Raw genomic sequence first — 110,938 nt, forward strand, 5'->3', positions numbered from 1 at the left:
TGGCCATAACTGTCGTTCAGATCCAGCGAGATCGCCGCATCTGCCTTGGTTGAGGCGCTGCCTATCTCGGCCAGGGTAAATTCGATACCACCGGGAATGTCGATCCGTACGCGATGCGGACCACCGCCATGTGGGGCCTCGATAGGACGGCCGGTTGAGTTCAGCACCTCACCGATTGAGACTTTGGCAGTGCGCCCCTCCATGTCCATCTCAAAATCAATCGGCACATACAGGGTCTCGTGAACGGTGTCGCACATCGTGCGGAAGACATGCCAATGGGTTGCCATTTCCTCGGTCTCTTCCCCGTGAAAGACCTTTTCCAATGCGGCCCGTTGCGCGTCCGAGGCGCTTGGGTCGATGATCACCTGCATCTGGCCGCCGCCCTCAAAGATCGGGCCGGGCCAGGCATAGATCAGCGCAGCCTTTGTACCGGCAAGGTTGGTGTCGCCAAAATGCCCTTTCGAAACTTCTAGCACCTCAAAGCCGCGACAATTTCCGTGGGTTGGTAGCTCCTCAAACTGGCAAGGGCAGGCATAGCCGCAATTGCAGTTCCCGAATGCATCGCCTTCAACGTACCAATCTGTGAATGCCATCGTCTTCTCCTGTTTTACACAGCCTGAACGCCCGACGTCTTGGTTACATGCCTGTAGAATTCCCCCCTCTAAACCTAACACAATTCGGGCAAATGCAGAACCAGGCGGCCTGAAACCGCATTTTACCGGGATAAACCTTGGTCCAATTCCTTGCGTTTCAACCAAAAGCCAATCGCAGCGCACGCGCCCTGTTCCCAGTTTCACAACATCGCCACAACGCAAAAAGGAGATGCAAAATGGAAACCTTGAAACTGCTGACACTGACCGGATTGATTGCAACAGCGCCGGTTCTTGCACTGGCCAATGTCGGGCTGGGCGACAAACTGGGCACCACCGAGTCCGATATCCGCACGGCCCTGGAGGCGCAGGGATACGAGATCGAAGAGATCGAATTCGAAGATGGCGAGATCGAGGTTGAACTCATCAAAGATGGCGTAGAAACTGAATTGGTCTTGTCCGAGACGGACGGCATGGTAACTGCCATCGAACTCGAAGAGGACGACGATTGATCGGATAAAATCACAGGAGCCTCATGAAGCTTTCACAAACGTCATTGCTTTGGCTCCTTCTGGTGGTGCAGGCCGTCTGCGCCGCCTTTTTCGTGACGGACGCGATGCTGGACTGGACCGGCGGGGAAAGCGCGGGCTTTCGCCACCTGCATAGTTTCGAACTGGTTCTGGCCCTGGCATTGATCGGCGGTCTTGCCGCGACGATTGCATTGATCCGGTCCCAGAACAGGCGTGTGCGCGACATGCAGCGACAGCTGAGCGTCGCGCAGGGCGCGTTTGCTAAACTCATTGCCTCTCAATTCACTGAGTGGAACTTGAGTGATGCTGAGCGCGACGTTGCCCTGCTTTCTATCAAGGGTCTGCCAATCGCGGACATCGCGACATTGCGGCAAACCAAGGAAGGCACGGTCAAAGCGCAATGCGCGGCGGTGTATCGCAAGGCAGGAGTTACGGGACGCGTGCAATTGCTGAGCTACTTCATCGATGAGTTGCTTTCCGAACCTTTGCTTACAAACAGTTCTGAAAGGTCGAATTCGACCACATAGACCGTGAATCAAAGTGTCAGCTCGGTACTGATCTTATTCACTCACACACGCCCAATATCCTGTGAATTGAAGTGAAGGGCTGGCGCCTTTCATTCCTGCCTCTACTGCCCACATGTGCGCCATACCAATTGTGGAACAAAGGACATGGTCATGGTTACGCGTCTTCTTCTCGCCTCGACAGCTTTGACGATCAGCGCGTCCGCGCTGGCCGCACAGAGCCTGTCGGATGGTCTCTACATTCAGGGTTTTGCCGGGTACAGCCAGCTACAGGACAGCGACTTTAGCGGCACGATCAATGGATCGTCGCAGTCAGTAGATACCGATTTCGATGGTGGCTATGGGCTGGGTATCGCGGTCGGCAAAGAGATCCCGCAGTGGTCGAACGATCAGTTTGGCACCCGGATCGAGCTGGAACTGTCCTATCGTGACAACGATGTGGATGGCGTCAATTTTTCGGGCAACGGGCCCGGCGCAGAAGGCAACATTTCGGGTGACGTGTCGCAGACATCGCTATTCGCCAATGTGCTGGTTGATTTCAAACAGGCAGGGGCCTTCACACCCTATGTCGGTCTGGGTCTTGGTGCCACCTATTCTGATCTGGACTTTGTCTACGGACCGGGCGTCGAGCTGAATGACACCGACACCACCTTTGCTGCGCAAATTATTGCCGGTGTAGCCTATGAGATCAGCCCAAATACCTCCCTGACCCTGGACACCCGATATGCCCGCGCATTCGACGTATCCTCGGCACGTTTGGCACCAAACGGTGCGTCCACGGGTACGGTCGAGGATGATATCGACGCCTTCAGCGTCAATGTCGGCCTGCGTTACGGTTTCTGATGGATCACGGGGAAGTGTTTCTTTCGGGTTTCTCTTCCCCCTTTCGTTATCGTGTTCTATGCACTGTGGCATGAGGACTTTTGTCATCCATATGACGGCAAGCACAGCGCGGCGACCCAATGCCGAACGGCTGTGTGCCAGTCTGCCCGATGCGGAACTGTTCGAGGCCGTCGATGGGAAGGACCCTGCTCAAATCGCGGATGTACAATTGTTTCCAGGCGATCTGTATCGCCCCAGATACCCTTTTCCGCTGCGCCCAGCGGAGATCGGAGTTTTCGCGAGCCATCGGCGAATCTGGCGCAAGCTCGTTGATGAGAAGATCGACCGCGCTATCATTACCGAGGATGATCTGCGCATAGACCCTTGCCGCATGGCCAGTGCGTTAGAGATGCTGGATCCTCTTGCGACCCCGGATCACTATATCCGAATTCCCGTGAAACAACGCGAGGATGCGGCACGAACGCTTGTAAAGCAAAACGGATTGCGTTTGATCCTGCCAAAAGTCATTGGCCTGCAATGCGTCTGCCAAGTGGTCGGGCGGCGTGCGGCTGAGCGGTTGCTTGCCGCAACCGACCAGATTGACCGACCGATCGACACGTTCCTGCAAATGCACTGGGTGACTGGGCAGCCTATCCTTTCCTTGCAAGGAAGCGGCAATCAGGAAGTCGCACAAGAAATCGGCGGTTCGACCATACAGACGAGCCCGCCGCTGGCCGACAAGCTGACGCGTGAATTCAAGCGTGCTGCCTACCGTCGGAAACTGTATCAGCACCCTCAACGATCCGCAGCTTAGTCACCCTTAAAGGCGTATTGGAGTCGGGCAGAGCATATCGCCCTGCCCGAGCTACTTTAGCTGGGCGCTTTGGTTTTGCGCAGATACGGGAAGATGGTTTCGAACTCACCGAACTTTTCTTTTGCCTCGTCATTCGACACCGCAGGCGGGATGATCACGTCTTCGCCCGGCACCCAGTTCGCGGGGGTGGCCACGCCCTTGGCGCTCATCTGCAGACCGTCCAGCGCGCGCAGGATTTCGGCAAAGTTGCGGCCCACGGTCATCGGGTAGGTCATCGACAGTTTCAACTGTTTGTCAGGGCCGATGATGAACACCGAACGCACGGTTGCACTGTCGGCAGGAGTGCGGCCATCGGGCAGGTACGCCTCGGCGGGCAGCATGTCGAACGCCTTGGAGACTGCCAGACCGTCATCAGCGATGATCGGAAATCCGGGGTTGGCGTTGCCATACGCCTCGATGTCCTTCTTCCACTTCTTGTGGTCCTCGACGCCATCGACTGAGACGCCCATCACCTTGGTGTTGCGGGCTGCCCATTCGTCGTTCAGCTGTGCAACGGCCGAGAACTCGGTGGTGCAGACCGGCGTGAAATCCTTGGGGTGTGAGAACAGGATCGCCCAGCTGTCACCGATCCAGTCATGGAACTGAACTGTGCCCTGATCCGTCTCTGCAGTGAAATTCGGAACGGTGTCATTGATGCGCAAACCCATGGGGCATCTCCTTTTTTGTGAAACAAACCGAGTCGGTTGCTGGAAACCTAATAACTCTGCGCCATTGATAAACCATTCGCTGCTTGAAAGGGTATTCATTTTTGACGAATTTAATTTGATCAAATTGCGCCTTGCCACACCGAAATACCGGTGCCAGAGTGGCGCAAATTCCCGCCATCCGGGCCACGGGATCAGGAGGATACGCGATGATCGAGAAACGCAATTTCTACATTGACGGAACATGGGTCGCCCCATCTGCAGCGAATGATTTCGAGGTGATCAATCCCTCGACCGAGGAACCCTGCGCAGTGATCTCACTGGGCGCGCAGGCTGATACCGACGCCGCAGTTGCTGCCGCAAAGGCCGCCCTGCCCGGCTGGATGGCCACACCGGTCGAAGATCGCATCGCGCTGGTCGAGAAACTGATCGAGATTTACCAATCCCGGTCCGAGGATTTGGCACAGGCGATGTCACTTGAGATGGGCGCGCCAATCGACATGGCGCGCACCCAGCAATCTGGCGCGGGCATGTATCACCTGGCGAACTTTGTGCGCGCAGCCAAAGCGTTCCAATTCGACCGCCCCCTGGGTGATCACGCGCCCAATGACCGAATCATCTATGAGGCCGTCGGTGTTGCCGCCCTGATCACGCCGTGGAACTGGCCGATGAACCAGGTCACGCTTAAGGTCGGCGCGGCGGCGATTGCAGGCTGCACCATGGTTCTGAAACCCTCCGAACAAAGCCCGCTGAACGCGATGATCTTTGCCGAGATGATGGGTGAGGCTGGTTTCCCCGCCGGCGTGTTCAATCTGGTGAACGGCGATGGCGTGGGCGTTGGTTCCCAGCTTTCGGCGCATCCTGATGTTGATATGGTCAGCTTTACCGGCTCGACCCGCGCAGGCACAGCGATCTCAAAAAATGCTGCTGACACGTTGAAAAAAGTACATCTGGAGCTGGGCGGTAAGGGCGCAAACGTGGTCTTTGCCGATGCCGATGAAAAGGCGGTCAAACGTGGTGTTCTGCACATGATGAACAACACCGGCCAAAGCTGTAATGCGCCAAGCCGCATGCTGGTGCAACGCCCGATCTACGATCAAGCCGTGGAAACGGCGGCTGAAGTGGCCAGCATGGTTTCGGTGGGCAGCGCGCAGGAAGAAGGCCGCCATATCGGCCCTGTCGTGAATGAGGTGCAGTGGAACAAAATTCAGGACCTGATCCAGAAGGGCATCGATGAAGGTGCCCGGCTGGTAACAGGCGGCACCGGTCGGCCCGAGGGGCTGAACAAGGGCTATTATGTACGTCCGACCGTCTTTGCCGACGCCAATAACCAGATGAACATCGCGCGCGAAGAGATCTTTGGCCCGGTCCTGACCATGATCCCCTTCGACACCGAAGAAGAGGCGGTCGAGATTGCCAACGACACGCCATACGGCCTGACCAATTACGTTCAGACACAAGACGGCGCGCGGGCCAACCGAATGGCACGGGTACTGCGTTCCGGCATGGTCGAAATGAATGGCCAGTCGCGCAGTGCAGGATCACCGTTTGGCGGCATGAAACAGTCCGGCAACGGGCGCGAAGGCGGCTTGTGGGGGTTGGAAGACTTCCTTGAGGTCAAAGCCGTCGGTGGCTGGGCGTCAGAGTGACGCCAGATCAGAACTTAACAAAAGGGCGCGGCGGTGGTTACCCGCCGCGCCCTTTTCATTGCGTGGGTCGCACGATCAGTTGTGGTTGGCCGTCCGAGGTATGCCGCTTGGATCGACCATCCCAGCCAATCTCACCGGTTACGCGCTGCCGATAGGCCGAGAAGCTTTCGAACTGAACGACATCCACGGGGGCGTCAAAGTGTAAGGTAACGCGCCGATGCGACCCGTCACCCAAAAGGGTCATACCACGGATTTCCGCCCTGAACGGCTGCCCTAGATAGAACCCTTCAACCCGGTCACCAACACGCAAATGCATGCGATTTCCGGCCATTGCGTGCAACGTATTCCAATCGCGCACCCCATGTTGATGCGCCAACAATTCCAGCGTTTCACTATGCGAGAGCGTGACCCCCGCACCGCGCAGCCTGTCGCGCAATCGCTTCGCCTGCGCTTTTAGCTCCTCAAGTGGAGCAATACTGTTTGAACGTGTCATTTCTTGCCTCGTTTCCTTAAACGGGCGCCAAGTCAGGATGGGGTTCGCATTGCCATCCGCGCGCCAGGAAAGGGCAACAGATGTTCATCAACCGGGTTTCACCAATGCCAAATGGCTGCGAACGGCAGGAGACCCGAACCTGAGGGCGACATTTCGCACTGGCGGATGTGTCTGTCAATCAGGCTCTGATACTTTTTAACTCGCTGTCCGGTTCCAGATGGATGACAAAAACTGATCCCGGAAACTTTCTGTTCAGGGCCGCCTCGATATCGTCGCAGATGTCATGCGCGGCCGCGACCGACATGGCGCCGTCAACGACAAGGTGAAACTCAAGGAAAATCATGTTGGCTGACCTGCGACCGCGCAGATCATGATACTCCAACGCCGGGCCCAAATTGGCTTCGATTGTTTCGCGGACAGATGTCAATTCTCCGTCGACCAGCGAAGCATCCATCAACCCGTCGACCGAGCTGCGGATAACCTTCCACCCTTCCCACAGAATATTGACGGCCACCAGAATCGCGATAATGGGATCAAGGATCAACCAACCTGTCGCCATCGCAATCAGCAACCCGACAACTACACCGACCGAGGTCATAAGGTCGGTCAAAATGTGCTTTCCGCTTGCCTCTAACGCTGGTGAGGATTCTCGTCGCCCAACCCGCAACAGCAGAAACGCCCAGATACCATTCAGGCACGTCGCGCCCACATTTATGGCAATGCCCAGGAACGGTTCCCCAGCCAGATGCGGATCAGGCAAGGCAGATACGGCTTCACGAATGATCAGCAGCGCGGCCAGAACAATCAGCGTCCCTTCGACCACGGCCGACAGATACTCGGCCTTCTTATGCCCGAACGGGTGCTTTTCGTCTGGCGGCATGCCAGATATCCGCACGGCGAAAAACGCAAGCAGGGCGGCCGCCACATTCACCACCGATTCCAGGGCATCCGATAGCAGAGCCACCGAACCAGTCACCCACCAAGCCAGCAGTTTCAGCAGCAAAACCGCCACCGAAACCGGAATGGTCCACGCCGCGAATGTCTGTGTGATCTGCCTGCTTTCCTGCTTCATAGAATCTCACTATCACAGGATGCAGCGGCGCAAAGTCTGTTTTTACGTGACTATGCGTCGGCCTGAGCGGCCTCGAATGCCAACATCGCGCGTTTGACCGGCAGCCCCCAATGATAGCCGCCCAGCCCGCCGGATTTGCGCAGCGCCCGGTGGCAAGGGATCAACCAGCTGACCGGGTTGCGGCCAACCGCAGTACCCACAGCGCGGACGGCTTGTGGCGATCCCACACGCTGCGCGATTTCGGAATAGGTGGTGACCTGACCCGATGGGATGTGCATCAGGGCCTCCCAAACCTTGATTTGCAGGGGCGAGCCAATGAGGTACAGCGGCGTAGGTTCCAGCCGGTCGCTTGCCGCGCCAAAGGCGCTTAGAACCCAAGGGCGCAGACGCATCGGGTCTTCGATGAATTCCGCCTTGGGCCAGCGCGAGATCATATCCTCCATCGCGGCCTCTTCGCCAGTTTCAGCACCAAAAGCCATGCCGCAAATGCCCTTGTCGGTTCCCATCACCAGTGCCGGGCCAAAGGGGCATTCGAACCAGCCCCAATAGATGGTCAGCCCGATGCCTCTGCGCGCGTATTCGCCGGGGCTCATGGATTCCCATTTCAGGAACAGATCGTGCAGACGGCCACTGCCGGACAGGCCGACGTTATGCGCGGTTTCCAACGTGGTGAACCGTTCCCGCAACAATGCCTTGGCGTGGCCCAGGGTCAGATATTGCTGGTAGCGTTTCGGCGACACCCCGGTCCAACGCGAGAACAGGCGCTGGAAATGCGCCGGGCTCATATCCATCTGGCGGGCTAGCTCTTCCAGGCTCAGGCCCTCGCCGCCCTGATCAATCAGGTCGATCGCGCGGCGCATGACGTTGTAGTGGTATCCGCTTTCCGGTGTCTGGACGTTCATGGCTATTACCTCATATTCTTGATCAAACCATAGCGCGCAGGTTACGCCCTCGCGACCCGGAACTTGCGCATTGGCTTTGGACTTGTATCGACGCGCCCCGAACGGCATTAAGACGCGGATGGCAAAACAACTCGGATATCACCGGATCCGCGAGATCTTCACGCGCTTTCAGGAAGCTGACCCCGAACCCAAGGGCGAGCTTGAGCATGTCAACGTCTATACTCTGGTGGTCGCCGTGGCCCTGTCTGCACAAGCCACCGATGTCGGTGTGAACAAAGCCACCCGCGCGTTGTTCAAGATCGCCGACACGCCGCAAAAGATGCTGGATCTGGGTGAAGAATGTCTGATCGAGCACATCAAGACCATTGGCCTGTTTCGGCAAAAGGCGAAGAACGTCATCAGGCTCAGCCGTATTCTGGTCGACGATTATGGTGGCGCAGTACCCAATTCCCGCGCCGCGCTGCAATCGCTGCCGGGTGTGGGCCGCAAGACGGCCAATGTGGTGTTGAACATGTGGTGGCGGTATCCGGCGCAGGCGGTGGACACGCATATCTTCCGTGTTGGCAATCGCACCGGTATTTGCCCCGGTAAGAATGTGGACGCCGTCGAACGCGCCATCGAAGACAATATCCCGACCGACTTTCAGCTGCATGCGCATCACTGGCTGATCCTGCATGGCCGCTATCACTGCAAGGCGCGCAAACCCATGTGCGGTACCTGCATCATCCGCGATCTCTGCGAATTTGAGGACAAGAACCTATGAAAACCTACCAACTGACCGGCATCGGAAATGCTGTTGTGGACGTGATTTCCCAGGCCGACGACAGTTTCCTGGAACTGATGGGCATCGAAAAAGGCATCATGCAGCTGATCGAGCAGGAGCGTGGCGAGGTCCTCTATGCCTCAATGGAAGGCCGGGTACAGACGCCAGGTGGTTCGGTTGCCAACACGATCGCTGGCGCAGGTGCGCTGGGGCTTGATTCAGCGTTTATCGGGCGGGTTCATGATGACGCTCTGGGCCGGTTCTATGCAGATGCGATGAACGAGGATGGCGTTGATTTCGTGAACGCTCCGGTGCCGGGGGGCGAACTGCCGACTTCGCGCTCGATGATCTTTGTCTCGCCCGATGGGGAGCGGTCGATGAATACCTATCTGGGGATTTCCTCGGAACTGTCGTCGCAGGACGTATCGGACGACGTCGCAGGCAACAGCCAGATCATGTTCCTTGAGGGCTATTTGTTCGACAAGGAAAAGGGAAAGGCCGCGTTTCTTGAGGCCGCGCGCGCGTGCCACAAAGGTGGCGGCAAGGCGGGTATCGCCATTTCCGACCCCTTCTGTGTGGAACGCCACCGTGTCGATTTCCTGCTGCTGATCGAAAACGAACTTGATTTCGTCATCGGCAACGAGGCCGAGATAAAATCCCTGTTCGAAACCGACGATCTGGAAGAGGCGCTGGCCAAAACCGCCGCGATCTGCCCGCTTGTTGTATGCACCCGCTCCGGCGACGGCGTGACTGTCCTAAGCGACGGGCAACGCGTCGACGTACCGGTCGAGAAAGTCGTGCCCGTGGACGCAACCGGTGCGGGCGATCAGTTTGCCGCCGGCTTCCTGTTTGGCATGGCCACAGGCCGCGATCACGAAACCTGCGCCAAGATCGGCAATATCTGCGCCCGCGAGGTCATCAGCCACATCGGCCCGCGCCCCGAAGCGAACATGCAGGACCTGCTGCGCGCCGAAGGGTTGCTGTAATCCGCTGATTAAGATCCAGCCGCCGCGTCGTTCAAAGCCCAGTCATACTGATACGCTTTGACACGCGGCGTCTGCTGAAGACGGGCGCGCAGCTCGGGTTCAGCAGCTGTAGCGATATAGGCCAGCACGGATTTTTCATTCGGTCCGAAATCCTCGCGGAACCAGATAAAGATCTTTGACAGGATCAATCCGCCGCGTTGGTCGAACTGCACGCCACGCGGGTCGTTGATATAGGCTTGCTCGGCAGCGGCGAAATCGCGCTCCAATGTCTCGGCCTGCCAAGCGCGGCCCATCAGGTTGGGGCAGCCCACAGCAGCACAGTTCAGCGCATAGTGGATGCGCGGTTCACCGAATGTGGGCCGGATGATGCGGTGTTCGATGTCGTTGAGGGTCAACTCCTGCCCGGCCACCCGCGCCAGAGTTTGGTTCCACGGCCCAATCGAAAATCGCCCGTTCTTGATGTCGCGGATCGAAGCAACGGGATAGTTTTCAAGAACCACATCCACAGTCAGCGCATTGTACAAGTTGATCCAATACGCCAGTTGCTGATCACGTGTCAGCCGTGCAGGGTCAACGGCTTGCAGATCGACCAGATATTCGTCCAGGCGCGCGCGATCTGCCTGTGTCACCTGCCCGTAAGTTACCCGGTTCACGCCCTTCCCGTCGGCTACGACATAACGGCGCAGAAAGGCGGTCCAGTCGTGGTGATCGACCTTTTCGCCCGGCGGGGACGCAAATCTGGTCAGGGTCTGCCCCGGCAATGCCTCGGGGGCGGGCAAGGCCAAACGCTCGACACTTGTGCATGCGGTCAAAACCGGAAGCAACAGCAGGATCAGAAGTTTTCTCATGATACGTCCTTTAGGTTCCGGCGCATGGCCCGCATCTGCCCTTTGAGCCGCTTGAGCGGGGCCAGACCCGGATCGCTCAGATCCGGCAGATCGGGTCCACCCGACAGGCGAGGAACGGCGGCGTTCCACCAGCTTGGGCCAGATGGCCTGTCGACCCGATCCGGTGCGGCCAGATGCATGTCACGCTGCGCGTTGTGAACGCACATGGACAGCGGCCCGTTCGCGGTTGCGACCATAAAGACGCAAGAGGCACAGCGATCTTCCTCCAACGCCTCGGCAGCCATGAAGTTATGAATGAACACCGATTGCCGGCGGACAGGTCCCCGCAACAAGCCTCGGCCCAAACGCAGCACGCATCTCAGCAGGTGCAACCCGGCCCACAGCGCCAAAAACGGGTTGCGCCGCGCCATACGCCGGACGCTGTCTCCGGTGTCGATATGGCCGTCGGTTGATTGATCGGCCCGGCTTAGCGCAGCGATCACTTTCTGAGTCAGGCGTTTGGCGGACAGAACCGAAACCGCACGCCCGCCGGCAGTCACAACACTTGCATAGCGATTGCATTTCGAATGCCCAACGGCAGCCGTGTCAAAATGCAGGGGCGTTTCATATCCGGCCTCGACCGCACGCATGACACTGTCCTGCGTGATCGCGTCGGGACGTTCGCGCAACACCCCGCGCCCGGTATTGGCTTGCATCTGGAATGACACAAAGGCGATCTCGGGGCGGTCTCGCATGAACCGCGCCAGCGCAGAGAGTTCAGCAATATTGCCGCCGAAGACCGTCGTGTTGAACAACACCCGCAGACCCAGTCCGCGCGTGTGGCGGATATAGGCGCGACGAACCACATTTAACTCAGCCTCGCTGTTGAACCCTTTGCGTTCCTGCGTCATGTCGACATGAAAGGCTACGTCATCCAATCCTGCAGCTGCAAGTCGTGTCAGAAACGCCCGACTGGCGCGAATACCGTTGGTCATCAGGCACGACCGCATGCCCAGACGGCGAATTTCGCGGCACAGTGCCTCAAGGTCTTCCACCTTGCGCAGGGTCGGATCACCCCCCGTCAGCTGGACCGACACACCGGGGCCATAATGGCTGTGGATTGTGGCAAGACGCGCAAACAGAACCGACAGCGGTGGGTCATAGGTCATCTCGGCCCGGTCCGAGAGGTAACACAGTGTGCAATCCAGATTGCAGCGTTGCGTGACCTCAAGCGCGACGCAGGCGATGGGGTAGAACCGGCCTGCCGTCTGCCCTGCGCCATATTCCCCGCACGCTTGCAGGCCGCCGCGCAAAGGCGCGCGACGGTCGGTGCCGGTGAACTTGCGCCCGGCGGGCGCGATGGTCGATAGAAGTGACGCAGTATCTTTCATACCCGCCAAGCTAGACAGGTCGAGTGCACCCGACCACGCCCCCTCACGCCAACGTGCGGGACGGTGATTGAACTAACCGCACCATCCTCCGGTTTGTTTCAATGGAAAAGTGGCAGGGGCTGCATTCTGGTTTGCACCGCGCCCCAGCCCATGCGCGCGATACTTGGACCAGATGACCTTATTTACATGCCGCTTTATGACAGATGGTCGGCAAAGGCGGCAATCACCAGCTGATACACCTCACGTTTGAACGGCACGATTTCTTCGATCAAGTTACTGGGGTGCTGCCATTTCCATTGGGTGAATTCGGGGTGCTTGGTCTGGATGTCGATCTGGTCGTCCAGGCCGGTAAATCGCAGCAGGTACCATTTCTGCTCTTGCCCGCGATAACGGCCTTTCCAGATTTTGGGCACGATGTCGTGGGGCAGATCATACGGCAACCAACCATCCGTCTCGGCCACGATCTCGACCAGATCCGAGGTCACGCCGGTTTCTTCCCATAGCTCACGCAGGGCTGCATCGCGTGGATCTTCGCCCTTGTCCACGCCGCCCTGAGGCATTTGCCATGCCTCCTTGTGGCGATCATTGCGCTGACCGACGAAAATCCTGCCCTCGGCATTCATCAGCATAAGCCCCACGCAGGGGCGATAGGGCAGTTTGGCGATCTCTTCGGGGGTCATGTGCAGCCTCGTGGATGTGCTTTGAGACGTCTGTATCAAGCCCCAAGGCGCCAGCAAAGGGTGTGACGTTAGGTTTCGCGTGACAACATTGACGTGAAGGTCAATCTATCCGCAAAAATCAGGAGGGAGAGTTCGCCATGACTGCGTACCCAAATATGCTGGCCCCGCTGGATCTGGGCTTTACCACATTGAAGAACCGCGTCCTGATGGGGTCGATGCACACAGGGCTTGAGGAAACCGGCGACTGGAACCGTGTGGCCGAATTCTATGCCGATCGCGCCCGTGGCGGTGTCGCATTGATGGTGACAGGCGGGATTGGCCCGAACCTTGAAGGATCGGTGCTGCCCGGCGCGTCGATGATGACCAATGACAAAGAGGTCGCGAACCACTCCATCGTGACCCAGCGCGTTCATGAGGCGGGCGGCAAGATCGCCATGCAGATCCTGCATGCGGGTCGCTATGCCTATGGTCCGAAATGTGTGGCCCCCAGCCCGGTGAAATCCCCGATCTCGCCCTTCCCGCCGAATGAGCTGGACGAGGAAGGTATCGAGAAACAGATCAGCGACATCGTGAACGCTGCCGTTCTGGCCCGGAAAGCGGGTTATGACGGGGTCGAGATCATGGGGTCCGAGGGATATTTCCTCAACCAGTTCATTGTAACACACACCAACAAGCGCACCGACCGTTGGGGCGGGTCCTATGAGAACCGCACACGCCTGCCGATCGAGGTGGTGCGCCGTACGCGTGAAGCCGTGGGCACTGATTTCATCATCATCTACCGCCTGTCGATGATCGACCTGATCCCCAATGGCTCGACTCATGAAGAGGTTGTTGAACTGGCCCAGCGTATCGAAGAAGCCGGTGCCACGATCATCAACACCGGCATTGGCTGGCACGAAGCGCGTATCCCGACCATCGCCACCAGCGTTCCGCGCGCGGCCTTTTCCTGGGTAACGAAAAAGCTGATGGGTAAGGTTTCGATCCCCGTCATCACCTCGAACCGGATCAACACGCCTGAGGTCGCCGAAGAAGTTCTGTCGACCGGTTGCGCCGACATGGTATCTCTGGCGCGGCCAATGCTGGCGGATGCGAATTTCGTGAACAAAGCGATTACCGGCGAGGCCGCCCAGATCGCGCCCTGTATTGCTTGTAACCAGGCCTGTCTGGACCACACGTTCAACGGCAAGCTGACCTCGTGCCTGGTGAACCCGCGCGCCTGCCATGAGACCGAATTGACCATCACCGCAGCTGAAACGCCAAAGACTATTGCCATTGTCGGCGCGGGTCCAGCCGGCCTGTCCACGGCAATGACCGCCGCCCAGCGCGGTCATGACGTAACCCTGTTTGACCGCGCCTCAGAGATCGGCGGTCAGTTGAACATGGCCAAACAGGTTCCGGGCAAGGAAGAATTCTGGGGACTGGTCGACTGGTACCGCACGATGATTGCCGATCTTGGCGTCAAAGTAGAGTTGAACCGCGAGGTTACGGCCGATGACCTGAGCGGCTTTGACGAGGTGGTTATCGCCACCGGTGTCATCCCGCGCGACCCGCAGATTCCCGGTCAGGATCGGGACAACGTCATCAATTATATCGACGTGCTGCGCGAAAAGGCGGATGTCGGTAAGTCAGTCGCCGTGATCGGTGCCGGCGGCATCGGGTTTGATGTGTCCGAATTCCTGCTGGAAGACGGCCACAGCGTTACCACCGACCTGCCCGCATGGATGAAGGAATGGGGTGTGACCGACCCGGCCGAACACCGCTCGGGCCTGGCACCAGAGGGTCCGCAACCTGCGGCGCCTGCGCGTGAGGTCACTCTGTTGCAGCGCAAGAAACAGGCGCATGGGAAAGGTCTGGGTAAAACAACCGGCTGGATTCACCGCGCTACGCTAAAGATGAAGGACGTCAATTTTGTGGGCGGCGTGAATTACGAGCGCATCGACGAGGACGGCCTGCATGTCAGCTTTGGTGAGGACCGTGCCGACCCGACCGTGATAGCCGCGGACACCATCGTTCTGTGTTCCGGTCAGGTATCCGAGCGCAGTCTGGCGGATACGCTGATCGAACGGGGTATCACCCCTCACGTGATCGGCGGCGCGGATGTGGCGGCAGAGTTGGATGCTAAACGGGCGATCAATCAGGGGACGCGGTTGGCGGCTACGTTCTGACGCCATTGTCACAATTGCTCTGACGAAAGCCGCTTCGAAAGAGGCGGCTTTTTTCGTGCCGCTTGACTCTCTTGGTACTTATATACATATGTACTTCATGAGCCAAAAAATTGAACGCACCCAAACGGGAATTCGAATCGAAAAGCGCCTGCTGAAAGTCCTCAAGGGGCTGGCAGAGTCGCTGGATATGACCCTTGGCGATCTGATCGAGGGGATTGCCCTGCATAGCTTTGAGAACAAAGCAGCGTTTTCCGAGGAAACGCTGGAGAAGATCAAACAGCTCAAAAGTGTCTACGACCTCAACTGGACAGCCGAGGACAGCCACCGTTTCAAGGAGGACGGAGAATGAGCGCCGACATCACCAGCGCGTTTGAGGCACACGCCATCGACAACACGACATTCGGACATGCCGAACATGTACAGGTCGCATACGATCTGCTGCGCAAGTACGATTTCATCGATGCTGCAGCGATCTACGCCAAAGGAATCCGAACACTTGCGGCCAAGGCCGGCGCCCCGGATAAGTTCAACCTGACGATCACCTACGCATTCATGAGCCTGATCGCAGAGCGTCTTGCCAGTTCACAATCCAGCACTTTCGAGGCATTCATTGCGGAAAACCCCGATTTGATGGCCAAGACAGCCCTCAGCCAATGGTATCCACAAGAACGGCTGAATTCAGCGCTGGCGCGCCGTATTTTCCTATTGCCCGACGTGGCATAGTTGCCTGCGCCGCGAAGGCACGTCGGCTACTCGACCGTTATCGTGATCACCTGGGACACAATAGGAGGGGAGTGTGGCACATGCCCGGCATCGCCCAGCACCAGTTGCAGCGTGTGTGCACCAGGGGCCAATTCCGTTGTCACCTCGGTCTGTCCCCCGCCGAAATGCAGATGGTTGTCGTCCGCAGGCAGACCATAGGCCAGCTCGTCCACACCGTCCTCGCCCTCACCCAATGGCGGGCGGTCGATCAGCAAATGGTGGTGACCGGTGTTTTCCACCTCGGTTCCGGCGGGGGCCACGCCCATCCCGCTTAACCCAAAGACCACGGTCACCGGCGATGAAACCGTGTCGCCATCCGACAGGTTTACAAAATAGACCCGTGCATCCGGGTTCGACGGCGTCTCGCCACCAGCCCATACAAGGGTCGCGGACAGACATATGGCTGCGATGGTATAAATGGCTTTCATGATCTCCTCCGTGGTCACAAATTTGCCATTGTCACCCTAGCATATCTGGCCGAAATCACCCAAAACCCTTGGCTTACAGGCTTTGTGGCCATCTAGGAAACCATCGTTTCCGCGTTTCCCATATGCAAACGATCCGAATTGAAACCCTGATATTATCCCATGTCCGCCCTGTTTCCGCCTAGATTGGACGTCAGGTTGGCAAAAAGGACTAAGACCTGGGGAATGAGAATGGACCGACTGACCGAAATGGAAGCCTTTGCCAATGTGGTGGACCAGGGTGGCTTCACCGATGCGGCCAAGAAAATGGGCATCTCCAAATCGGCCGTGTCAAAGCATGTTTCCAGCCTCGAGGCCCGTCTGGGCGCACGGCTGCTGAACCGCACGACCAGGCGCGTGTCGCCGACGGAAATTGGCCTGGCATATTACGATCGCGCACGGCGCGTTTTAAATGATGCGGGCGAAGCTGATGCGCTTGTGACTTCGATGCAATCCGCCCCCTCGGGTCTGCTTCGGATCAGCGTTGCAACAGATTTCGGCGTCAATCATCTGTCTCCGGTTCTGTCGGATTTTCTGGCGGCCTATCCTGATATCACTGTGAACATGGTGCTGAACAACCGCTACGTCGAGCTGATTTCTGAAGGGTTCGATGTAGCCGTTCGGATTGGTGAGTTAGAAGACAGCACCCTGCGCGCACGCAAACTGACTGAAACCGTCAAGCGGATGGTCGCAGCACCCAGCTATGTCGAGAAATTCGGCCGACCGCAGAAAATTGACGATCTGAACGAACACAAGCTGCTGCATTACTCCAGCCAGTCTTCTGGCAACGTGTGGAGGCTGACCGCGCCGTCGGGTGAAAAAAGACAGGTTCGCACCGCAGGGTGGCTGAGCGTGAACGATGGGCAATCCCTGTTGAACGCCGCCATCTCTGGTCTGGGGATCGCATATCTGCCCAGCTATCTGTACGCAGAAGCGCTGAAATCCGGTGCCGTTGTGGATGCGATGCCATCGCTTCCGGACGAGGTACAGGGCGTCTACGCCGTTTACCCGCCCGGACGCTTTACACAGCCCAAGGTGCGGGCATTCATAGATTTTCTCGTCGACGCCTTTCACGAGAAAGGCCCGATGGACTGGTGAACTAAGGAGCAGCGCGACATTAAGGCGGTTTCATCGCAAGGATACTCTGAGAAGTTGCTGAGATTTGGGGGCCAGAATCGATGTGGCGGTTTCCTTAAGACCATGCAGTGGGATGAAAAGGGTGAGGGAATGAGCACGGCGATTGAGACCAATGCCAGCGAGAAAAAATCCGTAGACGCACCGCACTCGGCGACTTTTGTCCGTTCAAGGCAACTTCCGAATTCGGCCGTAAGCGAAGTCACTGGATTGATCGGTGTCGTTTCCTTGTTCTGCGCCACAATGGGAGCCGCGTATTTCAAAGTATCTTTGCTGCTATCCATTATGATGTTGTTGGGTTTGCCTGCGGCAACGATGGTTGCATCGACTATTTTGCTCGACAAAGCACACTTGCGCGCTTCCACAGGCTTGGACTATGGGCTGGCAAGACACCGGTTTGAAGTCATGGAGATTACAGTTACAAAAACTATAGGTCTGGGTGCTACCTTTCTCGTGATCGCCCTAGCTTATCAACTCATCCCAACCTATGAAGCATCAAAATACGAGTTGACCCGGGCATTGTCTCTTGTCGTTTTTCCATTGCTCTGGGTCCTGTCGCCAATTTACATCGCATTTACCACTCGCCACATGGTGGATCCTCGCGACGAGCTTTGGCACTTTGGAAAGCTGGTCACGTTAAACTACTCGGCTGTCAATCGACAAAAGGTCAAAGATCATTGTCGCGCATGGCTCGTCAAAGGTTTTTTCTTAGCATTTATGATCTCGATCCTGCCGACGAACATTCATTCCATGATCAACGCTGATCTGAGTAATTTTTTTTCTAAACCGCTGCCGACCGTTTTCTTCTTAATTCAATTGACGTTTTTCGTGGACGTCTGCATCGGGACGATTGGATATCTTTGCACATTTAAAGCGCTGGACTCACACATCAGAACAGCAAACCCTTACCTTTCTTCTTGGATTGCAGCGTTGATCTGTTACCCGCCATTCATTCTCATGACTTCAGGTGGCCCCCTTGATTACAAATCCGGCACTCAAGATTGGACATATTGGTTTGAAGGGATGCCACTGCTTTTAACACTATGGGGGTCAGCGATCGTAGTACTTGCAATGATTTATGCCTGGGCCACGGTTGCATTCGGAATTAGGTTCTCGAATCTGACACATCGCGGGATAATTACGACCGGGCCGTTTCGCTATGCCAAGCACCCGGCGTACCTGTCAAAAAACGCTATGTGGTGGTTGATGTCTGTACCGTTCCTTTCAAACCTCGGAACGGCGGCGGCTGTTCAAAGCTGTATTTTGCTGCTTGGAGTGAACGCCGTTTACTACGCCCGGGCCAAAACTGAAGAAAAACACCTTATGGCGGATGCGGACTATCGTGAATATTCTGAGTGGATTGAGGCAAATGGCCTGTTTGCGCGGATACTTTCGGGTCGTCGCAAGCCTCACACTCGCTAGTGTTTCTTGGCACCCGATTGAACACTATTCTAAACTGCTAGAAAAAGCGCTGCCTTGTGAGGACTTAGAACATCAAATGAAGTTAACTTTGCAGAGATGCACTTGTTTAGGGTCACTTTGATCGCGATCTGTTCATTCATCGCCGCTTAACAACAAGGCACGAAGACAGCTCTTCAATTCAAACTGAGTGACCTCAGTCAACCTGGCGCGTGCTATTCTCTGGCCAACGATTGCGCAATCTCAAGTTGGTAAACCTGCCCATGGCAAAAGGCGCGGGCTATTATCAGATCAAGCTTGAGAATAGGCCGATGCAGGTGTAGGCGGCACACCATTACTTCCTCCGAGAATCAAAAAACTAAACGGCTTTCGTTTGGTCCATTATGGGAGGCTTGTGTGATCTCATTCAGCTCAAACTCAGCGCTGCGTTTAGGCTTCAGTTGATCAGCAAGACCGCCTCGACCCGGCGGTTCAGGTCGCGGCCTTCCGGCGTGGCATTCGAGGTGAGCGGGACCAGATAGCCGATCCCGCGCGCTTCGACCCGGTCTGCCGCGATCCCATGCGCCTCGATCAACCGGGCACGCACGGCCTGCGCACGGCCGGTACTGACCGAGATATTGGCATCCAGCGCGCCCGTGTCATCGGTGTGACCCACAAGTGCCAGCCGGATGTTTGGGTTTTTGTCCAGAAACTCGGCAACCAATTTCAGCGACGCAAAAGGCCCTTCGCCCAACGTCATCTCTCCGGTACGGAAATGAAGATCTTCCAATATTGCATGGCCGTTTTGATCCAATTCGGCCAACAGGTCGCTGGACGACGTGACTGGCTCGTCGATCACAAGCGGCGGCGGAGCCTCTGCACCCACCGGTGTGACGCGGATCATCTGCACATACCCGTCAGGCGGATTGCGGCTGACCAACAGGCTGACCACATTGCCCCCCCGAATGGCGGACAAAAAGCGATAGTCCTGAATGGCCACATACATGTCGGGTGTTGGCACGACTTCGGTGCCAAAACGAAAATCGAACCCGCCACACGTTTTGGCCTGACACTCAAGCAGGATCTCGTACCCTTGTGCGGCGATCTGATCCCTTAGCGGGGCCAGTAATTGCAGCGTGGTGCTAGAACCCGATTGGAGCCGCCAGGTTAACCGCTCGACCTTTCCTTCAACCTCTCTTGCGGGCACTGCACCGTCAACGAAAGGGCCGATTGGCAGCTCATAGCTGTCCAATTCACTGGTCCGGTCGCTGACCAGCCGCGCGCCAGAGGGCATCGTCAGGTTCTGTGCAAGACCCTGACTGGCCATCATCATCAGAAAAAGGGCTGCGGTTCGGATCATCGGGCCTGCGTGTGGTATTCGTCGTTCGGAGCCATAGCCGTTGCGCTGGCCACCCGGTTCGACATGTTGAAAAAGCCGGTCACATTGGCAATGTCCCAAATGTCCCGGTCGCTGAACCCAACATCGCGCAGACGTTGACGATCAGGTTCTTCGATCTCGGTACTTGCAGTCGTCATCTTGGCAGCAAAATCCAGCATGGCGCGTTGGCGGTCGTCCAGAGGGGACACGCGGTAGTTCATCACCAGCATCTCGCCCAATTGCGGATTGCCCGACAATTGCCGAACAGCTGCACCATGGGCCACCAGACAGTAAAAGCACTTGTTGATCGCGGACACGACCACCGCAATCATTTCGCGTTCCAGTTTTGACAACCCGCTGTCACCCAACATCAGGTCGTTATAATTCGCCGTAAACGCGTTCAGCTTGTCGATGTCGAACGCATAAGCCTTCAGAACATTGGGCACAAAGCCCAGTTTTTCGACACAGATATCAAAGTACTTCTGCGTCTCAGGCGGCAGCGGGTCCACCATCGGCAGGTCCAGCGCGGTGGGCAGGGTTTGGTCGGTCACGGTGGTCACTCTCCTTGGACAAGCTGACGGTAATGGTATTCTCCGGTGATCTCCATCCCGAGCGCATGGTAAAGACCATTTGCCCCGTCATTGGCCTTGGTGCAGATCACACTTAGCGTTTTTGCGCCGTTCTTCTGCGCCCAGATTGCAGCCGCGCGCATGGCCCACTTTCCCAAGCCCTGACGGCGATGGGCCGGTAAGATTTCCAGCGCATGAACCATGGCGACGTCGTCGTGAATGGCGACAAAACCGGTCCCCGCCGGGTGATCGGAATGACGCAGGAATATTCCCGTTTTCGACCCCTCGGCCCGGTCCATGATGGCCCGCCGTTCCGGACCGATCCCGCCTTGCGCCCAGATCTCGTTCATGATCGCCAGCGGACTCCAGATGGTAAAGACGGTGACCCGGGGGATCGGAGTATCTGTCAGGTCCTCAACCGGGCATTGGTAGATGTTGACGGGATCAAGAATGTCATAGCCACGATCCGCAAGCTGCTGATCCAGCCGTTCGTCGCCCGGACGCAGGCAGAATATGGGCCGCTGACCCATCGCGCGCATCGCCCCTTCAGCGGCTCTAATATCCTCGTCGGTCGCCGATGCCAGAGCGCTGGCCGCGGAAACGCGCGAACCACCACCCAACCCCTGTCGCAGGCGAAAAGGGCCAATAATCTCGAACCGAGCCGCCGGCCATGTACCGTCGACAACGTCGGCCCAGTTCGGGCTCAAAGCTCCAGCTCTTTCGCCAACCGGGTCGTGGCCGCATCGACCTGTGACCCGTTCGTGCCACGAACCACTACGTTAGAGCCGAATACACCATTTACCTGAAACGGATAGCTGCCGATGGCGAGATCAGGATAATCCTCAGCCAAAGCCGACAGGGTCGAGGCGATGTCACCTTCACCCCGGTTGACCCGCAGCGTTTGCGACAACAGGGGATCGCCGCCGGTCAGCTTAGGCAAAACACTGGCGACCATAGCCTGAAAAATTGTGGGGATTCCCGCCATGACGTGCACGTTGCCAAGGGTGAATCCCGGCGCGGTTGAGACCGGATTGTCGATTAATGTCGCGCCTTCCGGAATACGTGCCATCCGCAGGCGCGCGGCGTTCAGTTCCAACCCGGAGTTCTCGTAGTGCCGCTCCAACAGCGCTCGGGCGTCGGCGCGCACATCAATCGATGCACCAAAGGCGCGGGCAATGCAGTCGGCCGTGATATCGTCATGGGTCGGACCTATTCCGCCGCTGGTGAACACATGATCAAAGCAGTCCGACAGGGCGCGCACGGCCTGTTCGATGGCAGTGGCGTCATCGCTGACCATACGAACCTCTTTAAGATCGATGCCCTGTTTGGTCAGTTCCTGCGCAAGGTAATGCATGTTTGCATCCCGGGTGCGCCCCGACAGGATTTCATCCCCGATCACAAGCATTGCTGCGGTTGGGTTCGGCATGACCTGTCCTTTCCTTAAATGGCACAGGCCGCAAGATATCGTTCCTGCTGAACCTCGCAAGGCCCGTTTGTCATTCTCGCAACGCTTGGGCAGGCAAATCGGCAGTGACGCTTTGGAACAGGTCCATATCGTTCATCGACCGCGCTAGGATCATCGCTCCTTCTAAACGGGCGATCGTTTCACCGGCGCGCGCTTCGGGGTTTGTGGCACCGGCGGCCCTGAAGACAGTTTCCAGCCATACTAGATTGCGTTCGAAAAACTCACGCGTTCTTCTGGCAACCGGGTCCGGCAACCTTGCGATTTCAGCACCGAACATACCGCACAGGCACATCAGGTCCTGTTCAATCAATGCTTGTCGATATGCCGCCACATATTGTTCAAGAGATTCCAAAGGCGTGGCTTCGTCCAACCGCCCCAACGCCCCCAGGAACCGATCAGTGTACCGGGTAACCAGCGCCTCACCCAAAGCTTCCTTGGTGGGGAAATGGTAGTGAATGCTGGCCGATTTGATGCCGATTTCAGACGCGATGTCGCGAAAACTGAAGGCATAATACCCGCCTTGTCGCGCCATACGCTCGGCCACATCCAAAATACGGCTGGCAGTTTCTGACAGGGGTTTTTCCGTTTTGGGCATCTGCTCATCAATCTATAATTTACCTACCACTAGATAGGGGGTTGTATTTCAGATTTCAAACTCAATATATCTACCTATCAGTAGATAGGGAATCAGATCATGACACAGACAACAACACTTATCATCGGTGGATCCAGCGGAATGGGTCTGGCCACAGCGCGCCAAATCATAGCAAGTGGCGGGCACGTGACCCTTGTCGGGTCATCCGCCAGCAAGTTGGACGCGGCGAAAGCGGAACTTGGCGGCGCTGCGGACATATACCGCGCGAACCTGCGCGACGCGGCAGACGTCGAGGCGTTGATCAAACAGATCAAATCGGACACGCGTCACATTCAGGGGTTGGTAAATGCAGCCGGTACATTCGCGCCAAAACCGTTCCTGGAACACACCGTCGAAGACTATGGCAGTTATATGGATCTGAACCGCGCGACCTTTTTCATCACGCAGGCCGTGGCCGAAAATATGAAAGCCAACGGAGGCGGTAATATCGTCAACATAGGCTCTATGTGGGCAAAACAGGCAGTTCGCGCCACACCGTCCTCGGCCTATTCGATGGCCAAAGCCGGACTTCATTCCCTGACGCAGCATCTGGCAATGGAGCTGGCGGAACATAAGATCCGAGTGAACGCCGTTTCTCCGGCGGTGGTGGTGACGCCCATCTATGGTGCCTTCATCGCACCGGACCAGATAGAAGCGACCTTGACTGATGCTTTCGACGCTTTCCACCCAATCGGCCGCGTCGGTCGGCCCGAGGATGTGGCGCATACCGTCACCCATCTTCTGTCCGATGATGCGGGTTGGGTCACTGGGGCAGTCTGGGATGTTGATGGTGGCGTAATGGCGGGCCTCGTCTGACACTTCCCATGTGGGCGGGGGCGCGTTAAGCCGAGTGGTATGAAGTTTGCCACCCCATTGATCCCCGCCCGCCTGATCCGCCGCTACAAACGCTTTCTGGCCGATTGCCAGTTGGAGGACGGGCGTGAAGTAACCGCCCATTGCGCAAATCCGGGGTCAATGATGGGTCTGGCGGAACCCGGCGAGAAGATCTGGTTGGAACCCAACGATGACCCGAAGAAAAAACTGAAATACGGCTGGCGTCTGGTCGATCATGAGAACGGGCATTTTACCGGTGTTGACACCTCGGTGCCCAACAAAGCCCTGCGCGCGTCCCTTGAGGCCGGTGAAATACCTGAGCTTGCAGCCTATGAAACCGTCCGTCCCGAGGTGAAGTACGGCGAAAACAGCCGTATTGATTTTCTGCTGACGCAACCTGGCCTGCCCGACGCCTATGTCGAGGTCAAAAGCGTGACCCTGTCCCGCGAACCGGGACTGGCAGAGTTTCCCGACAGCGTAACCGCACGCGGAACCAAACATCTGGGTGAGTTGTCACACATGGTGGCACAAGGACATCGTGCGATCCTGCTGTATCTGGTGCAGCGAACCGATTGCGATCGTTTTGCGTTGGCGGCAGATGTCGACCCAACCTATACGGCCGCTTTCGAAGCTGCACAGGCTAAAGGAGTGGAAAGACTGATTTATGGGACCCGGATTTCACCGGATGGCGTTTGGGTGGATACTTTCAGGTTCAGCGGATGATTGGCTTGAAAGTCGTACCGCCGCAAAAAGCATAGAAAAAATGCACTGCGTCAGACAATCTGCCTAAAATCTGCCAAAGTCCCTCATGATACAACACGTGCGGCCTTGCACGCACACACGCTGGAAACAGCTATTCGCACAACAAAAATAGGAAAAATCTAAAATCTCATGAAGTATATTGCGCTAATCACCGTGGCAGCCATTGCTCTGACGGGATGTTCCGTCGATCCAAAGGCGGCAGCATCACGCCGCGCTGCACTTTTGCAGAACGCTTTCCCGAATCCGGCTGACCGACAGGGCCTTGATCTGGCCTTTCCGCTTGAATCTGGTGGTGTTTATAAAACAATCGAGGTTGGGTTCTTTCCGGATGAAGTATCTGAGCCAGAAGTTAGACGACGCGTCGAATCCTTTTGCGCACAACAGAACAGCGCAAGTTTGACGGGCCGTGCCGTGATCAAGAAGGATTTGGGCATCAACAGCAGAACACAGGCCAACGGCATTGCACGCCCGGTGCATCAAATCTTTTACAGTTGCGTATGAGCAAACCGGATCAACTCTGATTGAGAGGCCCCGGTGGGAAGGCCGGGACCTTCCATGCGCAGCGATCGTATAACATGAGAACAGGCCAGCGGCCGTCTACTAAGCTGCAAAAATGCGCGGTTGCCAGGTTTTAGCCAGGCTATCCGGCCACGGCGTCTCGAACACATTTCATTTGACCGAAGAAAGCCAAAAATTCCCAAGTTCGCTTGAAAGTCAGGCATGTCACCTCATTTCCGCTGTAAGAAAAATTCCACGGCCCGCACCCTCTGGAACTTTCTGCACAAGCAGCGTAAAAGGAGTGCTGCGCGCAACATTTGGAGCTTAGCGTCGATGAAAGAACATCGTGGCCGCCTGACCAAGGACGGCATCCGCATTTATGAACAGGGTGACTTTGCCGGCATGCATGCGGCAGGGGCTTTGGCTGCGCGGATACTCGACGATATTGCAGAACATGTCTTTCCGGGCCAGACCACTGGCGCAATTGACGGCATGATCACGCAGATGGTCGAGGATGCGGGCGCGACATCGGCAACAATTGGCTACAAGGGCTATCAGCATGCCAGCTGTATCAGCGTGAATCACGTGGTCTGCCACGGCATCCCCAGTGACAAGAAACTGAAGGATGGCGACATTCTGAACATCGACGTTACGGTCATCGTAGACGGCTGGTTCGGCGATACTTCGCGCATGTATGTTGCGGGCAAACTACCCCGCAAGGCTGAACGTCTGATCCAAGTGACACATGATGCCCTGTTCAAAGGCATCGAGGCGGTCAAACCGGGCAACACCTTCGGCGATATCGGCCACGCCATTCAGGCCTACGTCGAGGCGCATCGGATGAGCGTTGTCCGTGATTTCTGTGGCCACGGATTGGGCCGGGTATTCCACGCGCCGCCAAACGTTCTGCACTATGGCCGTCCGGGCACCGGCGCGGTGCTGGAAGAGGGCATGTTCTTCACCATCGAACCGATGGTGAACCTTGGCCGTCCTGAGACGAAAACACTGGCCGACGACTGGACCGCTGTGACCCGCGACAAGTCACTGTCAGCGCAGTTCGAACACTCGGTGGGTGTGACGGCTGATGGGGTCGATATCTTTACCCTGTCACCGGGCAATAAGTTCCATCCGACCTATTCGTCCTGATCGGCGGCCTGTTCGCGCAGCAGTTTCAGCAGCAATGTTTCCGTGCCCCACGGCGTAATCGCGTCGTGGATGAACACAGGCGCGCGTAAAGGCTTGGGCGCGGGTCCGGTGTGGGTTTCAGCGGCCTGTGAGTGGGTCCAGAACAGAGAGGTGGCGGTGCGGTCCATCCGCCAATCCTAGCATAATTGGGCTATAGACCCAAAAGCTTTGGCACTTGCGCCATGTCGTCAAAGACTTCGGCGCCCAACGCAGCCAGCCGCGCACCGTCGTCATCGGCCCCATACCCAAGGCACCGCATATCGGCGCGCTTGGCAGCGGTCACTCCGCTTTCGCTGTCTTCGATGACGACCGGGGACTTGGCACCGAAATGCTGCGCTGCTGCAATGAACAAAGCAGGGTCGGGTTTACCCACCCCCAGAATATGCGCCGAAAACATCACATCCCGGAACCTGTCCCATAATCCGTTCTGGCCCAGGGTGATCTGCATCTTTTCCGGGCGGCCATTCGAGGCGACGCAATACGGAATACCCAATGAATCCAACTGCTCCAATAGCTCGGGGATACCCGCAACCAAAGGTGTACCGGCACGCAAAACCTCATAGGTTTCCGAATAGATCTGTTCGATCCAATTTTCCGGCAGGTCCGCGCCCAGCGCCCGGGCCTTTTCGCGGACACCGGTCATCGTACCGCCGACGAAAAGCGCCATGCATTCCGCCAAAGACAGGTTCAGCCCATATCTCGAAAAGCTGTCGATCAAAACCTGGTTTGACAGAACCTCACTATCGACCAGGACACCATCGCAATCGAAAATGACCAGGTCGTGCATGTCAGACCTCTGTCCGCCACATCAGCGAAATATGCGTGTCGCCATATTTACGCGCATTGTGCAGGTCAAATCCTTCGGGCGCTTCCATGGGGACGTTTTCTTCCCAGACGATCAAGGCATCTTTTGCCAGCCACCCCCCTTGAGTGACCGTAGCAAGCGCCTTTTGCCCCAGGTTTTTGCCGTAAGGCGGGTCGAGAAAAATCAGATCAAAAGGTGTGCCCGGATTGTCGCCCAATCGCGTCGCGTCGCGACGGATCAGATCGGTACGATCCTTGCTTTGGGTCAGATCAATGTTCTTACGGATCAGTCCCTGCGCCACACGCCCGTCATCAACGAAAGTCACATGCGCCGCGCCGCGCGACAGCGCCTCAAGCCCCAGTGCTCCGGTGCCCGCGAAAAGGTCCAGAACACGCAGCCCATCAAAGTCGATCTGATGGCTCAGCACATTGAACAGGCTTTCCCGCACGCGGTCAGTGGTGGGACGCAGATGCGCCCCGGCATCTCCTTTGCCGACCGAGGCCAAGGCGCGGCCCCGGAATTCTCCGGCGATGATCCTCACGCTTTGAGCAGCGGTTTCAGGTCCGCATCTGGGTCCGCCACGACGGCCGGGTCGGCAGTTTTGCCTGCATCAATCAGGCGTTTGCCCACCATATAGGCACGTGGGTCATTCATCGCGTCGACCGCGATCAGCAGATCGCCTTTGTAATACCAGAAGGACACTGTCTGCCCGTCGCCCTTGCGGGTCACCACGCGGTCATAGCCCGTGTTCAGACCTGCGATTTGTAGTTTGACGTCATACTGGTCCGACCAGAACCACGGCGTCGCCACATAATCCCTGGCGGCACCCAGCATGTTCTGAGCAACGATCTCGGCCTGATCGATGGCATTCGGTACGCTTTCCAGCCGGATACGGCCACCATCATGTGGGAACGACGCGCAATCGCCCGCCGCCCAGATAGCCGGATCAGAGGTGCGGCCATGGGCATCCGTTTTGATGCCGTTGTCCAATTCCAACCCGGCCATCTCGGCCAATTGGGTCGAGGGTGCGATGCCCACGCCAACCACGACGAAATCAACCTCAAGCTTGGTGCCATCAGTCAGAATGGCCCCGGTGACCTTGCCGTCTTCGCCGACCAGACGATCCAGCCCGACGCCTTCACGAATGTCGGCACCGTATTCGGAATGCAGAGCACGGAAGTAGTCGCTGGTTTCCGGTGCTGCGACACGTTGCAAAATCCGTTCCGCCATCTCGACCAGAGTAACCTTGACCCCGCGCTTGGCACAGACGGCAGCCGCTTCAAGCCCGATATAACCACCACCAACGATCAGGGCGCGGGCGCCCTCTTTCACGCGGGGCTCCATCTCGTCGATATGGGTCAGGTCGCGCACGACATGGACGCCTTCGAGATCACCGCCAATGGCAGCAGGCAGGTAACGCGGGTCGGAACCAGTGGTCAGGGCCAGTTCGTCATAAGAAATCACCTCATCGCCCAGGGTCACGGTCTTGGCCTTGGGGTCGATCGCGGTTACGCGCTGACCCAGACGCAGGGTGATGTTGTTTTCGGCGTAGAAACTTTCGGGGCGTAGGAACAGGCGTTCAAGCTCCATCTCTCCCAGCAGATAAGCTTTGGACAGTGGGGGGCGCTGATAGGGCAGATGCTGCTCGGCACCGATCAGCGTGATATCGCCTTCAAACCCGTCCTTGCGCAGTCTTGCAACAAGAGATGATCCCGCCTGCCCGGCTCCGATCACAACAATATGGCTCATCTTCGTCCTGCCCTGTCAAATTCCCGTGGTTTCATTCTCTGGCTCACCTATATTGCGGCTGAGGCCGACTCTGCAAATCCAATCGACAGGAGGAACAAGATGATTTCAACCGGTGATACGCTTCCCGACGCAACGTTGACTCAAATGGGGGCAGAAGGGCCCGAAGAGGTTCGGATTTCAGACAAGACCAAAGGCCGCAAGGTTGTGATCTTTGCAGTGCCCGGCGCATTCACACCAACCTGCCATTCGGCCCACGTGCCCAGCTTTATGCGAACCAAGGAACAGTTCGACGCCAAGGGCGTGGACGAGATCATCTGCGTCTCGGTCAACGACCCCTTTGTAATGAGCGCATGGGGCGAAGCCACTGGCGCGACAGGCGCAGGCCTGACCATGCTGGCCGACGCCGCATCCGAATTCACCAAGGCCATTGGCATGGATTTCGACGCCCCGCCCGTCGGCCTGCTAGCGCGCTCAAAGCGCTATGCGATGTTGGTCGAAGATGGCAAAGTCGTTGCGCTGAACCTCGAGGAAAACCCCGGTGCCTGCGAGATTTCCGCGGGCGAAGGTCTGCTTGAGGCCATCTAGGTCGCTCGGGCCCCGGTACAGCCGGGGCCACGTTAACCCTATTTCACTTGATGCAACTTCCTGATGGGTCGATACTTGCCCCATTCATTCAGGGAGTTTTTTGATGAAGCTCAAAGTCATCACAGTCATTCTGGGTGCTGCAGGCGCGCTCGCAGCGTGTGGCCCGGCCCCGACACCTCAGCAGCAGCAAGCACGACAGCATGAGATCGCCTGCCTCGGCGGCACACTAGGCGGCGCACTGATCGGCGGGGCGATTGGCAATCAATTCGGCGGTGGGTCCGGCAAAGACATCCTGACCGCGGCCGGGGCCGTCGCGGGCGGCGTCTCGGGCCAGCGTTACGCGTGCTGAGGAGAGAATGATGATGAAAACAGTTATTTTAACGACGACGATCATTCTGGTAGCCAGTGCAACCTTGGCGGAAACAGTGGCTGAACTGCACGAAAAGGAACTGAACGCCATTGATTCCAACAACGATGGCTTCCTGTCCAAGGACGAGTTCAACGCTTTTTCGGATTATGCTTTTCAGGCCATGGACGAAGACAAGAACGGAACGCTGGGTCTGGAAGAAGCCAAGCCGTTTCTGGACATAAAGCGGTTTCAAAACGTTGACCGCAACAACGACAGCTTTATTTCACGATTAGAGTATGACCAGCAGATGGGCGATGATTTCCTGGCCGCCGATCAGGACGGAAACGGCCAGTTGGATTGATCGCACGACCGGGCTGAACGATAGGAGCGTGGTATGAAAAAGTGGATAGCCCTCGGCATTCTGGGGTTTCTTGCCGCCTGTGATGCGCCGCAGGCCCCCGTGGTGACCGGACCGAACGGACAGCCCCAGATCCAGATCAGTACTTCGGGCCTGACGTGCTATGATACGCGATGTTTGGACATCAATCCGGCGGCGCGCAGCGTTCGTTCGGTTGGGAATCGGACAACCGGTATTCCACGAGACATAGACGTCAGCAACGGCACGGTCACACCCGCCGATTTCCGTCGTCTGGGTGAAATAGCTTCTCTGGCCGGCGGCATGGGATCCAGAGGAGACCGTTAAACGAGGCTGTCCATTTTACGCGCCAACTTGGCATCCAGCGCTGACAAACCTCCCACATCATGGGTGGAAAGGACGACCTCGACCGTGCGGTACACGTTTGACCATTCGGGATGGTGGTTCCATTTCTCGGCAAAGATCGCCACCTGGGTCATCCAGCCAAAAGCATGAACAAAATCTTCGAATATGAAGGTCTTGGTGATTGCATCCCGGTCCGTGGCCATGGTCCAGCCGTTGTCGAACAACGGATCAAGAAGAGGGCCGCGAGTTTCGGTCGACAATAGTTCCGTCATTGCTGTTCCTCCGGATTCGATTTTCTGAACGGACCGTAATCCGTCAGAATCTCGATCTCTTCTCCCACTGCGTGGGCCTCGGCGTCCAGATATTTCTTGATCGCATCGGCAAAGCCCGGGTCATTGACCCAATGCAAGCTATGCGTGCGCGTGGGCAAGTAACCGCGCGCCAGCTTATGTTCACCCTGCGCGCCTGCTTCTACCCGTGCCAGACCTTCCGCAATGGCAAAATCGATCGCCCTATAATAGCACAGTTCGAAATGCAGGCAGGCGTGATGCTCAGTGCAACCCCAATACCGGCCAAAAAGCGTTTCGCGGCCGATGAAATTCAAAGCCCCTGCGATAGGGTATCCGTCCCGTTCAGCCAGCACCAAGGCCATGTCGTCCGCCATGGTTTCATGCGCAATATCAAAGAATTGGCGGGTCAGATAGGGAACGCCCCATTTACGGGACCCGGTGTCCTGATAGAACTGCCAGAAGGCATCCCAGTGTTCGGGGCGCAGGTCATCCCCTGTCAGAGTGCGGATTTCGCCGCCAAAATCGATGGCCTGCGCGCGTTCTTTGCGGATATTCTTGCGCTTGCGCGATGACAACGCCGCAAGAAATCCGTCGAAATCTTGATATTCGTCATTCAGCCAGTGAAATTGCTGTGACTGGCGCAGCATAAGGCCCATCTGCTCACCCGCCAGCGCCTCGGCTTCGGTGCAGAAGGTTGCGTGGACCGAAGACACCTGATTATCCGCAGCCAATTGCACCGCCCCCTGCACCAGCGCAGACATGCCAACCGAGTCATAGCCGGGGCGCACCAGAAAACGCCGACCTGTTGCAGGGGTGAACGGTACGGCGATCTGCAGCTTGGGATAATAACGACCCCCGGCACCTTCATAGGCATGCGCCCAGTTGTGGTCGAAGATGTATTCGCCCTGACTGTGGGATTTGGCATACATCGGCGCCGCCGCGATCAGCATCCCGTCCAGATAGGCCGTCAAGTATTGCGGTTGCCAGCCAGTTCCGCGCCCGACCGAGCCGCTGTGTTCAAGCGCAAGCAGGAACCGGTGGGTGGTGAACGGATCAAGCGGACGGCCGCCATCGGCAACCTCGGGACACGCGCAGCTGTCCCATTCCGCCGCAGATATCTGCGACAGCGAGCCCAGCACCCGAACCTCGATCTGTGCCTGATCCATTTGCCCTCCGCCTCTGATCTTTATCTGTGACGTTGCAGGGCTGGTTCAACCCGGTTGTGCAGCCAGATACCCTTCGAACGTCACATTGTTCGCAACTTCGCGGGCCTCTGCCTCTTGTTCAGGCGACCGCACAGTCCAGCACAGGATCGGTACACCGCGTGCCTTCAGTTCGGCCACGCGGGGGCGGTCAAGGTCTTCGACCTCATGGCTGATGAAACTGGCCCCGACACGGTCGAAATCCGGAATGTCGCGCAGGTGGTCACAAACACTCTGAGGTAAAAGCTCGACCTTGGGCTGGTACGATCCTGTCACGATGCCACGCGGCAGATGCGGTGCCAGCCGCGCCAGTTCAGCGACCGAGTTGGGGTTGAACGACATCAACGCCACCGGCCCATCGTAACCTGACAATGCACGCACGGCGTCTTGTTCCAGCGGGCCCACTGATGTGCCCATCGCGCCGTCCTGATCCTTGAATTCGATCAGCAGCGGTACTTTGCCCGCCACGATCTGCAGCACCTCATCCAGCGTCGGGATACCATCGTCCGCGTGCAATAGTGTGGTGCCTGAAGCCTGAACCGAGGTGATCTGCTGGATCGGGCCGGGCTGTCCGGTCAGGCGGGTCATGTCATAGTCATGAAACACCATGGCCCGGTTGTCCGACGTTCGTTGCAGATCAATCTCAATCCCATACCCGGCGTCCACTGCGGCGCGAATGGCCGCCCGGCTGTTTTCCGGGCGGTTGTCCTGTTTGTCATGCAGCGCGCGATGCGCCAGCGGGACTTGAAGGATTACGTCAGGCAGCGCGGGCGTCATTGAACTTCGAAGATACCTTCGATCTCAACCGCGACGCCCAAGGGCAGTGCCGCCGCACTGACGGCCGAACGCGAATGGCGACCTGCATCACCCAGCGCTTCGACCAGAAAGTCCGACGCGCCGTTGATGACCTGCGGTTGCGCAGTGAAATCTGCGGTCGAGTTCACGAACCCGGTCAGCTTGATGACGCGCACCAGCTTTTCGATATCACCACCGCAGGCCGCCTTGACCTGCGCCAGAAGGTTGATCGCACATACCTTGGCCGCAGCAGCGCCTGCTTCGACTTCCATGTCGTCGCCCAGCTTGCCAGTGATCAGATCATCCGCCTTCGAGATCTGCCCCGAGACATAGACGATATTGCCCACGCGCACGAAGGGCACGTAGTTGGCCGCCGGCGCTGGCGCGTCCGGTAGGTTGACACCCAGGCTTTCCAGTTTCGCCGCGATGCTCATGAGGTCTCCTCCCAAATTTGAGTCGGGGCGAAGCTAACCGGGAAGGCAAGGATCGAAAAGTGCGAAAACGGCGATGTGACCTACGCCGGTTGTGGGCGTAACTTTTCTTATTCTGAACTGTTGAACCTGTGTCACTTTACGTTGACCTATTCGGCAGGTTAAACGCTATCTGTTTCATATTGGTAGCGAAACGCCTATGTGACTTTGGGTAGGCCGGGCACAACGGCCAAAGAGAGTATTGATTAAGTGTTCGGGCACGGACTGTCCGAACGTTTTGGAGTGGCAAAGACCGTGTTGAGCAGAATCAGCCTAAAACCCCTGATCGTTGTGTCCGTATTGGCAGTTCTCAGCGCCTGCACCACACGCCCTCCGGAGGGTGTTCAGCAGGGTGAAGCATTTGATCCGTATGAACGCAACAACCGGGGTATCCACAAATTCAACCTTGGCGTCGACCGGTTTTTGTTTCGTCCGGCCTCGAAAGGGTACGTAAAGATCGTGCCCGACCCGATGGTGACCAGTTTCAACCATTTTGCCGAAAACCTGACGATGCCGGGCCAAGCCGTGGACTACCTGCTGCAAGGCAACCTCAAGCAGTCGGGCAATGCACTGCTGCAATTTGTGATCAACACGACCGTTGGTGGCCTGGGGTTGTCAGCCCCCGCCGACGAGTTGAACCTTCCGCCTGTGGATACCGATTTCGGTGAAACGCTGCACGTCTGGGGTTTTGGCGAGGGCGCTTATGTCGAGCTGCCGCTCTATGGCCCGTCAACGCAGCGGGACTCGATTGGCGTTATCGTCAACCTGTTCTCGAACCCGATCAACTTCTCTCCGGTCCGTCCGGTCGACAATATCGGTGTCTATGCCGAGGTCGTGCGCCGGATGGGCGATCGGGGGCGTTTTTCGGACACGGTCGACTCGATCCTGTATGAAAGCGCCGACAGTTATGCGCAGGCGCGGACCATTTACCTACAAAATCGCCGCTTCGAACTGGCGAGAGACGACGAAGAAACCTATCTGGGTCTTTACGACGACCCTTATGCAGACAATGGGACCGACCCTGTCAGAGATCCCTATCTAGACCCATACGAGGACCCCTATGAGGACCCCTATGCCGAGTAACCAAATGAACCGACGCGGTTTTGTCGCCACTGGCCTTGCCGGTCTGGCACTGACCGCCCTGCCTTTTTCCGCCTTTGCCCAGACTGAAGCCAGCGCCAAGGCTCTGGTCGTCAGTGTCGTGGATGACATCAACCGCATCATCGCCTCGGGCAAATCCGAAAAGGCGATGATCCGCGATTTCGAAAAGGTCTTTGTGCAATATGCCGATGTGCCGATCATGGCACGTTATGTGCTGGGGGCGGACGCCCGTTCGGCCAGCCCGTCGCAGTTGAAGCAGTTCACCAAAGCGTTTCAGGGCTATATCTCGAACAAATATGGCCGGCGTTTCCGCGAATTCATTGGTGGGCAAGTCACCGTCCGGAAGGCCCGGAAAATCAAGGCCGGTTACGAGGTACGCACCTCGGTTAAGCTGCAGGGCTCGTCCCCGTTCGAGGTGACATTCCTGGTTTCGGACAAATCAGGCCGCGACAAGTTCTTCAACATGTTCATCGAAGGGGTGAATATGCTGCTGACCGAACGAACCGAGGTTGGCGCGATGCTGGACGCCCGCGGTGGGGACTTAAACCGTCTGATCAAGGACTTGAGTTAGAACAAGGTCAGCTGACCCAGTTCAAACGCAAAGAAACGCCGCGCGAACTCAATCGCGCGGCGTTTTTTCTTTTAATTCAGGCGCTCGCCGGTTTCTTTGGCGAAGTACGATACTTTACTCATATCAAACGCCAAGTTCAGCATCTTGCCCGCTTGCGCGCTGGTTTCGGCATGTAACCTTGCGGTCACCTGCTTGCCGCCCAGTTCTGATACGACATAGGTGTCGGCCCCTGCAGGTTCGACCATATCGACCATGCACGCCGCTTCCTGCACGCCATCACCCGCACGGAAACCCGCCTCGGCGATATCCTCGGGGCGCAGGCCCAGGATTACATCCTCGGGCAACGCCAGATCGCGCGCATCGTTCAGAACCAGCGTTTCGCCGGCATCGCGCGAGATGACGATTTGTGTACCCGACCCGTTTTTGGTGACCTGCGCAGGGATCAGATTCATCGCCGGCGAGCCCATGAAATCAGCGACAAACAGATTGGCCGGGTTGTTATAAATTTCGGCCGGGCTGCCGATCTGCTGCACGATACCGCCCTTCAAGACCACGATCTTGGTGGCCAGCGTCATCGCCTCAATCTGATCGTGGGTCACGTAGACGATGGAAGCGTCCAATGTCTGGTGCAGCTTCTTGATCTCGGTCCGCATCTCAACCCGAAGCTTGGCATCGAGGTTCGACAGCGGTTCATCAAACAGGAACAGCTTGGGATCGCGCACCAGCGCCCGGCCCATCGCCACACGCTGACGCTGACCACCGGATAGCTGGCTGGGACGACGGTTCAGCAGTGGCTCGATTTGCAACAGCGAGGCCACATCGTTCAGCTTGGCCTCCTGCGTTGCCTGATCAACCCCGCGCACCTTCATGCCGAAAGTGATGTTCTTGGCCACGCTCATCGTCGGATACAGCGCGTAGGATTGGAACACCATCGCGATGTCGCGGTCCTTGGGGCTGACATGGGTCATGTCTTTGCCGCCAATCGCCAGTGTCCCGTCGGTGATTTCCTCCAATCCCGCAATGCAGTTCAGCAGCGTGGATTTACCGCAGCCCGAGGGGCCGACCAGCACCAGGAAATCACCCGGTTCGATCGAGATGTTGATGTCCTTCAGAATTTCGGTTGCGCCGTAATTCTTGTAGAGTTTGTTGATATCAAGGATGGGAGCCATGGGTTATCCCTTCACAGAGCCAGCGGTCAGGCCGCGGATGAAATACTTACCGGCAACGACATAGACGAGCAGCGTCGGCAGCCCCGCGATGATCGCGGCGGCCATGTCGACGTTGTACTCTTTGACGCCGGTGGTGGAGTTTACGATGTTGTTGAGCGCCACAGTCACGGGCTGCGTGCCCGCCTGGCTGAACGACACGCCGAACAGGAAGTCATTCCAGATCTGCGTGAACTGCCAGATCACTGTCACCACGATGATGGGCAGCGACAGCGGCAGGAAGATCGACCAGAAAATCCGCAGAAAGCCTGCCCCATCGACCCGAGCGGCTTTGGTCAGCTCGGCCGGAATGGTGACATAGTAGTTGCGGAAGAACAGCGTAGTGAAGCCAAGGCCATAGATCACGTGGACAAAGATCAGGCCCGGAATGGTTCCGGCGATCCCCATCATGCCCAGCAGCCGCGCCATTGGCAGCAGAACAACCTGAAACGGAATAAAGCAGCCAAACAGCATCAGCGAGAAGATGATATTGGCGCCTTTGAACCGCCACTGCGCCACGACATAGCCGTTCAGCGCACCAATCAGGGTGGACAAAAACACCGCAGGCACCGCGATCAGGACAGAGTTCCAGAAGTAAGGCCGCAGACCTTCACACTGGATACCGGTACAAGCGCCGGACCACGCGGTTTTCCAGGCATCGAAGCTGACTTCGCGCGGCAGTGAGATCAGGGACCCAGTGCGAATTTCCTCAAGGCTTTTCAACGATGTGGTTAACATCACGAACAGCGGCATCAGGTAGTACAGCGCGAACAGGCCCAGCAGGACGTAAAGCAGCCAACGAAGGGCAATCTTGCCGGTGGCGCTCTGCGAGCGGGTTTGGGTTTGGGGCATCGACAGATCAGTCATTTTTCGCCCTCAGCTCTGAATAAAGATATGGAACCACGATGGCAAAGACGACCAGCATCATGATCATTGCGGAAGACGCCGCCTGACCAATATCGCCGCGCGAAAACGCCATGGCATACATGTATGTGGCTGGCAGATCGGTCGCGTATCCCGGACCACCACCTGTCAGCGCGATGACAAGGTCAAAGCTCTTGATCGCAAGGTGGGCCAGAACGATGAAGGCCGATAGGAAGATCGGTGCCATCGACGGTATGATGATCGCCGTATAGATGCGCCATGTGGGGATACCATCGACCTGAGCGGCCTTGATGATCTCTCCATCCACCGAACGAAGCCCGGCCAAAAACAGCGCCATAACAAAGCCCGAGCTCTGCCAGATCGCGGCAATCACGATCGTGTAGATGGCGTAATCGGGGTTCACAAGCCAATCGAATTCGAAATTCGGAAAGCCCCAGCCCTGCACCATGGATTCAATGCCCAGACCTGGGTTCAGGATCCACTTCCATGCGGTGCCGGTCACGATCATCGACAGTGCCATCGGGTACAGATAGATGGTGCGAATGACCCCTTCGACGCGGATCTTCTGATCCAACAGGATGGCCAGCAACAGGCCCAGCACCATCGCGATCACGATGAACAGCGCGCCAAAGATATACAGGTTGTTGATTGCCGTATCCCAGCGAGGGGAATCGAACAGGCGTTCATACTGAATGAAGCCATGGATCTCGTATTTCGGCAGTAGTTTCGATCGGGTCAGCGACACCCATGCGGTCCATCCGATAAATCCGTAGACAAAAATCAATACGGCGATGAACGACGGTGCCAGCACCACCTTGGGCAGGTGGTTTTCCAGCCATTCGGACATTTTTTCCTCCGGGGAAAAGTGCTCTGCCCCTCAGTATAGGGGGCAGAGCGATTTGGATCAGTAGCTGTTGGCCACTGCGTCCGCCAGTTGCTGAACCGCGTCAGCCGAGGACATATCCGAGTTGAAATGTGCGGTCACAACATCCGTGATCGCACCAGACTGCGACCCGCGCAGCGCCATGCCATGGGCGTAAGACGGCAGCAGTGAACCACCTGCCGAAGTCGTGCCCATGTCTTCTGCCGAGATTTTCGCGCAGATATCAAAGGCATCCAGCGCCACGTCAGTTCGTGCAGGGATCGAACCCTTGTTCAGGTTGAACACTTCCTGGAAGTTCGGTGCGACGATCAGTTTGGCCAGCAGTTCCTGACCGGCGCGGTTGTCGTCACCTTCGACTTCGAACATGGCAAAGCTGTCGACGTTGTACAGATAACCGTCACCGGGGGTCGAGGCGCACAGGAAATCTTCGCCGGGCTTCTTGCCAGCGGCCAGGAATTCACCTTTGGCCCAGTCACCCATGATCTGGAATGCGGCCTCGCCATTCATCACCATGGCGGTGGCCAGGTTCCAGTCGCGACCCGAGAAGTTCTCGTCAACATATCCACGCATGGTACGCATCTGGTCAAAGACCTGTACCATTGTGTCTGACGTCAACGCTTCGGGGTCGAGATCGACCAGGGCTTTCTGGTAGAATTCTGGTCCACCAATACCCATGACAACCGCCTCAAACACGGTCGCGTCCTGCCAGGCCTGACCACCGTGGGCCAGCGGGATCACACCAGCGGCCTGCAGTTTTTCGGCTGCTGCGTTGAACTCTTCCCATGTGGCGGGCATTTCGATGTCGTTTGCCGCCAGAACATCGGCATTCGCCCAGATCCAGTCGATGCGATGCACGTTCACGGGTGCAGCGCACCAAGTGCCTTCGCACATCATATGGCCCGCGATCGACGCAGGCAGGACATCCGCCCAGCCTTCGGCCTCGGCAACGTTCGAGATATCTGCCAGAACGCCTTCCTCGTACCATTCCTGAATGGCAGGGCCTTTCAACTGAACGGCGGTTGGTGCGTTACCGGAAAGAACGCGGGCCCGCAGCGCGGTCATTGCCGCATCACCACCACCACCCGCGACGGGCATGTCGGTCCATGTGCCGCCGTTCGAGGCGAATTCTTCCTGCAGAACGGCAACCGACTTGGCCTCGCCACCCGAGGTCCACCAGTGCAGTACTTCCGCCTGCGGCTCGGCCACAACGGACGATCCGGCCACAACGGCCAAAGTCGAAACGGTGGCAAATGCAAAACGCTTCATTTTTTGTCTCCTCCCTGAGAACTCAGTGACTGCCAAAGCAGCGATGGCGCTATTACTGTGGTCTGATCGCCCTCTGACAAAGCAGAATTCACGCTAAAGCACAGAAACAGCCCAAATTTTCACCACTTCTGTTACAGCGTGTTACGTTGGCATTGAATCTGTTTCCATTCGTTACAATGGACAACGACAGAGGGAAAAGATCGGGAGGAAAGACAGAGTGAGCATTCCGCGGCTTCTGGTGGTGGATGACGACCCTGAGATGCGGTCGATGATGACGCAGCTATTGCAGCAAAACAGCTTCATCGCCCTACCCGCCAGTTCCGAGCGGGAAATCCGGGCGCACCTGTCCAATGGCCGGATCGATCTGATTTTGTTGGACGTCATGCTGGGGGACGAGAACGGGATTGATATCTGCGCCCGATTGCGGCGCGAACAGGACGTCCCGATCATTCTGGTCTCTGCCCTGTCCGCCGACCATCAGCGCATGGCAGGGTACGAAGTTGGGGCAGACGACTACATTGCCAAACCCTTCAACCCCCAATTGATGCTGGCCCGTGTCAGGGCAGTGATGCAGCGCGCTCGGCGGTCGTCTTCGCTGGCGTATCGCCGAAGAACCCGCACCTTCCGTTTTGACGGCTGGGTCTTTGACGGAAAGCGTGATGATTTGCATTCGCCAGAAGGCTATTTGGTCGCGTTGTCACAGCGGGAAACCGCCCTGCTCAAGGTCTTGCTGGCCAATCCACATATTCCGCTGACGCGCGATGAAATCGTCACGGCACTGGATGTCACGGGGGAAAGTGACAAGTCCGAAGCGCAGGGCCGCGCCATCGACATGCTGGTTGGTCGCCTGCGATCCAAGATCGAGACCAACCCGAAAGACCCGCAAATGCTGCGCACGGAACGCGGGGTCGGGTATATCTTTGCCGCCGACATTTCGGTCGAAGAATGACACTGCGCCTGCGCAATCTGGGGTGGCTTTGGACCCTTTCAGCCTTTGCCGCCGGTTTGCTGTCTGCAGGGTTATGGTTCGCTTCGGCGCGCGCCTGGAACGACTACCTGCTGCAATCTTTTGTGGCGGGGTTCACCGTCTACGAAGAGTTGCGAACAGGCATGGCCCCCTCCGAGGGGTTGTCGATAACGCCCTTGCCGCCCCAGGATACGGCCCTTGCCGAAAATGGTGAATTTCAGCGGTTGCCCGGGTTTTCAAATCGCCGTTTTGTCACCAACCTTTCGATCCTGACAGACAGTTCCTCGCCGCTCAGCGGACGTGAATTAAGCGTGGCAATTCTGTCCGACCGGTTGGTTTATCCGGTTTCGGACATTGTGTCAGGCAGTGATCAGACCGGGCCTGAAAAGATGGGAAACCTGACCCGGTTGCTGGCGACATATTGCAGCGAACCAATCCTGATTGCGAAATTTGGGCGTGAGGCCTGGCATCAGGTCGACGGGACCCAGATCTGGGGCTGTCAGGCGGCCCCAATGGATTTACGTCTGCCCGCAATTCTTATGGGGATCGTCGCAATGGCGGTCATCTTATCCGCAGTCAGTAACGTCTCAGATACCTTCACCCGGTTTGCCCGCGCGTTGCGCGAACGGCAGCGCCTTGGTGGGCCGGAAAGCTATGAGGCGGATGGCCCGGATGAACTGCGCGATATCGTCTCGGCGGTGAACGCCCATCTTGAGGCCGAGCGCGCGCAGCTTGAAAAGCGGGCGACGGTCTTGTCCGGTGTCAGCCACGATCTGGGCACCCCTGCGACCCGCGTGCGCTTGCGTGCCGCCCTGATCCCCGACGATGAACTGCGCGAAAAGCTCGAGGCGGATGTAGATCAGATGACGGGCATGATCGAAAGCGTCCTGACCTATACGCGATCCGAACTGGATGTTGAGGAACCGCGCCAGATTTCTCTGACCTCTTTGGTCGAGGCTCTGGTCGCCGATTATCAGGATATGGACCTGCCCGTGACACTAAAAAAGACCGACCCCGTCGCGGTCGATGGGGTTACATCGGTTTTCATGTCCCGGCGCGGACACGGACAGCTGACCGAAACACGCCGCGTTCTGGTCATGGCGCGGCCCATATCGCTTAGGCGTGCGCTGACCAATTTGATCGACAACGCGTTGAAATATGGTCGACACGCCGAAGTGCAGTTGGCGACCGATGCGACCACCGCGACGATCACGGTCGAAGATAAGGGCACCGATCTGTCGGTGGAGGACATCGAAAACCTGATGGCCCCATTTCGTCGTGGGTCCAACACCGGATCTTCTGACGGCTACGGTTTGGGCCTGACAATCGCCGCTACCGTAGCAGAACAACATGGCGGAGAAATGCGCTTTGAGGCGGGCGACTGCGGCCTGCGCGCCTGTTTGCAAATCGCCCGGCAATAAAATCCTAGGTCGCATAACTGCGCACAAGCGAGCTGGCGATCAAGGACCACCCGTCGGCGATGACAAAAAACGCCAGTTTAAACGGCAAGGACACTGTGGCTGGCGGCACCATCATCATCCCCATCGACATCAGCACCGCCGCAACCACAAGGTCGATGATCAGAAATGGCAGAAAGACCAGAAATCCGATCTGAAAAGCGCGCGCAATTTCAGACAGCATGAAAGACGGCATCAGGATGGACAGCGGCGCGTCGGGCGACAGCGTTGTGGCATCACCACCGGGGCGCAGGGCGGCCATGGCGTGAAACGTATCGGGGTCCAATCGCGCAGCCATGAAACCGCGAAACGGCTGTAATGCACGCTCTAATGCAGGCTCGACCTCCATCGTTTCATCGACCAACGGCCGAATTCCTGTTGTCCAGGCTTCGGAAAAGACCGGCTCCATGATGAAATAAGTCAGAAACAACGCCAGGCTGACAATTAGCATATTGGGAGGAGATTGCTGCAACCCGATACCCTGGCGCAGGATCGCCAAAACGGTGATCAGAAACGGAAAACAGGTGATCATGATCGCCAATCCCGGAGCCAGGCTGAGCACGGTGATCAACAGGATCAACTGAATCGTTCGCGCAGATATCGAACCGCCCTCGCCCAGCGAAACAGACAGCTCCTGCGCCATGGCCAAAGACGGGGTCAGCACCGCAAACGCGACCACCAGAATAAGAAATCGGCGCATCAGCCGATCCCGTTTTGCAGGTCCGCGATTTCGGTCAGACGCACAGCCAGCTGACCGGCCTGCTCGCCCTCTATCTCCTCTAGCAGACCGCGTGCGACAAGCTGATCACCGACATACAGATCAACCGGATCCTCGATGCGTTTGTCCAGCATCAGCACGGCGTTTTCCCCCATGTTCAGCAGATCACGGATCAAAGGGCGCGCCCGGCCAACCGATACGGTGACTTCAATCGGAACGGCCTCGAACGGGTTGGGCTTCTCGGATTTCGGGGTTTGCGGATCACTCATTGGTCACTGCCTCTTTTACCTGAAAAACATATGCCTGAAAGGCTTGATCAACCGCAGCGAGCAAGCCGCTGCAATCCACCTCGCGCTGGGAAACCCCGACCTTGAGCCGCGACTGCCCTACCTCAAGCGTCGGGTCTTCGATCACCTGCACAGGCGATGAAAGCTCGGCGGGGATCAGGTCCTCCACCTCGTTCACACGACCTGAGGGTACGAAGATTTGCATGGGCTGTCCGATCTGCCCGCGCGCCATATCGGTGAGCTGCTCGACAAGTCGAACGGCAAACCCTCGGTCCAGCATTTCAGGCAAAACCAGCTGTGTCAGGCTCTGAAACATCGGTTCCAGCGACAGGGCCATCCGGTTAACCGCTTCATGGTAGGTAAAAGACATATCTTCGAGCGATTTGGCCAATTCGGCCGAAACCTGCCCCCGGCTCTGCTCTTGCGCCTGGACCGCGTCTTCCCAGCCGGCGCTATAGCCTTGCTCGAACGAGGCCAGCCTTTGTTCCTCTAACGCGTCCTCATCCAGTACGTGCAGCTGTCCGCCGCCGGCCTGTAAAGTGAAATCCTCAAGAAGATGGGCAATCGACATCACACACGCTCCTCACCTTCTTCCAGCCAGCTGCGCAGGATTTCGACCGTTTCTTCCTGCTTGTCGCCGATCATCGCCCTGAGCCGATCCACCGGGTCCGCCCCGGCATCGGTCGCAAGCGCCGGAACGTTCCCAGTGGGCCCCTGCCCCGGCAAGGTGGTGAATTGCCCGCCTTCTTCCGTCGCAATTTCGCCGGTCAGGTATGCGTCAGGTTCCTGGGCTGTACCTGCGGGCAGCAGTGCCGGAGCGGTTGCGGGTTGGGTCAGAATAGGGCGGATGACAAACACCCCAAGTACCAGGGAAACCAGTGCCAACACGGCCATCTGAATCAGCGACATCGCGTCGAAATGCACCTTCTGCCACAGCGAGGCGGTTGCCAGACTGCCCTGCGGCTCGACCGCCGGCAGATCCAGCGATTTCAGTGTTATAACGTCGCCCCGCTCGGCATCGTAGCCCACTGCCGAGGCCACAAGCTCCTGCAGTGCATCCATCTCGGCCTGCGGCATCGACGTGAATGTTTCACTGCCGTTTGCGTCCACGGATCGCGTTCCGTTTACCAAAACAGCAACCGTCAGTCGCTTGATCGCGCCGGGGCCGTTGTGAACCTCAAGCTCGGTCTCGGAAACCTCGTAGTTGACCCGCTCTCGGGTCTGGGTTGCGTTCGAATTGGATTCGTCCCCGCCTGCGCCATCGCCATCGGGCAGGTTCGACGCAACCGTCACATCCCCGGATTGGTTGCGGGCACTGTCCGAACGCTCTTCGACATCGGTGCTGATGGCCACGCGGCCATTGGGATCGAAACGCCGTTCGCGGATTGATTCTGTCTTGGTAACTGTATCGACACTCACCTCGACCACAGCATTTCCAGCTCCGACACGGGCTTCTACCAGACGCAGAACCCGTTCGCGCAGCTGGCGCGATTTATCGTCAGCGGTATCTGCGGACACCGGGTTGTCCTGTGCCCCGATCACTGCGCCATTCGAATCGATGACGGTGACGTTCTCGGGCGCCAGTCCGCTGACTGCGGACGACACCAGGAACCGGATCGCCTTTGCCTGATCCGACGTGATGTCCGTGCCCGACGCGACCAGATAGACCGATGCGGTTGGTGCAACACTGCGCTGGAACGGATTGGCTGATCCATTGGCAATATGCACTCGCGCCTGGCTGATATGGGGGCTGCCGACGATGGTTCTGGCCAGCTCTCCTTCTTTGGCGCGCCAATAGGCGGCGTCGAACATCTGCGACGTTGTGCCAAACCCGCTGAGCGAATCCAGCAGCTCGTAGCCCCGGTTTCCGGTTGCCGGCAGACCTTCGCTGGCCAGCGTCAAGCGCAGCTCATCCCGTTGTGATCCCGGCACATAGATGGAGCCGCCGCGAATCTCATACTGCACACCGCGCTGATCCAATGAACGGACGATATCCCCTGCAGCACCGCTTTCTAATCCGGCGTAAAGCAGGGTCATCGACGGCGTTGTCACCAGACGCGACATCGCAAGGATCCCCAGAAACACCAGCACGACTGCACCCGCGACAATGATTTGTTTACGCCTGTCCAAACTTGCCCAGACAGTTCCGATCTGCTGCACGATCACCTCCGACTCGCCGACATTCTGTGCGACGCATCCCTTGTTTGGACGATTGCCCTTAACAATCGGTTAGTCCCTGTCGGGTTATGACGATTGCAGATTGTAGGAATGAGGACGTCATGACCGACGCGACTGCAGAACAGGCAGAAGTCCCGGAAAAATCTGGGAAAAAGGGAATGATAATAGGCGCGATTCTGGCGATAGCCGGTGCTGCGGGCGGGTATTTCCTGACCACCACCGGCCTGTTGCCGGTGGGCGGAAAACCCGTCGTGCAAAACGCCGAGGAAACAGAGAAAAGCAAGCCTGCCACGGCTCTGCCAAAGGGCGGATTCGTTGACCTTGCCCCAGTCGTCGTGTCGGTAAACACCAGCGATTCGCGACATCTGAAGTTTCATGCCCAGCTCGAGGTGAACGCGCCGTACATGGCGGATGTGGAAAAGATGAAACCGCGAATTATGGACGTGCTGAACGGATATCTGCGCGCGATCGAGGTTTCTGATCTCGAGGATTCGCTCGCGCTCATGCGCATCCGAGGACACCTGTTGCGGCGTATCGAAATCGTCGTCGGTGAAGGCCGTGTGCGCGATGTTCTCGTCATGGAATTCGTACTGAACTAGGAGGCGAAGTTGGAGCTGATTGCAGATATTATGCTGGTAGCAGGTGCCTTGGGTGCGGGTCTTTATTGTTTCGTCCTATCCAGGCGGTTGAAACGCTTTACCGACCTTGAAAAAGGCGTCGGTGGTGCGGTGGCCGTGCTGTCTTCGCAAGCGGAAGAGTTGAAAAAGTCACTGGAGGCCGCGCGGGACGCCTCGGAACAGTCTGGCGTCGTTCTTAAGGAATTGACCGAACGCGCCGTAACAGTGGCGCAGCGGCTTGAGTTGATGATGGCCTCGATGCATGACGTCGTGCCGGACGATGAAGAGGCGACCGAGATCCCTACACCAGAGCCTGAGCCGGTTGTTTCTGAAGAACAGTCCCAAGCCAACTCAGTGCCCGTCATTGAAGAAGACGCGCCAGCCGAGACTCAGGTCAAACGTCCGGGTGGGTTGATGTTCCTGCGTCACAGCCGCAGCGAGGCCACGACATGAGGCGGAAGCGGGCAGAAAACCGTCCCAAAGGCGGCGTTCTTGCGGTGATCGCGATGCTTATGATCGGTTCCGCCGCGATCAGAATAGGATTCGAGGCCGGGCCCGCGCTGGCTAAAGGATCCGATCCCGCCCCATCGCTGGCGAGGAGCAGCCAAGCCGAACAGCCCGGTGCGCAAGAATTGTTGACTGAATTGCTACGCCGCGAAGACGCGCTCAAGAAACGAGAGACCGCGTTACAAGACAAAGAAAAGGCGCTGGATATCGCGGATCAGGCGATTGAAACGCGCCTGGCTGCCTTGCAGGAGGCAGAAGAATCGCTGCGACAGACACTGGCCTTCGCCGAAAAAGCCGCCGAGACCGATCTGACGCGCCTGACGGATGTGTATCAGAGCATGAAACCCAAGGACGCAGCCGCCCTGTTCGAAACCATGGACCCCGGCTTTGCGGCTGGCTTTCTGTCGCGGATGCCGCCTGATTCCGCCGCAGGTGTTCTGGCCGGTCTCAACCCCGAAGCCGCCTATACGATCAGCGTGATCATGGCCGGTCGCAATGCTGCGGCTCCGCAGGAGTAGCGCACATGTTTTTTACCCCCGCATCTGACTTTGCAGGAGACCACCCATGATCGGAATCATCGGAATCGTCGTCATTTTCGCCATGGTGTTTGGTGGCTATCTTGCCGCCGGTGGCAAGATGACGATCATTTTGAAATCGCTCCCGTTCGAGATGATGATGATCGGCGGCGCCGCCGTTGGCGCATTCATGATCAGCAACGACTTGAGCGCTGTCAAACATACGATCAAGGACATGGGTAAAGTGTTCAAAGGTCCCAAATGGAAGCCCGAAGATTACCGCGATCTGCTGTGCCTTTTGTTTTCTCTGATCCGCATTGCCAAGGCCAACCCGGTCGAGGTGGAACAGCATATCGAAGACCCCGAGAATTCGACCCTATTCTCAGCCTATCCGAAGATTCAGAAGGACAAGGAAGCTGTCGATCTGATCTGCGACACGATGCGATCCGCGTCGATGAATTACGACGATCCACATCAAGTTGAAGAAGTGCTGGAAAAACGGATGGAGACCAATTTTCACCACGCCATGCATTCCAGCCACGCGTTACAAACCGTCGCCGATGGTTTGCCCGCACTTGGGATCGTGGCCGCCGTTTTGGGCGTAATCAAAACGATGGGGTCCATCGACCAGCCGCCCGAAGTACTGGGCAAACTGATCGGCGGTGCTTTGGTCGGGACGTTCCTGGGCGTGTTTCTCGCCTATGGCCTGGTTGGCCCATTCGCTGGCAAGCTGAAAGCAGTTGTCGAAGAGGACAACCATTTCTACCAGTTGATCAAAGAGGTTCTGGTCGCCAATCTGCACAACCACAATGCAGCCATGTGCATTGAAGTTGGCCGCCAGAACACGCCGACGCATAATCGCCCAGCATTTTCGGAGCTGGAAGATGCGTTGAAGGAACTCAAACAGGCGGCGGCATGATCCGAACAGTTTTTCTTGCTTTGGCGCTAACCGCCGCGGCAGCGCAAGTTCAAGCACAAGATGTACAGGTACGCTCGGGCGAACATGAAGGGTACACGCGGCTGGTCGCACAGGTTCCGCCGGGCACTAAATGGGTGCTGTCGCACAAGAAAAATGGTGCGCGTCTGAATGTCGAATTGGAAAAGGTAAACTTCGACACAGCAGCTGTGTTCCGGCGTCTGACGCAAAACCGCTTGGCCGCGATCTCTCAGTCCGAACCGGGCGCGGCACTTGATATGCAATTTGGCTGTGACTGTGTTGCCAATGCCTTTCTGTTCAAGGGCACGATGATCGTGGTGGATATTGCACCAGGCTCGGCGCTGCCCCCAATCAGCGCTGATATACCGTCGCCTGTTTTGCCCAAAGCGCCCAAAGAGAAAGACCCGTTGGTCACGCATAATTTCCAGAGTCTCGAATTGCCGCTGCTAAACCTGAACGCACAGCGCTTTGAAGAGCAGCTTTCTACCCTGCTGCTGCGCGGCTCTGACCGGGAAGTCGTTGATTTGAGGCTTTCTCCGGTCGGACCAAGGCCGTCGGTCCCCAAGAACGATCCCTTTAGTCCCTCAGACCTTAATGCCAATATTCATGTGACATCCGTTCTGGACGGCTTGAATGAACTTTTAGGGCCATCCTTGCCGCAGCTTGAACAACGCCCACCCTGCATCTCAAGCGCCGAACTTGGGTTTGACCGTTGGTCTGGGGCAACTCCCTTTCCGGAACAGGTGGCTTCGTTGCGCGCCGCCTTGTTCAAAGAATTTGATCATCTCAACGAAGAAGAAACGCTGAAGCTGGCGCAGCTATACGCCTACTCCGGGTTCGGCGCAGAGGCTATTCGGACGCTTGAATTGCTTGGGCGGCATGCGCCGGACACAGATCGGGTTGCCGCCATAGCCCGGTATCTTGATGGCGCGCAGCCGTCCCATCCGAACCCATTTGCCAGTCTTCAGCGGTGTGAAAGCGACGCCGCGCTTTGGGCTCTTTTGATCGAAGGAGAGCTGCAGGAAGAGGCCCAGTTGCGATCGATCGAACAGTCATTTGCGCGCTTGCCCGACCATCTGCGCCGTCACGTTGGGCCGACATTGGCGGAAATTCTGACAGATGCCGGGAAACTTGAACCAGCAAGGCGCGTGTTGCGCGCGGTCGACCGCGTTGCGACTGAGGACAGCGCCGATACGTCCCAAGCCAAGGCTAAAGTCGCGGCTGCCGAAGGCGACGGTCCGAAGTCAGAAGCATTGTTGAACGAGGTCATTGCCGCGTCGGGCGCAGAGTTGGAGGCACCGCTTGCGCTTGCGCAACTGGTCGACAAGCGATGGTCGGAACGTGGGGCAATATCTCCGCAAGAGCTTGATCTTGCGGCCTCTTACGTCACGGAGTTTCGCCGGTCTGAAATCGGGCCGCGCATGCTGCAAACACAGATCGTCGCGTTAAGCTTAAGCCATGAGTTCGACAAGGCGATGAATCTGCTGGGCGCCCAAAATGCGCAGGACAATGCCGCCGAAACGTTGAACCGCGTCGCCCAGATCCTGACCGAACGCGCCGACGACGCGACATTTCTAAGGCGTGTGGTGACCCTGACGCCCGAGCAGAAACTGGCGCTCGTCACAGACACAAGCGTGGCGATGGCCGAGCGTTTGGTCACCCTTGGTTTTGCGGATGCGGCGCTGGAGTTGGCCAGTCGGCCACAGGACAAGGCCCGGCGCGCAGAAAGGGCACGGTTACGCGCGCGCGCTGCCTTACTGCAACGCCGACCTCATCAAGCGATGTTGGAACTGGCCGACGATCCATCAGACGCGGCCCAGCTTTTGCGAGGGCAAGCATTGCAGATGACGGATGATTACGTGGCAGCTGGTCAGCTTTTGCGTGCTGTGGGTGAGGATGAAAAAGCCGATCGGTTCTTTTGGTTGGCCGATCATCCGGAAACAGTCGAGCCCGAACGCGACACAAAGTTCCTCGCAGTTCAGCAAACAACGCAGCTCCTGTCCGTGCCGCCAACGCGAATGCAGGACAAACCCTTAGCTGACGCGAAAGGCTTGTTGGATGACAGCGCAAAAGCACGCCAGCACATTCTGGATTTGCTTGCGAAGGTGGACCAATAGCGGATCACGTCAGCGCCACCTGCATTCACGGTTTGTCTTTCATTAAGTGCCCACTGAGCATCGGCCTGCAGTCCGTACTGGCCGCTTTTACGGATCAAAGACCAAAGGCATCAGGTCCGACAATCTGGATGTAGGCTCGACCCAACCCAATATGGCTGCGCGGATCGCGTCCGCGCGATCTGAACCGACGACTGGCGCGGCAAACTCGGTGTACTTGGCGATCACATCTCCCCTGCTGAGCGGGGCCTCCGGCCCGCCGCGCGCGTGAGTGTCGCCGGATTCGAACACACGCCCATCGTTCGATTTCAAGGTGACATCGGCCCACCGCCCCTGCGGGAAGCGTGCACTGTGGCGCGCATCTTCCTGAACGTGAATACGCGATACCAACTCTGCCACCGCCGGATCAGACAGACCCGAACCCGAGATATGTTCAACCGCGATCCGACCATGGATCGCCTGAACCGCCACAGCAAAAGGCAGAGAATACTGGGCCTGAGACGTGGTATTAGGCATCCCGCCATACAGGCAGGCCGCTTCTTGAAAACTGTTGATATGGATGGATCGGATCTGGTCGTGGGCCAGGTCATTCTCCATCATCACTGTCCGAACGCCATCAATGGCCGCATGGGCCCAGCGACATATGGGATAGGGTTTTACGTATTGGTGTTCGACCTGCCAGAACTGACCCAAATCACCCCAGAACGACGCGACATCAGCGTTTTCGATCGTGATAGCCGGGGCACCCGTGAAACCACGTTCAGCCAGGATCGCAGATGATATGCCAACCATCGCGCCCCAACCCGATCCGTCATGCAGCATCGTCGGATTCGCAATCTCGCGCATCATCTGGCTTCGGGGTCCGTGGTACTCCGCTATCCCCAATGCTTGTCGAAACTGGTCGGGCGTATGCCTGCGCATGCGCGCGGCCATGGCCACCACACCCAGTGCGTTCCACGCGCCGGACGTGTGATAATCGCTGACCGATGCGTGCAGCGACAGACCCGAACGTCCTGCGATTTCGTATCCCGTGACGACGGCAGCCAGCGCTTCGGGGCCGGACAAATCAGGGCAATGCACCCCAAGTGAAATCAACGCGGGCAGGACGACGACACCGATATGCCCTTTGGTCGGGTTGTAGCCGTCATGCCCGTCCAAATTGTCGGTTTGTGTGGCTGCTGCGTAGGCAGCGCCCGCCATGCTGACGGGGCGGCCGTCAAACATCATCGGCACGCTGAATGCCGCATCATTGCTTGCATAGAGCAGCGCGGCAGTATCGCGGGCGATCACGCCGGCCTCCATCGGGCCGGAGGCGATCAGGATGCCCATTGTGTCCAGCATCATCAGGGCGGCGGCTTCTTTCGCGCTGTCAGGCATCTCCTGCGCTGAAAGGTTCAGGGCAAAATCCGTGACCCGCTCAAGCGTGCCGGTCATTTGACCGTCTCCATCACCTTGGGTTGGACATCGCGCAGCCGGTGCCCCGATGGATCAAAGGGCGGTTCGGCCAAAACTCTGGCTTTATGCGGTTTGCCGAGGATGAAGATTTCCACCATATCCCCCGGCTTTACGACTGCCGGATTCGCATAGCCGATGGCCAGGGACTTGCCGACTGAATAGCCATAGGCCCCTGACGTCACACGTCCGACCGGTGCGCCATCTGTTGTAAAGATAGGTTCGCCACCGGACGCGTCGGCATCCGTCACCTCGACCTCAAAAATCGACAGAACCTCGCGCGCGGCGTTGCCCTTGATCTGCAGATAGGCGTCTTTGTGCAGGAAGTCCTTGTCCAGCTTGATCAGACCTGCCAGCCCGACTTCCTGTGGCCAGTATTCCTGAGAATACTCGCGGCCCCAGGAGCCATAGCCCTTCTCGATCCGCAGTGAGCCCAGCGCGCGGCCGCCCACCGGGCCACCGTCGCATTCCTTCGCAGCCTCAAGAAGCGCGGAATAGAGCCTGATCTGGTCTTCTTCTGCGCAGTGCAACTCCCACCCCAGATCGCCGGTAAAGCTGACGCGGATGGCAAGGCAGGTGACGCCTGCCACCTCGATCGTTTGTGAGCGCATAAAACGGAACGCTTCGTTCGACAGGTCGGCATTTGTCAGTCGTTGCAACAGGTCACGCGACTTGGGACCCGCTACATTGAAACCCGCAATGCGATCCGTGGCCACTTCGAATGTTGTACCTTCGGGCAGGTCGACCATGTTGAAGAACCGCTGATGATAACGCTCGGCCATGCCGGAGCCGACCATCATGTATTCTTCATCTGCCACTTTGGTGATGGTGAAATCCCCGGCCACGCCGCCACGGACCGAAATCAGCGGGGTCAGACAGGACCGGCCAATCTCGGTCGGCACCCGGTTGGCAACCAGCTTGTCCAGCCACTCATAGGCACCCGGGCCCTTAATGACGTAGTTGGCAAAGTTCGAGATGTCGATCACACCAACGTTTTCGCGCAGCATTCTGACTTCGCGCCCAACCGGATCCCACCAGTTCTGGCGGGTGAACCCGTTTGTCTCGGTGGTGCCGGTTCGATCCGCAAACCACAGTGGGTGTTCCCAGCCGCAGTTCAGACCAAAGACGCAGCCTATGTCCTTTTGCATTTCATAGGCCGGGCGCACGCGGGCCGGACGGCCTGCGCTGCGTTCCTCGTTCGGGAAATGGATGGCGAACCGGTGGGTATACTGGTCCTCGACCCGCGCCCTGGTAAAAGCCTTGTTCGCCCAATCGCCAAACCTAGCCAGATCCCAGGCAAACATGTCGTACTGCGGCTCGCCCTCGATCATCCATTGCGCCGCCAGCAGACCCAGACCGCCTGATTGAGAAAAGCCCGGGATCAGACCGCCGCAAAGGAAATAGTTCTTCAACTCAGGCACCGGACCCCACAAGGCGCTGGAGTCCGGAGACCAGATCATCGGTCCGTTGATCACCCGTTTGACTCCGGCGGTGGCGGCAACTGGCACACGTTCGGTGGCGCGGATCACGTTTTCCATGATCCGGTCCAGATCATCGGGGAACAGGTCATGAGCAAAATCCAGCGGCGTACCGTCTTCGGCCCAGAACTTCATGTCTTTCTCATAAGCTCCGATCAGCAGTCCGTTGCCTTCCTGTCGGAAGTAGTACTCGCCGTCCCGATCGGCGATCGACGGTAAACGGCGACCCAAGTTGGCAACCTCATCAATGGAATCGGTCACGAAATACTGGTGTTCGGTCGGTTGCAACGGCAGAGTCAAACCCGCCAATGCCGCTACTTCGCGGCCCCAAAGGCCTGCGGCATTCACAACCCATTGCGTATGGATGTCGCCCTTTTCGGTACGCACGATCCACGACCCATCTGGCTGCTGATCAGTGCCTAACACGGGGCAAAACCGCTCAATCGTTGCACCCATGGCGCGCGCGCCTGCGGCATAGGCCTGCGGCACGCCTGAGGGATCCACGTTGCCGCCTTCGGGTTCAAACATAATGCAGCGAATATCGTCGAACCGCGCCAGCGGATGAAGTTCCATCGCTTGTTCGCGGCTGACCTCGTAGAAATTCAGGCCATAGAACCGAGCCTTGGCCTCTTGCAGACGCAACTGGTGCTCACGATCTTCGGTCTGAGCCAGATACAGGGAACCGGGCTGGAAGACACCGCAGCTTTGCCCGGTTTCCAGCTCCAACTCTTTATACAGGTTCATTGTGTAATGCTGGATGCGGGTGATGTTGTTATTGTCATGCAACCCGTGGATATTGGCCGCCGCGTGCCAAGTTGATCCGCTGGTCAGTTCATCCCGTTCAAGCAGGACAACGTCCCGCCAACCAAGCTTGGCCAAATGGTACAGGATTGAACAGCCTGCCAATCCTCCGCCGATGACCACGGCCTGCGCATGCGTTTTCATGAACTTGATCTCCCGCCGACGATGCCGAAAACGGCACCCTTTAGAGGAAGTCAGCCACATGTCGTATGCGGCTTATGCTCTGTTCCCGACGCGAAATGTCGGGAACAGAGCTTGAATGGCCGGTTTTGATTAGTAAGGCGCTTCTACGTCGTTCATCGAAACATAGACCGTCTTCATCTCGCTGAAGTGATTGATAGCCAGTTTCGAGTTTTCGCGCCCAACGCCCGACATTTTGGACCCGCCAAACGGGGCCTCGACCGGAGCCAGATTATAGGTATTGATATAGCAGGTGCCCGCCTCGAACCCGGCCACAATGCGGTGCGCGCGCGTCAGGTCGTTGGTGAAGACACCGGCTGCCAATCCAAACTCGGTGTCGTTGGCGCGGGCCATCACCTCTTCTTCGGTATCGAAATCCAGCACAGACATGACCGGACCAAAGATCTCTTCGCGCGCGATGGCCATATCGTCCGTCACATCCGCAAACACAGTGGGCTGCATGTAGAAGCCGTCACCGTCCATCCGCTCGCCGCCAAATACTAGGCGGGCACCTTCGGCCTTGCCCTTTTCGACATAGCTCAGCGCGATGTTCAGTTGGTTTTCGCTGACCATAGGGCCAAAGTTGACGTCCTCATCCAGCGGATTACCGATTTTCGCAGTGGCCAGACGTTCAGAGAGGCGCTTGAGGAATGCCTCTTTGACGTCTTTCTGCACAAAGACACGGGTGCCGTTCGAACAGACCTGACCCGAGGAATAGAAGTTGCCCAGGATCGCACCCGAAACAGCGTTTTCGATATCGGCGTCGTCGAACACGATCATCGGGGACTTGCCGCCCAGTTCCATGGTGACATGCTTCATACCATCAGCGGCCGCGGCATAGACCCTGCGACCGGTCGGAACGGACCCGGTCAGCGAAACCTTGGCCACGCGCGGATCGGTCACAAGCGATGCGCCAACATCGCCGTAGCCCTGGATCACGTTATAGACGCCCTTGGGCGCGCCCGCCTCGATCAGGATCTCCGCCACTTGCAACGCCGACAGGGGCGTGGTCTCGGACGGTTTGAAGACCATCGTATTGCCGCAGGCCAGTGCAGGGGCTCCTTTCCAGCATGCGATCTGGGTCGGGTAATTCCATGCGCCGATACCGACGCAAACGCCCAGCGCCTCGCGGATGGTGTAGACAAAGTCTCCGCCGCCCAGCGGGATATGCTCACCCGTCAATGACGCAGCCAGTCCCCCAAAGTACTCCAGCGCATCCGCACCCGATGTGGCGTCGGCCACCAGGGTTTCCTGCAAGGGTTTACCGGTGTCGTGGGTTTCGAGGATCGAAAGCGCGCGATTGCGGTCGCGCATGATGTCAGATGCCCGTCTCAGGATGCGGCCACGCTCGGTCCCGGACATTGCCGCCCACTCTGCCTGAGCGTTTTTGGCGCTTGTTAGAGCCTGATCTACGATATCCGGCGTGGCAGAGTGCAGCCGGGCGATGATTTGACCGGTGGCCGGGTAGATCACGTCGATAGGGGCGCCGTTGGTATCTTCGACATATACGCCGTTGATGAAATGGCTCGCTTTGGGCTGAAACTTCATGCCGATTTCCTTCTCAGAAGTCCTTTCTTTCGCGTTTATATTTTATTGATTGACCAGTCAATAAAAGCAATTCACGGCGGACTCCCGCTGATGTGAATCGGCTCCCTCTTGAATAAAAAGCTTAATGTTCCATTTATGTTCTACATAGTCAGAGGAACAATCCGATGTCTTACCACGCCCGCAACCCGGCCATGGATGGCCCATCGAACGACTATCACCTGTTGCCCGTCACAGACCAGCAAATGCGATACGCTCGTGCAATTGCCCAGCAGTCGGCCTTGGAAATCCCAGTCGAGGCACAACGGGATCGCAAGTCGATGTCTGCCTGGATTTCGGCGCACAAGCCAGCCGATCCATCGCCCTTTGCGGACTATCCATCCGGCAAGCAGGTTGCCTTTGCCGAACGCATTTCCCGTAGCAGGCGCAGACCTATCCCATCCGAGTGTTTCCGCGACAAACAGATGATGTCCCGCTGGATTGATCAGAACAAATAGTGGCCGTCTAATGTTTATGGTGGCGGGTATAGAGCGCAACCGTAGCAGCAACAAACATACCCAAGAGGATGTAGCCGGTAACAGCCTCAGCGACGGCCAGCCCGCGACATAAACCTGTTGGGATCATGTCGCCATATCCCACAGTGGTGAAGGTGACGTATGAAAAATACAGGAAATCGGCTGGAGCATCTGCACCGACCACGCAATTGTCGGCGTAGCCGAAAGCGCCATACGCCGCCGCGAACAAGAACGGCACGACCTGAATGAAGGACACACCCATCAAAAACAAGCGTCGATGCGGCAGTTTCACCTGTGTCATGTAGTACCAAGATTGCGATGCGACCCAAACCACCAGGCAGACCGACACAATAGTACCGATGGTTTCGCCTGCGGCCGCCTCACTCAGGCGCGACAGACCATACCACGCGAAAAAACTGGCAATAACCAGTCCGACCGCTGCGATAAGCGTCGATTTCCACTCTTCCAGTGTTGTAGGTTCGCGGTGCATAAAACTTCCGATGGCCTAGGTTTTTCCGCGATCATCAGGGTTCCGGCCTGTACCCGCAACCTTAATCATTCACCCATCATTCAATGCCTAGGTGTTCCTGCCCGCGCTGACGTGACAGCAGGATCTGTTTCTGGCGTTCGCGGAACCGCATTTTGTCCGCGTCTGATGTCTCGTTGATGCACCGATGGCAGGACACGCCATGCTCGTATTCCGCGCGCTTCATATCCTCTGGCAGAATCGGGCGGCGGCAGCCGTGGCACAGGTTGTGCGGCCCTTCGACCAGCCCATGTCCGACCGAGACACGATTGTCGAACACAAAACACTCACCCTGCCAGCTGCTGTCCTCAGCGGGCATCTCTTCGAGATACCGCAGAATGCCGCCTTTCAGGTGATACACATCCTCAACCCCTTGCCCCAGCAGGTAATTGGTGGATTTCTCGCAACGGATGCCGCCGGTGCAGAACATGGCAACCCGCTTGTTGTGAAAGCGGTCTTTGTTTTCTTCCCACCAGACCGGGAAATCACGGAAACTGGCTGTTTCAGGGTCTATTGCGCCCTCAAACGTACCAATCGCCACTTCGTAGTCGTTGCGCGTGTCGATCACGACCACATCGTCAGACCGGATCAGATCGTTCCAGTCTTCGGGTTCGACATAGTTGCCGACGCGGGCGCGCGGATCGACGTCCGGCTGACCCATGGTCACGATCTCTTTCTTCAGGCGCACCTTCATTTTGCCAAAGGGCGGGTGATCGGATGTGGCCTCTTTCCACTCAAGATCCGCACATCCGGGCAGAGCCTTGATGTGGGCCAGCACCGCATCGATCCCGCCGCGCGGGCCTGCGATGGTTCCATTGATCCCCTCGGCCGCCAGCAACAAGGTGCCTTTGACTGATTGCGCGCGGCATAGGTCCAGCAGCGGGTCGCGCAGGGACACGTGATCCGAAAAACGGGTGAAGTGATAGAGAGCAGCGATCGTATACATGCGCGCGGTCTAAACCTGCTGGACAAAAGTCGCAAGAGACCGGATTGACGCCCCCTTCCCTGCCCCCTACCGATAGAACAATGCGAGGAGATTCCCGATGGCCCATGCCCTGATTGTAGTCGACGTTCAGAACGATTTCTGCCCCGGTGGTGCGCTGGCGGTGCCCGGAGGTCACGAAATCGTGGACCCCATCAACACTATGATGGCACAGTTCGACGCCGTGATCCTGACGCAGGATTGGCACCCGGCGGGACATTCGTCCTTTGCCAGCGAGCACGACGGCAAAGCCCCCTTGGACATGACCGAAATGCATTATGGGCCGCAGGTCTTGTGGCCGGATCACTGTGTGCAGGGCACCGACGGTGCGGAATTCCATCCGGATCTGAATACCCATGCTGACCTTGTCATTCGCAAAGGCTTTCGGAGCAGCATCGATAGCTATTCCGCATTTTTCGAGAACGACCAAAAGACTCCGACCGGTTTGGAAGGTTACTTGAAATCACGTGGCATCACCAAACTGACCCTGGTTGGGCTGGCCACAGATTTCTGTGTTCATTTTTCGGCCGTCGACGCAGCCCGGCTAAGTTTTGATGTCGCAGTGCGCATGGACGCATGTCGGGCGATCGACCTCGATGGGTCGCTGGCGGCCGCAGAAACGGCGATGCGAGCGGCTGGTGTGACGCTGATCTAGGGTGTGGCCCCCGCCGCAGCCAGATACTGGAGTAGCGCAAACAAGATCACCGCCAGACCCAGGGCAACGCCAATCCGTCCGTGAACAGTGCGCCGCTCCGGTGTCGCGGGTGATTTATAGCGTGGATTCGGCGTCCAATCGGCAACTTGTCGACGTTGACCGACGTGCGGCTTCGCAGTTTTTACGTCCTCCAGAAACTGATGAAAGTCGAACTCGCCACAATATTCGCCGCTGATCCCAGCTGCCCGAATATTAGTGAACAACGCGCGCAAAATCCGTTCGCGTTCGGCCACATCTCCGCCGGCGAAGAACCCGTGCGACATGCCACTGTCGGTTGAATCCAGATCGAACCCAGCATTTTGGAAAATCTTGCGAATCTTCGGTGACGTCGCCCGAAGCGCATCAGCCGTTTTCACATGACGGAATCGGGCCCGCGCGACAGAATTGTCCAATCGCTCTGAACCGGCGTCATCTTCCAATTCTTCGTTAACAACGATGTCAAAATCGTACTCGAGAACCATTCACCAAATTAACCTCGTTCAACCATCCCTCTCTTTTCACTAAACTGTGAAAAGATCACACAATATGCTCGCAATGTGACCTGACCTTGTCATTGTTATCATTCTAGCGACTCTTGCCATTCCACGCACCGATTGATCTAACAACGGAAATCGCAGGAGTTCCCCATGGTCGATATTGCGACACGCGTGTACAATCATAAATGGAAGATTGACCCGATTGTACGGTCTTTGATCGACACGGATTTCTACAAACTGCTGATGTGTCAGTCAGTGTTTCGAAATAAGCCCCAAACGGATGTGGCTTTTTCCCTGATCAACCGGTCGAATCACATTCCATTGGCCAAACTTATCGATGAAGGCGAGCTGCGCGAGCAATTGGATCATATCCGATCGCTTGGCCTGAGCCGGGGCGAAAGCACGTGGCTGCGGGGCAATACGTTCTATGGTAAACGCCAGATGTTCCGTTCGGATTTCATGGAATGGTTCGAAAACATGCGCCTGCCGCCCTATCACCTGGAACGAAAGGGCGATCAGTACGAACTGACCTTTGAAGGTAAGTGGCACGAGGTTATGCTGTGGGAAATCCCAGCGCTTGCGGTTCTGATGGAGCTGCGCTCGCGCGCGGTGCTGAACAACATGCGGCGGTTCGAGCTGCAGGTGCTTTATGCCCAGGCCATGACCCGCGTTTGGAAGAAGATCGAACAACTGCGGGATATTGACGGGCTTGGGATCGCTGACTTCGGAACCCGGCGTCGACACAGCTTTCTTTGGCAGGACTGGTGTGTGCAGGCCATGATCGAGGGTCTGGGATCGTCCTTTACCGGCACATCGAACTGTCTGATCGCCATGCGGCGCGAAGTTGAGGCCATCGGCACCAATGCGCACGAACTGCCGATGGTCTACAGTGCCCTTGCCAAAGACGATGCCGAACTGGCGCAAGCGCCTTATGACGTGCTGAGCGACTGGCACGACGAGCATGACGGCAATCTGCGTATCATTCTGCCCGACACCTATGGCACGCAGGGATTTTTGGATCGCGCACCCGATTGGCTAGCCGGATGGACCGGCATTCGCATCGACAGCGGTGATCCCGCAACAGGCGCGGAAACCGCGATCAAGTGGTGGCAGTCTCGTGGAGAAGACCCCCTGGAAAAGCGTGTGATTTTCTCGGATGGTCTGGATGTCGACAAAATTCGGGAACTGCACACTCAGTTTTCCGACAGGACCAAAATCTCGTTCGGGTGGGGCACATTGCTGACCAACGACTTCCGCGGCCTCGTGCCAAACGACGCGTTGGCGCCGTTCTCGCTGGTCTGCAAGGCTGTGTCCGCCAATGGCCAGCCGACCGTGAAACTGTCGGACAACCCGGAAAAGGCGATGGGACCGAAGGATCAGATCGAACGCTACAAACGAGTGTTCGGTGTAGGCGCGCAAGAGGCGATCGAGGTGATTGTTTAGGCTCTAACCATGGTACGCCGCGACCGTTTTCAACTGTGAAAAGCCATATAGGGCCTCGAACCCTTTCTCGCGGCCGTGTCCGGATTTTCCGACACCACCAAATGGTAGCTCTACGCCACCACCCGCGCCGTAGTTGTTGATGAACACCTGGCCCGAGCGCAGTTGCTTTGCCAGCCGCATCTGCCGTGCGCCGTCGCGGGTCCAGATGCTGGCGACCAACCCGTAATCGGTGCCGTTGGCAATCTTCACCGCGTCTTCTTCGGAATCGAATGGGATCAGCACCTGCACGGGACCGAAGATCTCATCCTTGGCCAGACAGTGATCCGGCGGAACGTCCGCAAAAAGGGTCGGCACAACATAGGCCCCCTCGGACGGTGCACCGTCTACGATCTGTCCTTGCCCTGCGACGGTCAGGTCTGCGCCCTTGGCCAGAAAGCCCGAAACGATGTCCTTTTGACGGGCCGATATCAGCGGGCCGACGCGCAGATCGTCTTGCGCAGGGCCAACGGTCAAATCTGCATAGGCCGCTGCCATACGATGCTTGACCTGATCATAAACCCCGCGCTGCACCAAAATGCGTGACGAGGCCGAGCAGGTTTGTCCGGCATTCTGAATGCCCGCATTCACCAGAAAGGGCAGGGCCGCGTCCAGATCGCTATCGTCAAACACCAGTTGAGGTGACTTCCCCCCAAGCTCCAGCGTCACGGGCACCACATTTTGCCCCGCTGCCTGCTGCACTAGCGCCCCAGTAGCGACTGACCCGGTAAACGAGACATGGTGCACGCCTGAATGGCCCGACAGGGCAGCCCCCGCTTCGGCCCCCAACCCGGGTACGACGTTCAGGGCACCGGCGGGTAAACCGGCCTCTTGCGCCAGATGCGCAAAGGCCAGCGCGGTCAGGCAAGCTTCTTCCGCAGGTTTCAGAACGCAGGCATTGCCCATCGCCAGTGCAGCCCCAACCGACCGCCCGATGATCTGCATCGGATAGTTCCACGGCACGATATGCCCCGTCACGCCGTGCGGTTCCCGCAAAGTATAGACGGTGTAGCCATCCAGATACGGGATGGTCTCGCCCATGACCTTGTCCGCGGCCCCACCATAGAATTCGCAATACCGTGCCAACGCAACCGCATCTGCGCGTGCCTGCGTCAGGGGCTTGCCGACATCCATGGCCTCTAGCGTGGCCAGGTCCTCGACACGCTCCAAAACCATCCTTCCCATACGCGTAAGGATACGGCCCCGCTCCAGCGCAGTCTTTCGTCCCCAATCCCCGTCAATCGCAGTCTGAGCCGCCTTGACCGCAGCATCAACATCATGCGCGCCACCCCTTGCGATCTGGCAGATCTCTGAACCGTCAGAAGGATTGATCAAAGGCAATGTTTGTTCTGAGGCTGGCGGCACCCAATTGCCGCCGATCAGACACAGGCTTGGATCAAACCAAAGGGGGCTGGGCATGAGATACTCCTATATTCGGCTCTAATATGTGGTTCACGCCACATCCCGACCAATGTCTGGCAGCACTGGCGCGGCATCAATCAGGTCTTTTGTGTATTGGTGTTGTGGGTCAGAGAAGACGCTTTCGGTATCGCCTTCTTCGACGATCTTTCCGGCCCGCATCACCATAACGCGGTCAGTGACGGTGCGCACGACGCTCAGATCATGGCTGATGAACAGATAAGTCAGATCATAGGCCTCACATAGTTCGGCCAGCAGGTCGAGGATCTGGGCCCGGACCGACACATCAAGGGCCGAAACAGCCTCGTCAAACAAGATCAGTTCGGGCCGGATGATTAAGGCACGGGCGATGGCGATGCGCTGTCTCTGACCGCCCGAGAATTCATGGATATACTTACCAGCGTCATCCGGGCTGAGACCCACCGCTGTCAACATTTCAGCGATCCGGTCCTGCCTCTCGGACCCCATTACAGGAGCATCGAGCAGATGGAACGGTTCAGTGATCAGCCGGGCCACGCGGTGACGTGGATTGAAGCTGCCATAGGGGTCCTGAAAGACCACCTGCATCTTGCGCCGCACGGCGAGGTTGGGTTTGTGACCCGAAAAGACAGGCTGGCCATCCAGACGAATGTCACCACCCTGAACTTCTTCCAGACCCAGAATGGCCTTTGTTAGGGTCGATTTTCCACAACCCGACTCGCCGACCAAGCCCAGACGTTCTCCGCTATTGAGCGTAAAGCTGACTTGGTCCACCGCCCTGTGTTGCCCCGGTGTATCAAACAGCCCCTTGCGAGGCAGACGATAGTCGCGAACGACATTTGTCACTTCAAGTAAAGGGCGGGAATGCGCAGGTTCGGGCAGGGATACCTGATGCCCCGAAGCCTTGAACAGCATACGGGTATATGGATGTTGCATGTGGTGTAGCAGGTAGTCAGTGGCCCCGGATTCGACGACTTCGCCATGGCGCATGACAACAATTTGGTCGGCCATATCCGCGACTACCGCAAGATCATGGGTGATCATCAACAGCCCCATGTCGTATTCCGACACCAGCCCTTTTAGAAGCTTGAGGATTTGCACCTGCGTTGTCACATCTAGCGCTGTGGTCGGCTCATCCGCGATCAACAGCTTGGGACGCAACGCGATCGCCATCGCAATCACGACACGCTGACGCTGCCCCCCGGACAGTTCGTGCGGAAAACGGGACAGCGGGAAACGATCCGGCGGCAGGCCAACACGGGTCAGAACTTCCTCCGCCCGGTCTCGCGCCTGTCTGGGCGGCATGGCCTTGTGTATCAGGATGGTCTCCATCACCTGATCGCCGATGGTTCTAACTGGGTTCAGTGCGGTCATAGGTTCTTGGAACACCATACCGATCGCGGCACCGCGCAAGGCACACAAATCGTTTTCATCGCGGTCTAACATATCTGAGCCGTTCAGCCGGATGGCTCCGGTTGTCTTTGCTCCGTCCGGCAAAAGCTGCATCACCGCGAGCGCGGTCATCGATTTGCCCGATCCGCTTTCCCCTGTCACGGCCACGATCTGACCGGGCGCAATGGACAGATTGACCTGTTTCAGGATGTTCGTGCCGTGAATAGACAGCGTCAGGTTTTCGATCTCAAGCAAACTCATGCGCGCGCCACCCTGATCCGGGGATCCAGCCAATCGCGCAACCCATCTCCCAGCAGGTTCAACCCAAGCACCGTGACAATGATCGCCAGACCCGGAATCAGAGCCAAATGTGGGGCAAAACTGACCATTGTCTGCGCATCTGCCAGCATCCGGCCCCAACTTGGCGTGGGCGGTTGCGCGCCCAGACCGACATAGGACAGACCAGCCTCAGCCAGAATGCCCAGAGAGAACTGGATGGTGCCCTGAACGATCAGAAGGTTGGCGACGTTAGGCAGGATATGCTCAGCCGATATCCGTGCCGCACCTTTGCCCGAAACGCGCGCGGCCAGGATGAACTCCCGCTCCCACAGTGAAAGCGCTGCGCCGCGAGTGATGCGTGCAAAAACCGGGATATTGAAAATGCCAATGGCGATGATCGCATTTATCGCGCCAGCACCGAACACGGCAGTGATCAGGATGGCGATGACCAGAGACGGGAAAGCAAATACCAGATCGTTGCCGCGCATGATCAGCTCGTCCAGCCACGACCCTTTGCGCGCAGCCGCTGTCAGGCCCAAAGGCACGCCCAGCGCCATGCCAATCCCCACCGCCACCAAAGCCACGGCAATCGAGGTACGGGCACCGACCATGATCATCGAAAACATGTCACGTCCGAAATGATCCGTACCAAACCAATGCAGCGCGTTGGGTGGTTGCAGTTTGTCGGGGATGTTCAGTGCGGCGTAGTCATAGGGCGTCCAGACAAAGGAAATCGTCGCTGCAAGTAACACCAGTGAGGACAGACAAGCCCCAAGGATCAGGCTCCGGCTCATGTCCGGCTCCTTAACCTTGGATCAACGGCTGCATAGGCCAGATCGACCAGAAAGTTCACGGTGATGACGGCAAAGACCAGCAGCATGACCACAGATTCCACAACGATCAGATCGCGGGCCGAGATTGCCTGAAACACCAATCGTCCAAGACCCGGCAGGTAGAACACTTGTTCGATGATGATCGATCCTGCCAAAAGGAAGGAAAACTGTAACCCGATGATGGTCAGGACCGGGATCAGCGCGTTGCGCACTCCGTGCCGCCACAGGGCCTGACGCCGCGACAACCCCTTGGCACGTGCGGTACGCATGAAATCCTCACCCAGAATATCCAACAAAGATGACCGCATGACCCGCGCCAGAATGGCCGCCTGCGGCAGGGCCAGCGCGATGGCCGGCAGCGTCAGGGAATGTAGCCCCGCCCAAAGCCCCTTATCCCAGCCTGCGAACCCTCCGGCATTGAACCAGCGCAGGTTGATGGCGAAGACCAGAACCAGCATCATGGCGAACCAGAAATTCGGCACCGCAATGCCAAGTTGCGTTGCCCCCATTACCGTCAGATCGCCCGGTTTGCCCCGGCGCGCGGCGGCATAGATGCCTACCGGAAACGCAATCACGGTGGACAGGGTCAGCGCATACAGCGCCAGAGGCAGCGAGACCCACAGCCGATCCGCGATCATCTGCGATACTGGCGTGCGATAGGTGTAAGAGGTTCCGAAATCCCCCACCATCATCCCACCAACCCAGTTGAAGTAGCGCTGCACCTTGGTGACATCCAAACCCAACTCGGCGCGCAGGGCGGCCAGCGTATCCTCTTGCGCGTTGACCCCCAACATGAACGACGCCGGGTCACCCGGAGCAACCTCGATCACTGCAAAGATGACCACCGAGGCGACGGCGAGGCTGATCACCAGCGATATCAGTCGTTTGATGGCATAGCGAAGCATCGAGGCCACGTTAGGGGTGCACGCGCTGCGGGTCCAGCACGACCTTTCAACTGGCAGGGAAACAGGCGAAACTTGCGACACCACACCTTGCACCTTAGGCTTCTGGTATTGTTTTTAGGAGGTTTAGCTATGCATTGCAGACAATTGGCTTTTGCATTGGTGTTTTTGGCAGGTACAGCCGCTGGACAACAATTGGATCAGGAGTTCACAATCGTCGAAGACGACCAGGCGGCGGGCTGCGCGGGCAGCATCGTCTCGGGTCTGGACCCCAACGGCGACGGATTTCTGTCTGTGCGCACGGGACCGGGATCGCAATTTCGCAAGATTGACGAGTTGCACAACGGCGACATGGTCAGAACCTGCGCCCGAGACGGTAAGTGGTACGGTGTGTATTACGGCCAGCCCCGCCGCAAGGGCTGGGTACATGGCAACTGGCTGATCGACGGAGCCGGTTAGAAGCCGGGGACTTGATCCCCGGCTAATTGGTCACTCGGACCAGCTGATCTGCGTCAGATCGATTGCGGCCGTGGGCGCGTTTTCCCACAGGCCCTGAACTCCAGCCTTGGCCACGCCCAGCTTAGCCAGCTGGAACAGGTACCCGTTGACGTAGTCGTCTGCGATCAGGCGCTGTGCCTCACCCAGCAGACGGGTGCGTTCTTCTGGGTCTGTCGTCGAATTCAACGTGTCCATCAGCGCCTGGAAATCCTTACTGTCATACTGGAAGTAATAGTCAGGACGCGCATAGATCCCGATATCCATAGGTTCGGTATGACTGACGATGGTTAGACCAAAGTCCTTGCCTTTGAACACCGATTCCAGCCACTGAGCCCATTCAACGTTGATGATATTGGCTGTGATCCCGACCTCGGCCAGTTGGGCGGCCACAATCTCACCCCCGCGGCGGGCATAGGATGGGGGCGGCAAATGCAGCGTCGTTTCAAACCCTTCCGCATATCCAGCATCGGCCAACATCTTGGCGGCCTTCTTGGGGTCGTAGGCCGAGTTCCCGGTCAGATCGACATAAGCCGGATTGTGCGGCGCGAAATGGGTGCCGATGGGCGTGCCGTAGCCAAACATCGCTCCGTCGATGATCGCCTGACGGTCAATCGCATGGGCCAATGCCTGACGCACTTGGATATCATCGAAGGGTGGCATCTTGTTGTTGGTGGACAGAATGGTTTCCCCTTCAGTCGAGCCGACGAGCACCTGAAAGCGCGGATCAGCCTCAAATTGCGGCAGGTTCTCTGGCGCGGGGAAATTGTCGAACACATCGATATCCTCGGCCATCATGGCCGCAAAAGCCGCCGTCGGGTCCGAGATGAATTTGAATGTAGCAGTCTCTAACGCTGGCTGATCGCCCCAATAGCCCGGGTTGCGGTTCAGGGTGATACTGTCGCCCTGCACCCATTCACCAAAGGTAAATGCGCCGGTTCCGACGGGGTTGGTCTTGATGCCCTCGATACTATCGGGCGCGACAATAACCGCATCACCCCAGGCCAGGTTGAACAGGAAGTTCCCGTTTGGCTCAGACAGGGTCACCTTGACGGTCAGCGGGTCGACCACCTCGATGTTTTCAATCCCGGCAAACAGGGCCTTTTGCGCATTTGCGCTATCCTCGGATCGGGCGCGGTCCAGGCTGAACTTGACGTCCTCGGCATCCATCGTGGTGCCGTCGTGGAAGGTAACCCCATCGTGCAGTTTGAAGGTATAGACCTTGCCATCTTCCGAGATTTCCCAACTTTCAGCCAGACCAGGAACCACCGATCCGTCACCCATAAACCGGGTCAGGCCTTCGAAGATATTGGTGTAAACCACCGAATCGATGGCCTGCGCTGCGGCACTGGTCGGGTCCAGATGCGGCGGCTCTAGTTGCAACGCTATGGTAATGTCGGATTTAGCGAAAACCTGTGTACCAAACAGGCTGGCGCTAACCGCCAGCACCGAAGCAAAGGACCGAAATGTCTGCTTTGTCATGTAAATTACTCCCCACTGAAAATGGAAACCTGCGTTTTTTTGGGCCGTACTGAACCCAACTTCCCTTTAAACCTTAGGTCATTCAAGGAAATGTTCGCGCAACCGGGGTTTCTATAGCCCGCTCCCATCTGTTATGCCGCGCTGCAACATGACAACCGGAGGAGCGACAATGAGCGCCACCGCCCGCAAAAAAGCCCCGAATGCCCAGGATATTCGCGCCCGCAAAGGCGGCGAGCCACTGGTCAGTCTGACAGCCTATACCACACCGATGGCGCGGTTGATGGATGATCATTGTGATTTTGTCTTGGTGGGTGACAGCGTCGGCATGGTGTTGCACGGGCTGGAATCGACGCTGGGTGTGACGATGGAGATGATGGTGATGCATGGTCAGGCCGTCGCGCGCGGTTTGGAAAGTGCTATGATGGTCATCGACATGCCCTTTGCCAGTTACGAGCATTCGCCTGCCGAGGCGTTCAGCAACGCGGCCCGGCTGATGTCCCAAACCAGCGCAGGCGCAGTCAAGTTGGAAGGCGGTGTCGAGATGGCCGAGACCATCCGCTTTCTGGTCAAGCGCGGGATTCCGGTGATGGCGCATATCGGCCTGACGCCGCAATCGGTCAACACACTTGGCGGCTACAAGGTTCAAGGTCGGGAAGAACAGGCCGAGGCGGTACTGGAAGATGCCCGCGCTGTGGCCGAGGCAGGCGCGTTCTCGGTCGTTCTTGAAAAAGTACCGCAGAAGCTGGCCGATCAGATTACGGCTGAGATCGCGATCCCAACAATCGGAATCGGAGCCTCGGCGGGGTGCGACGGTCAGATTCTGGTTGTCGACGACATGGTTGGCTTTTTCACCGCCTTCAAACCGAAATTCGTCAAACGCTATGCTGAGCTTGGCCCATTGGCCGAAGCCGCCATTGCCGAATATGCTGCCGAGGTGCGCGCACGAACCTTTCCAGCGGACGAACACGTCTTTTCCGATCAGGCCCCGACCAAAGGACCAAAGACATGACCGCCCCAATCTTTCGCCGTCTGGCCGACCTGCGTGCCTTGACCTCGGAATGGACGCGGAAGGGTGACGAGATCGGCGTGGTTCCGACCATGGGCGCGCTGCATCAGGGGCACCTGTCACTGGTTGAGGCCGCCAAGGCGGGTTGTGACCGGGTGATCGTTACGATCTTTGTGAACCCCAAACAGTTCAACAACCCCGAGGATCTGGCAAAGTACCCGCGCACCGAGAACGAGGATGCGCAGAAACTGGCCCCCTACGGCGTTGATGCGATCTATGTTCCAGAACCCGAAGAAATTTACCCGCAGGGCTTTGCCACCACAGTTTCCGTTTCGGGCCTGACCGATGTGATGGAAGGTGAATTCCGTCCCGGACATTTCGACGGCGTTGCCACAGTTGTGGCCAAACTGTTCCTGCAAACGCAGGCAGATCGAGCCTATTTCGGGGAAAAAGACTATCAACAGCTGATGATCGTGACCCGAATGGCGCGCGATCTGGACATTCCGACCGAAGTCGTCGGATGCCCCACGGTGCGCGAGACCTCGGGTCTGGCCATGTCATCGCGCAATCTGAGACTGTCGTCCGAAGGGCTGGATATTGCGGCCCACAAAAACCGGATCATGCGGGAATTGGCGGCTGCCTTGAAAGACGGCGCACAGTTTGATCCGGTGGCCGCGCAGGCCGAGACCGATCTGCTGGCCGCCGGATTCACGCAAGTGGAATACATCCAACTGCGCTGCGCCGAAACGCTGGAGCCTCTCACCCACGCCAACCGCCCTGCCCGCCTGTTCGCCGCAGCCTGGGCCGATGGGGTGCGACTGATCGACAACATTCCTGTCTGAACGCTCTGGCACGTGTGTCATTGTTTGCGCTAAAGTCCCGCAAAACGAAACGGGAGGGGCGCAGGCGTGACCTATATTCTTGCCATTGATCAGGGCACCACATCATCGCGGGCAATTCTGTTCGACGCAGAGATGCAGCGCGCAGGCACCGCGCAGCACGAATTCACCCAGCACTTCCCTCATGAAGGCTGGGTCGAACATGATGCCGAGGAAATCTGGAACAGCGTTCTGCGGGTTTGCCGCGAAGTTATGGACAGTGTCGGGGTAACCTCTGATCAGATCGCGTGTATCGGCATCACCAACCAGCGCGAAACAACTGTTGTCTGGGACCGCGCTACTGGCGCGCCCATCCATAACGCGATCGTCTGGCAGGACCGTCGTACCGCCGAGATATGCGCGCGTTACAAACAAGCCGGGTGCGAGGATGACGTGACCGCCCAGACCGGGCTGCTGCTGGACCCCTATTTCTCGGGCACCAAGGTTAAATGGTTGCTGGACACCGTGCCGGGTGCGCGGGACCGGGCCGAGGCCGGAGAGCTGATGTTCGGCACCATCGACAGCTTTTTGATCTGGCGCCTGACAGAAGGACGCAGCCACGCCACCGATGCCACAAACGCCGCGCGCACGCTTCTGTTCGACATCCACAAGGGCGAGTGGAGCGCCGAGATCTGTGATCTGCTGGACGTGCCGATGAACATGCTGCCCGAGGTGCATGATTGCGCCTCGGATTTTGGAAATACGACTCTATTTGGGGGGAATATCCCGATTCTTGGTGTTGCCGGTGATCAACAGGCCGCCACCATCGGTCAGGCCTGCTTCCAACCCGGCATGATGAAATCCACCTATGGCACCGGTTGTTTTGCTCTGCTGAACACAGGGGATAAGCCCGTCGAGTCGAAGAACCGCCTGTTGACCACCATCGCCTATCAATTGGACGGTAAACGGACCTATGCGCTGGAAGGGTCAATCTTTGTGGCCGGTGCAGCGGTGCAATGGCTGCGCGACGCGTTGCAGATCATCGAATCCGCGCCAGAAAGCGGCGAGCTGGCCCAAAAGGCAGACCCGAACCAGCATGTCGTGCTGGTGCCCGCCTTTACCGGCCTCGGTGCGCCCTATTGGAAACCCGATTGCCGTGGCGCGGTGTTCGGTCTGACTCGGAATTCAGGCCGTGCCGAGTTTGCCAAGGCCACGCTGGAAAGTATCGCATATCAGACACGCGATCTGTGGCACGCCATGCAGGGCGACTGGGGTGCAGATACCGACGTTATCCTGCGTGTAGACGGTGGCGCCAGCGCGTCGAACTGGGCGATGCAGGGATTGTCGGACTACCTTGGCGCCGAGGTCGACAGACCGGTTATGCAGGAAACCACGGCATTGGGCGCGGCCTGGCTGGCCGGTATGCGCGCAGGCGTTTATCCGGATCAACAGGGTTTTGCGGAAACCTGGGCGCTGGATCGCCGGTTCGAACCGAACCTCTCTGCCAAAGAGCGCGATGCCGCCTATGACCGCTGGAAACGTGCGGTATCAGCTGCGATGGCGTTCTGAGAGGTATGAAGGATCAGCTATGATCCTTCATCAACCGCTGCTTTTGACGTGACCAGTCACGCTTGGCCTGAGTTTCGCGCTTGTCATGGTTTTTCTTACCCTTGGCGATACCGATTTTGATCTTGGCCAGGCCTTTGTGGTTGAAATACATAACCAGCGGCACCAGCGTCATGCCTTTGCGCTGGGTCGCGTTCCACAGGTTCGACAATTCCTTGCGTGACACAAGCAGTTTGCGCCGGCGGCGCTCTTCGTGCTTGAACGATTTGGCTTGCTCGTAGGGGGCGATATAGCTGTTGACCAGCCACAGCTCGCCATCATCGACTGAGGCATAGCTTTCGGCGATGTTCGTCCCACCTACGCGTAGGGATTTGACCTCGGACCCTTCCAGCATGATGCCGCACTCAAGATCGTCCTCGATTGCGTAATCGAAGCGTGCGCGCCGGTTTTCGGCGATGACTTTGTAATTCGGGTCTGTCTTTTGCTTAGCCATGACGCGTTGATCTATGCGGCTTGGGCGGCCCTTGCAAGGCGTAGCCGTCAGGAGGTGGCCGAGATAATCAGATCAGGTCCGAAAATAGTGTCGGCGTGATTGTGCAAATATATCTTGAGCCACGGTGTAAATCGCTCGGGATAGCGCTGCACTTCGGCCAGAAGATCGTGGTAATCGACCCAGCGAATTTCCATGACCTCTTCCGGGTTGGGCTCAATCTTCAGCGGGCCGCGCACATGGGCCAGAAAGATGTCGACCACTTCGTGCTCGATCATGTTGTTGCCGACATCGGCGTGATACTCCAGCCGGTGACGGTATTCCGGGTAAAGCCCGGTAATTCCCAATTCCTCACGCAGCCGGCGCACGGCGCAGACAGACGGTGTCTCACCCCAGTCGGGGTGGGTGCAGCAGGTATTCGCCCACAGACCAGGGGTGTGATATTTTCCCAAAGCCCGACGCTGCATCAAAATTTCGGTCCCGCGCACGACAAAGACAGACACCGCCTTGTGCCGCAGGCCTTTTTCATGCGCCTCAAGCTTGTCCACTGGGGTCAACTCGCCATCAACCCAGGCCGGGATCATGATTCCCATCTGTCGTCTCCTGCTGCCGATCCACCCGAAGGGCCGGAAATTCGAAATTGGCTGCCACCGGGTCGGCTTGGCTCTGCGAATTTATGCGTGCAATGCATGAAATACCGCGCGCTTTCAAATTGGCGCTGTTCAACGCGGTTATCAAGCGCACGAAAGGCCGCAGGGGCTGCGGCCTTTTGTAACCTCAAACGGTGTTTGGTCTGCGGCTTTATTCGCCAGACACGCTTACGATATAGGCGTAAACATCCTCGGCACCCTTCTTCAGCTTGAAGGTCATTTTGGATTTGGCCGAAGTTTCACCCAGATAATCTTTCAAAAACGCCTTGGGATCCTTTGCATATTCAACGAATGTCGTTTCGTCCCAGACCAGACCGTTTTCACCAGCGGCAACGATGCTGTCACCATATTTGAACTCCTCAACGGTGCCTGCGGTCCGGCCTGCAACCCCATAAAGGTTCGGACCGGTTTTACCGCCCTTTACGATGACTTCACCCTCAGGATCGGCAATCTGGTGACAGGACTTACACTTGTTGAAGGTTTTCTTTCCGGCTTCGGCGTCTCCTTCGGCATATGCGGGAAGGGCCAGAAGGCCGACGATTGCGGTCGCGAGAATGCGATTCATAGCTTTTGCTCCGATACGAATTGGCTGCACCGAATGGACCGTCGGCGCAAATAAGAGTCAACGCGCAGATTGCCGCGCGAGGGCACTGTGCCACTGCGGCATATAGGCCGTCCTTAACTTAAGTCATGTAAGCCGGACCAACAGGGCAAAAGATCCCCCGACGCTGGCGAGGCAAGAAATACGGCCCGCGCGATGGCCCGCGCCAGACAGATCGAAGCCACATGGCCAAGAAGCCCCAGTTCAGCCTGTGGAAGGTCGTGATTGCCTGTGCTGACGCCGAACACCAGATCGCCATCGCCTGGTGTGTGCGCGGGAACAATCGCCCGCGCGATCCCGTCATGGGCAGCCACCGCCAACCTATGGCATTGCGGCTTAGACAGCGCCGCGTCAGTGGCAACAATTGCGATGGTGGTGTTGGCCTTGTCCGGCTGGGCGGGTCGCATTGCTTTGGCCTTGCGACTGGTCAAGACACGACCAAGACCAGTGTTGGAATCAGGCCCTAATCCACCGAATTCGTCGCCGATTTCAAACGGAGCGGCCCAGAAATGACGGTCACCCGGCGTGGTGACACTGCCGAGCGGATTGGCGGCAACCAATGCGCCAACCGTGACCCCGTTTTCCATCACAAACGAGGCGGATCCGAGCCCACCCTTTTGCATGGCAGCCAAGGCACCAGTCCCTGCGCCAGCAGTACCCAGATCGAACTGATCGGACGCGCCCTCGAATGCGCGGTGCCCCAGCGCGCGATAGGGGTTCTCGGCCCAGGCTTTGTCGCCGCCATTTAGCAGGTCAAACAGGATCGCACCCGGAACGATGGGGACCACGACATTGCCAACTTCAAAACCGCGGTGTTGCGCCCTAAGCGCGTCAGCTACTCCGGAGCAGGCGTCCAGACCAAAGGCCGAACCACCGGACAGAACGATGGCATCTACGCGCGACACGGTTTTGTCAGGTGCCAGCAAGTCGGTTTCCCGCGTGCCTGGCGCACCGCCCATCACGTGAACGGAGGCCGTAAAGGGTTCGGGTGCCGTCAGAACGGTTGCGCCGGATTTGAGTGCATCATCCTGAGCGTTTCCAACCAAAAGGCCGGGAACATCGGTGATCAGGTTTCTGGGTCCGGAGGTCATTGCGTTTTCAGATGTTCGAACAGAAGAGCGCGCAGGCGCGCTGCCTCCGGCGGGGATATTTCTTGCCAGATGAAGAGCGGATCAGATGCAGCGGCCACCGTCGACCTCCAAAGCTGTTCCGGTGATCATGCTGGCCTCGTCGGAACATAAGAAACAGGCGGCGTTGGCCATATCCTCGGGTGTCGAGAAACGACCCAGTGGGATGGTCGACAGGAACTTGGCGCGAACCTCGGGCGTATCCTCGCCCATAAAGGACTTGAGCAGGGGCGTTTCCCCTGCAACCGGGCAGATGGCGTTTACCCGGACACCCGATGTGGCCAGTTCGACCGCCATGGTCTTGGTCGCGGTGATCATCCAACCCTTGGAGGCGTTGTACCAGTTGAGATTCGGACGCGGCGACAGGCCAGCCGTCGAGGCCACGTTCAGGATCGCGCCGGTACCACGCGATTTCATATGCGGAACCAATGCACGGGCCGTTAGATAGACAGATTTCATGTTCACGTTGAAAACGCGGTCGAAATCCTCTTCGCTCACATCTTCCAGCGGGGTGGGAAGGTGGGTGACGCCGGCGTTGTTGACTAGGATATCGAGATGCCCCAGTCGATCAAAGGCTGCGTCTGCCATCGCCTCAACCGATGGGCCGTTGGCCAGATCGACCTGATGTGCAAAGGCGTTCGGGCCCAATTGATTGGCCTGAACCTCAGCCGCATCACCGTTGATATCGGCGATCATGACGCGGGCACCTTCAGACAGGAATTTCCGCGCGATCCCGGCACCAAAGCCTGATGCGCTACCGGTCACGATTGCGGTTTTTCCCTCTAACCTCATGATCTTGTCCTTTTTGCAGCTGCGCAAAATCAGAGTAGCGATGCGCCGCAAAGATACCAGATCAATCTTCGGGTATCTTGCCGCGCAAGGCTTTGACGTCCGAGCGTGCCTTTTTGGAAGCCAGACGTCGCTTGACCGAACCGTAGGTTGGTTTGGTGGCGATACGGCGCTTGGGTGTAACCATAGCGCGGGTGATCATCTCGGCCAGCCGGTTGCGCGCGATTTCCCGGTTGCGCGCCTGACTGCGGGTTTCGTCGCATTGAATGATGATTGCGCCCTCTTTGGTCCAGCGTCGCCCCGCCAGTCGCTTGAGCCGCGATTTGACGGGATCAGGCAACGAAGGTGAGCGCGCCGCCTCGAACCGCAATTCGACGGCGGTGGACACCTTGTTCACGTTCTGCCCGCCGGGACCGGATGAGCGCACAAAGCTTTCGGTCATTTCCCAGTCTTGCAGGGTGATATCGTCAGTGATGCGCAACATGAGGCTGACCTTACAGGCCTGATCCAAAAACAAAAAGGGCCGCCCCGCATGGGACGGCCCTTCGAAAGCTCAGGAGGTTGGGTCGGTTAGATCAATCGACCAGCCGGAGCGAGCGCTCCGCCAAGGGCTGCCTTAACAGGCGATCCCCCCGGTTGTTCCAACACCTCTCTCCAATCCCTTTCTCGACATTGGATCACCTCCTTTCAATCTGTTTCCGTTACCCGAAATCGTGCCACGAGTTGCGCGAAACGCAAAGCGTTTTTTTACGCGAGCTGCGCCGTCAGCCGCGCCACGATCACTTTGAATGGGATCAATGCGATCAGGGCCAGCGACAGTTTTACCAGCCAATCCGCAAAGGCCAGCGATACCCATAGGGGTGCCATCGGGCCGGTCAGCATGAAAGGAACGGGTTCCCATGCCCAGCTGATTGCCGCGTCGGCGTCGGCACCAAAGATTGTGACAGAGGCCGAGAAGGCGATGGTGAAGAACAGCGCCGTATCCAGCGCAGACCCAACCAGAGTCGAGGCCAGCGGCGCACGCCACCAGCGACCGCCGCGCAGTTTGTTGAACACCGCAACATCGGTCAGCTGAGCGATCAGGAAACCGGTACCCGACGCAACCGCAACCCGCAACGGTACGGCGGCATAGGTGAACCCATCACCCTGCAGAATGATCTGCGTACCGATCAGCGAGCAGATGATACCGGTGACGAAACCGGCGAATACCACCTTGCGGGCAGCCTGTACGCCGTAGACACGGTTCATGATATCCGTGACCAGAAAGGCCACAGGGAACGTAAAGGCACCCCAGGTCAGGAGGCCGTCCAGTAGAAGAAACTGGACCAGAATGTTCGAGGCCACAACAATGGTAGCCATGGCAATAATGCCGGGAATATAAGCGCGTTGCATTTTCAGATGCCCGTTTTGACAAGGTAGCGGCGACTTGGCCAAGGGACCGTCCCAAGGCAAGCCGCGCTTCTAGACCTTTGCTTTGGACGAGTCAATCGGGCAAGGCATACTCGACCAGTTCGGTGCGCTGAAGCGCCAGAAAATTGTCATCCGACACCATAGTGGCCCGCAAGCGGCCCTCGTCGTCGCGCCAGACAGACAATCCCTCGAGGTTGTCATGCGCACCAGTCCCAGTTTGGAGCAGAACCTCTTCGGCGCTTGGGGTGTCACCGTCCACCTCCCATCGCCGCAGACGCGAACGGAACCCGATCCAACCGACATCCCGTTCCAAAACGTAAAGCCTGCCATCCGGTCCGAAATCTGCAGCAACTGGCAGAAAGCCCCCCCGTTGTGGCAGAACGAAAGGCGTCGACCAAGCCTGACCGTCCCACCGATAGACAGGGATATCACCCATCGCTGTTCGGTTTTCCTCGGGCATTGTGAAAAGGTGACCGCGCTGATCAATGGCCAACGCCTCGAGCGAGCCGTTGACCTCAAAGCCGTCGAACGCCTTGGGCCGCGGCAGAACCTGCGCTTTGGTCCCTGGCGCGGGGTAATATACCACGCGGTGGATACCTTCGAACGAGACGAACAGGGCGCCATCAGGGGCAATGGCTATGCCTTCGGAATCCCCGGCCCCACCAGTGAGAGGGCGTCCTCTGCTGGAAATGAGAGGCCAATTGTCAGTGATCTGAATGTCGGAAATTTCGTCATCATTACGCTCGACCCGTGCGGCAATCAGTGTCGAACGATCGGTCATTCCAATCAAATGGCGGCCATCATCCGAGATGTGGATGGCAGAAATCCCGCCAAACCACTCAGCCGTGTGACGCCATGTAAAACTGCCAAGGTGGTTGGGTGTCTTGAGATCAACTGCCCAAGCCGCCCCGGCCAGCAATACTGCGACGATCAGTTGGATTGCAGAACTTGTGTGCATTGCTGAGGTAGATCGGCCAATCGATATTCACGCCGTTTCTTGGGCGCTGGGGCATTTGGGTCGGGTGGGGGCGGGTTAAGGATATTATTCACCCATTGCTGCGCCTCGGCACAGCCATCCCCTTTTGGCGGAGGATCCTGATTAACGCAACCTTTAGAGCCGCGCGGGCATTTCAGACGGACATGGAAATGATAATGATGTCCCCACCAGGGCCTGATCTTGCGCAAATAGGCACGATTACCCTTCTCGTTTTTGCACATTTCCGCCTTGGCACCGGGAAAGACGAAAATTCGCGCAACTCGCTTGTCCTTTGCGGCCTGGCGCAGCACGGCATGGTGTTGTTTCGTCCAGTTACCGTTGACAAACGCGCCATTCGACCGGCGCAGGGAAATCGACGAGATATTCTCACGCGCCTTGCGGCTTAAGCGCATGTTGTCGCCGGGCAGCATCCAGATATCGATGTCCAGACCCAGCTGATGGCTGCGGTGCCCGGATGTCATCGGCCCACCGCGCGGCTGGCTGATATCGCCGACATATAGCCCGTTCCATCCGGGCTGCTTTGCCGCGAACTTGCTAAGGTCCTGCACATAATCAATCGCCTCAGGATGCCCCCAATTTCGATTGCGTGACAGCCGCATCGCCTGCCATGTCGGTCCCGTTTCGGGCAATTGCACCGACCCTGCAGCGCATCCACGCGAATAACTGCCGAAGGCTGCGGATTTTTGCTGCGAACTTGCTTTCTGCGCCCCAAACAACTGCTTTGCCAGAGGCTGCGCCGTAGCAGTGTTCGTCAGAAATATCGCGGCCAGTATCGTCAAAAAACGTAATAAAATCATCTGCTCTGATCCCCTTCCGGTTTCACCCAGCGCATCAGTATTAACCCCAGAATAAACAACAGAACGATGGGTGACACCCCCAGTCTTGCACTGCCGGTTACAGTTGTGGCTATTCCGATCAGCAAGGGGGCGGCAAAGGCTGTGGCACGCCCCGACAAACCATAAAGCCCAAAGCTTTCGACCGGGGCCTTGGGGTCGGTGTGACGCACCATCATCGAACGGCTGGCGGATTGCAGAATACCGCCCATGCCGCCGATCAGAACCCCGCAGCCAAAGAACACCAGATCAGGCAGGCCGGATCCTTCGGGTAAAGACATGCCAAAGATCTGTGTGCGGTCCATCGACACGATGGTGATGCAAACAAAGATCAGCACCCAGATAGCCACCAAAATCACTGGTTTAGGGCCGTATTTCTTGTCCAGCTTACCGCCGACCCACGAAAACGCAGCCGCAGCCAGAACGCTGACGATACCAAAGACACCGATCTTGATCAGGTCCCATTCCAGCACCAGTCGCGCATAAACACCGCCAAAGGTGTAAAGCCCGTTCAACGCGTCACGATAGAACATGGATGATCCAAGGTAGGTGGCCAGGCTGACCCGGTGGCGCAGATTGGAAATCGACTTGACCAGAAGGCGCAGGGCGTCGCCCACATTGCCTTTTTTGTCGGTCGGCGCATCATCCCGGACCCAAAGGAAGTAGGGGATCATGAACAGAACGAACCAAACCGCCGTGAATGGCCCCACGAAACGTGTGCCCTGCTGCATTGAGGCATCCAGCCCAAACAGCGGATCCATCCCGATCAGGGTCTTGCCGTTGGCCTGCTCGACGAACAGCGCCAGCATGATCGCAAGTGAGATCAGCCCACCAAAATAGCCAAAGGCAAATCCTGACCCCGAAATCTCACCAACCTCATTTTCGTCCCCCAAATCGGGCAGCTGCGAATTGATGAAGATCAGAGCGTATTCCGCGCCAACAAAGCCCAAACCAAAGGCCGACAACATCAGCCACATATTCGACCCGTCGGGCATCGTGTACCAAAGCGCGGCGGACCCCACCGCATACATCATCGAAAACGCGAAAATCCATGGCATTCGGCGACCCGAAACATCCGCCATGGCCCCCATCAACGGCGCGCCAAAGGCGATGATCAGCCCAATAATGGTCATGCAATTCGCCCACACCGTCTGCGCCCGCGCATCGGCTGCGTCGGCACCCAGACCGGACGTCAGATAATACTCTGCCGCAACTCCGGCAAAGTAGGGACCAAAGACAAATGTAACCAGCAAGGTGTGATACGGTTGACTGGCCCAGTCGAAAAACCACCAACCCCAAATGCGCTTGCGCTTGGAAATTTCTGCCATGACTGCCCCTGTTTATCGTTGTCTTCATAAGACGGGGCTTTGGCCTAATTCGCAAGGGTTCTGTTAGCGCACACTTGCTCTTTGCCGCGCTAGCTACTACCTCTCGCGAAACGTGACTTGGAGTATACGAATATGATGGCAATTTTCGGCCCGATCGACTTGGTATTGAGCATCGCCTATTGGTTCGTCTTGATTCAGGTCATAATGAGCTGGCTGATCAACTTTCAGGTTCTGAACCTTCATCAACAATTCGTTGCCCAGATTTGGTACGGATTGAATCGGATCCTGGAGCCGATTTATCGCCCTATTCGCAAAGTGCTGCCCGATCTTGGCGGCATCGATCTCACGCCTTTGGTCGTGTTGATCATCATCATTTCACTGCGAAGCTACGTCCTGCCGGAACTCTTTCTGGCCCTGAGCTGAGGCTGATCCCTCTTGTTCACCGAATCTTAGTATGTGATTGTCCTGTCTTAAGAGCAGATAAACCTTAAAACAGGGCAACCCCGCACATGTTCGACGCCGCACCGATGCTGCGAGATGTCTTTGGATTCGACGACTTCCGCCCCGGGCAGGAAGAGATCGTCGATGCCGTGACAGCAGGTGAAAACGTGCTGGCGATCATGCCAACTGGTGGCGGTAAATCCCTGTGTTTCCAACTGCCTGCGTTGATGCGGGATGGCGTGACGGTGGTGATTTCCCCGCTGATCGCCCTGATGCGCGATCAGGTGCGCGGGTTGCAAGAGGCCGGCGTTGAGGCAGGTGCTCTGACCTCGGGCAACACGCCCGAAGAAACAGATGCCGTGTGGGAAGCGCTGGAGGCCGGGCGGCTCAAGCTGCTCTACATGGCCCCCGAACGTCTGGCGGCAGGGTCGGCGCTGGGGATGCTGCGCCGGATCAACGTCAGTCTGATTGCCGTGGATGAAGCCCATTGCGTCAGCCAGTGGGGCCATGATTTCCGTCCCGACTACCTGCGGATCGGTGAGCTGCGGCGCGCGTTGGGCGTTCCTTTGGCCGCCTTCACCGCCACCGCGGATGCCGAAACGCAGGACGAGATTGTCGAAAAACTGTTCGACGGCACGCCCCCCAACAAGTTTCTGCGCGGGTTCGACCGGCCCAATATCCACCTTGCCTTTGGGGCCAAGGATGGCCCCCGCAAACAGATCCTCGACTTTGCCAGTGCCCGAAAAGGGCAATCTGGCATCGTCTATTGCGGCACGCGCAACAAAACCGAGGTGCTCGCGCAAGCCTTACGCACGGAAGGTCACTCTGCCTGCCACTATCATGGCGGAATGGAGGCCGAGGATCGCCGTATCGTCGAAACCCGCTTTGCCCGCGAAGACGGGTTAATCGTGGTTGCCACCGTGGCTTTTGGCATGGGCATCGACAAACCCGACATCCGATGGGTCGCCCATGCGGACCTGCCCAAATCCATCGAAGCCTATTATCAGGAAATCGGTCGTGCGGGCCGTGACGGTGGCCCTGCCGAGACGCTGACTCTGTTCGGCCCCGACGATATTCGCCTGCGCCGCTCGCAAATCGACGAAGGGTTGGCCCCACCGGAACGCCGCATGGCCGACCATGCACGCCTGAATTCTCTATTGGGTCTGGCCGAGGCATTGGAATGCCGCCGTCAAACTTTGTTGGGCTACTTCGGTGAACAGGCAGAACCTTGCGGAAAATGCGATCTGTGTGACGCCCCACCAGAGGTGTTCGATGGCACCACGCCCGTCCGCATGGCGTTGTCCGCGATCCTGCGCACCGAGGAATGGTTCGGCGCCGGCCATCTGATCGACATCCTGCTCGGCAATGAAACCGACAAGATTCTTGCGCGACGCCATGACCAGCTATCGACCTATGGGATCGGCAAAGAGTGGTCACGCCCGCAATGGCAGGCCATCTTCCGACAGATGATGGGGTATGATCTGGTCCGCCCGGACCCCGAACGCCACGGCGCACTGCAAATGACCGAGGCTGCCAAGCCCATCCTGAAGGGTGAGGCCCGGATCAACCTGCGCAAGGACACATTGCGCAAGGCCGGACGTCGCCCGGCGGTCAAAATGATGGTGTCCGAGGAAGACGCGCCGCTGCTGTCGGCCCTGAAAGCCAAACGGCGCGCTTTGGCCGAAGCCGCGCGGGTTCCGGCCTATGTCATCTTCCCCGACCGCACGCTGATCGAAATGGCTGAGAAACGCCCCCTGTCGCTGGACGATATGGCCCGAATTGGCGGGGTCGGCGCGAAAAAGCTGGAACGTTACGGTGACACGTTTCTTGAAGTCGTCGCCGGTGAGGTTGAAGCCGTTCATCCCGCGCGCCGCAAATTGGCTGGCCGGGATCAGGGCGATATCTATGATCAACTGCTTGAAGTGCAGTCGCAGCTGTCACGCGGTCCAGACGGGATCGACAAGCCGCTAACTTGCTCGGCCTCGCAACTGGCCAAGGTCGCACAATTGCGGTCAGATGACCCGCGCGCGATCGAACATGTTCTGGGTGACCGCCGTCACGAAAGGTTTGGAGCCGCCTTTCTGGACGTGCTGCGACAGACGGACTAGATACGGCCCAGAACAGGCAAGGAAAGAGAGCGGATATGCTGGTAGTTATCTCCCCGGCCAAGCGGCTGGACTGGGCGGAACGGGATGTCGAAGTCACGCAGCCAGACTTTCAGGACGATGCCATCCGTCTGTCGAAAACCGCTCGCAATTTGACGCTGGGTGATCTGAAAAAGCTGATGGACCTGAGCGATGATCTCGCGCGCTTGAACCGCGACCGGTATCGCGCGTTCTCAGACGCGCCCGAGGCGGATGTGACACGCCCCGCCGCGCTGGCCTTTGCGGGCGACACCTATCAGGGGCTCGAAGCTGCGTCGCTGGATGCCGAGGAGATGTCCTGGGCGCAAGATCATCTTCGCATTCTGTCCGGTCTGTACGGTGTGCTGCGCCCGCTGGATTCCATTCAGGCCTATCGGCTCGAGATGGGCAGCAAGCTTAAAACCCGCCGCGGAAAGAACCTGTATGAATATTGGCGCGATCAACTGAGCAAAGCGCTCAACGCGCAAGGTTCAGAGGTTGGATCGGACGTTCTGGTCAACTGCGCCAGTCAGGAATATTTCGGCGCAGTAGACCCTAAAGCGCTGAAACTACGCGTTATCACCCCTGTTTTCATGGAAGACAAAGCAGGCACGCCTAAGATCGTGAGCTTTTTTGCCAAAAAAGCGCGCGGTGCGATGGCGCGGTATGTCATTCAGCACAGGCTGGACGACCCCAAAGGACTGCTGGACTTTGACTCAGGTGGCTATGAATACCGCCCCGATTTGTCAGAAGAAAACAAACCCGTCTTTGTGCGGCCCTATCAGGCTTGATCTAACATCGACGGGTCATAGGCGACGAGTTCAACCGTATTGCCTTCGGGGTCTTCGGTGAAGATACCGCGCCAGCCGATCCATCCGAACTGCTCGACCCGGTAGGGCTGACCGAGGTGGTCATACCACTGCATCACTGCCTCTTGTTCGTCGAATGGCAGCGACAGGGCGATGTGATGCAGGGATGACGCCCCACCCGTCACCGGTTTTTGCGATCCGGTAGGATGCAGCCCTAGTCGCGGGGCGGCGGTGTGGTGAAACAGGGCCAGGACCTGCGTATGGCCACCATATCCGGGCGCAATCTGGAAAAAGGTGATCGCGCTGTTGTGGTCACCGCTGAGACGCTTTAACCCGATCACGTTTTCATAAAACGCGACCATGGCGGCCATATCCACGCAGCGGATGGCAATTTCACCCAGCGCGCGGGGCTGAAATCCACGATCTTCAGACATGGGTTCAATCTAGTCAGCCCGGATTTCCTCTGCAACAACCGGGCAGCAATCATCCGGCCTATGGGTCAGAACCATATGGTGAATCGTCTGCTTTTGCAGCGGTTTGGTCAGGTAGTGATCCAGCCCGGCAGATAAGATTCCCTGATCGTCACCAGCCATCGCATGAGCCGTAAGGGCGACAATAGGAACATGGCGGCCAGTCTCAATCTCACGGCGCCGGATTTCGGCTGTGGCCTGTTTGCCGTCCATTTTAGGCATCGAGATATCCATAAAGATAATGTCTGGGTCAAACTCCTGATACGCCTGCACCGCTTCGATCCCGTTGCCGGCAAAGCGCAGGTCGATGTTCAGATCTTTGACCATCTTCTTAAGGATCAGTTGATTGGTCCGGTTATCTTCGGCCGCCAGAACACGCATGATACGCTGCGTTCCTTCACATGCGGGTTGGTTAGGTGCCTGATTGATCGGTGCGGTCTCCGAAAGCGACTCAACGCCCTGTGGGTGGCCAAGCGCTTTCAGGCGCGCGTATAGCTCAGCCCTGGGGATCGGCTTTTGTAGAACGCCTTCGATCAGGTGGCGCGCGGGGTGGGCGTGAATGACACCGGGATTGGCCGACATCACGACAATCGGCAGAGCGCCCCACCCCCTGTCTTTCAGCAGGACAGCCAGCTCAAGCCCGTCCATGTCGGGCAGGTCATGATCGCACAGCAGAAGGTCCACACTGTCGTCCAGCGCCGTCAGCGCCTCACGGCCCGAGGTGCAAACGGTGACCTGAACCCCCAGCCGACCCAGCTGTTTGGACAGGATCGCGCAGTTGGCGGCCAGATCCTCGACGATCATCACGTGGCGCAGGCGCCCGTCAAGATCGGGCGGGGCGGGTTGCGGGCCTTCAGCGGTCGGCAGTGAGACCCGAAAGCCAAAGCAGGACCCCTGCCCCGGCTCGCTATCCACCCAGATCGACCCGCCCATCAATGTTATCAGCCGTTTCGTTATTGCCAGTCCCAGACCGGTTCCTTCAAAGGCCCGGTTCCGTTCGTCTTCGACCTGATTGAATTCGCCAAAAATGTGCCCGATCTTGTCTTCGTCGATGCCGATGCCGGTATCTTCGATCGCGACATGCACATCGCAGCATTGGGCATCCGGGTTCGGCACGCCGGTGACACGGATCAGGACATGGCCCTCGGACGTGAACTTGACCGCATTGCCGACAAGATTGGTCAAAACCTGCCGCACCCGTCCTGGATCGCCGACAAACAAGGTAGGCAGGAACAGATCGTAATCCACCAGCAGCGACAGCCCCTTGTCCCGTACACTGGGTTGCAGCAGCATCGCGACCTCAAGAATGCAGCGTTCAAAGTCGAATTGCTCCGGATGAAGGGTCAGCTTGTCCGCCTCGATCTTGGAATAGTCCAGGACGTCGTTGATAATCACCAAAAGCGCCTCGCCCGAGTTGCGGATGGTGTTCAAATACAGCCGTTGTTCTTCATCCAAAGGTGTTTCGGTCAGCAATTCCGTCATGCCCACGATGCCGTTCATCGGGGTTCGGATTTCATGGCTCATATTGGCCAGAAAGGCCGATTTGGCACGGTTTGCCGCTTCGGCCCGTTCGCGGGCAGCGGTCAACTCGGCCTCGTGGCGCACAGATGCGGTGATGTTCAGGGCCAGGCTGACCACATCGCCATCATGACCACGCTGGTCGATCAGCTTGATATAGTGGCCGTTCCACAGCCGGATAACTTCGGGCGCAGGGTGCGGCATCGCCCATCTCTGCAGCATTCTATCGCGCCAGCCGGGCGTCGGCTCGGACCCAAGATCAATCAGCCCCTCGGTCGTCAGAATCTCAAGAATCCTCGGATAGGTCACACCCGGCGCAACCTCTTCCAACCCGTCAAAGACGCTTAAGTAAGCAGCGTTTGCCCCGATCAGGCGACTTTCCTCGTCAAAGAACGCGAATCCATCCTGAATAGTTTGGATTGAATGCCACAGGCGGCGCTCGGCCACCTCGATCTTGGCGTTGGCGACCGTCAGATCGGATTTGACCTTTTCATTCTCGCCCCGGACCGTTTCAACTTCGGCCTGGGTTTCACCAATCCGCTTGGTCAATGCCATCGCATGTAGGCCCAGTTTGCGATTCGCCGCCGACAGCTCTGCCTGTTTCATTTGCAACAACCGCTCGGCCGCCAACCGTGCGCGCCGTTCTTGTGACAGTTTTTCTGCAAGACTCATCTATGGTGTTTCCGGGACAATCTGCGTCCAGCATCCGGGCAGAGAGTGAAGAACTGTTTAAGCCGTTGCCCAATGATCGAACCTCGTGCCACTCTTGCCAAAACGGAGGTGTGATATGCGGGGTTTCTTCGGCGCTTTGTTGGCCTGTGGCGTGTTTGCCCATCCTGTGGCGGCAGGCTGCGCAACGGATGGTCAGATCGATCGGTTCGTCGCGGATTACCTCTCTGCTACGCCTACATCTGCCCTTTCGCCTGATGGCACAATGAAAGATGCACTGTGTACGCAAGCGCGAATAGTGTCCGCATTAGAGCCACATTTAGGGCCGATCATCGGCTACAAGGCCGGTTTGACCAGCGCGCCTGCACAAGAGAGATTTGGCGCTTCTGAACCGGTTCAGGGCGTATTGTTCCGCGACATGATGCTGGATGACGGCGCGACCGTTCCATCAGACTGGGGCGCGCGACCAGTGTTTGAGGCCGATCTGGTGCTGGTTGTGGGGACAGCGGATATCAATCAGGCCACGTCGCCAGAGGAGGTGCTGCAAGGCATCTCAGCCATCCGCCCGTTTATCGAGCTACCGGACCTGACCTTTGCCGAAGGTGAACCAATCACCCCCGTCACGCTGACAGCAATTGGCGTTGCTCCGAAACTGGGCGTTTTAGGTGCAGAAATCCCTGTGTCCGATCCGGCAGCTATGGTGCAGGCCTTGGCTGATATGACTGTCACCCTCCGCGCCGCAGATGACGAGATTCTGGCGCAAGTACCGGGCACAGCGGTCCTGGGGCATCCGGCCAATGCCGCCCTTTGGTTAATGTCCAAAGGGATCGAATTTCAACCGGGGGACCTGATTTCCGTCGGATCATTCGGGCCGTTATTCCCGCCTGCAAAGGGTAAAGGCGGGGCATCAGTGTCTTACAACGGCTTGCCCGACAATCCCACAGTCAGTGTGGTGTTTAACTGACCTGTCACCGCCCCTCGCGCAGCCAGCCCGCCAGAAGGAACCCGCCCGCCAGCAGCAATACAAGCCAAGGTGGCAATAGCCCGGCCTGCGTCACGTCACGTGTTTCATAGGCGTTGCGCGGGGTCAGACCGATCCATCCGCGCCCTGATGCGGGACGCCCGGCACGTACGTTGCGGATCGACGGCAAACCCTCCTCCAAACGTACCGTACCGCCGCGCAATTCTGCCGTCACAGGTTCCAGTACCTCGGCCGTTGCGATCGTGCGTTCGAATTCCTTGGGGGCAGCAGGGCCAAGCCCGATGACGGTGGATTGTTCCCCTTCCTGCAGGCGGTAGAGGCCAATTTCCGGCCCGAAATACTGTGCTTCGAACCGCCCTGGAGAGACCTCATCGAGGGTAATCTCGACCGTTTCGCCGTTCGGACGAGTTACGGTTACCGGCCCGACCTCATCCCCCAGCGTCTGACGGATGATGCGCATAACCTGACCATTGGCCTCAGCCCATAGCGCCTCTTCCTCAAGCTCGGGCTCTTTCATCATCCAATGCGCCAACCGGCGCAGCAATTCCAGCTGCGGTCCGCCGCCTTCGAATCCCCGGCTCCACAACCAGGCATGGTCCGAGGCCAGCAGCGCCACGCGTCCTTCGCCAACACGGTTGAGCACCAACAGGGGCCGGTCATCCACGCCCGTCATCAACACCTCACCCGTGCGGTGATTGACGTCGATCTGGCGCAGCCAAGCACCCCAGTTATCCGAGTCGCCCAGGTCAGTCGTGACCGGATGGCGATGCCCCAAATCGGTGACCATCGGCACATAGCGTTCCTCGATCACCCGCGCGGTGGGTTGCGCAGGCAGGATTGGTGCCAAAGGCGAGCGGAAGATACTGTCGGCGCTGGCAAAATCCGGTCCGGCAGCAACAAGAACGGCACCGCCTTCGTTGATATAGTTGGTGACATTGTCCAGATAGATCGCCGGTAGGATGCCGCGCCGCTTGTAGCGGTCAAAGATGATCAGATCGAAATCGTTGATCTTTTCCAGAAACAGCTCGCGCGTCGGGAAGGCGATCAGCGAAAGTTCATCCACCGGTACCCCGTCCTGCTTTTCGGGGGGGCGCAGAATGGTGAAATGTACCAGATCGACCGAGCTGTCAGATTTCAGCAGGTTGCGCCATGTCCGCCCGCCCGGATGCGGCTCACCCGAAACCAGCAACACGCGCAGCCGGTCACGGACCCCGTTCATCTGGATCAGCGCGGTGTTGTTGCGATCGGTCAGTTCGCCATCAGCCTCTGGCACGGTGAACTGAATCACATTGCGCCCGCCATGGGGCAGCGTGATCGGCAGCTCTACATCAACGCCAATGGGAATCGTGAATTGTTCGGCTTCGGCCCCGTCGACCGAGATTTCGAGCGGCGCGGTCGAGGCCCCAGTGGGCGCTGCTCCGCTATCCTCAACTCTTAGGGTCAAGGTGACGGGTTCATCAATAATGGCAAAGGCAGGTGCATTGCGAACGATCAGGCGACGATCCCAATCCGTAGCGCGCCCAGTCTGCAAAAGGTGCATGGGCGCGGGCAGGTCGGGGGCCTGATCGGCATCATGCACGATGCCGTCCGACACCACCAAAATGCCCGCGATCCGGGCTCGAGGCTCTTCGGCCAACGCTTCGTTCAGCGCCGCCATGACTTGAGTGCCTTCGTCCCCGTCTCCGTCACCTACGCGAATGCGGCGCAGTTCCGTATTGTCACGGGATTCAATCTCGGCCGCTAATTCCTTTGTGGCCTGCGCGGTCTGATCCGCCCGGTCCGAAAGGGTCTGACTGGCGCTCTCATCCTCGATCATCAGAACGATATCGGTCAGCGGCGCGCGATCTTCGATCTGATAGACCGGACCTGACAGCGCAGCGATCACAACCAGCGCCGCCAATCCCCGCAAAGCCCAACCAGACAGACCACGCCACAGTGCCAGAACAACCCCAGCGACGGCAATCGCAACCACGATGGCCAGAACGGGCCAGGGGATAAGCGGATCGAAGATGACGGTTCCTGTCATTGTCCCAACCTGTCCAGCAAGGCAGGCACATGCACCTGATCTGATTTATAGTTCCCGGTCAGCACATGCATCACCAGATTGACACCAAAGCGGTTTGCCAGTTCGCGCTGCCGCTCACCCGCATAGCCGCGGCCAACCGGCAGCAGTGCCTGACCGTTGCGATCAATGGCCCAGGCCGCACCCCAGTCATTGCCGCCAATCACCACCGGCGTCACGTTGTCATTGAGGTTGCGGAACGGCATGCCTTCGATCTGCTCGGCATCCATGGGTGCGGCCTCGACCCAAACTTCGGTTCCCGCGTAGCGACCCGGGAAATCCTGTAAAAGGTAGAAGGCACGGGTCAGGACATGGTCACGCGGAACAGGCTCTAACGAAGGAATATTCAGCGGGGCCGCGATCTGTTGCAGCTTGCGCCCATTCGGGCTGGAGGCCCCGAAGCGGGCTACATCCGCGTCTCGCGTGTCGAACAGAATCATTCCGCCCGAACGCAGGTAAGCGTTGAGCTTGGTATAAGCCTCAGCCGACGGTTGCGGCTGGTCAGGTGAGATCGGCCAATAAAGCAACGGGAAAAACGCCAACTCGTCCCGTTCCAGATCCACGCCAATGGGTTCAGCAGGTTCTACCGACGTACGGAAAAACAACGTCTGAGCCAATCCCCGCATTCCTGCAGCCGCAATATCGTCAACCTGTTGATCACTCGTCAGAACATGCGCCAGAACCAGTTCCTGTGTGGCGCTCAACGCGAAATCTGTACCTTCGGGCGTTTGCGCCTGTACTTCGGGCACCAGCAAAATCGCCCCCAGTGCGACAGCCGCCGCCCTGGCAAGACCCAGGCGACCAGACAACGCCAGCGAGGCGATGACGTCGATCGTCAGTAACAACAATGCAAGGCTCAGCAGGATACCCCCAATGGGTGTTTCGGTGCTGACCTCCTGGCCCTTTATCGGAACATCCGACGGCCAGACAACTGGGCTGAGAACCGTTTCATCGGTCAGAACATTGCGTGCCAATTTCTGTTTGCCGCTTTCGTAAAGGCCGGGTCGCAGATCGGGACCGATCTGACCGGTCACAAGTTCAACACCATCGACGCCCGGTAGATTTCCGGCATCAAACAGAACACCAAAGCCATCCATAACTTGGATCGGTTCCCACGTGGTGCCTTGCAACTGTGACTCCTGCCGTGATTTCGCCGCTGACGAAACCGCCAGCCGGTCCAGCATTTCAACAAAAAGCCCAGACAAGGGAAGGCTGGACCATTCCGCATCCGCCGTGACATGGAACAGTACCACCTGCCCCAAACCCAACGCTTTGCGGGTCACCAACGGCGTACCATCCGAAAGTGAGGCAATCACCCGGTCCGCCAAATTAGGGTCTGGTTGCGCCATGACTTGCGTGGTCACTGTGACATCTTCTGGCACCTGAAGTCCGTAGAAGGGCGAGTTCTCCGGGAAAGGTGCCAGCCCTTTGGCTTCGCCCCAGCTCATCGCGCCTCCGACCGAGCGTCCACCGCTGCGCAGACGCACCGGCAACAGGGTGTCCTCGGCATCCCGGCCAAGATCGCTGGCCGCCATCCGCGGACCGGCAAAGCGCAGCAGCAAACCGCCCTGTTCCACCCATTCGACCAGCGCCGCTTGTTCGGACCCGGCCAGTTTCGCAACATCGGCCAGCACGATCACATCGGGATTGGCGGGCAGGACTTCCAGCAATCCGCCATCGACAAAGTCCGCCGTAGGGGTCAGAACTTGAGTCAGGTAATGCAACGGCGACAACAGCTCTAACCCTTCGCGGTTCAGCGATCCGGCAATCAGGGCGACTTCGCGCCGCCGCAAGCTATCATCGGTCAGCGTGACGGCCCCTGCCGAACGCTCACCCTGAATCTCGAACCGGGTGATGCGCGCGCGCAGTTCGGAAGGCAGCGACAGTTCTACCTGCGTCTGTGTCTCACCGCTGGCAAACTCCATCTCGGCCGATTGCAGAACACGCATTGCACCGGCGGGGTCACGCCCCTGAGCCAGAATCGTGATGCGATCTGCAGGACCGGGTTCCGCCCGTTGCGCGGACAATTGAATAACCCCGTCCTGATATGTAGCAGGCAGAATCGCAACCGCAGGCGACGGGGCCTGATAGACTGTCACATCACCGCGCGCGCGCAGGGCAGCCAAAATCGCCTCGTGCCCCTCGTAGGTCAGGCGGTCGCTGAACCAATGGGTGTCAAACCCTCCGTCCACCTGATCCATGGCAGCCAGCGCCATTTCGACTTGCGCCCGGGTCGGTTGCCACGGTGTCGGGGTCAGCCCGGGTAAACGGCCGCGCCATGCTTCGGCGGCTTGGAAAACGGGGGCTTCAGGTTCGGTCAGGCGCAGGATGGCCACGGTACGACCCGCGCGCCCAGCTTCGGTCAGTTGCGCATCAATCTGATCCAGCGTCGCAGACCAGCGGGTGGCACCCGCCCAGCTGGCATCCAGCACCAGCAGCAACGGGCCCGACCCCGCCTGATCGCGCGAGGGGTTCAGGACCGGTCCGGCCAATCCAATGATAATCGCCGCGGCCGCCAGCATGCGCAGCAACAGCAGCCACCATGGGGTGCGGTCAGAAACGCTTTCGTCATCCCTTAGCCCCAGCAGTAGCGTCACGGCCGGGAACAACCGACGGATCGGCGCGGGTGGCACGGCACGCAAGATCAGCCACAGGATCGGCAGGGTCAAAAGACCCATCAACACCCACGGTGCGGTAAAGCCAATGCCCGCCAGAATCGTCATCCCGTACCCCCATCCAGCGCACGATAGAGCCACAACAGAGCCGCTTGCGCACTGTCATCGGTGTGATGCAGCCCCAGTTGCCATCCCGTCGCGCGGCACAGCCGGGTCAGTGCGTCCTTACGCTTGGCAAGCCGTTCCAGATACCGCTCACGCAGATCTCCGGCCTTTAGGGTTTCATGGCGAACGGAACCGCCGACGCTTTCAAAGATCGTACGACCCCGGTAGGGAAAGGTCTCTTCTCCGGGATCGAGAACCTGCAGCACCAGGCCTCGCACCCCACGGTCGGCGGCTTTGGTGAGGGCCAGCTCAACCTCATCCAGCGGACCAAGGAAATCGGAAATGAAAACGGCGCGGGCATGCGGGATCATGGCGCGGTGTTCGGGTGGCGCATAGTCGGACTCAGCATCCTCGGACCATGCTTCTGCCAGTCGGATGACCTGCGCGTTGCCGCGCCGTGGCGGCAGGGTCGTGCCGGTCAAGCCGACGCGCTCACCCCCGCGCACCAGCAGGATCGCGGTTGCCAACCCCAGCAGACGAGCGCGGTCGGCCTTGGTGGGCAGGTTCTTGTCGGACGCAAACCGCATCGACGCGCCCTGATCGACCCACAGCATTACCGATTGCGCAATTTGCCACTCACGTTCGCGCACAAATTGCTGATCCCCCCTGGCAGAGCGCCGATGGTCGATCATCCGGCGGCTGTCGCCGATCTGAGCAGGGCGATATTGCCAGAAGTCATCACCAAGCCCCGCGCGGCGGCGGCCGTGGTCGCCCAGCAGAACGGTTCCGGCCAATTGCTCAGCCCGTGCCAACAACGGCGGCAGCCGGGACGCCTCGGCTTCAGATCTTTCTCGAAGGGTTAGCGCCGCATTCACGCCGCAGCCTCGGTGCGGACAAGACCAGCGGCAGTAGAGTCGATCAGGTCAGCCAAACTGTCACCGCGGGCCCGCGCCGCAAAGTTCAACGCCATCCGGTGGCTGAGCACCGGACGCGCCATGTCCAGCACATCCTCGGAATTTGGGGCCAAACGCCCCTGCAGCATCGCCCGGGCGCGCACCGTCATCATGAGTGCCTGCGCCGCACGGGGACCGGGGCCCCAGGCGACGGTTTCAGCCACCCGTTCGGAAACACCCGCCTCTTCGGGGCGGAAGGCGCGGACAAGATCGAGGATCAGTTCCACAACAGAGTCCCCGACCGGCATACGGCGCAACAGGGTCTGAGCGGCCAACAGCTCTTCCTTGCTGAAAATCCCGTGCGCTTCGTCCTCTTCCACGCCAGTCGTGGCCAGAAGAATATCGCGCTCGGTCTGGCGATCGGGATAATCCACGTCTATCCGCACCAAAAAGCGGTCCAGCTGCGCCTCGGGCAGTGGATAAGTACCCTCTTGCTCGATCGGGTTTTGCGTCGCCAATACGTGGAATGGTTCACCCAGATCGCGGTCTTCGCCAGCCACAGTCACAGTGCGTTCCTGCATCGCCTGCAAAAGCGCTGACTGAGTCCGGGGGCTGGCGCGGTTGATTTCGTCCGCCATCAGCAGCTGACAGAAGATCGGACCGGAAATAAAGCGAAAGTGGCGGCTGCCATCCTCGGCTGTGTCCAGAACCTCGGACCCCAGAATATCGGCGGGCATCAGGTCGGGTGTGAACTGGATGCGGTTGCCGTCCAGACCCATCACGGTCGACAGCGTTTCAACCAGCCGCGTCTTGCCAAGCCCAGGCAGGCCGATCAGCAGGGCGTGGCCACCGCACAACAGGGCGGTCAGCGTCAGGTCCACGACCCTTTCCTGTCCGATAAAGCGACGGGTGATCGAGGCCTTGGCCTCTTGCAGTTTGATTTCCAGCGCTTCGATCTCGGACACGAGGTCGGCAGGTTCGGTCATGACTTTCCCTTCCGTGGACTATTATGGTTGAAGTGTATCGCGCGAAAAGGAAATGGCAAAAGCAATGAGCGGACAAAAACCTGTGACCCCCTCTCCGGACGGGCTGGCGGCCTCGGTCAAAGCGGCCAAAACCAGGGGTTTACCCCCTGTTCACCTGTGGAATCCTCCGTTTTGCGGCGATCTGGACATCCATATCGCAAAAGATGGGTCTTGGACTTATTTAGGGTCGCCGATCAACCGGTTCGAGCTTGTGAAGCTTTTTTCCTCAATTCTTAAGAAAGAAGACGGGAAATACTACCTTGTGACCCCGGTGGAAAAGGTGGGAATCACTGTCGAGGATGCGCCCTTTGTGGCCGTGGATTTTGACGCGACAGGCGAGGGTCAGGCCCAAGTACTGACATTTACGACCCGTGTTGGTGATACCGCGATAGCTGGTCCTGATCACCCGATCCGGATTGTCATCGATCCCGAAACAGACGAGCCGTCACCTTACGTATTGGTTCGCGCAAATCTTGAGGCGCGCTTAGATCGCAAAAGCTTTTATCGTCTTGTGGACATCGCAACGCACAAAGACGGCTGGTTTGGCGTCTGGTCCGGTGGGCAGTTTTTCCCGCTTGTCCGGTCAGACAGCCTGACCGACTAGGCCGGTTTTGCGACCCGACGATCCTGTGCCAGAACAACAGCCATCGCGACAACCCCTGCGCCCAGCGCACGGGTCCAGTTCCACTCTTCGCCCAGCACCAGCATGATCAGCATCACGTAGAAGGGGGCGACATTGATGTGAAAGGACGTAAGCGCGACGCCCAGTTTGCCAATCGATGCGACAAACAGGATCTGGCTGAGCGCCATGGAAATCAGCGAATAGATCGCCAGCATCCCAATTTGACGCGTGTCGATAGAAATGGATGGCACGATATCCATGCCCAGATGATGTGCTCCGGCCATCAGGATGGTTGCCATGAAGAACCCGCCAACAAATGTGACCGCTGCGCGCCCGGTCTGGCTTAATTCGGGGAAATCTCGCGAGGTTGCCTGGCTACCCCAGCAAAACAGTGCTGTCGCTGCAACGGCACAGGCCGCGCCCAAACCCAACTGTGCCGGGGCGACGGCGCTGGTGGCGATCAATCCGCCCACTACCGAGATCAGAACCCCAACAGCAAAATTCCACTTGAGTCGCCGAGTACCAGACGCAAGTTCCAGCAGTGTCGCAATCAATGGCGCGCATGAGGCAATAATGGCCGTTGTGACCGGGTCAGTCAGTTTTTGCGCCACGATCAGCAGAAACATCCCCAGACCAATGCCAAACCCGCCGACAACAAACGCATGTCCCCAACGGGCGCGCAGAACCCGTTCCGGGCCATCTATCATGACCCAAATCGGGAGTAGAAACGCAACAGCCATGGCCATGCGCGCAACCAACAGCGCAACTGGCGGCCATGTCTGCAACAACACCTCGGCCGCCGGAAACCCAGCCGCCCACGTCAGCATGGACGCCACTGCCAAGCCGTTGCCGGACAAGGCCGAATTTTGCCCGGCAGACGCAGAAAGGGCGTTCCCGCGCGCGGGGTCTGGGCTCATCGCCATTATGTTCGAACCTTTTGTTGGCACGGCGTTCTGAAATGATTCGCCGCGTTGCCCTGACCCTCGCTGATTCAGTCAGCCCGATCTGGTCGAATTTCGACAAACTGTCGTTTTCAGTCTCTTTCGTTGAAATCGCCTCGCGGATAAGGTCAGCGCACCAGCTAACCAAAGGCCTCCGATGCCAAAATTCGCAGCCAATATCTCTCTGCTCTTTGCCGAGCTTCCCTACCTGGACCGGTTTCAAGCCGCTGCAGAGGCCGGGTTCAAGGCGGTCGAGATTCTGTTTCCCTACGAACTGGCCGCCAAAGAGACACACCGCGCGTTGCTGGCCAACGGTTTGGATCTGGTGCTGATCAATGCACCCCCACCCAATTACACCGGCGGCGATCCCGGTTATGCTGCTGTTCCCGGTGGTGAAGGCCGGTTCCAGTCGGATATCCGCCGTGTTTTGCGCTATTCTCAGGTGCTGCGCCCGGGGCTGATCCACATCATGTCAGGCTATTCCTCTGGGTCTGATGCGTTTGAGTGCATGGTTCGCAACCTGCAATGGGCGGCCGACCTTGCACCGCAACAGCAGTTGACGATCGAACCGCTCAATCCCCTGTCTCAGCCCGATTACTTCCTCGACGATTACAACCTGGCTGCTGATATCCTGGACCGTGTCGATCGCCCAAATGTCGGCCTGCAATATGACAGCTTTCACGCCCATATGATCCACGGGGACGCGCTGGCTGTTTGGGAACAGTTTCACCCATGGGTCGTACATGCCCAGGTCGGAGCCGCCCCGGACCGCTCTGAACCGGGACGCGGTCCGACGGATTTCGCTCAGCTTTTTAATGCTATGACGGCGTCGGGATATTCCGGTTGGGTTAGCGCCGAATACACACCGTCAACATCCAGAACCGTGCATTCACTGGACTGGATGTGACGCCAGATTCCCTATTCCGTCTGGCAATCAGGGGGAAAACATCTAAAACCGGGGCATCGCGACCTTAAGGATGCTCGAAATGATCCCTGCCCGCTTGGCCCACGCTGTATTCGGACTGATCATGTCCGGCCTCATGTCCTGTATCGTCACTGGCATCGCCACGGTCAAAGCTGTCGGTTTCGGACCGTCCACATTTGGTGACTGGATGGGTTCCTGGGCTTTTTGCTGGCCCATCGCCTTCGCCGTCATCCTGACCCTTGGACCAACAGTAAAACGTATGGTCGAGGGCTGGGTCAGACCGCAGGACTGACCCGCTGCAAAGAGGGCCCGTCGGGCCTGATGAGCAGCGCCCTAATGCGCCTCGGCCCAGTTCGCACCCTGCCCGGCATCCACGCTCAGCTTTACATCCAGCTTCACCGCCGGATCAGATGCGCCTTCCATCACGTCGCGCGCGACATCGATCAAAGGGTCCACCGCATCCTCGGCGACTTCGAACAGCAATTCGTCATGCACCTGCAGCAGCATCTTGGCTGGCAGACCATTGATCGCATCTGGCATCCGCACCATCGCGCGCCGGATTACATCCGCCGCCGTTCCCTGAATCGGTGCATTGATCGCCGCCCGGCGCGAGAAGCCCGCATGAGGCCCTTTGGCGTTAATCTCAGGTGTATGGATTTTACGTCCGAACAAAGTCTGCACATAGCCATGCTCTTTGGCAAAGGCGACAGTGTCGTCCATATACTTGCGAATACCCGGGAAGCGTTCGAAATAACGGTCGATGAACCCCTGTGCCTCGGCACGCGGGATGCGCAGATTGCGCGCCAGCCCAAAGCCAGAAATGCCGTAGATTACACCAAAGTTGATCGCCTTGGCCTGACGCCGGATATCCGGCGTCATCTCGTCCAGCGGCACATCGAACATTTCGGACGCGGTCATGGCGTGAATATCCAAGCCATCCGAAAACGCCTGTTTCAGGGCCGTAATATCAGCGATATGCGCCAGAATGCGCAGCTCGATCTGGCTGTAGTCGAGGCTGACCAGCACATTGCCCGGCTCGGCGATAAACGCCTCGCGTATACGGCGACCTTCCTCGGTGCGCACGGGGATGTTTTGCAGATTCGGATCGGTCGAGGCCAAACGCCCGGTGTTGGCTCCGGTGATTGAATAAGACGTATGCACCCGGCCGGTGTCGGGATTGATATGGGTTTGCAGCGCGTCGGTGTAGGTCGATTTCAGCTTTGACAGCTGCCGCCAATCCAGCACGCGACGCGGCAATTCATGCTCGGTCGCGAGGTCTTCAAGAATATCAGCCCCGGTCGAATATTTCCCGGTTTTCCCCTTTTTGCCACCTTCCAGACCCATCTTGTCGAACAGAATCTCACCCAGTTGAGCGGGGGAACCGACGTTGAAGTTCTCGCCGGCCAACTCGTGGATTTCAGCCTCTAATCCAGCCATTTTCTGGGCAAAAGCATTGGACATCCGGCTCAGCACATCGCGGTCGACCTTGATGCCGTGCATTTCCATCTCGGCCAAAACCGGCACCAATGGACGTTCGAGCGTCTCATATACCGTTGTCACCTGCACCTGATGCAGTTGCGGTTTGAACAGCTTCCACAGGCGCAGAGTTATATCGGCATCTTCAGCCGCATAGGCGGTCGCCTCATCAATCGGCACCTTGTCGAAAGTGATCGCCGATTTACCCGAACCCAGCAGCGGTTTGATCGGGATCGGCGTGTGGTTCAGATAGCGTTCGGACAAGGTATCCATCCCATGCCCATGCTCGCCGCCATGCATCGCGTAGGACATCAGCATTGTGTCATCGATTGGCGCAACATTCACGCCATAGCGGGCGAAAATCTTGGCGTCATACTTCATGTTCTGCCCGATCTTCAGGATCGAAGGATCCTCTAGCATCGGTTTCAGCAGCTTCAGAGCCTCATTTATGGGCATTTGCCCCTCGGCCAGCGCGTCTGAACCGAACAGATCGTCGCTGGCGCTTTCGCGGTGGATCAGCGGGATGTAACACGCCTCGCCCGGCTCAACTGACAGAGAGATGCCGACCAGATCAGCTATCATTTCATTCAGGCCAGTGGTTTCCGTATCCACGGCGATCCAGCCGCGCTCATACGCCTGATCGATCCATTTTTGCAGCGCACCCGCATCCCGTACGCATTCATATTTTGACGCATCAAAGGGGATAGCTTCAGCTTCGACCACCTCAGCAGCCGGCGCAGGCGCATCGGCAATCGCTGGCGCTTCGGCACCCAACTTGTCCGCGATCCGTTTAGTGAGCGTGCGAAACTCCATATCTGCCAGAAAACCCAGCAAGGTGTCAGGTTCGGGATCTTTCACCTCAAGATCGTCCAGCGTGAAATCCAGCGGTGTGTTCTCGTCCAGTTGCACCAGTTTCTTCGACAGCTCGATCTGGTCGCGCTTTTCGATCAGAGTCTGGCGGCGCTTGGGCTGTTTGATCTCTTCCGCTCGGTCCAGCAGTGTTTCCAGATCACCGTATTCGTTGATCAGCAGGGCGGCCGTCTTGACCCCAATGCCTGGAGCCCCGGGAACGTTATCGACGCTGTCGCCCGCCAGTGCCTGCACATCAACCACACGTTCAGGGCCAACGCCGAATTTCTCAATCACACCATCGCGGTCGATGCGCTTGTTCTTCATCGCATCCAGCATTTCGACACCGCCGCCAACCAGCTGCATCAGGTCCTTGTCCGAGCTTACGATTGTCACACGCCCGCCCGCTTCACGCGCCTGCACAGCAAGGGTTGCGATGATGTCGTCGGCCTCGTACCCTTCCAACTCTTTGCAAGCGATGTTGAAGGCTTTCGTTGCTTCGCGTGTCAGGGGCATCTGCGGGCGCAGGTCCTCGGGCATCGCTTCGCGGTTGGCCTTGTAGAGGTCATACATATCGTTGCGGAACGTGTGCGAGCCTTTGTCGAAGATCACCGCCACATGGGTCGGTGCGTCCGGGCCAGCGTTCCCTTCAACATATTTCTGCAACATGTTGCAAAAGCCGGAAACTGCGCCAATCGGCAGTCCGTCCGATTTTCGTGTAAGCGGCGGCAGCGCGTGGTAGGCCCTGAAAATAAAGGCCGATCCGTCAATCAGATGCAGGTGACACCCTTTTCCGAAATTGCTCATGCGCGCGCTCCGTTCTGGTTGGAAACGGTTCTGCCACAGGCCCGCGCGGGTGGCCAGCAAAGAAGGTGATCAATCCACACAAGAGGCCGGAAAACTGTGCCGGAACGTCAACGCAGGCCGTCAATCACGCGACACGGAATTCCTGCCCGGTTCTGTCCCAGATCAGTCCCACACGCTCGGCGATGCCGTTCATCTGCTTGTGCAGCGACCGGTCGTTCAATCTGCGGCTCAACGTGCGCAAGGGAACAAGATTGCGCTCTCCGTAACCGTCGATCAGCAAAAACATCCGGCTTTGATTGCGCAGCCCGTAGACAATATTGGTCTCGTGAATATCGCGGGCAACAATCTGAAGCTGAAACAGTTTTTTGGCAAAGCTGTTCAGTTCATTCAGAACATCATCGCTCAGCGCTCCATCCTCGCACAGCTTCGCAAGGGGACGTGCGAGCTGTCCGTCATCGGATTCGATCCGTTCCACAATTATTGCCGGGCCAATATCGGTTTGCGCTATGCCAAAACATCGCGCCAAAGGCAGTTGCTCGATGTCGGTGCCGCTTTTCAGCGCCGCCTTCATCTCGCCCTCGATTTCTTTTAGCGCATTGCGGAATACAGAATCAGGCAGAAGCCGCCGGATCAACCGTTTCGCAAAGGATCGGTTGGGCCGTTTGCGCGGGCGCGTCACCTTTACCAATAAGTGGGACTGCCCTGGGCAGGCATACACGTCTCGATGTCCGCCACTGGCAATCGGGTCCTGATCGGACACCCGCAAAAGCTGCACTGCAAAAAGCATCCGGCCCCCGAATTTATTGCGCGTCGTGCTCCGACAGCACGTATTTACAATCGCAATACGGGCACTCGACCCAGCCCGTATCTTCGGGGATCTGCAACCAAACGCGCGGATGGCCCAATGCGCCTTCGCCGCCGTCACAGGCAACACGTGCGGTTTCGACGATCTTGGTTTCCGGTGCATCAAGTGTCACGGCTGGCGATCCTTCATTGGTTGTCGGCCTCGCGGGCATGCATTAGGTGCGTTTATGAGCGATGAGCAAACCGGGGGCAAGGGTCTCATGACCGATGCGGCAATCAGGATCGATGGACTGCGCAAGACCTATCGGGGTGGCAAGGGCCAGCCCGAGAAACAGGCGCTGAAGGGCATTGACCTGAGCATTCCACGGGGGTCAGTGTTTGGCCTGCTGGGCCCGAACGGGGCCGGTAAATCGACCTTGATCAACATTCTGGCTGGTTTGGTGGTGAAATCAGCGGGTTCCGTGTCGATCTGGGGGTACGATCAGGACCGCAACCCACGCCAGTCCCGCGCCGCGATTGGCGTGATGCCCCAAGAGCTGAACCTTGACCCGTTTTTCACCCCCCGCGGTGCGTTAGAGGTGCAGGCCGGTTTGTACGGCGTACCCAAGGCCCAACGCCGCAGCGATGAGATCCTTGAACTGGTCGGTCTCAGCGACAAGGCCGAATCCTATGCCCGCACGCTGTCGGGTGGCATGCGGCGGCGGTTGCTGCTGGCCAAGGCGCTGGTGCATCACCCCAAGATCCTGGTGCTGGACGAACCGACAGCAGGTGTGGATATCGAACTGCGTCAAATGCTCTGGACAAATGTGCGCAAGCTGAACGAACAGGGCATGACCATCATCCTGACCACCCATTACCTGGAAGAAGCACAGGAAATGTGTGACGAGATTGCAATCATCAATCACGGTGAGAAAATCGCGCAGGACAGCACCGCCAACCTGCTGGGCCGAATGGACAGCCGTACCATGGTCATCGTGCCCGACAGCCCGGTCGTCGATCTACCCTCAACCGAAGGTGTCGAGGCCGCCTTGCGCGACGATGGCAACCTTGTGCTGCAATATCGCAGCGCCCAGACCAACGCCGAGCAGGTTCTTGAAGCTGTCCGCGCAGCCAATATCCGCATCCGCGACGTCCGCACTGAAGAGGCTGATCTAGAGGATGTGTTCCTCGCCCTGACATCCAGCCGCTCCGAGGACGCCCCGGCGGCTGATCCGGATCAGCCGCGCCGGGGAATGCATAGGGTCAAGCTTTAGTCTCGGTCGATTCGGGCCTGATAGCAGTTGTTTCGCGCGGATCGGACATGGATATAGGCCACTTCTGGTCGGGCAAAGATATCTCTGACTTTTGCATCGATCTGATCCGTGGGCGTGATCGCCCCGGTGCCATAGACGATGCGGTCATCTGTGCCATAGCCCTTAATAAGGTAGTCAGGCGACGAGGTCAGGATCCCGGGCAGGTCTTGCCCTTCGTATCGCTCACAGGGTGCAGCACACAGAAAGATCGGCCCGGTTTCGGCATATGGGTGTGTCTCTAAAAAGGGCCTGTGGGCCAAGACCAGCATTTCTTCACCCTCGGGAATATTTTGCAAACAATGGCGACACGGGTTACCGGCACCCGCGGAAACGGCCCGTTCTGGCGTTGCGCCATAAGCATCCGGGTGACCGGCCTGAAGGGCGCGTACGTCGTCTGTGGGTAATGCGGTGATTTTAAACATTTTGGGTCTCCTTTTTCCCGACACTGCCGATCGGACCAAACCCAATCGACCCGTTTCCTGCGCAAAGGACTCGAAAAAGAACAAAACGTGAATATAATATGGAATCGTCATGTATGCCGAGCTGTCGATCACGTCGAATTTCACCTTCCTCACCGGGGCGTCCCACCCCGAGGAGTATATGGAGCGTGCCGTCACCCTGGGCCTGCCCGCCATCGCCATCGCTGATGACAACTCGGTCGCCGGGATCGTCCGCGCCCATACGCAGGCGCGTGAGATCACCCGCAAGGTGCGCGAACGGCTGGAGTGGGAGGCGCAGAACACCTCCATAGGCCCACCCTGCCCCGATCACATCCCCAAACCGCCCTCGTACCCGATCCACGCGGTGCCCCGTCTGATGCCGGCGGCACGGCTGATCTTTACCGACGCACCCACGGTTACCGCCCTGCCCATGAACCGGCAGGGCTGGGCCAATCTATGCCGCATCCTGTCCAAGGGCCGTCTACGCGCCGAGAAAGGCGACTGCATCCTGCACTTGTCCGACCTGCTGGAGTTTTCTGACGGTCTCCACCTGCTGCTGTGGCCACAAACGGCCCGGTCTCCGGGCGGCGCGGGCGGCTGGCGGACACAAGCGCAACAGCTGACGCGCCGCTTTGCCGGGCGGGCGCATCTGTTGATGCACCCCCGGTATGACGGCGCAGATGGCGTATATTTCTCTTTATTAGAGACTGAATCAAAGCAACTCGGCATCCCCACACTCGCCAGTTCCACGCCGATGATGCATCACGGCACGCGCCGCAAACTGGGTGATGTGCTGACCGCCATCCGCCTGCGCCGCAAGGTCGAGGCGCTGGGCCGCGAGGCGCTGGCCAATGGCGAACAACGCCTGCGGTCCGAGGCCGAGATGCTGCGCATCTTCAAAGGTTATGAGGGGGCCGTTGCCCGCGCGCATGAACTCAGCGAACAGCTCACATTCTCGCTGGACGAGCTGCGTTATGAGTACCCCAGCGAGGGCAGCGAGCAGGAAACCCCGACCCAACGCCTGCATCGTTTGGCGCATGAGGGGCTGAAATGGCGCTATCCGGCAGGCGCGTCCGAGAAGGCGAAAAAGATGCTGGCGCATGAGCTCGCCCTGATCGGCAAGCTGAAATACGAACCCTATTTCCTGACCGTCCGCGATATCGTTCATTTCGCCCGCTCGCGCGACATCCTCTGCCAGGGGCGCGGCTCGGCGGCCAATTCGGTGGTCTGTTTCTGCCTCGGCATCACCGAAGTCAGCCCCGAGATGGGCACGATGGTCTTTGAGCGCTTCGTGTCCGAGGCGCGGGATGAGCCCCCCGATATCGACGTCGATTTCGAACATGAGCGCCGCGAAGAGGTGATTCAGCACATCTATGACCGTTATGGCCGCCACCGCGCGGGCCTTTGCGCAACGGTCGTGCATTATCGCGGCAAACGCGCCATCCGCGAGGTTGGCCGCGCGATGGGCCTGACCGAAGATACGATCTCAGCGCTCTCATCTCAGCTTTGGGGCTTCTTCTCGTCTGCGGGGCTTGAGGCGGAACGGATGCGCGAGATTGGCCTCGACCCCGAAGATCGCCGTCTAAAACAGACTCTAATGCTGGTATATGAGATCGACGGGTTCCCCCGTCACCTCTCACAACATGTCGGCGGCTTCATCATCACCGAGGGGCGTCTGGACGAGCTTGTTCCTATCGAGAACGCCACGATGGAGGACCGCACGGTCATCTGCTGGGACAAGGACGATATCGACACGCTGGGCATCCTCAAGGTCGATGTCCTCAGCCTCGGGATGCTCACCTGTATCCGCAAAGCGTTCGATCTGATCGGCCAGCACCACCAGACCGGCTATACGCTGGCCACCCTGCCACCCGAGGACCCGGTGGTCTATGACATGCTGTGCAAAGCCGACAGCATCGGCGTGTTTCAGGTGGAATCACGGGCACAGATGAACTTTCTGCCCCGGATGCGGCCCCGCAATTTCTATGATCTGGTGATTGAGGTCGCCATCATCCGCCCCGGCCCCATTCAGGGCGACATGGTCCACCCCTATATCCGCCGCCGGAACGGAGAGGAGGAGGTCAGCTTCCCCTCGGACGAGTTGGGCGAGGTGCTGGGCAAAACGCTGGGCGTGCCGCTGTTTCAGGAACAGGCCATGCAGATCGCCATTGTCGGCGCAGGTTTCACTCCAGAACAGGCGGACCGGCTGCGCCGGTCTTTGGCAACCTTCAAGAAGCACGGCAATGTCAGCGAATTCCGCGCGCTGTTCCTGCGCGGCATGAAACGCAACGGGTATGAACAGGACTTCGCCGAACGCTGTTTTTCCCAGATCGAAGGCTTCGGCTCTTACGGTTTCCCAGAAAGCCACGCGGCCAGCTTTGCGCTGCTGGTCTATGCCTCGGCCTGGATCAAATGCCACCATCCAGGGATATTCGCCTGCGCCCTGCTGAATTCGCAGCCAATGGGGTTCTATGCCCCCGCCCAGATCGTCCGTGATGCGCGCGAGCATGGGGTTCAAGTGCGCCCGGTCTGCATCAATGCCAGCTTTTGGGACAATGTGATGGAACCTGACGGTCAGGGCGGGCTGGCGCTGCGGCTGGGCTTCCGCCAGATCAAGGGCCTCAGCGAGGAAGATGCCAGCTGGCTGACAGCCGCGCGCGGCAATGGCTACCATCAGGTCGACGATGTCTGGCGCCGTGCCGGTTTGGGACCATCGGTGATCGAACGGCTGGCCGAGGCGGATGCCTTCGCCGCCTGCGACCTGACCCGGCGCGAGGCGCTGTGGCAGGCCAAGGCGATTGCCACAGCCAAACCGCTGCCGCTGTTCTCGCAGGATCTGGAGGGTGAGGCGCTGGATGAACCCGAGGCTTACCTGCCGAAAATGACCTTGGGCGAGCAGGTGGTCGAGGACTACGTCGCCACCCGCCTCAGCCTACGGGCGCATCCGGTGGCCCTGCTGCGGCATCTGCTGACGCCCAAGCTGCGCGACAAAACCACCCCTGTCGCATGACTGCAGAACGGGATATTGCCCCTGAACAGAGTCGAAACCGGACCGCGCCAATGACCAGACCCACCCTGCCCCCACGCTTTCCCGCGACGCCAGATCAGATCAACGCGCAGGTCCGCGCCTTTTACGCCCGCGTGCGTGAGGACGCGACACTGGGACCGGTCTTCAACAAACATGTCCACAACTGGCCCGCCCATGAGGAAAAGATCGCCGCCTTTTGGCGCAACGCGATTTTGTTCGAGCGCAGCTATGACGGCAATCCGCAGCGGGTTCATATCGAACGTCCCGACGTAAAGCCCGAGTTCTTCGCCCATTGGCTGGATCTGTTCGAAGAGGTCGCGACGCAGACGCTGCCCCCTGAAACCGCAACACCGTGGGTCGCGCTGGCGCGCCGCATTGGTGTGGGAATGAAGGCCGGTGTTCAATCCGCGCGTCAACCCAAGGACGCACCCCCGATCCTGCGGTGATCCCGCGTCATAGCGGCCATGCAATGTTAGCGTTAAATTAAGGACTATGCGCGCAGCCAAAATGGGTTTACTCAAAGGCAAGCCACCCGCGCACTTGCGGTGTGATGGCACAGTCACAACACCGATACATCACCCGGGGCCACAAAGATGAGCACTCAGAACTCCACCCTCCGGGGACTCGGCTATGCGTTTTTGGGCTTTGCGGTCTTTGCCAGCCATGATGCATTGATCAAAGCGCTTGGCGGCGTCTACTCGGTGATGCAGATCATCTTTTTCGCCACGCTGTTCTCGTTTGTGCCGATGGCCGTCACGATTTTGACCGACCGGACAACCGGGAACTTTCTGCCCCATCACCCATGGCTGGTGTTGCTGCGATCTGGCCTGATGGTCACCGCGATGTCCTGCGCGTTCTATGCGTTTTCGGTTTTGCCGCTGGCCGAGGTTTATTCGCTGCTATTTTCCTTCCCGCTGATCGTGACAGTCCTGTCGATTCCCATCCTTGGCGAGGTAGTCCGCGCCCAGCGCTGGGCCGCAGTCGGTGTTGGTCTGATCGGTGTCCTGATTGTCCTTCGTCCGGGGGCGACCGACATCACCCTAGGCCATCTGGCTGCATTGACGGCGGCGTTCTGCAGCGCCTTTGCATCCGTGTTGGTGCGCAAGATCGGGAATGAGGAACGATCAGCCGTGCTGATCCTGTACCCCATGCTGTTGGCCATCGCGGTGATGAGCCTTGCACAGCCTGCCGTGTACCAACCACCATCCCTGCTGCATCTTGCGATGATGGCGCTGGTCGGTGTGTTCTCGGTCATCGCCCAGCATCTGATCATTCTGGCCTATCGTGCGGCACCTGCCGGAGTTATTGCCCCAAGCCAGTATAGCCAGATCATCTGGGCCACGATTTTCGGCATGGCTTTCTTTGGTGAACGCCCGGACGTCTGGGTTGCAGTCGGTGCAAGCGTCATTATCGCATCCGGCGTTTACGTGGTGTGGCGCGAAAGCAGAACCAACACGACCTCAGCCAACACGCCCGTCCTGCGGGTGCGGTCACCTCGGTCGGATACCGGGGCGTCACGGCCAGGGGAGTAAACGTCAAATTAAAAACGGCGCACCATTCCGCGCGCCGTTTTCAACCGCATTACGCGGATTGTCTCGTATTAGAGTCTTAGTAAACGACGACCGACCGAATGCTTTCGCCTTTATGCATCAGGTCGAAGCCGTGATTGATATCGTCCAGACCCATGGTGTGAGTGATCATCGGGTCGATCTCGATCTTGCCGTCCATGTACCAGTCGACGATCTTGGGCACATCGGTCCGACCCCGCGCGCCACCAAAGGCGGTGCCGCGCCACGAGCGGCCAGTGACCAGCTGGAATGGGCGGGTCGAGATTTCGGCCCCCGCAGGTGCCACGCCGATGATGATCGATTCACCCCAGCCTTTGTGCGCCGATTCCAGTGCTGTGCGCATCACGCCGACATTGCCGGTGGCGTCAAATGTGTAATCCGCGCCGCCTTTGGTCAGGTTCACCAGATAGGGCACCAAGTCGCCCTCAACCTCGGATGGGTTGACGAAATCGGTCATGCCGAACCTGGTCGCCATTTCGACCTTTGACGGGTTCAGGTCGACGCCGACGATCTGGTCCGCTCCGGCCAGACGTAGGCCTTGAATGACGTTCAGGCCGATGCCGCCCAGACCGAACACGATGGCACGGCTGCCAATCTCGACCTTGGCGGTGTTGATGACGGCACCGATGCCGGTGGTCACGCCACAACCGATGTAGCAGATCTTGTCGAAAGGCGCGTCCTCGCGCACTTTGGCCAGCGCGATCTCGGGCAGAACCGTGTGGTTGGCAAAGGTCGAGCAGCCCATGTAATGCAGGATCGGGTCACCATCCAAAGTCGTAAACCGCGAGGTTCCGTCGGGCATCAGGCCCCGGCCTTGGGTTTCGCGGATCGCCTGACACAGGTTGGTCTTGGGGTGCAGACAGTATTCGCACTCACGACATTCAGGCGTGTAGAGCGGGATCACGTGATCGCCCGGTTTCAGGCTGGTGACGCCCGGACCGACATCGACAACCACACCCGCGCCCTCGTGGCCCAGAATCGCCGGGAACAGGCCTTCGGGGTCAGCACCCGACCGGGTGAATTCGTCGGTGTGGCAGAGGCCGGTGGCCTTGATTTCGACCAGAACCTCGCCCGCCTTGGGGCCTTCGAGGTTCACATCCATCACTTCCAAAGGTTTGCCCGCCTGAATGGCGACGGCGGCACGGGTGCGCATGATCGTTGTCTCCCTGTCTTATTTGCCCCGACCCTGCGTCAATTGCAGGGTGTTTTCAACTGCGCTTTGGTGGCAGGTTGGCTAATTGTTTGATATTGCAGTAACGACATTGTCAGAAGGAGAAACGCCAATGCACCGATTTATTCCCGCGCTGGTCCTGCTGGCAGGCTGTGCTGAAACGACTGCACCTGTGGAAACACCTGCCTCAACGGACGCGCCGGTTGATCTGGCCTTTTGCCTGGGCGACGATTTTTCCGATTCCATCGGCCAACCGGTTTCGACCATTCAAGGCCAGTTGCCCGAGCGGTCGCGTATTCTGGGTCCTGATGACATTGCCACACAGGATTATCGCATCGACCGACTAAATGTTTTCGTGAACGGAGCCAGAATCATACAACGCCTGACCTGCGGGTAGTACACATTTTGGCAGTGCCTCATCAGCTCTGAACGGAGTTCGTTACTTCTCCGCTTCGAAGATGCGAACAACCCGAATACCTAGGTAAGGTATCCTGCGATCCAAAGTCGGGCGTATACGAGACGCAGGACGCAACCCATCCATGGCGGAATTGAACGCCCCGCCTTTGGCGACCACGCGTTCGCAAGAGCTTTGCTGTTTTGAGAGAGACAGGTAGGCACTATTTGTTGGCAAACCTAAATGCTCTTCCGTCCAGCAAGACAGGGTAATCTCATCAACATTGCCAGCCATATGGCGAACACCCCACGCATTGGCAGCGTCGAGGTCTCCAACCGGAACCGGAATTCGTCGGTTCTTGAGCGCAGGCAGTGATGCTTCGCGCCCGCGCAGATGCTCTGTCGCCCTTCTCGAAAAGTTCGCCTGATCAGCAGTCAGTTCGTCCCCTTGCGCGAACCTAGTTTCCGTCCCGGCGCGGGCGGCGTATTCCCATTCTGCCTCGGTTGGTAAACGATAAACCTCCTCGCCAACCAGCGAGTTCAACCACGCCGTATATTCCAGCGCATCCAGATACGACACATTAATCACCGGGTGGTCAGTGCCCAGGGTCACTTGGCCGTATAGCGTTTGCACGCTGTGCTCTGGCACATGTGAGCACCCACCGGCGTCAACGCAGGCCATCCATTCCGCATGCGTAACTTCATTGCGACCAATCGCATAGAGAATATCCATCTTTACCCGATGGCGAGGGTGTTCGCTGGGGATGATGTTGATCTTATCTGGCCCACGCACGCCAAGATAGCCGTCCTTGCCGTAAAACGTGAATGGATTGCGGGACTCACCGGGGATGGCCCCCATCATGAATGAACCGGGTGGCATGACGATCATTTCGGGGCAATCTTCACATTCCTGAAAACGCTCAAGCGGGTTTCCGATAGGCCCCCTCGTCGGCGTGGCACTTTCTGCCGCGACCTTCGCGATAAATAGCGCTCCCCAGATCACAAGCAATGAAACGGAAAGAAGTGCCACACGATAGAAAATCATCTCTTTTATAAAATCCTGAACGGGGGTGAACTGCGCCCATTGGCTGGCAAATTTGAATCACGCCATAGGGCGAATTGCAACTTGATCACCGCCTTTGTCGGCTGAATCGCTCTCGACTCAGTAGGTGATTCCGCGATAAGAACAAAGTAAGAACATTTGATGTCTGCCGATGCCAAAACGCCGAATACTCTCACTGTGGTTCCCCCGTCTGGGGGCTGAACGGCTGATCCGTGCCGCGCGGGGGCTGCATGTTGGCCCTTTGGCCGTCGTTGCGGAACAGTCGAACATGCAGGTGATCACCTCGCTGAACGCAGAAGCGCAGGCCGCAGGTCTGCGTGCGGGGCAGCCCGTGCGTGATGCCCATGCCATGTGCGCGGCCCTGATCACGCGACACCGCAACGCCCCGGCCGAGGCCGCGTTTCTGACCGCGCTGCGCCGCTGGGCCGGCAAGTTCAGCCCATGGGTGGCTGAAGAGGCCCCGGATGGTCTGATCGTCGACCTGTCAGGCTGCACGCATCTGTTTGGCGGGGAAGAGGCGCTGCTGAGCGTCATTGAAACTGACTGCGCCGATATGGGGCTGAACGTTCAGATGGGTATCGCCGACACGTTGGGCGCGGCCTGGGCGCTGGCGCGTTATGCGGGGCAAGAGGCCACGTCAGACCGCAACGGCGACGCCATCAGCCAAGAGGCACGCGCCACCCGTGCCCGGGCAGGTAAGCGGCGGCATTGGACCAAGGGCGGGGCTGCACCGCAGGTGATGGCCCTGGGCGGTGGCGCGCGGATCGCGGCGCCGGGCCAATCCTATGGCGCGCTCAGCCCCCTGCCGATTGCGGCGCTGCGGCTGGAAGATCAGGTCGTGGCCCAACTGAACCGGCTGGGCCTGCGCCGGATCGGCGATCTGCTGGGCCAACCCCGGGCTTCTCTCGCCCGACGGTTCGGGCGCGGGCTGGTGATGAGACTGGACCAAGCGATGGGCAGCGCGCCCGAACCGGTATCCCCCGCGCGTCCGCCGCATCACTTTGCGGTGCGGATGACCCTGCCCAACCCGATCGGGTTGATCGAGGATGTGATGGCCGCCATCGACCGGGTGTTGCCCACGCTGTGCACGAAGCTGGAAGAGAAGGCGCGTGGCGTCCGCACCCTGCGGCTCGAGGCGCATCGCGCCGATCAGGCGGCCGAGATCATCGAGGTTGGTCTGGCCCGTCCAACCTATGACAAACACCGCATTCGCCCTTTGTTAGAGATGAAAATCGACAAAATAGACGCAGGCTATGGCATCGACATGCTGCGGCTTGAGGCAATCCAGACCGAGCCCATCCACTCCCGCACCGTGGCCGGTCACGCCGAGGCGCGCCGCGTAGCTCGCGCGCGGCTGGAGGGCAATACAGCCGTAGATGATCTGATCGGCAAACTGGGCGCGCGGGTCGGGCTGGAGGTGATCACACGCCGCCATCCGGCCGCGTCGCATATCCCCGAAAAAACGGCACAGACTTTGGCGGCAGCATGGTCTGACCCCGCGCGCGACTGGCCCGCCCCACCGCGCCCGCGCCCCTTGCAGATGTGGCAGCCCGAGCCGGTGATGGCCGCCGAAGCCCCGGACGTGCCTAGTGCCTTTCGCTGGCGCGGGCGTGACTGGCAGTTGGCGCAAGCCACCGGCCCGGAACGGATCGCGCCGGAATGGTGGCTGGATGACCCCAACTGGCGCAGCGGCGTGCGAGACTACTGGGTGGTGGTAACCGAACAGGGCGAGCGGCTGTGGCTGTTTTACGGCCATGGTGGCACCATGTCGGCGGGCTGGTTCTGTCAGGGGCAGTTTGGTTAGAAAACTTGATTAGAGTCTATTTTCCGCGATAGATCAGCCAATCCGGCAAATAGTCCAGCAAACGGATCACCCAAGAGAACGGTGCCGGGAAATCGGTGCGGAACCGGCGGCGCGACATCGCCCTGACCACCCGGTCCGCCGCGTCCTCGGGTGTCATCAGCATCGGCATCTTGAACGTGTTCTTTTCGGTCAAGCGGGTCTTAATGAAGCCCGGATTGACGATCCGAACAGTTACCCCCGTGCCGGCCAGATCAAATCGCATCGTTTCAGCCAATGAGACAAGCGCCGCCTTGCTGGCCGCGTATCCGACAGCAGCCGGAAGCCCGCGATAGCCAGACAAAGACCCGATCAGGGTAATGTCGCCCTGTCCGGCCCGTAGAAACCCTGGCACCGTCTCACCCAACACGCGCAGCGCGCCAAGGTAGTTCACGTCTGTCATGGACAGAACAGCTTCGGTATCCCAATCGGCCGATTTCATAGGCTCGTAGGCACCGGCATTGTAGACCAGCCCATCCACCACGCCGACATCTGCAACGGCCCGGCGCACAGCCGCCAGATCGGTCACATCAAACGGCACCGCCCGCGCGTTCGGAAGGGTTTTGCAAATCTCGGCCAATCGCGCCGCATTGCGCGCCGAGAGGATCAGTTTTGCCCCCTGTCGGCTTAGCGCCTGGGCCAAAGATCGGCCAAGCCCCTCACTGGCGCCAACGATCCAATAAGTTTTTCCGTCAAAACTGCTCATGCTTGGGCCATCCGGACTGTCGGGTACATATGGCCCGGACATTGGTTTCGTGTTGTTTCAGACAATTTAAGGATTTTACGGATCGGCAACAAAGCTGGATCAAGTTAACGCTAAAAAAACCAGGCAAGACATCACGATGTAACGCACGTTCAAAAAAGTCCAACGTGATTGATCCGTACCCGCATCTGATGCGTAATCCTTTTAAATTGCCGAACTAAGGGGATCACATGTTCGACGAACCAAGGGGCGCACGCAAGAAAATCGCAATTGTAGGTGCAGGAATATCAGGCCTATCCGCAGCTTACTATCTATCCGAAGACAATGATGTAACGGTCTATGAGGCCGAGCCAAGACTGGGCGGCCATGCCCGAACGGTCATGGCTGGTAAAAACGGTGATCAACCGGTCGACACCGGTTTTATCGTGTTCAACTATTCCACCTACCCCAACCTGACCAAACTGTTCGATGAATTGAACGTTCCCGTGATCAAAAGCGAGATGAGCTTTGGCGCCACGATCGACAATGGTCGCCTCGAATACGGATTGAACAATCTGCGCACCCTGACAGCGCAAAAACGCAACCTGATGCGTCCGGCCTATTACAAGATGATTTCGGACATCCTGCGCTTTGGCAAAGAAGCCCCGGAAGCTGCCAAGAACAATGACACTACGATTGGCGAACTGATCGACGAACTACGTTTGGGCCACTGGTTCCGCCACAACTATCTGATGCCCATGTGCGGGGCGATCTGGTCTACCCCCGTCGAATTCATTGACCGCTTTCCCGCACGTTCGCTGGTGCAGTTCTTCCAAAACCATGCCTTGCTGGCCGGTGATCGGTCAAAGCAGCATCAGTGGTGGACGGTCAAAGGTGGTAGCATTGAATATGTCCGCCGGATCGAGGCTGCATTGCGCGCCCGCGGTTGCGAAATCCGCGTCGCCTCCCCCGTGCAGCATGTTCAGAGAGATGAACTGGGCGTGACCGTACTCAGCGAAGGCCAGGCTGACCTTTATGATGAGATCATCCTTGCCACCCATTCCGACCAGTCGCTGGCCATTCTGGGCGACAACGCCACACCCGAAGAAATTGCTGCCCTTAGCGCGATCAAATACCAGCCCAACAAGGCTGTTTTGCATTGCGATCCCGGTCAGATGCCCAAAAGACGGGCCTGCTGGTCCAGCTGGACCTATCGTTCGCAGGCCGGAAATGTCGGCGTTACCTACTGGATGAACCGGTTGCAGAACATTCCGGACAATGATCCGATGTTTGTAACGCTCAATGTTGCGGCGGATATTCCCGCAGACAAAATCTATGACGAAGTCGAATTCGCCCATCCGGTTTTCGATCAAGCCGCAATGAAGGCCCAGGGGCAAATTCGCGACATGCAGGGACAGAACAAAACGTGGTTTGCCGGTGCATATAACCGGCATGGTTTTCACGAAGACGGGATTGCCAGCGCGATGCATGTTGTCGCGCAGTTGAATGGCACCCCGCAAACCATCGGAGCTGACAATGGCATTGCCAAAAATGACCCGGTCATCCCTGTCGCGGCCGAATAGCTCGGTCTGGTGCGTCGCTCTGCTGTCG

At 58.2% G+C, this 110,938-nt stretch carries 116 protein-coding genes (2 of these 116 only partly in view); 51 read left to right on the forward strand and 65 right to left on the reverse strand.

The features are described from left to right. Positions 1-593 carry the 5' portion of a DUF1326 domain-containing protein gene (locus AC2FLA_RS05340; protein WP_496721064.1) on the reverse strand. It extends 43 nt beyond the left edge of the window, so only the first 593 of its 636 coding nucleotides appear in the window; it begins with the start codon at positions 591-593; its stop codon lies off the left edge, out of view. A gap of 236 nt (positions 594-829) precedes the next feature. On the opposite strand from AC2FLA_RS05340, the gene AC2FLA_RS05345 reads away from it, so the two are divergent. The 4 genes from AC2FLA_RS05345 to AC2FLA_RS05360 all read left to right on the forward strand — a co-directional run bounded on the left by AC2FLA_RS05345 (position 830) and on the right by AC2FLA_RS05360 (position 3,280). Further along, positions 830-1,102, forward strand: a complete 273-nt coding sequence (locus AC2FLA_RS05345) for a PepSY domain-containing protein (RefSeq protein WP_058274978.1) — start codon at positions 830-832, stop codon at positions 1,100-1,102. A gap of 23 nt (positions 1,103-1,125) precedes the next feature. After that, entirely contained in the window at positions 1,126-1,647 is a 522-nt protein-coding gene (locus AC2FLA_RS05350; protein ID WP_496721066.1) for a helix-turn-helix transcriptional regulator, read from the forward strand. Positions 1,648-1,797: 150 nt separating this feature from the next. Next, positions 1,798-2,487 (forward strand): outer membrane protein, encoded by a 690-nt coding sequence (locus tag AC2FLA_RS05355; RefSeq protein ID WP_282170198.1) that lies wholly within the window; start codon positions 1,798-1,800, stop codon positions 2,485-2,487. 70 nt (positions 2,488-2,557) lie between these two features. Continuing rightward, entirely contained in the window at positions 2,558-3,280 is a 723-nt protein-coding gene (locus AC2FLA_RS05360) for a glycosyltransferase family 25 protein (RefSeq protein WP_496721068.1), read from the forward strand. Between the two features lie 56 nt (positions 3,281-3,336). Here AC2FLA_RS05360 and AC2FLA_RS05365 read toward each other — a convergent pair whose 3' ends face one another. Next, on the reverse strand, positions 3,337-3,987 hold the full coding sequence (locus AC2FLA_RS05365) for a peroxiredoxin (protein WP_058274981.1): 651 nt from the start codon (positions 3,985-3,987) through the stop codon (positions 3,337-3,339). A 206-nt stretch (positions 3,988-4,193) separates the two neighbouring features. Between AC2FLA_RS05365 and AC2FLA_RS05370 the strand changes: the two genes are divergently transcribed. Beyond that, positions 4,194-5,633, forward strand: coding sequence for an aldehyde dehydrogenase family protein (locus tag AC2FLA_RS05370; protein WP_496721070.1), 1,440 nt, complete (start codon positions 4,194-4,196; stop codon positions 5,631-5,633). 55 nt (positions 5,634-5,688) lie between these two features. Here AC2FLA_RS05370 and AC2FLA_RS05375 read toward each other — a convergent pair whose 3' ends face one another. The 3 genes from AC2FLA_RS05375 to AC2FLA_RS05385 all read right to left on the reverse strand — a co-directional run bounded on the left by AC2FLA_RS05375 (position 5,689) and on the right by AC2FLA_RS05385 (position 8,100). Continuing rightward, entirely contained in the window at positions 5,689-6,126 is a 438-nt protein-coding gene (locus AC2FLA_RS05375; protein WP_496721072.1) for a glyoxalase superfamily protein, read from the reverse strand. Between the two features lie 178 nt (positions 6,127-6,304). After that, positions 6,305-7,198, reverse strand: a complete 894-nt coding sequence (locus AC2FLA_RS05380) for a cation diffusion facilitator family transporter (RefSeq protein WP_496721074.1) — start codon at positions 7,196-7,198, stop codon at positions 6,305-6,307. A gap of 50 nt (positions 7,199-7,248) precedes the next feature. Beyond that, on the reverse strand, positions 7,249-8,100 hold the full coding sequence (locus AC2FLA_RS05385; RefSeq protein ID WP_496721076.1) for a methylated-DNA--[protein]-cysteine S-methyltransferase: 852 nt from the start codon (positions 8,098-8,100) through the stop codon (positions 7,249-7,251). Between the two features lie 118 nt (positions 8,101-8,218). Here AC2FLA_RS05385 and nth point away from each other — a divergent pair, with 118 nt between their 5' ends. Both nth and AC2FLA_RS05395 read left to right on the forward strand, forming a co-directional pair. Continuing rightward, the gene (nth, locus tag AC2FLA_RS05390; RefSeq protein WP_496721078.1) at positions 8,219-8,863 is read left to right on the forward strand and encodes an endonuclease III; all 645 of its coding nucleotides are present in this window, start codon (positions 8,219-8,221) and stop codon (positions 8,861-8,863) included. Then, the gene (locus AC2FLA_RS05395; RefSeq protein ID WP_496721080.1) at positions 8,860-9,849 is read left to right on the forward strand and encodes an adenosine kinase; all 990 of its coding nucleotides are present in this window, start codon (positions 8,860-8,862) and stop codon (positions 9,847-9,849) included. Before nth ends, AC2FLA_RS05395 begins: the two co-directional genes overlap by 4 nt. A gap of 8 nt (positions 9,850-9,857) precedes the next feature. Here AC2FLA_RS05395 and AC2FLA_RS05400 read toward each other — a convergent pair whose 3' ends face one another. From AC2FLA_RS05400 to AC2FLA_RS05410, 3 genes are all read right to left on the reverse strand, one after another. Further along, positions 9,858-10,697 (reverse strand): DUF547 domain-containing protein, encoded by an 840-nt coding sequence (locus tag AC2FLA_RS05400; RefSeq protein WP_496721082.1) that lies wholly within the window; start codon positions 10,695-10,697, stop codon positions 9,858-9,860. Next, a complete protein-coding gene (locus tag AC2FLA_RS05405) occupies positions 10,694-12,067 on the reverse strand; it encodes a radical SAM protein (protein WP_496721084.1) in 1,374 nt (457 codons plus the stop codon). The genes AC2FLA_RS05400 and AC2FLA_RS05405 overlap by 4 nt, the downstream gene beginning before the upstream one ends. A 194-nt stretch (positions 12,068-12,261) precedes the next feature. Beyond that, a complete protein-coding gene (locus AC2FLA_RS05410; protein WP_496721086.1) occupies positions 12,262-12,747 on the reverse strand; it encodes an RNA pyrophosphohydrolase in 486 nt (161 codons plus the stop codon). Positions 12,748-12,884: 137 nt separating this feature from the next. Between AC2FLA_RS05410 and AC2FLA_RS05415 the strand changes: the two genes are divergently transcribed. The 3 genes from AC2FLA_RS05415 to AC2FLA_RS05425 all read left to right on the forward strand — a co-directional run bounded on the left by AC2FLA_RS05415 (position 12,885) and on the right by AC2FLA_RS05425 (position 15,635). Next, positions 12,885-14,912: an FAD-dependent oxidoreductase gene (locus AC2FLA_RS05415; protein WP_496721088.1), complete on the forward strand. Its 2,028-nt coding sequence runs from the start codon at positions 12,885-12,887 to the stop codon at positions 14,910-14,912. 97 nt (positions 14,913-15,009) lie between these two features. Beyond that, complete coding sequence (locus AC2FLA_RS05420) at positions 15,010-15,261, forward strand: hypothetical protein (RefSeq protein WP_496721090.1); 252 nt, start codon at positions 15,010-15,012, stop codon at positions 15,259-15,261. Beyond that, positions 15,258-15,635 carry a hypothetical protein gene (locus AC2FLA_RS05425; protein WP_496721092.1) on the forward strand — a complete coding sequence of 126 codons (378 nt, stop codon included), beginning with the start codon at positions 15,258-15,260 and terminating at the stop codon, positions 15,633-15,635. Before AC2FLA_RS05420 ends, AC2FLA_RS05425 begins: the two co-directional genes overlap by 4 nt. Positions 15,636-15,661: 26 nt before the next feature. On the opposite strand, the gene AC2FLA_RS05430 is transcribed toward AC2FLA_RS05425, so the two are convergent. After that, positions 15,662-16,102, reverse strand: coding sequence for a DUF4399 domain-containing protein (locus tag AC2FLA_RS05430; protein WP_282119589.1), 441 nt, complete (start codon positions 16,100-16,102; stop codon positions 15,662-15,664). 228 nt (positions 16,103-16,330) lie between these two features. On the opposite strand from AC2FLA_RS05430, the gene AC2FLA_RS05435 reads away from it, so the two are divergent. Continuing rightward, a complete protein-coding gene (locus AC2FLA_RS05435) occupies positions 16,331-17,236 on the forward strand; it encodes a LysR family transcriptional regulator (RefSeq protein WP_058275233.1) in 906 nt (301 codons plus the stop codon). Between the two features lie 102 nt (positions 17,237-17,338). Next, positions 17,339-18,694, forward strand: coding sequence for a methyltransferase family protein (locus AC2FLA_RS05440; RefSeq protein ID WP_496721094.1), 1,356 nt, complete (start codon positions 17,339-17,341; stop codon positions 18,692-18,694). Between the two features lie 433 nt (positions 18,695-19,127). Here the strand turns inward: AC2FLA_RS05440 and AC2FLA_RS05445 are convergent, their stop codons facing one another. From AC2FLA_RS05445 to AC2FLA_RS05465, 5 genes are all read right to left on the reverse strand, one after another. Further along, complete coding sequence (locus AC2FLA_RS05445) at positions 19,128-20,030, reverse strand: OmpA family protein (protein WP_496721096.1); 903 nt, start codon at positions 20,028-20,030, stop codon at positions 19,128-19,130. After that, a complete protein-coding gene (locus AC2FLA_RS05450) occupies positions 20,027-20,599 on the reverse strand; it encodes a peroxidase-related enzyme (protein ID WP_496721098.1) in 573 nt (190 codons plus the stop codon). Before AC2FLA_RS05450 ends, AC2FLA_RS05445 begins: the two co-directional genes overlap by 4 nt. A gap of 5 nt (positions 20,600-20,604) precedes the next feature. After that, entirely contained in the window at positions 20,605-21,324 is a 720-nt protein-coding gene (locus AC2FLA_RS05455) for a GNAT family N-acetyltransferase (RefSeq protein ID WP_496721100.1), read from the reverse strand. Beyond that, complete coding sequence (locus AC2FLA_RS05460) at positions 21,321-22,043, reverse strand: competence/damage-inducible protein A (RefSeq protein WP_496721102.1); 723 nt, start codon at positions 22,041-22,043, stop codon at positions 21,321-21,323. Before AC2FLA_RS05460 ends, AC2FLA_RS05455 begins: the two co-directional genes overlap by 4 nt. Before the next feature lie 70 nt (positions 22,044-22,113). Then, a complete protein-coding gene (locus AC2FLA_RS05465; RefSeq protein ID WP_496721104.1) occupies positions 22,114-22,677 on the reverse strand; it encodes a TetR/AcrR family transcriptional regulator in 564 nt (187 codons plus the stop codon). A gap of 99 nt (positions 22,678-22,776) precedes the next feature. Here AC2FLA_RS05465 and AC2FLA_RS05470 point away from each other — a divergent pair, with 99 nt between their 5' ends. The 4 genes from AC2FLA_RS05470 to map all read left to right on the forward strand — a co-directional run bounded on the left by AC2FLA_RS05470 (position 22,777) and on the right by map (position 25,956). After that, positions 22,777-23,532, forward strand: a complete 756-nt coding sequence (locus AC2FLA_RS05470; protein WP_496721106.1) for an SDR family NAD(P)-dependent oxidoreductase — start codon at positions 22,777-22,779, stop codon at positions 23,530-23,532. Positions 23,533-23,571: 39 nt separating this feature from the next. Then, positions 23,572-24,273, forward strand: a complete 702-nt coding sequence (sfsA, locus tag AC2FLA_RS05475; RefSeq protein WP_496721108.1) for a DNA/RNA nuclease SfsA — start codon at positions 23,572-23,574, stop codon at positions 24,271-24,273. A 168-nt stretch (positions 24,274-24,441) separates the two neighbouring features. Then, a complete protein-coding gene (locus AC2FLA_RS05480; protein WP_496721110.1) occupies positions 24,442-24,813 on the forward strand; it encodes a hypothetical protein in 372 nt (123 codons plus the stop codon). A gap of 330 nt (positions 24,814-25,143) precedes the next feature. Continuing rightward, complete coding sequence (gene map / locus AC2FLA_RS05485; RefSeq protein ID WP_113791219.1) at positions 25,144-25,956, forward strand: type I methionyl aminopeptidase; 813 nt, start codon at positions 25,144-25,146, stop codon at positions 25,954-25,956. On the opposite strand, the gene AC2FLA_RS05490 is transcribed toward map, so the two are convergent. The 4 genes from AC2FLA_RS05490 to AC2FLA_RS05505 are packed head-to-tail and all read right to left on the reverse strand — an operon-like array spanning position 25,944 to position 28,549. Further along, positions 25,944-26,123 carry a hypothetical protein gene (locus AC2FLA_RS05490; protein ID WP_496721112.1) on the reverse strand — a complete coding sequence of 60 codons (180 nt, stop codon included), beginning with the start codon at positions 26,121-26,123 and terminating at the stop codon, positions 25,944-25,946. The genes map and AC2FLA_RS05490 overlap by 13 nt on opposite strands. 23 nt (positions 26,124-26,146) lie before the next feature. After that, complete coding sequence (locus AC2FLA_RS05495) at positions 26,147-26,782, reverse strand: HAD family hydrolase (RefSeq protein ID WP_496721114.1); 636 nt, start codon at positions 26,780-26,782, stop codon at positions 26,147-26,149. Position 26,783: 1 nt separating this feature from the next. Beyond that, the gene (gene rsmD / locus AC2FLA_RS05500) at positions 26,784-27,341 is read right to left on the reverse strand and encodes a 16S rRNA (guanine(966)-N(2))-methyltransferase RsmD (protein ID WP_496721116.1); all 558 of its coding nucleotides are present in this window, start codon (positions 27,339-27,341) and stop codon (positions 26,784-26,786) included. Then, a complete protein-coding gene (locus AC2FLA_RS05505) occupies positions 27,338-28,549 on the reverse strand; it encodes an NAD(P)/FAD-dependent oxidoreductase (RefSeq protein ID WP_496721118.1) in 1,212 nt (403 codons plus the stop codon). The genes rsmD and AC2FLA_RS05505 overlap by 4 nt, the downstream gene beginning before the upstream one ends. A 99-nt stretch (positions 28,550-28,648) precedes the next feature. On the opposite strand from AC2FLA_RS05505, the gene AC2FLA_RS05510 reads away from it, so the two are divergent. The 4 genes from AC2FLA_RS05510 (at position 28,649) to AC2FLA_RS05525 (ending at position 30,186) form a co-directional block, all read left to right on the forward strand. Then, a complete protein-coding gene (locus AC2FLA_RS05510; RefSeq protein WP_058279067.1) occupies positions 28,649-29,134 on the forward strand; it encodes a peroxiredoxin in 486 nt (161 codons plus the stop codon). A gap of 103 nt (positions 29,135-29,237) precedes the next feature. Then, entirely contained in the window at positions 29,238-29,483 is a 246-nt protein-coding gene (locus tag AC2FLA_RS05515) for a glycine zipper 2TM domain-containing protein (protein ID WP_496721120.1), read from the forward strand. Positions 29,484-29,493: 10 nt separating this feature from the next. Next, positions 29,494-29,844, forward strand: a complete 351-nt coding sequence (locus AC2FLA_RS05520; protein ID WP_496721122.1) for an EF-hand domain-containing protein — start codon at positions 29,494-29,496, stop codon at positions 29,842-29,844. Between the two features lie 33 nt (positions 29,845-29,877). Then, positions 29,878-30,186 (forward strand): hypothetical protein, encoded by a 309-nt coding sequence (locus tag AC2FLA_RS05525; RefSeq protein ID WP_058279069.1) that lies wholly within the window; start codon positions 29,878-29,880, stop codon positions 30,184-30,186. Here the strand turns inward: AC2FLA_RS05525 and AC2FLA_RS05530 are convergent. Genes AC2FLA_RS05530 through AC2FLA_RS05545 form a run of 4 tightly spaced genes read right to left on the reverse strand, consistent with a single transcriptional unit; the run spans position 30,183 to position 32,925 of the window. Further along, positions 30,183-30,476, reverse strand: coding sequence for a 4a-hydroxytetrahydrobiopterin dehydratase (locus AC2FLA_RS05530; protein ID WP_496721124.1), 294 nt, complete (start codon positions 30,474-30,476; stop codon positions 30,183-30,185). The genes AC2FLA_RS05525 and AC2FLA_RS05530 overlap by 4 nt on opposite strands. Beyond that, positions 30,473-31,660 (reverse strand): GNAT family N-acetyltransferase, encoded by a 1,188-nt coding sequence (locus AC2FLA_RS05535; protein ID WP_496721126.1) that lies wholly within the window; start codon positions 31,658-31,660, stop codon positions 30,473-30,475. Before AC2FLA_RS05535 ends, AC2FLA_RS05530 begins: the two co-directional genes overlap by 4 nt. Positions 31,661-31,705: 45 nt before the next feature. Then, positions 31,706-32,473: a glycerophosphodiester phosphodiesterase family protein gene (locus AC2FLA_RS05540; protein ID WP_496721128.1), complete on the reverse strand. Its 768-nt coding sequence runs from the start codon at positions 32,471-32,473 to the stop codon at positions 31,706-31,708. Beyond that, positions 32,470-32,925 carry a RidA family protein gene (locus tag AC2FLA_RS05545; protein ID WP_496721130.1) on the reverse strand — a complete coding sequence of 152 codons (456 nt, stop codon included), beginning with the start codon at positions 32,923-32,925 and terminating at the stop codon, positions 32,470-32,472. The genes AC2FLA_RS05540 and AC2FLA_RS05545 overlap by 4 nt, the downstream gene beginning before the upstream one ends. 291 nt (positions 32,926-33,216) lie before the next feature. Between AC2FLA_RS05545 and AC2FLA_RS05550 the strand changes: the two genes are divergently transcribed. Together AC2FLA_RS05550 and AC2FLA_RS05555 are read left to right on the forward strand one after the other, a co-directional pair. Continuing rightward, a complete protein-coding gene (locus AC2FLA_RS05550; protein WP_082649379.1) occupies positions 33,217-34,044 on the forward strand; it encodes an MlaA family lipoprotein in 828 nt (275 codons plus the stop codon). Then, positions 34,034-34,633 (forward strand): MlaC/ttg2D family ABC transporter substrate-binding protein, encoded by a 600-nt coding sequence (locus AC2FLA_RS05555; protein WP_496697271.1) that lies wholly within the window; start codon positions 34,034-34,036, stop codon positions 34,631-34,633. The genes AC2FLA_RS05550 and AC2FLA_RS05555 overlap by 11 nt, the downstream gene beginning before the upstream one ends. 71 nt (positions 34,634-34,704) lie before the next feature. On the opposite strand, the gene AC2FLA_RS05560 is transcribed toward AC2FLA_RS05555, so the two are convergent. From AC2FLA_RS05560 to AC2FLA_RS05575, 4 genes are read right to left on the reverse strand one after another with little or no spacing between them, the layout of a single operon-like run. After that, complete coding sequence (locus AC2FLA_RS05560; RefSeq protein ID WP_058275012.1) at positions 34,705-35,802, reverse strand: ABC transporter ATP-binding protein; 1,098 nt, start codon at positions 35,800-35,802, stop codon at positions 34,705-34,707. Positions 35,803-35,805: 3 nt separating this feature from the next. Continuing rightward, on the reverse strand, positions 35,806-36,705 hold the full coding sequence (locus AC2FLA_RS05565; protein WP_058279072.1) for a carbohydrate ABC transporter permease: 900 nt from the start codon (positions 36,703-36,705) through the stop codon (positions 35,806-35,808). Further along, complete coding sequence (locus AC2FLA_RS05570) at positions 36,698-37,570, reverse strand: carbohydrate ABC transporter permease (protein ID WP_058275014.1); 873 nt, start codon at positions 37,568-37,570, stop codon at positions 36,698-36,700. Before AC2FLA_RS05570 ends, AC2FLA_RS05565 begins: the two co-directional genes overlap by 8 nt. Positions 37,571-37,627: 57 nt before the next feature. Then, complete coding sequence (locus tag AC2FLA_RS05575) at positions 37,628-38,872, reverse strand: ABC transporter substrate-binding protein (protein ID WP_058275015.1); 1,245 nt, start codon at positions 38,870-38,872, stop codon at positions 37,628-37,630. Between the two features lie 217 nt (positions 38,873-39,089). Here AC2FLA_RS05575 and AC2FLA_RS05580 point away from each other — a divergent pair, with 217 nt between their 5' ends. Together AC2FLA_RS05580 and AC2FLA_RS05585 are read left to right on the forward strand one after the other, a co-directional pair. Next, complete coding sequence (locus AC2FLA_RS05580) at positions 39,090-39,821, forward strand: response regulator transcription factor (protein WP_496721132.1); 732 nt, start codon at positions 39,090-39,092, stop codon at positions 39,819-39,821. After that, positions 39,818-41,260 carry a sensor histidine kinase gene (locus tag AC2FLA_RS05585; protein ID WP_496721133.1) on the forward strand — a complete coding sequence of 481 codons (1,443 nt, stop codon included), beginning with the start codon at positions 39,818-39,820 and terminating at the stop codon, positions 41,258-41,260. The genes AC2FLA_RS05580 and AC2FLA_RS05585 overlap by 4 nt, the downstream gene beginning before the upstream one ends. A gap of 4 nt (positions 41,261-41,264) precedes the next feature. Here the strand turns inward: AC2FLA_RS05585 and fliP are convergent, their stop codons facing one another. Genes fliP through fliF form a run of 4 tightly spaced genes read right to left on the reverse strand, consistent with a single transcriptional unit; the run spans position 41,265 to position 44,461 of the window. Beyond that, the gene (fliP, locus tag AC2FLA_RS05590; RefSeq protein WP_496721135.1) at positions 41,265-41,996 is read right to left on the reverse strand and encodes a flagellar type III secretion system pore protein FliP; all 732 of its coding nucleotides are present in this window, start codon (positions 41,994-41,996) and stop codon (positions 41,265-41,267) included. After that, a complete protein-coding gene (locus tag AC2FLA_RS05595; RefSeq protein ID WP_282170164.1) occupies positions 41,996-42,283 on the reverse strand; it encodes a FliM/FliN family flagellar motor switch protein in 288 nt (95 codons plus the stop codon). Before AC2FLA_RS05595 ends, fliP begins: the two co-directional genes overlap by 1 nt. Continuing rightward, a complete protein-coding gene (locus AC2FLA_RS05600) occupies positions 42,276-42,872 on the reverse strand; it encodes a FliH/SctL family protein (protein ID WP_282170163.1) in 597 nt (198 codons plus the stop codon). Before AC2FLA_RS05600 ends, AC2FLA_RS05595 begins: the two co-directional genes overlap by 8 nt. Continuing rightward, complete coding sequence (fliF, locus tag AC2FLA_RS05605; protein WP_496721137.1) at positions 42,872-44,461, reverse strand: flagellar basal-body MS-ring/collar protein FliF; 1,590 nt, start codon at positions 44,459-44,461, stop codon at positions 42,872-42,874. The genes AC2FLA_RS05600 and fliF overlap by 1 nt, the downstream gene beginning before the upstream one ends. Before the next feature lie 119 nt (positions 44,462-44,580). Between fliF and AC2FLA_RS05610 the strand changes: the two genes are divergently transcribed. Genes AC2FLA_RS05610 through AC2FLA_RS05630 form a run of 5 tightly spaced genes read left to right on the forward strand, consistent with a single transcriptional unit; the run spans position 44,581 to position 49,172 of the window. Beyond that, positions 44,581-45,078 carry a flagellar basal body-associated FliL family protein gene (locus AC2FLA_RS05610; protein ID WP_496721139.1) on the forward strand — a complete coding sequence of 166 codons (498 nt, stop codon included), beginning with the start codon at positions 44,581-44,583 and terminating at the stop codon, positions 45,076-45,078. Between the two features lie 9 nt (positions 45,079-45,087). Then, positions 45,088-45,549: a hypothetical protein gene (locus tag AC2FLA_RS05615; protein WP_496721141.1), complete on the forward strand. Its 462-nt coding sequence runs from the start codon at positions 45,088-45,090 to the stop codon at positions 45,547-45,549. Next, positions 45,546-46,121 carry a MotE family protein gene (locus AC2FLA_RS05620; protein ID WP_496721143.1) on the forward strand — a complete coding sequence of 192 codons (576 nt, stop codon included), beginning with the start codon at positions 45,546-45,548 and terminating at the stop codon, positions 46,119-46,121. The genes AC2FLA_RS05615 and AC2FLA_RS05620 overlap by 4 nt, the downstream gene beginning before the upstream one ends. Positions 46,122-46,167: 46 nt before the next feature. Further along, positions 46,168-47,037 carry a flagellar motor stator protein MotA gene (gene motA / locus AC2FLA_RS05625; RefSeq protein WP_282119619.1) on the forward strand — a complete coding sequence of 290 codons (870 nt, stop codon included), beginning with the start codon at positions 46,168-46,170 and terminating at the stop codon, positions 47,035-47,037. Next, the gene (locus AC2FLA_RS05630) at positions 47,034-49,172 is read left to right on the forward strand and encodes a hypothetical protein (RefSeq protein ID WP_496721145.1); all 2,139 of its coding nucleotides are present in this window, start codon (positions 47,034-47,036) and stop codon (positions 49,170-49,172) included. Before motA ends, AC2FLA_RS05630 begins: the two co-directional genes overlap by 4 nt. Positions 49,173-49,259: 87 nt before the next feature. Here AC2FLA_RS05630 and AC2FLA_RS05635 read toward each other — a convergent pair whose 3' ends face one another. From AC2FLA_RS05635 to betB, 3 genes are all read right to left on the reverse strand, one after another. Continuing rightward, the gene (locus AC2FLA_RS05635) at positions 49,260-50,603 is read right to left on the reverse strand and encodes an MmgE/PrpD family protein (RefSeq protein ID WP_496721147.1); all 1,344 of its coding nucleotides are present in this window, start codon (positions 50,601-50,603) and stop codon (positions 49,260-49,262) included. After that, a complete protein-coding gene (locus AC2FLA_RS05640) occupies positions 50,600-53,044 on the reverse strand; it encodes a GcvT family protein (RefSeq protein ID WP_496721149.1) in 2,445 nt (814 codons plus the stop codon). The genes AC2FLA_RS05635 and AC2FLA_RS05640 overlap by 4 nt, the downstream gene beginning before the upstream one ends. 129 nt (positions 53,045-53,173) lie before the next feature. Continuing rightward, positions 53,174-54,628: a betaine-aldehyde dehydrogenase gene (gene betB, locus AC2FLA_RS05645; protein WP_496721151.1), complete on the reverse strand. Its 1,455-nt coding sequence runs from the start codon at positions 54,626-54,628 to the stop codon at positions 53,174-53,176. 164 nt (positions 54,629-54,792) lie between these two features. On the opposite strand from betB, the gene AC2FLA_RS05650 reads away from it, so the two are divergent. Further along, entirely contained in the window at positions 54,793-55,122 is a 330-nt protein-coding gene (locus tag AC2FLA_RS05650; RefSeq protein ID WP_496721153.1) for a hypothetical protein, read from the forward strand. A gap of 7 nt (positions 55,123-55,129) precedes the next feature. On the opposite strand, the gene AC2FLA_RS05655 is transcribed toward AC2FLA_RS05650, so the two are convergent. Both AC2FLA_RS05655 and trhO read right to left on the reverse strand, forming a co-directional pair. Further along, a complete protein-coding gene (locus tag AC2FLA_RS05655; RefSeq protein ID WP_058275022.1) occupies positions 55,130-55,630 on the reverse strand; it encodes a potassium channel family protein in 501 nt (166 codons plus the stop codon). Positions 55,631-55,706: 76 nt separating this feature from the next. Further along, positions 55,707-56,612: an oxygen-dependent tRNA uridine(34) hydroxylase TrhO gene (gene trhO / locus AC2FLA_RS05660; protein WP_496721155.1), complete on the reverse strand. Its 906-nt coding sequence runs from the start codon at positions 56,610-56,612 to the stop codon at positions 55,707-55,709. 97 nt (positions 56,613-56,709) lie between these two features. Between trhO and pncA the strand changes: the two genes are divergently transcribed. Next, positions 56,710-57,303, forward strand: a complete 594-nt coding sequence (gene pncA / locus AC2FLA_RS05665; protein ID WP_496721157.1) for a bifunctional nicotinamidase/pyrazinamidase — start codon at positions 56,710-56,712, stop codon at positions 57,301-57,303. Here the strand turns inward: pncA and AC2FLA_RS05670 are convergent. Then, positions 57,300-57,824 carry a hypothetical protein gene (locus AC2FLA_RS05670; RefSeq protein WP_496721159.1) on the reverse strand — a complete coding sequence of 175 codons (525 nt, stop codon included), beginning with the start codon at positions 57,822-57,824 and terminating at the stop codon, positions 57,300-57,302. The genes pncA and AC2FLA_RS05670 overlap by 4 nt on opposite strands. A 165-nt stretch (positions 57,825-57,989) precedes the next feature. On the opposite strand from AC2FLA_RS05670, the gene pncB reads away from it, so the two are divergent. Beyond that, on the forward strand, positions 57,990-59,282 hold the full coding sequence (pncB, locus tag AC2FLA_RS05675; RefSeq protein WP_108860016.1) for a nicotinate phosphoribosyltransferase: 1,293 nt from the start codon (positions 57,990-57,992) through the stop codon (positions 59,280-59,282). A gap of 3 nt (positions 59,283-59,285) precedes the next feature. Here pncB and AC2FLA_RS05680 read toward each other — a convergent pair whose 3' ends face one another. From AC2FLA_RS05680 to AC2FLA_RS05695, 4 genes are read right to left on the reverse strand one after another with little or no spacing between them, the layout of a single operon-like run. Next, on the reverse strand, positions 59,286-60,737 hold the full coding sequence (locus tag AC2FLA_RS05680) for an aldehyde dehydrogenase family protein (protein WP_496721161.1): 1,452 nt from the start codon (positions 60,735-60,737) through the stop codon (positions 59,286-59,288). A gap of 33 nt (positions 60,738-60,770) precedes the next feature. Beyond that, positions 60,771-62,369 carry an ABC transporter ATP-binding protein gene (locus tag AC2FLA_RS05685; protein ID WP_496721163.1) on the reverse strand — a complete coding sequence of 533 codons (1,599 nt, stop codon included), beginning with the start codon at positions 62,367-62,369 and terminating at the stop codon, positions 60,771-60,773. After that, positions 62,366-63,181: an ABC transporter permease gene (locus AC2FLA_RS05690; protein ID WP_496721165.1), complete on the reverse strand. Its 816-nt coding sequence runs from the start codon at positions 63,179-63,181 to the stop codon at positions 62,366-62,368. The genes AC2FLA_RS05685 and AC2FLA_RS05690 overlap by 4 nt, the downstream gene beginning before the upstream one ends. Then, positions 63,178-64,125, reverse strand: a complete 948-nt coding sequence (locus AC2FLA_RS05695) for an ABC transporter permease (RefSeq protein WP_496721167.1) — start codon at positions 64,123-64,125, stop codon at positions 63,178-63,180. Before AC2FLA_RS05695 ends, AC2FLA_RS05690 begins: the two co-directional genes overlap by 4 nt. 129 nt (positions 64,126-64,254) lie before the next feature. Between AC2FLA_RS05695 and AC2FLA_RS05700 the strand changes: the two genes are divergently transcribed. Next, entirely contained in the window at positions 64,255-64,581 is a 327-nt protein-coding gene (locus AC2FLA_RS05700) for an SH3 domain-containing protein (RefSeq protein WP_496721169.1), read from the forward strand. Between the two features lie 30 nt (positions 64,582-64,611). Here the strand turns inward: AC2FLA_RS05700 and AC2FLA_RS05705 are convergent, their stop codons facing one another. Then, positions 64,612-66,099, reverse strand: a complete 1,488-nt coding sequence (locus AC2FLA_RS05705) for an ABC transporter substrate-binding protein (protein ID WP_496721171.1) — start codon at positions 66,097-66,099, stop codon at positions 64,612-64,614. A 169-nt stretch (positions 66,100-66,268) separates the two neighbouring features. Here AC2FLA_RS05705 and panB point away from each other — a divergent pair, with 169 nt between their 5' ends. The 3 genes from panB (at position 66,269) to glpK (ending at position 69,492) form a co-directional block, all read left to right on the forward strand. Beyond that, complete coding sequence (panB, locus tag AC2FLA_RS05710; protein WP_496721173.1) at positions 66,269-67,108, forward strand: 3-methyl-2-oxobutanoate hydroxymethyltransferase; 840 nt, start codon at positions 66,269-66,271, stop codon at positions 67,106-67,108. Beyond that, a complete protein-coding gene (gene panC, locus AC2FLA_RS05715) occupies positions 67,105-67,947 on the forward strand; it encodes a pantoate--beta-alanine ligase (RefSeq protein WP_496721175.1) in 843 nt (280 codons plus the stop codon). Before panB ends, panC begins: the two co-directional genes overlap by 4 nt. 66 nt (positions 67,948-68,013) lie before the next feature. Further along, positions 68,014-69,492: a glycerol kinase GlpK gene (gene glpK, locus AC2FLA_RS05720; protein WP_496721177.1), complete on the forward strand. Its 1,479-nt coding sequence runs from the start codon at positions 68,014-68,016 to the stop codon at positions 69,490-69,492. A 13-nt stretch (positions 69,493-69,505) separates the two neighbouring features. On the opposite strand, the gene smpB is transcribed toward glpK, so the two are convergent. The 10 genes from smpB to AC2FLA_RS05770 form a co-directional block, all read right to left on the reverse strand. Continuing rightward, entirely contained in the window at positions 69,506-69,982 is a 477-nt protein-coding gene (smpB, locus tag AC2FLA_RS05725) for an SsrA-binding protein SmpB (RefSeq protein WP_496721179.1), read from the reverse strand. Between the two features lie 47 nt (positions 69,983-70,029). Continuing rightward, positions 70,030-70,572: an isopentenyl-diphosphate Delta-isomerase gene (gene idi / locus AC2FLA_RS05730; protein WP_058272886.1), complete on the reverse strand. Its 543-nt coding sequence runs from the start codon at positions 70,570-70,572 to the stop codon at positions 70,030-70,032. A gap of 208 nt (positions 70,573-70,780) precedes the next feature. Beyond that, entirely contained in the window at positions 70,781-71,194 is a 414-nt protein-coding gene (locus AC2FLA_RS05735) for a c-type cytochrome (RefSeq protein WP_496705544.1), read from the reverse strand. 113 nt (positions 71,195-71,307) lie between these two features. Beyond that, positions 71,308-72,321 carry a P1 family peptidase gene (locus AC2FLA_RS05740; protein WP_496721181.1) on the reverse strand — a complete coding sequence of 338 codons (1,014 nt, stop codon included), beginning with the start codon at positions 72,319-72,321 and terminating at the stop codon, positions 71,308-71,310. Positions 72,322-72,402: 81 nt separating this feature from the next. Next, a complete protein-coding gene (locus tag AC2FLA_RS05745) occupies positions 72,403-73,149 on the reverse strand; it encodes an SDR family oxidoreductase (RefSeq protein WP_496721182.1) in 747 nt (248 codons plus the stop codon). 61 nt (positions 73,150-73,210) lie between these two features. Further along, complete coding sequence (gene arfB / locus AC2FLA_RS05750) at positions 73,211-73,630, reverse strand: alternative ribosome rescue aminoacyl-tRNA hydrolase ArfB (RefSeq protein ID WP_496721184.1); 420 nt, start codon at positions 73,628-73,630, stop codon at positions 73,211-73,213. Between the two features lie 263 nt (positions 73,631-73,893). After that, positions 73,894-74,538: a queuosine precursor transporter gene (locus AC2FLA_RS05755; protein ID WP_496721186.1), complete on the reverse strand. Its 645-nt coding sequence runs from the start codon at positions 74,536-74,538 to the stop codon at positions 73,894-73,896. 91 nt (positions 74,539-74,629) lie between these two features. Further along, positions 74,630-75,514: an esterase-like activity of phytase family protein gene (locus AC2FLA_RS05760; RefSeq protein ID WP_496721188.1), complete on the reverse strand. Its 885-nt coding sequence runs from the start codon at positions 75,512-75,514 to the stop codon at positions 74,630-74,632. Further along, the gene (mepA, locus tag AC2FLA_RS05765; protein ID WP_496721190.1) at positions 75,487-76,350 is read right to left on the reverse strand and encodes a penicillin-insensitive murein endopeptidase; all 864 of its coding nucleotides are present in this window, start codon (positions 76,348-76,350) and stop codon (positions 75,487-75,489) included. Before mepA ends, AC2FLA_RS05760 begins: the two co-directional genes overlap by 28 nt. Continuing rightward, positions 76,347-77,714: an MFS transporter gene (locus AC2FLA_RS05770; RefSeq protein ID WP_496721192.1), complete on the reverse strand. Its 1,368-nt coding sequence runs from the start codon at positions 77,712-77,714 to the stop codon at positions 76,347-76,349. The genes mepA and AC2FLA_RS05770 overlap by 4 nt, the downstream gene beginning before the upstream one ends. 132 nt (positions 77,715-77,846) lie before the next feature. Between AC2FLA_RS05770 and AC2FLA_RS05775 the strand changes: the two genes are divergently transcribed. From AC2FLA_RS05775 to yaaA, 3 genes are all read left to right on the forward strand, one after another. Next, positions 77,847-78,137, forward strand: a complete 291-nt coding sequence (locus AC2FLA_RS05775) for a YggT family protein (protein WP_108860000.1) — start codon at positions 77,847-77,849, stop codon at positions 78,135-78,137. An 86-nt stretch (positions 78,138-78,223) separates the two neighbouring features. Then, the gene (recQ, locus tag AC2FLA_RS05780; RefSeq protein ID WP_496721194.1) at positions 78,224-80,263 is read left to right on the forward strand and encodes a DNA helicase RecQ; all 2,040 of its coding nucleotides are present in this window, start codon (positions 78,224-78,226) and stop codon (positions 80,261-80,263) included. Between the two features lie 35 nt (positions 80,264-80,298). Further along, on the forward strand, positions 80,299-81,069 hold the full coding sequence (gene yaaA, locus AC2FLA_RS05785; protein WP_496721196.1) for a peroxide stress protein YaaA: 771 nt from the start codon (positions 80,299-80,301) through the stop codon (positions 81,067-81,069). Here the strand turns inward: yaaA and AC2FLA_RS05790 are convergent. Together AC2FLA_RS05790 and AC2FLA_RS05795 are read right to left on the reverse strand one after the other, a co-directional pair. Further along, positions 81,060-81,521 (reverse strand): VOC family protein, encoded by a 462-nt coding sequence (locus AC2FLA_RS05790; protein ID WP_496721198.1) that lies wholly within the window; start codon positions 81,519-81,521, stop codon positions 81,060-81,062. The genes yaaA and AC2FLA_RS05790 overlap by 10 nt on opposite strands. Positions 81,522-81,530: 9 nt before the next feature. Continuing rightward, positions 81,531-83,747 (reverse strand): response regulator, encoded by a 2,217-nt coding sequence (locus AC2FLA_RS05795; protein WP_496721199.1) that lies wholly within the window; start codon positions 83,745-83,747, stop codon positions 81,531-81,533. A 115-nt stretch (positions 83,748-83,862) separates the two neighbouring features. Here AC2FLA_RS05795 and AC2FLA_RS05800 point away from each other — a divergent pair, with 115 nt between their 5' ends. Continuing rightward, positions 83,863-84,708 carry a 2-keto-4-pentenoate hydratase gene (locus tag AC2FLA_RS05800; protein WP_496721201.1) on the forward strand — a complete coding sequence of 282 codons (846 nt, stop codon included), beginning with the start codon at positions 83,863-83,865 and terminating at the stop codon, positions 84,706-84,708. 4 nt (positions 84,709-84,712) lie between these two features. On the opposite strand, the gene AC2FLA_RS05805 is transcribed toward AC2FLA_RS05800, so the two are convergent. From AC2FLA_RS05805 to AC2FLA_RS05820, 4 genes are read right to left on the reverse strand one after another with little or no spacing between them, the layout of a single operon-like run. After that, positions 84,713-86,752 carry a hypothetical protein gene (locus AC2FLA_RS05805; protein WP_496721202.1) on the reverse strand — a complete coding sequence of 680 codons (2,040 nt, stop codon included), beginning with the start codon at positions 86,750-86,752 and terminating at the stop codon, positions 84,713-84,715. Next, positions 86,749-89,511, reverse strand: coding sequence for a DUF4159 domain-containing protein (locus AC2FLA_RS05810; RefSeq protein ID WP_496721204.1), 2,763 nt, complete (start codon positions 89,509-89,511; stop codon positions 86,749-86,751). The genes AC2FLA_RS05805 and AC2FLA_RS05810 overlap by 4 nt, the downstream gene beginning before the upstream one ends. Further along, positions 89,508-90,383, reverse strand: a complete 876-nt coding sequence (locus tag AC2FLA_RS05815; protein ID WP_282119649.1) for a DUF58 domain-containing protein — start codon at positions 90,381-90,383, stop codon at positions 89,508-89,510. Before AC2FLA_RS05815 ends, AC2FLA_RS05810 begins: the two co-directional genes overlap by 4 nt. Further along, positions 90,380-91,387 carry an AAA family ATPase gene (locus AC2FLA_RS05820; RefSeq protein WP_496721206.1) on the reverse strand — a complete coding sequence of 336 codons (1,008 nt, stop codon included), beginning with the start codon at positions 91,385-91,387 and terminating at the stop codon, positions 90,380-90,382. The genes AC2FLA_RS05815 and AC2FLA_RS05820 overlap by 4 nt, the downstream gene beginning before the upstream one ends. A 64-nt stretch (positions 91,388-91,451) precedes the next feature. Between AC2FLA_RS05820 and AC2FLA_RS05825 the strand changes: the two genes are divergently transcribed. Further along, positions 91,452-92,030: a DUF1285 domain-containing protein gene (locus AC2FLA_RS05825; protein WP_496721208.1), complete on the forward strand. Its 579-nt coding sequence runs from the start codon at positions 91,452-91,454 to the stop codon at positions 92,028-92,030. Here the strand turns inward: AC2FLA_RS05825 and AC2FLA_RS05830 are convergent. Continuing rightward, on the reverse strand, positions 92,027-92,965 hold the full coding sequence (locus AC2FLA_RS05830; RefSeq protein WP_496721210.1) for a DMT family transporter: 939 nt from the start codon (positions 92,963-92,965) through the stop codon (positions 92,027-92,029). The two genes, AC2FLA_RS05825 and AC2FLA_RS05830, sit on opposite strands and share 4 nt — an antisense overlap. Before the next feature lie 181 nt (positions 92,966-93,146). Here AC2FLA_RS05830 and AC2FLA_RS05835 point away from each other — a divergent pair, with 181 nt between their 5' ends. Then, positions 93,147-93,896 carry a hydroxypyruvate isomerase family protein gene (locus AC2FLA_RS05835; protein WP_496721212.1) on the forward strand — a complete coding sequence of 250 codons (750 nt, stop codon included), beginning with the start codon at positions 93,147-93,149 and terminating at the stop codon, positions 93,894-93,896. 79 nt (positions 93,897-93,975) lie between these two features. Next, positions 93,976-94,206: a DUF2798 domain-containing protein gene (locus AC2FLA_RS05840; protein ID WP_082637211.1), complete on the forward strand. Its 231-nt coding sequence runs from the start codon at positions 93,976-93,978 to the stop codon at positions 94,204-94,206. A 41-nt stretch (positions 94,207-94,247) separates the two neighbouring features. Here the strand turns inward: AC2FLA_RS05840 and polA are convergent, their stop codons facing one another. The 3 genes from polA to AC2FLA_RS05855 all read right to left on the reverse strand — a co-directional run bounded on the left by polA (position 94,248) and on the right by AC2FLA_RS05855 (position 98,023). Next, positions 94,248-97,046, reverse strand: a complete 2,799-nt coding sequence (gene polA / locus AC2FLA_RS05845; protein ID WP_496721214.1) for a DNA polymerase I — start codon at positions 97,044-97,046, stop codon at positions 94,248-94,250. Between the two features lie 124 nt (positions 97,047-97,170). Then, the gene (locus tag AC2FLA_RS05850; protein WP_496721215.1) at positions 97,171-97,833 is read right to left on the reverse strand and encodes a YrbL family protein; all 663 of its coding nucleotides are present in this window, start codon (positions 97,831-97,833) and stop codon (positions 97,171-97,173) included. A gap of 13 nt (positions 97,834-97,846) precedes the next feature. Continuing rightward, entirely contained in the window at positions 97,847-98,023 is a 177-nt protein-coding gene (locus AC2FLA_RS05855; protein ID WP_082637212.1) for a zinc-finger domain-containing protein, read from the reverse strand. 87 nt (positions 98,024-98,110) lie between these two features. On the opposite strand from AC2FLA_RS05855, the gene AC2FLA_RS05860 reads away from it, so the two are divergent. Next, on the forward strand, positions 98,111-99,103 hold the full coding sequence (locus AC2FLA_RS05860) for an ABC transporter ATP-binding protein (protein ID WP_496721382.1): 993 nt from the start codon (positions 98,111-98,113) through the stop codon (positions 99,101-99,103). On the opposite strand, the gene AC2FLA_RS05865 is transcribed toward AC2FLA_RS05860, so the two are convergent. Further along, complete coding sequence (locus AC2FLA_RS05865; RefSeq protein WP_496721217.1) at positions 99,100-99,564, reverse strand: DUF1203 domain-containing protein; 465 nt, start codon at positions 99,562-99,564, stop codon at positions 99,100-99,102. The two genes, AC2FLA_RS05860 and AC2FLA_RS05865, sit on opposite strands and share 4 nt — an antisense overlap. A 109-nt stretch (positions 99,565-99,673) precedes the next feature. Between AC2FLA_RS05865 and AC2FLA_RS05870 the strand changes: the two genes are divergently transcribed. From AC2FLA_RS05870 to AC2FLA_RS05880, 3 genes are all read left to right on the forward strand, one after another. After that, positions 99,674-102,592, forward strand: coding sequence for an error-prone DNA polymerase (locus tag AC2FLA_RS05870; protein ID WP_496721219.1), 2,919 nt, complete (start codon positions 99,674-99,676; stop codon positions 102,590-102,592). 50 nt (positions 102,593-102,642) lie between these two features. Beyond that, on the forward strand, positions 102,643-103,056 hold the full coding sequence (locus tag AC2FLA_RS05875) for a group III truncated hemoglobin (protein ID WP_496721221.1): 414 nt from the start codon (positions 102,643-102,645) through the stop codon (positions 103,054-103,056). Between the two features lie 147 nt (positions 103,057-103,203). Further along, positions 103,204-104,142: a DMT family transporter gene (locus AC2FLA_RS05880; protein ID WP_108859980.1), complete on the forward strand. Its 939-nt coding sequence runs from the start codon at positions 103,204-103,206 to the stop codon at positions 104,140-104,142. A 76-nt stretch (positions 104,143-104,218) separates the two neighbouring features. Here the strand turns inward: AC2FLA_RS05880 and AC2FLA_RS05885 are convergent, their stop codons facing one another. Further along, positions 104,219-105,331, reverse strand: coding sequence for an S-(hydroxymethyl)glutathione dehydrogenase/class III alcohol dehydrogenase (locus AC2FLA_RS05885; protein WP_496721224.1), 1,113 nt, complete (start codon positions 105,329-105,331; stop codon positions 104,219-104,221). Positions 105,332-105,461: 130 nt separating this feature from the next. Between AC2FLA_RS05885 and AC2FLA_RS05890 the strand changes: the two genes are divergently transcribed. Continuing rightward, positions 105,462-105,746, forward strand: coding sequence for an I78 family peptidase inhibitor (locus AC2FLA_RS05890; protein WP_496721226.1), 285 nt, complete (start codon positions 105,462-105,464; stop codon positions 105,744-105,746). A gap of 42 nt (positions 105,747-105,788) precedes the next feature. On the opposite strand, the gene AC2FLA_RS05895 is transcribed toward AC2FLA_RS05890, so the two are convergent. After that, a complete protein-coding gene (locus AC2FLA_RS05895; RefSeq protein ID WP_496721228.1) occupies positions 105,789-106,787 on the reverse strand; it encodes a formylglycine-generating enzyme family protein in 999 nt (332 codons plus the stop codon). A gap of 169 nt (positions 106,788-106,956) precedes the next feature. Here AC2FLA_RS05895 and AC2FLA_RS05900 point away from each other — a divergent pair, with 169 nt between their 5' ends. Beyond that, a complete protein-coding gene (locus AC2FLA_RS05900; RefSeq protein WP_496721230.1) occupies positions 106,957-108,609 on the forward strand; it encodes a DUF6504 family protein in 1,653 nt (550 codons plus the stop codon). Between the two features lie 16 nt (positions 108,610-108,625). Here the strand turns inward: AC2FLA_RS05900 and AC2FLA_RS05905 are convergent, their stop codons facing one another. After that, positions 108,626-109,351 (reverse strand): SDR family NAD(P)-dependent oxidoreductase, encoded by a 726-nt coding sequence (locus tag AC2FLA_RS05905; protein WP_109313690.1) that lies wholly within the window; start codon positions 109,349-109,351, stop codon positions 108,626-108,628. 227 nt (positions 109,352-109,578) lie between these two features. Between AC2FLA_RS05905 and AC2FLA_RS05910 the strand changes: the two genes are divergently transcribed. Continuing rightward, on the forward strand, positions 109,579-110,910 hold the full coding sequence (locus AC2FLA_RS05910) for an NAD(P)/FAD-dependent oxidoreductase (protein ID WP_496721233.1): 1,332 nt from the start codon (positions 109,579-109,581) through the stop codon (positions 110,908-110,910). Further along, positions 110,864-110,938, forward strand: the 5' portion of a protein-coding gene (locus AC2FLA_RS05915) for a hypothetical protein (RefSeq protein ID WP_496721235.1). Its footprint extends 471 nt past the window's final position; 75 of the gene's 546 nt are visible here — the first part of the coding sequence; the start codon lies at positions 110,864-110,866; the stop codon falls past the right edge of the window. Before AC2FLA_RS05910 ends, AC2FLA_RS05915 begins: the two co-directional genes overlap by 47 nt.

This window comes from Ruegeria sp. CDSA033 (assembly GCF_059612305.1).

Excerpts from the sequence above, each read along its gene's own strand:
- AC2FLA_RS05345 (WP_058274978.1), top strand. The coding sequence starts at position 830 with ATGGAAACCTTGAAACTGCTGACACTGACCGGATTGATTGCAACAGCG.
- AC2FLA_RS05350 (WP_496721066.1), top strand. The coding sequence starts at position 1,126 with ATGAAGCTTTCACAAACGTCATTGCTTTGGCTCCTTCTGGTGGTGCAG.
- AC2FLA_RS05355 (WP_282170198.1), top strand. The coding sequence starts at position 1,798 with ATGGTTACGCGTCTTCTTCTCGCCTCGACAGCTTTGACGATCAGCGCG.
- AC2FLA_RS05360 (WP_496721068.1), top strand. The coding sequence starts at position 2,558 with ATGAGGACTTTTGTCATCCATATGACGGCAAGCACAGCGCGGCGACCC.
- AC2FLA_RS05365 (WP_058274981.1), bottom strand. The coding sequence starts at position 3,987 with ATGGGTTTGCGCATCAATGACACCGTTCCGAATTTCACTGCAGAGACG.
- AC2FLA_RS05370 (WP_496721070.1), top strand. The coding sequence starts at position 4,194 with ATGATCGAGAAACGCAATTTCTACATTGACGGAACATGGGTCGCCCCA.
- AC2FLA_RS05375 (WP_496721072.1), bottom strand. The coding sequence starts at position 6,126 with ATGACACGTTCAAACAGTATTGCTCCACTTGAGGAGCTAAAAGCGCAG.
- AC2FLA_RS05380 (WP_496721074.1), bottom strand. The coding sequence starts at position 7,198 with ATGAAGCAGGAAAGCAGGCAGATCACACAGACATTCGCGGCGTGGACC.
- AC2FLA_RS05385 (WP_496721076.1), bottom strand. The coding sequence starts at position 8,100 with ATGAACGTCCAGACACCGGAAAGCGGATACCACTACAACGTCATGCGC.
- nth (WP_496721078.1), top strand. The coding sequence starts at position 8,219 with ATGGCAAAACAACTCGGATATCACCGGATCCGCGAGATCTTCACGCGC.
- AC2FLA_RS05395 (WP_496721080.1), top strand. The coding sequence starts at position 8,860 with ATGAAAACCTACCAACTGACCGGCATCGGAAATGCTGTTGTGGACGTG.
- AC2FLA_RS05400 (WP_496721082.1), bottom strand. The coding sequence starts at position 10,697 with ATGAGAAAACTTCTGATCCTGCTGTTGCTTCCGGTTTTGACCGCATGC.
- AC2FLA_RS05405 (WP_496721084.1), bottom strand. The coding sequence starts at position 12,067 with ATGAAAGATACTGCGTCACTTCTATCGACCATCGCGCCCGCCGGGCGC.
- AC2FLA_RS05410 (WP_496721086.1), bottom strand. The coding sequence starts at position 12,747 with ATGACCCCCGAAGAGATCGCCAAACTGCCCTATCGCCCCTGCGTGGGG.
- AC2FLA_RS05415 (WP_496721088.1), top strand. The coding sequence starts at position 12,885 with ATGACTGCGTACCCAAATATGCTGGCCCCGCTGGATCTGGGCTTTACC.
- AC2FLA_RS05420 (WP_496721090.1), top strand. The coding sequence starts at position 15,010 with ATGAGCCAAAAAATTGAACGCACCCAAACGGGAATTCGAATCGAAAAG.
- AC2FLA_RS05425 (WP_496721092.1), top strand. The coding sequence starts at position 15,258 with ATGAGCGCCGACATCACCAGCGCGTTTGAGGCACACGCCATCGACAAC.
- AC2FLA_RS05430 (WP_282119589.1), bottom strand. The coding sequence starts at position 16,102 with ATGAAAGCCATTTATACCATCGCAGCCATATGTCTGTCCGCGACCCTT.
- AC2FLA_RS05435 (WP_058275233.1), top strand. The coding sequence starts at position 16,331 with ATGGACCGACTGACCGAAATGGAAGCCTTTGCCAATGTGGTGGACCAG.
- AC2FLA_RS05440 (WP_496721094.1), top strand. The coding sequence starts at position 17,339 with ATGCAGTGGGATGAAAAGGGTGAGGGAATGAGCACGGCGATTGAGACC.
- AC2FLA_RS05445 (WP_496721096.1), bottom strand. The coding sequence starts at position 20,030 with ATGATCCGAACCGCAGCCCTTTTTCTGATGATGATGGCCAGTCAGGGT.
- AC2FLA_RS05460 (WP_496721102.1), bottom strand. The coding sequence starts at position 22,043 with ATGCCGAACCCAACCGCAGCAATGCTTGTGATCGGGGATGAAATCCTG.
- AC2FLA_RS05465 (WP_496721104.1), bottom strand. The coding sequence starts at position 22,677 with ATGCCCAAAACGGAAAAACCCCTGTCAGAAACTGCCAGCCGTATTTTG.
- AC2FLA_RS05470 (WP_496721106.1), top strand. The coding sequence starts at position 22,777 with ATGACACAGACAACAACACTTATCATCGGTGGATCCAGCGGAATGGGT.
- sfsA (WP_496721108.1), top strand. The coding sequence starts at position 23,572 with ATGAAGTTTGCCACCCCATTGATCCCCGCCCGCCTGATCCGCCGCTAC.
- AC2FLA_RS05480 (WP_496721110.1), top strand. The coding sequence starts at position 24,442 with ATGAAGTATATTGCGCTAATCACCGTGGCAGCCATTGCTCTGACGGGA.
- map (WP_113791219.1), top strand. The coding sequence starts at position 25,144 with ATGAAAGAACATCGTGGCCGCCTGACCAAGGACGGCATCCGCATTTAT.
- AC2FLA_RS05490 (WP_496721112.1), bottom strand. The coding sequence starts at position 26,123 with ATGGACCGCACCGCCACCTCTCTGTTCTGGACCCACTCACAGGCCGCT.
- AC2FLA_RS05495 (WP_496721114.1), bottom strand. The coding sequence starts at position 26,782 with ATGCACGACCTGGTCATTTTCGATTGCGATGGTGTCCTGGTCGATAGT.
- AC2FLA_RS05505 (WP_496721118.1), bottom strand. The coding sequence starts at position 28,549 with ATGAGCCATATTGTTGTGATCGGAGCCGGGCAGGCGGGATCATCTCTT.
- AC2FLA_RS05510 (WP_058279067.1), top strand. The coding sequence starts at position 28,649 with ATGATTTCAACCGGTGATACGCTTCCCGACGCAACGTTGACTCAAATG.
- AC2FLA_RS05515 (WP_496721120.1), top strand. The coding sequence starts at position 29,238 with ATGAAGCTCAAAGTCATCACAGTCATTCTGGGTGCTGCAGGCGCGCTC.
- AC2FLA_RS05520 (WP_496721122.1), top strand. The coding sequence starts at position 29,494 with ATGATGAAAACAGTTATTTTAACGACGACGATCATTCTGGTAGCCAGT.
- AC2FLA_RS05525 (WP_058279069.1), top strand. The coding sequence starts at position 29,878 with ATGAAAAAGTGGATAGCCCTCGGCATTCTGGGGTTTCTTGCCGCCTGT.
- AC2FLA_RS05530 (WP_496721124.1), bottom strand. The coding sequence starts at position 30,476 with ATGACGGAACTATTGTCGACCGAAACTCGCGGCCCTCTTCTTGATCCG.
- AC2FLA_RS05535 (WP_496721126.1), bottom strand. The coding sequence starts at position 31,660 with ATGGATCAGGCACAGATCGAGGTTCGGGTGCTGGGCTCGCTGTCGCAG.
- AC2FLA_RS05540 (WP_496721128.1), bottom strand. The coding sequence starts at position 32,473 with ATGACGCCCGCGCTGCCTGACGTAATCCTTCAAGTCCCGCTGGCGCAT.
- AC2FLA_RS05545 (WP_496721130.1), bottom strand. The coding sequence starts at position 32,925 with ATGAGCATCGCGGCGAAACTGGAAAGCCTGGGTGTCAACCTACCGGAC.
- AC2FLA_RS05555 (WP_496697271.1), top strand. The coding sequence starts at position 34,034 with ATGCCGAGTAACCAAATGAACCGACGCGGTTTTGTCGCCACTGGCCTT.
- AC2FLA_RS05560 (WP_058275012.1), bottom strand. The coding sequence starts at position 35,802 with ATGGCTCCCATCCTTGATATCAACAAACTCTACAAGAATTACGGCGCA.
- AC2FLA_RS05565 (WP_058279072.1), bottom strand. The coding sequence starts at position 36,705 with ATGACTGATCTGTCGATGCCCCAAACCCAAACCCGCTCGCAGAGCGCC.
- AC2FLA_RS05570 (WP_058275014.1), bottom strand. The coding sequence starts at position 37,570 with ATGTCCGAATGGCTGGAAAACCACCTGCCCAAGGTGGTGCTGGCACCG.
- AC2FLA_RS05575 (WP_058275015.1), bottom strand. The coding sequence starts at position 38,872 with ATGAAGCGTTTTGCATTTGCCACCGTTTCGACTTTGGCCGTTGTGGCC.
- AC2FLA_RS05585 (WP_496721133.1), top strand. The coding sequence starts at position 39,818 with ATGACACTGCGCCTGCGCAATCTGGGGTGGCTTTGGACCCTTTCAGCC.
- fliP (WP_496721135.1), bottom strand. The coding sequence starts at position 41,996 with ATGCGCCGATTTCTTATTCTGGTGGTCGCGTTTGCGGTGCTGACCCCG.
- AC2FLA_RS05595 (WP_282170164.1), bottom strand. The coding sequence starts at position 42,283 with ATGAGTGATCCGCAAACCCCGAAATCCGAGAAGCCCAACCCGTTCGAG.
- AC2FLA_RS05600 (WP_282170163.1), bottom strand. The coding sequence starts at position 42,872 with ATGTCGATTGCCCATCTTCTTGAGGATTTCACTTTACAGGCCGGCGGC.
- AC2FLA_RS05610 (WP_496721139.1), top strand. The coding sequence starts at position 44,581 with ATGACCGACGCGACTGCAGAACAGGCAGAAGTCCCGGAAAAATCTGGG.
- AC2FLA_RS05620 (WP_496721143.1), top strand. The coding sequence starts at position 45,546 with ATGAGGCGGAAGCGGGCAGAAAACCGTCCCAAAGGCGGCGTTCTTGCG.
- motA (WP_282119619.1), top strand. The coding sequence starts at position 46,168 with ATGATCGGAATCATCGGAATCGTCGTCATTTTCGCCATGGTGTTTGGT.
- AC2FLA_RS05630 (WP_496721145.1), top strand. The coding sequence starts at position 47,034 with ATGATCCGAACAGTTTTTCTTGCTTTGGCGCTAACCGCCGCGGCAGCG.
- AC2FLA_RS05635 (WP_496721147.1), bottom strand. The coding sequence starts at position 50,603 with ATGACCGGCACGCTTGAGCGGGTCACGGATTTTGCCCTGAACCTTTCA.
- AC2FLA_RS05640 (WP_496721149.1), bottom strand. The coding sequence starts at position 53,044 with ATGAAAACGCATGCGCAGGCCGTGGTCATCGGCGGAGGATTGGCAGGC.
- betB (WP_496721151.1), bottom strand. The coding sequence starts at position 54,628 with ATGAAGTTTCAGCCCAAAGCGAGCCATTTCATCAACGGCGTATATGTC.
- AC2FLA_RS05650 (WP_496721153.1), top strand. The coding sequence starts at position 54,793 with ATGTCTTACCACGCCCGCAACCCGGCCATGGATGGCCCATCGAACGAC.
- AC2FLA_RS05655 (WP_058275022.1), bottom strand. The coding sequence starts at position 55,630 with ATGCACCGCGAACCTACAACACTGGAAGAGTGGAAATCGACGCTTATC.
- trhO (WP_496721155.1), bottom strand. The coding sequence starts at position 56,612 with ATGTATACGATCGCTGCTCTCTATCACTTCACCCGTTTTTCGGATCAC.
- pncA (WP_496721157.1), top strand. The coding sequence starts at position 56,710 with ATGGCCCATGCCCTGATTGTAGTCGACGTTCAGAACGATTTCTGCCCC.
- AC2FLA_RS05670 (WP_496721159.1), bottom strand. The coding sequence starts at position 57,824 with ATGGTTCTCGAGTACGATTTTGACATCGTTGTTAACGAAGAATTGGAA.
- pncB (WP_108860016.1), top strand. The coding sequence starts at position 57,990 with ATGGTCGATATTGCGACACGCGTGTACAATCATAAATGGAAGATTGAC.
- AC2FLA_RS05680 (WP_496721161.1), bottom strand. The coding sequence starts at position 60,737 with ATGCCCAGCCCCCTTTGGTTTGATCCAAGCCTGTGTCTGATCGGCGGC.
- AC2FLA_RS05685 (WP_496721163.1), bottom strand. The coding sequence starts at position 62,369 with ATGAGTTTGCTTGAGATCGAAAACCTGACGCTGTCTATTCACGGCACG.
- AC2FLA_RS05690 (WP_496721165.1), bottom strand. The coding sequence starts at position 63,181 with ATGAGCCGGAGCCTGATCCTTGGGGCTTGTCTGTCCTCACTGGTGTTA.
- AC2FLA_RS05695 (WP_496721167.1), bottom strand. The coding sequence starts at position 64,125 with ATGCTTCGCTATGCCATCAAACGACTGATATCGCTGGTGATCAGCCTC.
- AC2FLA_RS05700 (WP_496721169.1), top strand. The coding sequence starts at position 64,255 with ATGCATTGCAGACAATTGGCTTTTGCATTGGTGTTTTTGGCAGGTACA.
- AC2FLA_RS05705 (WP_496721171.1), bottom strand. The coding sequence starts at position 66,099 with ATGACAAAGCAGACATTTCGGTCCTTTGCTTCGGTGCTGGCGGTTAGC.
- panB (WP_496721173.1), top strand. The coding sequence starts at position 66,269 with ATGAGCGCCACCGCCCGCAAAAAAGCCCCGAATGCCCAGGATATTCGC.
- panC (WP_496721175.1), top strand. The coding sequence starts at position 67,105 with ATGACCGCCCCAATCTTTCGCCGTCTGGCCGACCTGCGTGCCTTGACC.
- smpB (WP_496721179.1), bottom strand. The coding sequence starts at position 69,982 with ATGGCTAAGCAAAAGACAGACCCGAATTACAAAGTCATCGCCGAAAAC.
- idi (WP_058272886.1), bottom strand. The coding sequence starts at position 70,572 with ATGGGAATCATGATCCCGGCCTGGGTTGATGGCGAGTTGACCCCAGTG.
- AC2FLA_RS05735 (WP_496705544.1), bottom strand. The coding sequence starts at position 71,194 with ATGAATCGCATTCTCGCGACCGCAATCGTCGGCCTTCTGGCCCTTCCC.
- AC2FLA_RS05740 (WP_496721181.1), bottom strand. The coding sequence starts at position 72,321 with ATGACCTCCGGACCCAGAAACCTGATCACCGATGTTCCCGGCCTTTTG.
- AC2FLA_RS05745 (WP_496721182.1), bottom strand. The coding sequence starts at position 73,149 with ATGAGGTTAGAGGGAAAAACCGCAATCGTGACCGGTAGCGCATCAGGC.
- arfB (WP_496721184.1), bottom strand. The coding sequence starts at position 73,630 with ATGTTGCGCATCACTGACGATATCACCCTGCAAGACTGGGAAATGACC.
- AC2FLA_RS05755 (WP_496721186.1), bottom strand. The coding sequence starts at position 74,538 with ATGCAACGCGCTTATATTCCCGGCATTATTGCCATGGCTACCATTGTT.
- AC2FLA_RS05760 (WP_496721188.1), bottom strand. The coding sequence starts at position 75,514 with ATGCACACAAGTTCTGCAATCCAACTGATCGTCGCAGTATTGCTGGCC.
- mepA (WP_496721190.1), bottom strand. The coding sequence starts at position 76,350 with ATGATTTTATTACGTTTTTTGACGATACTGGCCGCGATATTTCTGACG.
- AC2FLA_RS05770 (WP_496721192.1), bottom strand. The coding sequence starts at position 77,714 with ATGGCAGAAATTTCCAAGCGCAAGCGCATTTGGGGTTGGTGGTTTTTC.
- AC2FLA_RS05775 (WP_108860000.1), top strand. The coding sequence starts at position 77,847 with ATGATGGCAATTTTCGGCCCGATCGACTTGGTATTGAGCATCGCCTAT.
- recQ (WP_496721194.1), top strand. The coding sequence starts at position 78,224 with ATGTTCGACGCCGCACCGATGCTGCGAGATGTCTTTGGATTCGACGAC.
- yaaA (WP_496721196.1), top strand. The coding sequence starts at position 80,299 with ATGCTGGTAGTTATCTCCCCGGCCAAGCGGCTGGACTGGGCGGAACGG.
- AC2FLA_RS05790 (WP_496721198.1), bottom strand. The coding sequence starts at position 81,521 with ATGTCTGAAGATCGTGGATTTCAGCCCCGCGCGCTGGGTGAAATTGCC.
- AC2FLA_RS05795 (WP_496721199.1), bottom strand. The coding sequence starts at position 83,747 with ATGAGTCTTGCAGAAAAACTGTCACAAGAACGGCGCGCACGGTTGGCG.
- AC2FLA_RS05800 (WP_496721201.1), top strand. The coding sequence starts at position 83,863 with ATGCGGGGTTTCTTCGGCGCTTTGTTGGCCTGTGGCGTGTTTGCCCAT.
- AC2FLA_RS05805 (WP_496721202.1), bottom strand. The coding sequence starts at position 86,752 with ATGACAGGAACCGTCATCTTCGATCCGCTTATCCCCTGGCCCGTTCTG.
- AC2FLA_RS05810 (WP_496721204.1), bottom strand. The coding sequence starts at position 89,511 with ATGACGATTCTGGCGGGCATTGGCTTTACCGCACCGTGGGTGTTGATG.
- AC2FLA_RS05820 (WP_496721206.1), bottom strand. The coding sequence starts at position 91,387 with ATGACCGAACCTGCCGACCTCGTGTCCGAGATCGAAGCGCTGGAAATC.
- AC2FLA_RS05825 (WP_496721208.1), top strand. The coding sequence starts at position 91,452 with ATGAGCGGACAAAAACCTGTGACCCCCTCTCCGGACGGGCTGGCGGCC.
- AC2FLA_RS05830 (WP_496721210.1), bottom strand. The coding sequence starts at position 92,965 with ATGAGCCCAGACCCCGCGCGCGGGAACGCCCTTTCTGCGTCTGCCGGG.
- AC2FLA_RS05835 (WP_496721212.1), top strand. The coding sequence starts at position 93,147 with ATGCCAAAATTCGCAGCCAATATCTCTCTGCTCTTTGCCGAGCTTCCC.
- AC2FLA_RS05840 (WP_082637211.1), top strand. The coding sequence starts at position 93,976 with ATGATCCCTGCCCGCTTGGCCCACGCTGTATTCGGACTGATCATGTCC.
- polA (WP_496721214.1), bottom strand. The coding sequence starts at position 97,046 with ATGAGCAATTTCGGAAAAGGGTGTCACCTGCATCTGATTGACGGATCG.
- AC2FLA_RS05850 (WP_496721215.1), bottom strand. The coding sequence starts at position 97,833 with ATGCTTTTTGCAGTGCAGCTTTTGCGGGTGTCCGATCAGGACCCGATT.
- AC2FLA_RS05860 (WP_496721382.1), top strand. The coding sequence starts at position 98,111 with ATGACCGATGCGGCAATCAGGATCGATGGACTGCGCAAGACCTATCGG.
- AC2FLA_RS05865 (WP_496721217.1), bottom strand. The coding sequence starts at position 99,564 with ATGTTTAAAATCACCGCATTACCCACAGACGACGTACGCGCCCTTCAG.
- AC2FLA_RS05870 (WP_496721219.1), top strand. The coding sequence starts at position 99,674 with ATGTATGCCGAGCTGTCGATCACGTCGAATTTCACCTTCCTCACCGGG.
- AC2FLA_RS05875 (WP_496721221.1), top strand. The coding sequence starts at position 102,643 with ATGACCAGACCCACCCTGCCCCCACGCTTTCCCGCGACGCCAGATCAG.
- AC2FLA_RS05880 (WP_108859980.1), top strand. The coding sequence starts at position 103,204 with ATGAGCACTCAGAACTCCACCCTCCGGGGACTCGGCTATGCGTTTTTG.
- AC2FLA_RS05885 (WP_496721224.1), bottom strand. The coding sequence starts at position 105,331 with ATGCGCACCCGTGCCGCCGTCGCCATTCAGGCGGGCAAACCTTTGGAA.
- AC2FLA_RS05890 (WP_496721226.1), top strand. The coding sequence starts at position 105,462 with ATGCACCGATTTATTCCCGCGCTGGTCCTGCTGGCAGGCTGTGCTGAA.
- AC2FLA_RS05895 (WP_496721228.1), bottom strand. The coding sequence starts at position 106,787 with ATGATTTTCTATCGTGTGGCACTTCTTTCCGTTTCATTGCTTGTGATC.
- AC2FLA_RS05900 (WP_496721230.1), top strand. The coding sequence starts at position 106,957 with ATGCCAAAACGCCGAATACTCTCACTGTGGTTCCCCCGTCTGGGGGCT.
- AC2FLA_RS05905 (WP_109313690.1), bottom strand. The coding sequence starts at position 109,351 with ATGAGCAGTTTTGACGGAAAAACTTATTGGATCGTTGGCGCCAGTGAG.
- AC2FLA_RS05910 (WP_496721233.1), top strand. The coding sequence starts at position 109,579 with ATGTTCGACGAACCAAGGGGCGCACGCAAGAAAATCGCAATTGTAGGT.